The organism is Sporosarcina sp. FA15, from assembly GCF_051550195.1.
GTDB lineage: Bacteria > Bacillota > Bacilli > Bacillales_A > Planococcaceae > Sporosarcina > Sporosarcina psychrophila.
Window position 1 is genome coordinate 2,770,220 of the sequence record NZ_CP188818.1, and the last position, 115,343, is coordinate 2,885,562.

Here is a 115,343-nt window from a genome sequence, read left to right on the forward strand (position 1 = left end):
AACACTATATTCCATATCGTTTGAGGTTTTAGTTATTGGGGAATGCAATTGAATGTAGCGTTTTGATGGTTCGTGAAAAAAATAGGGAGGAATTTATAATGGGCAAGAAAAAAGTAGCAGTCATTACAGGTTCAGGTCAAGGTATAGGGAAAGCGTTAGCTGAACGTTTAGCGAAAGAAGATTTTTCAATTGTGTTAAGCGATGTTAACGAACAAATTCTAACTGAAACCGAAAAAGAATTTAAAAATAATGGATTTGAAGTTACATCGTTCGTTGGTAACGTAGCCAATCCCGACGATCAAGAAGCACTTGTTCAACATGCGGTTAATACGTTCGGCAGTGTTGATGTATTTATTAACAATGCAGGTGTTGAAGGACAAGTTGCACCGCTTACACATGTTGATCCGAAAGCGGTTGATTTTACGCTTGACGTTAATGTTAAAGGGACGATTTATGGCATTAAAGCGGCAGCAAATCAGATGAAGAAACAAGGGACTGGCGGTAAAATCATTAACGCTTGTTCGATTGCTGGTCAAGAAGGATTCGAAATGTTAGGTGTTTATTCGGCAAGTAAATTTGCGGTTAAAGGGTTGACCCAAGTTGCCGCAAAAGAACTTGCGAAAGATAAAATCACCGTCAATTCTTATTGCCCTGGGATTGTTGGAACAGGTATGTGGGACAGACTAGATGAAAAAATGATGGAACACATGGGGACGAAAAAAGGAGAAGCGTTTGCGAAATTCACTGAAGGAATTGCACTTGGTCGTTCACAAACTCCTGAAGATGTAGCTCATCTTGTATCCTTCTTGGCTTCACCAAACTCTGATTACATCACTGGGCAAAACATCTTATCAGATGGTGGTATGGTGTTCAATTAATTCACTATCTCAAGAGATATCCTATAAAAATGAAGATATCCCCATTTTTTAAAAGCCTGATTTCTCATTTAACATCGAGAAATCAGGTTTTTTTGATCCTCAAAACAGTGTAAGGTTTCCCCATATTTGTGTGGATGCCTGTGCACCAAAAAACCAATAGAAATTAGATTATCATGCACCTGAAATTAATTTCAACATCTTACATGCTTGCGTTTAAAACCAAGCTTGCCTCTATCGACTTCTTTTTGAATACTTTCGGAAGCATTTAGAAAACTGTTTTTTTTCTTGTCCCGCTTGATTTCTACTATTCCAATCGCCTTTGCGGTCTCGATTGCCTTTTCATGGAGCGGCAAATAGGAAATCCCCACGGTGTATATAAAATTATTCATTGCGGATTTCGTTCGTTCTGGTGAATCATGAATCGTATTTTTTACCATGTCAAGCATATCGGAAATTTTGGCTTCTGAAAATTCAACGTCCAGTCGGTTCCCTAACAGCCAGCAGTAACAACTCCAGCCTGCCGACATTCTCAGCTCTTCACCACTTGCGATCCATTTATCGGCAACTTCTTGTGCAATATCTGACTCTGATAAAGTTACAGCCACTACATAATCAGACAGCATATAAAAATACGCCGCATCGATCCAACGATCATAATCCGCTTCCGTCATAGCATTTGGTTCTGCAATAATACCTGCAAAGTACATTGCATCATAGTTCCCTGTGGCATACAGCTCTTCAGCTAAAGGTTGATTCATTTTAATTTTCTTTACAATTGGTTTCATAGCACCTGTAGCTGCGCCAAAAAGCGGCTCATGCGCACCATTGGACATGTACATTTTCTTCATTCGTTCCTTGCCAAGGGCTTCGAGCTCCTGCATAACCAACTCTACATTCATCATTTAACACTTCCTTCTCTCTGGAGTTTACCTATCACATATATCACCATTATCTTATAACCACCCGCAGTTTGACAGCAAAACACAAATCTATCATTCCCCTCAAATCGTTCAGCAATGTGTTTTGCAACATACTTTTCATCCTTATCGCCAGCTGTAGATTCCATACGCTTCATTCAATGGTACCGCATTAATTATACAAAGCTGCGCTGTCAGGGGGTGCAACATGCGCCATCGACTCAGCAACGATAATTTCTGCATTGTCAATTGCCACTTTTATATATGAGATTTTTTCGGGATGACTGTTACTAGAGGATATATTAAGCCAAACAAAATGAATTACTACAAAATGAAATATTCCACAGCTTGTCTGAATATAATTTATTCGGGGGTGTTGTTTTGGATTATTTGAATCAAGTTAAACGTGGCAGTATTTGGCGCCTCCATCCGAATGGTAAACAGATAAATTCCAAATAGTTTTATACAATTTGTATGATAACTAGAACTAATTAATAATATGGTAGTTATATGATGGTTTGGAAAACAATAAAGAAAGGGGGAAACTAATTAATATAATCGAAATGCTGCAAATAACAAAAAATAAAATATACAGTTCAAAACGAGGGATAATAGGATGATTAGATATGGAGAATTAGACTCTTTAAGAGGAGTAGCAGCACTTATTGTACTAATTGGACATTATTTGATGATATTTCCTGCCTATGAGAGTTACAGGTATGAACTAAATAGTCCTTTCATAGTCTATTTGGTTAAGGAAACCCCTCTTCGCATGTTCTTCAGTAGCGGCAATGAATCTGTCATTTTATTTTTTGTATTGAGTGGCTTTGTTTTGTATGTATCAATAAATAATTCCAAGTTCCATTATCCCACATATATAATTAAACGAATTTGTAGAATTTATATACCGTATCTCGTAGCCATCATAATTGCTATTTTAGCTAAAATGCTTATAAGTCATAATAACCTACCATTTATTAGTAACTGGTTTAGTAAATCCTGGACAGTATCAGATTCGCCAGCCATATTAGTACGCCATCTTTTTTTTATCGGGCAGTACAATACAGACATCTATAACAACGTTATATGGTCTCTTGTTCATGAAATGAGAATCTCAATAGTATTTCCATTCTTAATACTCCCTTTTATCGGGAAAAATCTCAAAAAATCCTTAGTATATTTAATTGCATTATGTTTTTCTTCTGTTTTGGGATTATATTTGCTTGGTTCAGGTGTAAAACTAACTAGTATTTTTTTAAGTTTTCACTACGTAACTATCTTTTTAATAGGCGCTTTACTAGCAAAATATCGCCATATACTCATTACGTTTACTTTGAAAATTAAAAAACCAATGAAATTTATACTTCTATCATTAGCGATTACTTGTTTTATGTATGAAGGATTGATTGGTGAAATAATTTTTTTAAATAACTATATATTTAGAAACTATGTAGTCTCTTTCGGCGTCTGTATCTTATTTATAATGAGTGTTTCTTCGGAAACTTTTGGTTCATTATTGAAGCATAGAATACTCATACTTCTCGGAAAAATTTCATATAGTCTTTATTTGTATCATCTAATCTCCTTATACTCATTCATCTATCTCTTTTATGATAAATTATCTATCACCGTAATTTTGATTCTTTCTTTTATATTTTCTTTCCTATTGTCTTCATTGTCTTATCTATTTGTAGAAAAACCATGCATAAACCTTGGGCGGTATTTAACTAAGAGAGCCAAGAAAGTGGATTTAGCAATACCAGCGGATCATCCACTAACAAGATAGATAAATGTGAAGGAGTGTAAATTCTCCTACTAACTCAAAAAAGAGGTAATAATGATGAATGAAAAAGTAGAGATAAAAGATTTAGTACTTATTTTAAAGAAACGATTCTTAATCATAATACTTATTGCAATTTGTACAGCTGGTTTCATTATTGCTTCGACTCTATTTCTAATGAAACCTGCTTATCAATACTCTACTCAGGTTCTGGCAGGATCTTTAAGTATGGATAGTAAGGAAACCTCGATAAATAAAGTGCAAGAAAACAGACAGCTCGCACTTTCATATATGGATGCTATTAAAAGCCCTCAAATCATGATGGGCGTGAAAAAAGAGTTAAAGCTAACTCGTTCAAATTATGAGTTACTAAAGCAAGTTTCCGTTACCAATAGAGATAGTTCACAAATCATTACTATTTCCGTCAAAGATTCTAACCCAGAGTTAGCTAAAGCCATTGCACTGTCTGTCGCAAATCAGTCCATAACTAAGTTTAAAGACTTTGCAAACGTAAACCAGATTACTATTCTAATCGATCCTAATGTCATTGAAGAATCTGAGCTTCTTTTTCCAAAACCTAAATTCGTTATAGCCATTTCAATCGTGTTAGGTTTTTTTACCGGAATAGCATTGGCGCTTATTCGGGAACATTTTGATGATACAGCCTTTAGTGATCGTGAACTTGACCGACTTGGTCTTCCTTTGTTAGGCAGAGTGAACTTAAACACTCATAGAAATAAAAAAACACGCAAAACACGTTTTAACACCTTAAACTCAGCGAAACGCGGTGAATACTTTGACTATTAAATTTAAGAGGAAACATTCATTTAAGCCGAAGAATATCAAAATTAAAGAGCAGTTTTATACCATTTGTAACAATATTGAATCTAACCTTACCAAGGTCAATCCAACATTATTAATGGTCACTTCACTTACACAAACAAAAAGCATAGTGAATGCTACAGCCTATTTAGCCCTTGCATTTTCAGAACAAGGAAAACGCGTGTTAGTAGTAGATGGTAATCTTCGTGAACCTTCGCTGCATAATTTGTTTATGATTGATAACTCATCTGGTCTAACATCCTTACTTTTAGGTGAACAGCTCCAGCATAGTGATAATACGATATTGATAACTGACTATCTATTCTGTTTACCAACAGGTGAAGTCCTTTATGAGCCATCGACCTTGTTATCCAAAGAGACCCTTCCTATCCTCGCTAAGGAGTGGAAACAGCATTTTGATATCATCCTATTCCACACATCCAACAGTCAAAATACACCTGATGCACAAATCGCGGCAAAATATTGTGATGGTATTGTTTTAGTGATTAAAGAAGGTAAAGACAAGTTAGAAAAGATTGTAAGTGTGAAAAAACAATTTGAACGTGCAAAATATGGAATAACCGGTACGGTACTAATTAATTAAAAAGGAAGCGAACCATTGAGTTCAAAGTTTAAGGTTAATATACAAGAAGAATTACTAACAAGACCACAATCGATCTCAGCCTATTACGCTTTTAAACGTTCTATGGATGTTATCACATCATTATTTTTGTTACTTCTCCTATCCCCCATTTTGGCTATATTTTGTATTCTAATCCCTATTTTTTCAACCGGCAATCCCTTCTTTTTTCAACAACGCCTGGGTCAAAACGGAAAAACTTTTACAGTGATAAAATTACGATCTATGTGTTTAGATGCCGAAAAAAATGGCCCTCAGTGGGCAAACAAAGAAGATCCTAGAGTTACAAAAGTCGGCGTTTTTATACGAAGAACCCGCATTGACGAAATACCCCAACTTCTTATGGTTTTAAAAGGGGATATGTCACTGATTGGTCCTAGACCGGAAAGAGAATATTTTTATAAAAAAATTGATAAGTTCCTCCCTACCTTTAAAAACCGCTTACTTGAAAAACCTGGATTAACCGGGTGGGCACAAGTGAATGGCGGATACGATTTAACCCCTGAAGAGAAGTTGACTCTCGATTTATATTATAGTCAGCATAAATCGTTTGCTATGGATATCAAGATTTTGTTACTAACATTGTTAATTGTCTTTACTGGAAATGGTGCTAGATAGAAGACGAAATGGAGGATTTGGAAAATGCCGAGAGTACTAGTAACGGGTGGCCTTGGATTTATCGGATCACATATTGTAGATACATTAATTCATAATAAATATGAAGTAGCCGTTTATGATAACCTATCCACTGGATCTATTAAGAATGTCCATTCAGAAGCCGGAGTTTTTATAGGGAATATTGAAGATAAGGGGTCGCTAGAAAAGGCATTAGTGACGTTCAAGCCCGACTATGTGATTCACCAAGCCGCGCAGGTTAGTATACAAAACTCCATTTCGGATATTTCGAATGATGCACTAATCAACATCATGGGTACAATAAACCTCATCCAACTTTCCCAGAAGTATGCCGTAAAAAAGATCGTATTTGCCTCTTCTGCGGCTGTATATGGACATTCTAATGTGCTGCCTATTCCAGTCTCACACCCTATTCAACCCTTATCCCCTTATGGTGTTTCGAAAAAAACAGCTGAAGATTATTTAATACTCGCAAAGGAATTATTCAATTTAGACTATGTAATACTTCGCTATAGTAATGTGTACGGGCCACGGCAAACAGCAGGTGGTGAAGGCGGGGTCATTTCAATTTTCACTAATCAAGTAATAAACAAGCAGCAGCCCATTATTTATGGCGACGGTTTACAAACTAGAGACTTTATCTATGTAGAGGATGTTGCAAGTGCCAATCTTCAAGCCATTAGATTACAAGGAAGTGGCATCTTCAATATTTCAATAACAACTAGTTCAAATATCAATCAACTATACGCCATTATTCAATCGTTAAGTCAAAATGATATCTATCCTATTTACAAAACACCTAAAAGTGGAGATATCAAAGAAAGCTTGCTTTGTAATAAAGAGAGTATCCAAAAGTTAGATTGGAAACCTGTATATTCGCTACCAGAAGGTCTTGCGAATACATACGAATATTATCTTAAGCAAAATCAGCCTACTAGTGCCTCGTTTGAAGAACCTTCAACAACAATGCAATCTACGAATGTATTGCTACAAATCGAGTGAAAATCAAGTGAATAAGAAAAACTCGATAATTAGAAATATAATTCATTTATTTTACAGTACGATTCTAGCCAATATCTTAAATGCTACCACGCTCATACTATTGGCCAATTTTTTCAACTCTAAGAACTATGGAATATTTAGTGTGGCTCTTGCGCTTGCTATGATCATGAACTTTTTTACAGACCTTGGAGTAAGTAACACGTTCCTTCGAGAAGGATCGAAGAAGGAAAGCCTAAGCAATACATTTTCTTCCTATATAAAGATCCGGGTTGTCTGTTTACTTTTAGCAATTATTGTTTTTTCGGTTGGTATTCATACCTTTTATCAAGAACTACAGATTCTTTATATGATGTATAGCTTACTGATTCCCATGGTTATTGGCCTAATGATGCAAGGTATAGGAATCACTTATTTTCAATTAACTGAAAGAATGCAGTTCATCGCATCCATTAAAATCTTTTCGGCGATTGTATTAATCGTTTCAATCACTTTGTGCATGGCCTTAAAAGTAGATGTCCGTTTGACAGCCTTTTTATACGGTTTCTCTTATTTTATAGCCGGCCTTTACAGCCTGTATTTACTTCAAAAAAATGTAAAAGTAAAATGGAAGTCTCCTTTTCAAAACCAGTTGGTAGCTAATCTTAGTCCGTTCTTAATAAGTGGTTTATTTATTATGTTGACTCCCCAATTAGGTCCATTAGTTTTAGAAAAGACACTCCCCTTAACGCTTGTAGGTCTCTTTGCGGTAGCTTACCGGATTCCTTCTGCTCTATACCAAGTACCAGGGGTTATTGCAGGTGCATTTTTCCCTTTGCTATTTAAGACTTATAATCAAGGAAAGCTAGAGGAACATACACGATTAACTATTTTACAAATGAAGATTATGTCCTATATTGGGATATGTATGACCATATCCTTATTCTATTTGGCTGGATTCTTGGTCACTATTTTGTTCGGGGATGAATGGGCTTCTGCTGTTCAACCTTTAAAAATATTGTCCTTCATTATCGTCTTGCAAGGATTTAACATTGCCATCGCAGACGGCCTTACGACTCGGGGATTGCAGAACCGTCGTACTATTGTACAGTTTATCACCATTACTATCGGTGTTATGTCCCTCTATTATCTGAGCGTTTCCTATGCAGTAGTCGGTGCAGCCTTTGCAGTTTTAGCCATGGAAATTGTATCATTCGTTGGGTATATCCTGACACATCCAACAAGAAATATGATTTTAACCAAAGTTATACTTCCATATGGTTCCTACTTTTCTATAAGTTTTATCCTTTTACACTACTTATTATCCAAGTACCCTTTTATGGCTATATTAACTACTTTCATCTCTGTGTCTGCGATGATTTATCTATTTGATAAGTCGACTCGAGCTTTAATCAAGGGCTTTATAAAAAAGAAAAAGCAACAGGAAATATCCCATGTAACAAACGGGAGACAACGAGAGGATGAAAATAATGCACATTAACAAAAACACCTCTACCTGGCCAGTCTTCCTTTTGTTACTTTTTATTACACTCGGTAAATATAATTTGTCTATCGGTTTTTCATTGAAAATATATATGGTTTTTCTGGTCTTTTTCCTGTGCATTTATTTCAGATTTTTTCACTTTAGTCCCCTCTATCATTATGAAGTTTTACTGTTGTTATTTTATTTTATCTATTGCCTAAGTGGTGCTTTTTCACAGTATCCAGAAGAAAGCATTCGGGTCATTCTAGGCGTAATTCTCATCCTTGGCTGTTATTTCATCATGAGATTTATCCTGGAACAAACCTCGATTCCTATAATTGAAACTTCTATTGCCACTGTTGGCATTGTTTTTAACGCCATTAGCCTGTTATTGTACTTAATTGGGTTGCAGGTGACAGGAGGATCACCAAAAGGTGTTGAGATTATCTCTTATGGATTATTAGTAGACCGAGATTATCCAAGACTTATTGGATTACTTGACGATCCAAATATTTTCATTTTTTTCAATACATTGTTCTTCTCTTATTATCTAACGCATTTAAAGGGATTCAAACACTCAATCGGGTTTACCTTATGTGTAATTACTTCCCTTCTTACTTTTTCAAGAGGTGGGATTGTCGCTCTCATACTAGTTGTCATTTTGTATATGATTTTAGTGAATTTTTCTAAAAAGATAAAAATGATGACCGTTTCTTTGTTAGGCCTAGCGTTTCTCTATGCTGCAGGGTCATTCATTCAAGTAGATTTTAATCAGATTTTCACCAGTCGCATCACTGATTTTTCTACTGACGGAGGAAGTGGCCGATTTGAATTATGGAGTCAAGCCTTAAACTATTTTATGGCACATCCTCTTTTTGGAATTGGTGCTTTCAACTTTTCTGATTACTACGCATTTGATCATAATGTAAAACTATATGTTCATAATACGTATCTAGAGATCTTGGTGGAATCAGGAATTATTGGATTTCTTTTTTACTGTTCTTTTCTGGTGATGCTAGTTATCGCCTTCTTTAGGACTAAGCTACATAAACAAAGCCCCTACATCGTACTTACACTCTTCGGTTTTTCACTACAGATGGTGTCCCTGTCCCTCATAATTAATGAAGCATTTTTTATTTTTCTAGCACTGGCTTTCAAATATATTTCTGTATTTGATAAAAAAGGAGCTGAATTTTATGATGAACGCCCAAGAGGATAATATTCCGTTGGTCTCCATTATTACTCCCTCTTATAACAGCTTGACATTTATAAGAGAGACCATTGAATCCGTTCAGGCCCAATCATATCCCCATTGGGAAATGATCATTGTTGACGATAAGTCGAAGGATGACTCAATCCATGTAATTAAACAATATGTAAAAAACGATCAACGGATTAAACTAATTTCCTTAACACAAAATAGTGGTGCAGCTAGGGCTAGAAATGCAGCCATTAAAATGGCCACAGGAAATTATTTAGCGTTTCTTGATAGCGATGATCTATGGTTACCTACTAAATTAGAAGAACAAGTTGCTTTTATGCAAAAGGGGAATCTTACTTTTTCCTTTACTTCCTATTCGTTGATTAATGAAGATGGTAATCATATGGATGTAGAAGTAAAAGCACCAAAAGTAGTGGATTATAAGTATCTGATTGGAAATACAATTATTGGCTGCCTAACTGTAATGTTAGATAGACAACAAATTAAACAGATAGAAATGCCAGATATTCAGCCTGAGGATACTGCATTATGGTTGTTGTTACTTCGGCAAGGGCATAAAGCATATGGCTTACAAAAGGTTTTATCAAGATATCGTATTGTTTGTAACTCCGCCTCAAGGAATAAATTCAAAGCTGCCTATCGATATTGGAAACTCTTACGAAGCCAAGAAAAGTTAAACCTTGTAAAATCCAACTTTTACTTTGGTAAATATGCCTATCATGCATACAATAAAAACAAAGTGTCTTTACCAAATGGGGGTAAATAAAGAATGTACACTGTTCTACTACTAACTGATAAACTCATAACAGGTGGTGCCGAGATGTATTTTTGTAAATTGGAAAACCACCTCAAGGATGAAAACATGACGTTTTACTCAGCAGCCGCAGCTGGAGAGATGTACAATCAAATTCATAATAAAAGTAACTTTATTCCTTTAAGCTTAAAAAATCACCTTGGTAATCTAAAGACACTGAGAAAACAAGTAATTCAAAAGGCCATTGATGTCATTCATGCAAATAGTTTAAGAATGTTGCTCTATTCCATCGCAATAAAGAAAATTACCAACAGAGAAATCAAGTTGGTCTATACCAAACATAATGTTACAATGCTTGAAAAAAAGATTCCCTTCCTTTTTAAAAAAGTGTTGAATCGGCATGTTGATCAAATTATCTCGGTTAGCAATTTTGAAACGGAGAACTTACAACAACTTGGAGTAAGGAAAGAACTTATTCGGACCATTTATAATGGAGTCGATTTGGATCAATTTCCTTTTCAACCACAGCAAGCTCAGAAAACATTCAATATCGGAATCTTAGCTCGTTTATCAAAAGAAAAAAACCATAAACTATTCTTAACTATTGCCAATGAATTAAGGAATATGGACCACTTTACGTTTCACATTGCGGGTGATGGACCTGAGAGGGAATTTGTCGAAAAAGAGATAAAAAAGCTAAAGTTAAGCCATAAAATAAATGTTTTAGGTCAGGCTTCCAATCCATATGAATTTATTTGCAATATGGACTTGCTACTCCTAACATCCTTCAGAGAAGTTTTTCCAATGGTTGTCCTTGAAGCAATGGCTACAGGAACGCCAATCGTGTCTATAGATGTTGGTGGCATTAAAGAAGCAATTATAGATCATGAAACAGGGATTCTCATTTCACATCATTCAGAAAAAGAATTTGCAGAAAAAATCATGATGCTCCACGATAATGAGGATTTAAGACAAGACTTGGGAAGCACAGCAAGACAAAAAGTAGAAGAATCTTTTTCTCTTTCTACTATGATTCATTCTACGTTGAAAACCTATCAAATTTAAAAAACAAACGATACATTCGTTTGTTTTTTTATACCTATGCATCTTTTTTTAAAAAGCATATTCTATAACACCCCACTAGAAAAGGAGTGTTTTAAAATGATGGACTCTGAAGACTGCCAGAATAGAGATGTTGTTAATATTGATTGTTTTGGAGCTGATCCAAATTTAGCAGACAATTCCCCAGCCATTCAAGAAGCCATTAATAATTGTATAGCTAATAATCACTCAAAAGTTGTCATCACAGGGAAGAAACAATATATCCTTTCCTCCCCCATTGTCATTAAGTCAAATGTAAGTCTCGAAATTGATTCTACAGTTATATTACTTGTCAAAGGTGATTTCCAAGTGTTTGAGCTTCAAAAAGATGCTTCAATCTCGGGTGGAACGATTGAAATCATGGATAATAGCTTTAATTCAACTGTTATCTTCCTTTCTGGTGCCCAACAAATAGAGATTCATAATCACACTTCTATTTCCGATATAAATATCATAAACCGTACAACAACATACCAGGGTATAGCCATTCAACTATACTGTAAAAATGCATGGGATTTCATCAGCTTCTTTAAAGCAAACTCCATACAAATCACAAACTTTCATACGGCCCTCTATTTTAAAACAGAAAAACTTCAAAATATAAATACCCCGTGTTGGATTAATGCGAACTCCTTCCACTCTATTTATATAGATGGTTGTCAGTATGGTATAGAGATTGACGGAAATAGTGATTTACCATATGAAATTTCTGGTAACACCTTTACCGATATCCAAGTTCAATGCCGGAAACAAACAAAAAAGGTAATCCGCTGCTCGGGTGCCTATAATGTATTTGAAGGATTGATTTGGGATACCAACCGTATGGATGATCCTCCACTTGTCATTGAATTTTCCTCCATTTCTCATCATAATTACCTATTCTCGAATCAAGTTTCCACATCCATTCTAGATCTTGGTCAATACAATCGTTACACGTCACCTCATGAAGAATCCCTTCCTGTATATCCCCCTCTTGCATTAGGGAAAGCACATCTGGTTGGGAACCAAGATGATATATTAGTAAATGCACACGTCCGATATACTGTACGTCAACTTTTGGGTAAAGCCCCCTATGGAGGAACTATAAATAATTGTTTTAACTTACTAGATGAGCAAAGCGTGAATTACTTGGAGGTGCCTAGTTCCCAGCCAGTTGTCATCGAATTAGACTTTTCAAAACAGCCTATTAAAATGCTGAATTGCTTTGGTATTTATTTTGGATGGAATGAAAGTCCGAGCCATGTGTTAATTGAATACCAACAAAGTTTAAATGGACCATGGATAGTGGCTAAAAATGTCCCATTTAATGTCGGAAACACTGTTATTTCGGAGGTAAGAGCAGCTACGTTGTATAAAGTTAAGTTAACACTAAGCGGTTACACGCAAGAGCACAAACGATTTCGTATTAATCGGATATTTGCTAAATCATCATTACAACATGGTGCCTCTTGGTTGCCAACTACAGGCGGTACATTATATGGAGATTTAGAACTACAAAAAGGGCAATCCGTGAAGTTAGTTTCTCCGAACGGAACTAAATGGAAAGTGAGTATTAATGACCAAGGACAAATTATCACTTCAAAGCTATGAAACAATATAATCTTGACAGAACAAATGCTGTGAAAGCCCCCCTAAAAAGAGAATGTTAATTTACAGACACTAAGTAGGTTAACTATTTTAAGCCTTACTTACCGCCTTATTAAGCTCCACATAATTGAGTAGGACACTTGATTTACTATATTGGCTTGTCCACTGTCAGCGATTTTGCTCATTGCTTACAGTTAACTGCCTAATCATAGCGTAATCTTCACATTGTTTTCATTGATAAATTTACCCATCAACTCAAGAACTCCGTCTTTCAATTCGGGTCGGTCCAAAGCAAAATCTAATGTAGTTTCGATGAACCCAAGTTTATCCCCTACATCGAATCTTTTCCCTTCAAACTTAAAGGCATAAACATCCTGCATAGTATTTAACTGCTCGATAGCATCAGTCAACTGGATTTCTCCACCCTTGCCAATCTTTTTTTCATCCAAAAATTGAAATATTTCCGGAGTCAGGATGTAACGTCCGATTATTGCCAAATTTGATGGGGCTTCATTCCTTGAAGGTTTTTCAATAAAACTTCTTACCTTTATCAGGTTGGATTCGATGGAAACAGGATCAATTACACCATATTTGTGTATGTCTTCTTCGTTAACTTCCTGTATACCTAATACACTCGAACCTGTTTTTTCAAATTGATTAATTAATTGTTTCAAAGCTGGGGTATCGCTTTTGATAATGTCATCCCCTAAAAGAACACCAAATGGTTCATCACCAATAAATTTCCGGGCACACCAAATTGCATGACCTAGCCCCAATGGTTCCTTTTGTCGTATATAATGAATTTCTATAGAAGATGACGCTATTACTTTATAAAGCAAGTCAAACTTTTCTTTCTTCACTAAATTTGCCTCTAATTCAAACGCATGATCAAAGTGATCTTCAATCGCTCTTTTACCTTTACCAGTTACAATAATAATGTCCTCTATTCCAGAGGCGATTGCTTCCTCAACAATGTACTGAATAGTAGGCTTATCTATTATAGGAAGCATCTCTTTCGGCATGGCCTTCGTAGCAGGAAGAAACCTAGTTCCTAAACCTGCCGCAGGTATAATGACCTTTTTTACAGTTTTCATATTTCCCTCCCATTTTCCAGTAAAAATTAATGGTATGTCACATTGACTTTATTTTTCTTATTACAATTTTTTGCTCAGCCTAACAACGATTATTTCCGCTTCATCCATCGCTACTTTCAAGTATTCCTTATTTTGCGGATGACTCCACGCAACTGTTACCAACACTCTATGCGAAGGTGTACGGTATGAGAACAGATTAACTGCAGCAATTGAACCAAAGCCATTATATTGAACGAATTTTATTCACTTCTCCGACATACGTTCACATTTTTCCAAATTGGCATTACTAGTATTTAAGTTTTAAAGAAAAAATGGACATTAAAAAGGTCCAATCCAGATACGCATTCTGGGCTAGACCTTTTATTAGTATCATCGTTCACACACAATTACATCTTTTTCACGGTCACTTATTTTATTCTCGTCCAGGCACCTGAAATACAGGCTATAATTGAAAAAACCTCAAAATAATTACACTCTATTTTCGACCCGAAATTAGAATTCAACCACCATTTAATGGTTAAAGTGGGGTCAAATCGTCATTACGTAACATCCCGACTTTCTTCCATATGATTAAGTCAATTTAACATAATAGGTACCCGGGCAATTCAGAATACAGTAGGTAATTGGGACCTTTCATGAGTACCTTGAACTCCCACCACTTTAGCGGTGGGAGTTGTTCAACCATGCTTTCATATAGTCAATAAATTTTTGCGCTGCTGGAGAAATAGTGTTGAAGGATGGGGCTGCGATACCGATGGAGCGATAATGTTCTCCTTCTAAGCTCAAAATGCGAACATTATGCGGAACACGGTACAAAACCATTTCAGGAAGAATACTAATTCCCATCCCATTTTGAACCATCGAAATGATTGCTTGATCATCCGCAAGTTCAAATTTAATATGAGGAGTTACATTGTTTTCATGAAAAATCCGCTTTAAATCATTATCGCTCCCTTTCTTCGACATAATCAGCATCTCTTCTTTAATGTCTGCAAAACTAACCTCCTGTTGGTTTGCGAGGCGATGCTCGTCAGGAAGAATGCACAGCATACGGTCTTTTTTTAAGAAAATCACTTCAAATGACTTCGAAGTCGGTAATGAGACAAACCCAAAATCAACCGCACCCGTTGCGATCCAATGCTCAAGCGTATCGTAATCCCCCTCTAACAACTTGATTTCGATAGCAGGTAGATCTGCATTAAAACTTTTCAGGATTTCTGGTAGCCATTGAACGGAAACACTCGAAAAAGTTCCAATGCGGACGGTGCCAATTTCAAGCCCCTTAATATTCGCTATTTCTTGCATCATTTGTTCATTCCACTTTAACATTTCATGGATATGCCTTAATACGCGTTCTCCATTACTAGTCAACTTGATCCCCGCACGTCCTCTAATCAAGATTGTAAATCCCCATTCGGATTCAAGACTGGCAATTGCATGACTCACGGCGGATTGCGTTAACCCATGGATCTCTGCTGCTTGTTTGAGACTCCCTGATTCTACAACAGTGCTAAATATTTCAAACTTGACCAGTGACAACTTCCCCACTCCCTTTACATGAATTTTATTCATCTAACAGCTTAAAAACATTCATTTTTATTATCTAAACTTAACATGTATACTAAAAAACAATCAATAACTTTCGTTGAATTTTGGCACAATGAATGGAACTGGAGGGTGTAAGATGGATAATCCAATAAGTAGGGGCACACAAGTAAAAGCGGACTTGATGATGGTCATGGTGACAATGTTATGGGGTGCATCCTATTTGTTTATGAAGATGGGCCTCCATTCGATTCAAGAGTATAACCTAATTGCATTACGTTTTGGGATTGCTTTTCTTGTAGCTGCACTCGTATTTTATCGACGCCTTCTGAAAATTGATGGTAAAACGATCACATATGGATTTTTACTCGGATCGCTGTTATTCTTGTGCACTTCCGCTGTAGTGATCGGTTTAAAAACGACTTCAGTTTCAAATGCCGGATTTTTATTTAGTCTCGCGGTTATCTTTGTTCCTTTGTTAGTAGCACTCTTTTCTCGAAAGAAACCTAAAAAAAGAGTGATGATTAGCTTGTGTATCTCGATTACAGGAATCGGTCTTTTAACGTTAAACCAGACATTCCACATCCATGCTGGCGATTTCTTGTGCATCTTAGGTGCCTTATTTTATGCCCTTCACATCATCGTTACAGGGAAAGCAACAAAAAATGTGGATGCCATCTCCATTGGGATCATACAGCTTGGGGTTGCAGGTGCATGGGGACTTCTCTTTTCACTATTATTTGAAAAACCACAACTTCCAAGCAACATCGAGTCATGGAGTGCGATTTTGGCATTAAGCATTCTGTGCAGTGCAGTTGGATTTATTGGCCAAGCTGTAGCCCAAAAACATACAACACCTACACGTACTGGTCTGATTTTTTCATTAGAGCCTGTATTTGCAGCATTCTTTGCTTTTATTTTCGTAGGTGAAATCCTTACAAATAAAGGTTATGTAGGGGCTGTCCTGGTGCTATTCGGGGTACTTGCCGCGGAGATCAATTTAAAGAAATTACTGGGGAGAAGAAACTTTTTATATACAATGAGTCGGTCTAGGGAGAGCGGATTATAGGTGCCAGGTATCTAGACAAGTTAGATTTCAATGGATAGCTCACTGTTTGTTGGGTGCTTGGATGCTTTGGTTGGACACTTCGAAGGGTTTGTTGGAAACCTCTCTGTTTGTTGGACACTTTCATGTGTTCGTTGGAGACTTGACCAAGTTGGTTGAACACTTCGAAGGGTTTGTTGGAAACCTCTCTGTTTGTTGGACACTTTCATGCGTTCGTTGGAGACTTGACCAAGTTGGTTGAACACCTTCAGGTTTTGGTTGGACACTTCGAAATGTTTGTTGGAAACCTCTCCGTTTGTTGGACACTTTCAGGCTTTTGTTGGACACCTTCAAGCTTTCGTTGGACGCTGGGCTTAGTTGGTTGAACACTACCGGCTTTCTATAAAACCGCTGTGCAACAAACAAAGACTAGCAATTCATACATTTGTATAAAAACACAAAGAAGATTAGATATTATAGTAAATACCTAATCCACGCCTTATAAATATATATATATGTAGTGAATTGTCCGAATAACCCCGTGCATAGGTACCTGAAATTCAAACTGATTAGTTTCGTGCGCAGGTACCTGACACTCAGTGTTTTATAGTCGGAATGGCTAAGTTCTTTTCATTTTTTAAAGAAATATGCAGTTCACGATTGCGATTGATAGAGGCAAAAAAAACATCCTTTAGATCATTAACTCCTTGATTGTCTAATTCTTGTTGTAGCCATGCTTCATCTAAATTAACATCTCTTAACACGTCTGTGTAAAGTGTTCCTTCTACGATAACAGGAAAGGAAATCGTAGACGTTGGTTTTATGATATTCATATCTTCTAGCGTCACCGAATTCTTTTGTGGTTTTTTTAATACACTTAATGCCCCGTTTGCTTCAATAATTGCTGTTTCTACTTCGTTAATATCAAATACATCTTTTTCTCTAAGCATTTGAAGGATATTATCAATAGAATAACGAATTTTCTTTAAGTTTTCATTTACAAATTTTCCATTTTGAAGAACAACGGTTGGTTCAAATGTTAGTAATCTGCCTATTTTACGATTAGATATTTTCCATCTCGTAACAATCCTTTGAAAAACGCCAATCGCAATGATAGCAAAAGCAGTCGGTAAATGTTTAATATCAGGTTCAGCAATATCAGCTCCAACAAGTGCCCCTAATATAATGACGATTAAAAAGTCAAATACCGGCAATTCACCAATGGCACGTTTCCCCATAAATAGTGTGGTAAACAATAACAACGGTATAATAGTAACTATTCTTCCTAATATAAGGAGCATATCCTTCATAAATTCCAACATCTTGACACCACTTTCCCAGGTTTCTCTAGTTCAGATAATTAAAAATCACGATCACTATCACTCTTTCCAATTCAGCTATTGAATATAACCTCATTCCCCCAATTTTCACCAAAAGTTAACCTCTATTAGAATTGAAAATAGGTACCTGAAATTTCATCAACTATTCTATTTAAAAAAGTAACTCTGATTTAACTCCAGAGTTACTTTTAGGATTGGTTGAATATTTTTCGAGATTGGTTGGACACTTTCTAAGGACTTTGCAATGATCATTGATCCCAAGGCAAAGTCTTAAGGTCCAATAAATAGTTTATTCTAAAGTATAGTCAACTACGCCCCCCTTCCGTCCCGCCTAGTAGTGTAAGCGAGAACTGCAAAACTAGTGAAATGCGTTGAATGGTGATTAAGTATATCGAACCTGATGTTGGACGGGGTACAGGAAAACTTACCAGCGGAGCGAAAGGCATTTCCAAAACATCATTAAATAGGAGCTACTACTATTAACGGATGCCCTTCTTCTTTACGTTCGCTGTTGATAATAAACCAGGCACTCATCTATAATTAAGGGAGTGGCTCAGTCATCCACATATTTCCTATACATTATCTGTACCTAATTAGGAGGGCTCCGAATGGAAATCAACAAAATCACATTGATGGATGCTTATCTGATTGAAACGCTTCGTAGCAATGGGGTATCTAATGATGAATTGCTTAATCAGATTGGGCTACAAGATATCAGCCCATGGGAAAAAGTGAAACCCAACTTTGATTTCACAGGACTTCTCAATCTATATGAACAGGATCCAAAGGCCTTCGCCTCTATACTATTTGATGGCTATACCGTGAAGTTTATTACGTTGAATGGGCTGCAAAACTTGTTGGAAATGAAGTTCGATAAAATCAAAGAACGGGACTTTCAACTTACAGATAAAGGCGTTTCATACCTAAATATTGATGAAGACATTTATCCTGTCCTGAAACAAATGCTGTCGAAGAATTGGATTATTCATGAACTGTCTGAACATGATAGCAGCCATTCGATGAAGGAAATTCATATTTTGCTAGCGTGAAAGAATATACATTATAAAGGTCCAATCCAGATACGAATTCTGGATTGGACCTTTTATTATGATCATTGTTCGTGAAGGGCTATACCTGCATCAAACAATGACTCATATTTATTCAACTAAATAAATTTACAAGATAGCCAGACATCCATAAAGCTGATTTTGTTTGTATTATTATAAAACCGCAGTATATATTCTGAACTTACCAATGAATATGTATCTGAATTTATCAAATTTAGAATGGTCCCCAGCCAATGAGTACGCCTACAACTAGCATAACTACTGCTATTGCACACCAAATTAAAAAGAGGGGAAACATCCACTTCGCCCATTTAATCCATGACACTCCCGCCACAGCTAGGCTGGCCATTAATGGTCCAGATGTAGGGAAGATACTGTTTGTAAAACCGTCTCCAAATTGGAATGCTTGTACGGCAACCTGTCGAGTGACACCAACCATATCTGCCAATGGCGATAAAATAGGCATCGCAATCATTGCTTGACCACTACCTGAAGGAACTAGAAAATTAAGGGCAGCATTGGCCACGAACATGCCAAGTGCAGCTAAAACAGGTGGTAGCGTTTCCAATGGTATGGCAAGCGCATTTACAGCTGTATCTAAAATTTGTGCATTCTCCATTATAATGAGGATTGCCCTTGCTACGCCAATAATCAACGCACCATACACTAGCTTTTGACATCCTTCCAAAAATACATGCGCAACTTTATTATAATTCATGCCACTAATTATTCCCGAAACAAGCCCGATAATAATAAAGAACGCCGCCATATGATCGATGCTCCATTTAAATTGAATGGTTGCGAAGACGAAGAATAGTAATGCCAAGCCTACAAAACTTAAAATAAGTTTGTGGCGGACAGTAAAGGGAGCTATCAACTCACCTTCAGAATCACCAGAATTCTCCAGTACTCCGATCAGACTTTTTGATGGATCGTCTAAAATTTTCTTTGCATATCTCCAAGTATAGAAAATGGTTACGCCAACAATAACGATAAATGTGATGATGCGAAGCGTCATTCCTGAAAATAAAGGAAGGCCAGCAATTGATTGGGCAATTCCAACCGTATAGGGATTTAAAAAACCCACATTGAAACCTGCAAATGTAGCCCCAAAAGTAATGGCGACTGCAACAATTGCATCAAGCCGAAGCGCTCTCGCGATAATAATACCGATTGCCACAAATGGAATGACCGAATTGGCGACTGCGCCAACTGCTCCTCCTAGTGCAAACAAAAGGGAAATAATAGCGATGAGCCAAAATTCTTTGCCTTGTGTTTTATTGACCGCCCTTAAAATACCACCCTTAATTGCTCCGGAACGTTCAATTACCTCAAATGCTCCTCCCGCAAACAGAACAAGAAAAATAAGGCTGCCGGATTGAACCATTCCAGATTGCAATGCTAGAAAAATATCCATTAATCCAGCGGAATTGTTTTCTACTTCGCTATAGGTGTTCGGAATTACTCTCTCAATGCCATTCACTTCTTCACGGTCAAATGATCCCGCTGGTGTAATGTAAGTTGCGATAACAGCAAGCAACAACACTAAAAAAAGAATAACGTAAGTGTCAGGCATTTCCCACTTTCTTTTTACTTTCTTATTGTCAGTAGTTCTTGAGTCCGTCATATTATCCCTCCATTTGTGTAGTGCTGTACTAACTAGTAATCAAGTAACTTAAACGTTGCGTGAACAAACATATTCATCCCGTCAGATAAAGCGCTTTCATCAATATTAAAACGAGGATGATGATGTGGATAATCAGTGGCTAAACCGCTATTACCCGATCCTGTAAAGAAGAATGTGCCTGGTGCCTTCTTCAGAAAAGCAGAGAAATCCTCACCGCCCATATTCGGTTTCATCTGTGTTAGCGCTTGGGTTCCCCATAATTCAAGCACAGTCTCTTCGATTACACGGGATACTTTCTCATCGTTTATGACGGGATCAACCCCATCATTATAGGTAAGAAGATAGGAGGCACCATGCGCTTCAGTTATTCCTTTTATTATTCGTTCCATCAATTCACGGATAATTATGCGATGTTCAGTGCTGAAAATACGAACTGTTCCACCCATTTCAACAGAATCTGGAATGATATTCATGGCTGAACCACTTGCGAACTTGGTGATAGAAAGGACTACGCTGTCCAATGGATCCATATTTCGAGAGACAATATGCTGCAAGTTGCTAACGACTTGAGCCCCAATGACAATCGCATCGACGGTTTGATGTGGAAGACCGGCGTGTCCTCCCCGACCGGTAATCGTGATTGAAAATGTATCTGGTGATGCCATCACTGGGCCAGACGCAACCCCAATTTGTCCTGTCTCGAGGGGGGACCAAAGATGAGTTCCAATAACCATGTCGACCCCATCCATCACACCCTCACGTACCATTTCTTGAGCACCACCCGGAGCTAGTTCTTCGCCATGCTGAAATAAGAAACGGACTTCACCTTTAATTTGATCCTGCAGAGAGGATAGAATTTTAGCTGTTCCTAGTAGGATAGCTGTATGGCCATCATGACCACAAGCATGCATGACACCAGCATTTTTGGACGAAAACGGCAGTAAATTTTCTTCTTGGATTGGCAAGGCATCGATATCCGCTCGAATTGCTAAAACTTTACCACGCCGAGCCCCAATTAGACGTGCCATTACACTAGTTTTTGTAGGACGTGAAATTTCTAGATTACCGAAGGACTGCAGGGTTTCATAAATAAACTGGGATGTTTTTTCCTCCTGAAAGGACAACTCAGGATATTCATGAAGATATCTCCTCCAACTAATTACTTCATCCTGAACTTCATCAATCAGATGACTGAATTTAGTATTTTTCAATTAAGAACCTCCTACTATTCATTTAATTTATAATTTCGGACCATTAACGGTTGTAGCCATTATTATATATTAAGTTTGGTAGTTCAGTCTAGCGTTAATTTTCTAACTTCTATAAAAATAAAAAAAGACAAGATAAAAGGCATCTTGTCATAACATGATTTTATAAATTTTTCTCGGTCTTCCTCTTGGGTGTAGAGTTTCTTCAGCGACTATTTGGGCCAATCCTTTTGCCTCTAACTCTGTCAAAATTCTGCGTGCGCTACGCGGCAAAATATTCATATATTGGGCAAGATCATGGGCGCTAATTTCCGATTTCCCGATTTTCCTTAAGATAGATTCTAGTTTACTTAAAGTGACGACGCTAAGTGAGGTTTGCTGGCTTAATAATTGTAATTTTTCCGGGGCAATCCCATAGATAATCTGTTCAGGTTGTCCTAATGGGCCAGTAATCGTTTTGCCGTCAAAAACGACCATCCATGATCCCTTGTCATGATCATTTGCATGTAGTAAAGCAATCCCAGCATTGATCTCTGCTTCATAGGCAGTTTGTCCAATTCCAATCCCACAAGTGACAGCATCATCCCCGGTTAGCTGAAGAACTGTCGGATCTGGAATTACAGTGAAATCTTTAGTAATTTCATCTAACGGTCCGCGCGTTGTAAATATTATATAACGACCTGGCCCGGCAGATTTAAGTGAACCATTTATTTTTTTAGTATATACGAGTAGCTTTTCTGTCATTTTGATTTCGATTTTATGGATTTCATCTGTTGAAAAAGTATCCTTTGTTAAGCTGGAAAAGGAGTCAAACTCAATCATTTGAACTGCGATTTGAGAATCCTTAAAGTGCATAGTTTCATATGTCTGGCGAATAAGTGCCAACGTAGAAACGATTGCGGATTGTGCCGGAAGGACCCGAAATGCAGGTACGCCAAGCTTTATCAGTTCATGTTGAGCATTTTTCAGACAAGTGACAGCAGCCAGTGTCTTCCCTTCTTTCCATAAATCATAGTGATACTTCACCACTTCATCCGTAGGAATCTCTTCTTCATAGTGTTTTAAATATACGGGTTGAAAATCTATCTCAGACTCTAAGAAAACTCGTTCTAGCACAGAAGGTTCGAACGTATCGAAGCTTAGTTGGTTGAATGCGATCTTTTGTTGATATGCGATATGCAACAAAGTCTTATACAAGCTAGATCCAGAAGAAGGGACATAAAACATCGGCTGTGAGGATCCAGACCATTTCTTGGCATAGCCATAAGGAATTTGTCCAGAAAAAAGCCACATATCGACATCCCACATATTCGCAGTCAGTTTTTCTGGAATTTCTTCATCATGCCAGTAGGTAATAGAGATACAACTGAATTCAGGGTACTGTGAAATGACAGATTCCATAATTTCAAGGGAATCCTCCGCACCAAACAAGCCTATTCGAATTTTCTTCAAAGTTCTGAACCACCTTTCTAGATGAGTGAGGAGAACTTGCTTTTTTCACTATGTTCATACAATAAGTATGAATATATCTTATAGTAACCGATGAATTGCATAGTAATTACATACTCAGGAAGCTAGTTAGGCACCTTTTTCCAAACAAAAAAGAAGTAACTGTCAAACCGTCCCTGTGGTAAGGTTTGACAGTTACTTCTTATTTAAAGCGGAGGATCAGCCATTATTTTACCGAACCTTTAGCCACTTTTTTATATTATTCATCTCTTACTCTATTATATGTTGAGTATTTAAAGAAATCAATTTCCAAATGCCTGTCATCAATAAAGGTCCTTGGTACTGAAGTATAGTGTCTGTGCAACAAAAAACAACTAATTCCCCCAATTGTATAAAAAACATATAGAGATTACATTATCAGCTACCTATCTAATCACCCGGTCATAAATATGTAATCGTAGTGAGTAGTCGGAATGGTTTCGCGCAGGTATCCGAAATTCACCCTACACTACTTAAACTCCGTCTCCATTTTCGTCCATCCCTACGATGCGTTGGTGGTATGTGGTGGTAATAGACGAATGGGAGATTCATGTCCTTGACGCTTTCTATATAAGTCCAATTCACATAGGTAAGATCACCTCTTCTAGATAGCCCATTCCCAAGTTCTTCATCAACGATCGTAATCGTCCCACTATCCCTCTTTCTCAGATTATCAATCAATTCCTGTGTGTCTTTATTGTTACCCAATATAATAAAAGCTCTCTTCATCCATATAACCCCACTTCCTATTTTAATAAACACCATATTCAAGTGCAGCAAGTTAGCCTTATGTTGAATTACTCGGACATATTTCAGAAACTAATGCACGCGCTTCTTATAAGTCTATAGTATCATAAATTCAGAATAAATAAATAGTTATTGCTTATATTTGCCTACTAATTGTGTGGGTGTAACAAACAACAATGTATAATTCACATAATTGCATAAAAATTATAGGGGATTAAACTTTTTTATCTTTCAAAACCCTTAACGTTGTAAATTCACACTTTCTTGACATTCCCCCATTGGCACCAATGGTAAGTCTTGCGGCAATCGCTGATAAAAAACGTGGTAGAAGTGGTTCGTTCTTATGGTCGTATCATTACCAGCGTGAAGAAAAAGTAAATTTCATCACGTTGTATCCTTTTTCGAATGGTTTGTCTATATAGAGGATGAAAGCATCGTTAGTCTAAGCAAAAGACGTCATGGATCCATAAAGGGTTCTTTTTTTGTAGCGAAGGGTAATCTGTACACAACATACTCGATCGGCACCTGTGTAACAAAAAACAATTCGCGAAATTGTATAAACACGCAAAAAAAGATTAGATATTGTAGTAAATACCTAATCCACGCCTTATAAATATATAATCGTAGCGAGTATTCAGAATGTCGCCACAGTACCTGAAATTAATATTCTACCTTACTTATACCTACTTAATAGTTCTTCTGGAATATGACAATAATCATTTGGACATCTAGCTAACCTATCTTGATGTTCTTCTGCACTTCTCACATAGTTTGTAAGAGGCAATACTTCGACAACTATGAGGTCATAATCATTTCTCTCACTAAGAAACGCCTTTGCCTCTTTTAAGTGTTCAGGCTTTTCACTATACACTCCTGTTCTGTATTTCTCGCCAATATCCTGTCCTTGTTTATTCAAACTGTATGGATCAATGATTTCAAATAAATACCCCATTAATTCCCTGATTGTTACAACTGTCGGATCAAATTTTGTTTTTACACATTCGGCGTACCCATCATAATCACCCTCAAGTGTATGACTTGTTCCATTAGCTCTTCCTGCTTCTGTAAACGTAACTCCAGGTAACGTTTTTATAAAAGCTTGTACTCCCCATAAACATCCACCTGCAAAATATACTACTTCCATATTGACTCTCCTCTCCTTAAAATCAAAATGTACATTCTAAATTTCTTCAAGCTTAGCTTACCTGGAACTTTTTCATGTATCCAACATATCCCATTCATCACCAAGTAACCACCTAAGTGCAGAAAGTTTACCGTTTAGCATTCCCCATTCAAAATCATCATAAGGACCCACATTTTCTTCACCATACTTCTCTTCTACCCTTTTAGCAGACTTTAACGCACCTTCCCAAATGTCAGGGTGAATTGTATCAAGTCCATTTACAATTCTATATTTTAATCAATGAAGAAAACATTTGCGGTTCACCAGTTTTCGAACTGGGGACCTTTTTTTCATATGTAAAAAGAGGAAGAAACGGGATGGAACAATGGATGAGTCTCATATAGGAACTAGGTTTCCCGATATTCGTATCAATCTATCTTTTGCATCAGCTTGAAACTAAACTTGTTGCGATACATAATGTTTACTAACATCGAAAATGAAATGAATTTTAAAAAACATTCACAGGTATATGCGCAACAAAAAAAGATAAGACATGCGCACATGTCTTATCGTCATAAATTACTTACTAGTTGCCGCTACAAGCGATTGAGGACGGGCACCTTTTAATGGATTTGTCTTCTCAAATGCATAGGCGACATTCAAGACGAGATCCTCCCTGAATGCTGGTCCCATAATTTGCATCCCAGCTGGCATTCCTCCGACCAATCCACATGGAATTGTTAGTGCTGGAAGGCCCGTCAAGTTGCCGGGACCTGTGAATCTAATAATATTTTCTATCAGATCAACATTATTACCGTTAATCGCAACTGTGTCATCGCCAATATTCGGTACGATCAATGGCAATGTCGGTGAGATAAGCACATCCACTTTTTCAAACGCTTTTTGGAAGTCGAGTTTAATCATCCTTCTGATTTGTTGAGCTTGTAAATAGTCAACTGCAGAAGGGATTTCACCAAGTTCAAATAGATACCTGATATCCTCTCCAAAGTCATTCGGGCGTTTTTGCAAGTTCTTATGATGGATCGTACTTGCTTCAGATAATGAAGTGATCAATTCCGCATACTCGGCATATTTCAATGAAGGGATGGATACGACCTCCACTTTGGCCCCTTGGTCGACCAATGCCTGGATGCCTTCACGCACCAATTTCTCCACATTTGAATCGACATCCTTGAAGAAATAATCCTCATTGACACCGATAACCAAATCCTTGACATCCCCCGTTAACTTTTCTGTGTATTTCATCGTCGGGACATTTACGGAAGTCGGATCTTTGCTATCATACCCCGCGAGCACTTCGAGCATTGCCGCCGCATCCGCCACTGTCTTCGTCATCGGACCAATATGATCCAGAGACCAGGCAAGCGGCCAACATCCATATTTACTCACCAATCCATGAGTCGGTTTCAGTCCGACAATACCACAAGCCGATGATGGAATTCGAATTGAACCGGCAGTATCTGTCCCTAACGTCCCAATACTCATATTGGAGGCGATTGCCACTCCCGAGCCTCCGCTCGATCCCCCTGGAATCTTATCCAAATCCCATGGATTACGCGCCGGACCGAAGTGGGGGTTATTATTGGTGATGCCCCAAGCATATTCGTGCATATTAAGCTTACCGGTAAAAATGACACCGGACTCTCTAAGGTTTTCGATGACAGTCGCATCGTAATCCGAAACGAAATCACTGTGGATTTTCGATGCCATCGTCGTCACTTCATCTTTGAAGTAAATATTATCTTTAATACCCATCGGAATCCCGTGAAGCTTGCCGCGGTAATTTCCGTTAGCAATCTCGCTCTCTGCTTTTTTAGCAGACTCTTTCGCACTTTCGTGTGTAATGGTGATATATGCATTGTTCTTGTCATTTAGCGCATCAGCTTGATTCAATACTGCGTCTGTCAGTTCAACCGGAGAAACTTCCTTTTTCTCAATAAGTGGTGCCAATTCTTCTATTGAAAGAGAGATGAGATCTTTACTCAACTTGGTCACCTCCTGCAATATTGCGTAATGAAATGTCATAGCTTTCTAGTGGCAGATCTGTTAGTTGTTCTTTCAGTTTTTCAATCGCTTCCCACCGTGACTCCACCACTTTGTAGTCACCTTCTGGTATTTCCAACCCTTTTGCAGCAAATAGTTCCCGAATTGACACTGTCATTAATAAATCACTCCAATTAGTATTTTATTAAAACTATTACAATCGGTACAAAATTAAACGCAAAAATTAGAACGAATACCTACAGTTCAACAACGAACAAAAAGATCTTCAACTAGAAAACTATCACCACCAACATATAATCAAAATTTCACATAGCAAATATAGTGTACATTAAACCAATTCGGATATCAAATTATTCAAATTATTAACTGTATTAGCACTATGATTCTCGGATAGAAATGAAAACATAAAAATACTCAGCCATTGACCTACTCATATGGCTGAGACTCATTTTCCGTATCCTATAATTGTATTTTTCTTCGGTTAACTCTGGCTAAAGCTACCTTTCTATTCGATGCTACGTTTGAGTATATTATAAAAAGATAAAATCAAAAGTTAAATCATAAATTGCATTCAAATTATCCTCCGTTGGAAATTAAGGGCCTCCAAGATACTCCCGATTCTGTTGTCTCCTCGAGCACATGGAAAAGACACTGGATTTTCAACACGAACGAAAAGCATCATCCAGGGGTCCTACGAGAAAATGTTCAACAGAAATGTAGTAGCCATTTATGGTTATGAAAACGGGCCGCGTAACCTGCAAGGCAGTTCTGTGGAGATATCATGTTGGCATATGTGAATCAACAAGGATTAATGGCAGTCGGTAAAGTTATGGATGTAAAGGTTGAACCTGGGGTGGGCATTTTCTTCGACGACGAGATGGGACAACAACTTCCCGATGAATACCATATTGAAGTGGAATGGAGCGTTAAAGACTCCCCCTGTCACCAATGGAGAAGCTAAAAAAATCGGTTACAATTTACCTGTGCGTACTGTGTTCGGAAAGCTGCATAATGGTAAAATGGCACAAAAAATTGTGGTTGAATTGAATATACGTTGAGGTAAACCGGTGAAAGAAAAGGGACTCTAAGTATAGAGTTCTTTTTCATTCCTAAAAAATCGGTACCCACTAGCGTTGCATAGCTGTAAAAATACTTACAAACAATGTCCCCTTTCCTTCCCTATCACTCTATATAGAGGGTGAAAGGAGGTGATTACATGGCTGCAACAATCGAATTTCAACACGCGGCGGGCCGCGTTCTCTTCGACGGTGGTTTGACAGAGGACGGAAAGATTATCCGTAAATCGAAGACGTACCGCTATATCAAAGAAAATGCACCAGCTGAAGACTTGTACAAAGCGCTGGAGCAACTTGGTCGGCTCTCAACATTGTTGTTCATCGGAGCGGATCTCGTGGAAACATCGAGTTTGATTGACTAACCAATAAAGTAATAGGAAAAGGAGGGATAAAAAATGGCTAAAACACTACAATTGAACTTCAACACAGCAAGCGGGAAAAGGGTGAGTTTGACGGTGGATGAACCCCGCGCAGATTTGACGCCGCAAAGCATCGAAGCGGTGATGCAGGAGATCATCGCTGCGAATGTATTCGAAGTAAACGGCGCTCCACTCGCAACAGTTGTTAGCGCTCGGGTTATAGAGCGCAATGTAACAGAACTTGTAAACGGCTAACAAGCAGCAACGACCGGTTCACCAGTTTTCGGACTGGGGACCGGTTTTTTTTATGTATTTAGAGAGGAGGAAACGAGATGGAACAATGGATGAGTCTCATACAGGAAGTCGGTTTCCCGATATTCGTATCATTCTATCTTTTGCACCGGCTCGAAACAAAACTCGTTGCGATTCATGATGTGTTGGTTTCATTAAAAATGCAGTGAACTTTAATCATCTCCCATCAATGGAAATTTCAGTAGGACTACTCGCTCGCGTTGCGTTGCTGGGTACTAGTTGAACTTAATTTGGAGAAAGGAGGGAATTAATGTTTATTAAACCATGCGAGGGTCGTGTCACGTCTCCTTTCGGTTACCGCATCCATCCGATTACGCATTTGCGAACGATGCATTGGGGTGTGGATTACGGAAATACTTCTTCAAACAATACGATCGTTGCAGCAGCTGCTGGGAAAGTTACTTTTTCTAAGTCTACAAATGGTTATGGCAACACGGTTATGATTGTCCACGCAATCGGCGGAAAGACGTTTGAAACCGTGTATGCACATCTACATTCTATCAGTGTGAAAGTCGGGCAGATTGTCAAACAGGGCGAACGTATCGGCGTGAAAGGTACGACTGGAAAAAGTACAGGGATCCATCTTCATTTCGAGGTCCACATTGGTCGTTGGAACAACAAGTTTACGAATGCGGTTGATCCGTTATATTATGTTGTGGATCATGAAGTAAAAAAAATACAAAGCTTGCTCTTCAAAGTAGGTTACAAGATTACTGTGGATGGACTAAACGGGCCTGCTACAAAGTCCGCGGTTCAGTCGTTTCAAAAGGCTTTTGGACTTGTTGTAGACGGAATTCCAGGGAAGTTGACGACAGCTGCACTTGCTAAAGTGGCGAAAGATAATGTGGTCATTGGTGCCGAGGTATAATAAGTATGAAAAAGCCCAATTGCTCATTTTTATGAGCAATTGGGCTTTTTCGAGTGAGTCTAGGACTAGTTTGTTGGACTCTTTGAGGTTTTCGTTGGACTCTTGGCCGAGTTCGTTAGACAACTCTAGGCTTTCGTTGGACACTTCGAAGAGTTTGTTGGACACTTTTCCGAGTTGGTTGGAGACTTTGCGAAGTTGGTTGGACAGTTGCCGGTCTTTGTTGGAGACTTCCTTGTATATTCTGAATACCTTCACGCACAACTTACCTAAAAAAACTTTTGAAGTATCTTTACTACCCCGTTTGGTCCAACTGCGTACTAAGAAAAAAGAAGCAATAATAACGCTGTCATACCATTTTTATTGATATCTTCTTACTCCTACTATGCTGTTTCCGCAACGCGTTAGTATGCTCCCTTCTCTCTCACTGGATTATTTTTTTCTAATGCGCTAGCCATCATCGGAAAAAAATCACAAAAACTTTTTTCACAACATTGTCCCCTAAACCTCAATTCCCTTCTATATAAAGAATAAAGGGGATATTCTTTATGACAACTTACCTAACAGAATACGCACACTTCACAAACAAACACGATTTAGACGCAGCGACTAGGCAACATGTACTCACGCACTGGAACGACATGAATCAAACAGAGCGGGCTGTTCTTGATATGATCCGTCGCTACTCTGTTAAATATGGCGCTGCACACTTGAAACACGAAACAATCGAAAAGGCCATCAAGAAATCCAATGCAACTGTTCGACGCGCCATCCGCAAATTAGAAAAGCTAGAAATCATCGAAAGGATTCACTATATTCGCCCTGTCATGAGCGGTCTAGGCGCAAACATTTACGTCATTAAACCTACTAATGACCAGTCGAAATTGAACACCCCAGAGAATGACGAAAAGCCTTCTAGCGGTAAGGTTGAACCCGCTAATCTACAAACCGAAGCTTCTCTTTCTAAAGCGATAAAACCTAAAGACCTTAAAAGAACGTCTCCTACGGAAATTGTGCCTACTACACTTTTCGGTAAAATGAAATCTCTTCTTTCTTCAACAATCGGAGAAAGTAAATTAGCACGTAATTTTTACGGCGTCTACCGGAAACAGTCCCTGCAAATGCTGAAATTTAGTATTCACGAAGACAAAGGAGAACTGTTCGAGCAATTAGCCATGCATGCCCTTCGTATTGCGGTTCAAACAACCAAACAGAAAAAAGTTCGGAATCTGCCCGGTTATTATTCTGGCGTCTTGCGCGAACTCATCGGCAAGGCTTTATTCAGCGAGGCTTTCATGGATTATGACGTGCCAGTTGAGGGGTTTTTCTGCCGATGAAAAAAAGTACTAGATTCGCGTTTCCAACAGACCGATTAGCAGCATAAAATAGTCCCATAACCTTTGCCAAATACGAAGTTTGGCGAGGGTTAGATGAGACGTTAACAAGCACATTGGCAGACGAGCAACTGGCGACTAATTGTCTCCCAACATCTGACAAGTACTTAAAGAAAAATACTAGTCGAAAACGAGTTTTCTCTACGTTGCTGTCAACTTCTCTAACAAAATCATAGCCCGTCGAAAATCTGAGGAGATTGGTTAGAGCAGGATGCGGATAGTTGGCATCTACGGGCTTTTGTTGGACACTTGGCCGAGTTGGTTGGACAACTTTCAGGCTTTCGTTGGACACTTCGAAAAGTTCGTTGGTAACCTCCCTCTTAGTTGGACACTTTGCGGCTTTCGTTAGACACTTGGCCATGTTCGTTGGACAACCCAAAGCTTTCGTTGGACACTTCGCAGAGTTCGTTGGAACCCCCCCTCTTGGTTGGACACTTTGAGGCTTTCGTTGGACACTTGGCCATGTTCGTTGGACAGCCCCGAGCTTTTGTTGGACGCTTCGATGGGTTCGTTGGACACTTCCCTCTTGGTTGGACACTTTACGACTTTCGTTAGACACTTGGCCATGTTAGTTGGACAGCCCCGAGCTTTTGTTGGACACTTCGAAGAGTTTGTTGGAAACCTCCCTGTTGGTTGGACACTTCGAGGCTTTCGTTGGACACTTGGCCAAGTTGATTGGACAACTCCCGGCTTTTGTTGGATCCACGGGTGATGACCGTTCAATCCATTGTTAAAAAAATAAAAGAGAATAGATACATACCTATTCTCCAGTTCATAAGTATGCAATTGTAATGAATTGACTAACTAACAGCACGCATAACTACCAAAATGATGGATCCTCACCAATCACCATACAATTCTATCATCGAAACCATTTTCCCTATCATATAACTCCTTTTCCTGATGCCTCAAGTTGCTTACGCTCATCAGAGTGTGGAGGCGTTGATATTGCTTTAGTATGGTGTTTTTTGAGACTTTTACGGTTACGGAAATCCCTGCCATAAACGTTATCACTGATTGGCCTTTCGCCACTTCGTGAACGCTGATGTGATGATTAAAAATAAAGACACAATCCGGACTTTTTGATGATTTTGTCGGAAATACACCAATTTTGTTAGGTTCTATAATGAACGGCGGTTTCTTTGAATAATTCAACAAATCCGTAGCAACATCTGTACGTCCCTGCCAAGTTGAAGAATAATTAATGCACGCCTTATTAAGTAGTTCCAGCGGTGTTAACACCGAGTAATAAATACCACGTGTTGTAATAATTTCACTTTTATTTTCCCCCATGAAAAATGCTTTAACTGCCAATACTGTTCGATTAATTAAAAAAGAATCACACATTCGCAAATGAACATCCTCCTTTAAACCAGTTATAAATGTATGATACCATTTACCCATAAATATTCAAGCCCTTTTATCCAAATATGATGAATATTGTAATTTCTATGTGTCAAATATCACTTTTCGCTACCCATTCATCACGTATGATGCGCCAAACGTCATGAACGCCCATTGGATTCCCTATTTCAAATGCACTACGATGTAGTCACCCGGGAATACAAAGCACCGTGCACGGTCTGGAAGGCCGCACAAATGATGACTTTTGAAGATGTTTTGGAGCAGTATGAACCGATGATTTCTGCATCTATTCGCAAATTGAATATTCACCGCAACCATGACAGTTTCAGGCAGGCAGGAAGAGTCGCATTATGGCAAGCATGGAGCCGCTTTGACGAAGCGAAAGGGAGTTTCACGCCATTTGCTTATCGAAGCATACGAGGTGGCATGCTCGATGAATTAAAAAAGGAAAACGTATTTGAAAAGAATATCACGTTGATGGAAGACGAGTCCTTGGCGTATATAATGGTGCCGGAAATCGCTGACCAGCATGAAGCGCTAAATAGACTTGCGGATGCACTAGACGTGTTATCCCCCGCCGAGCGGGAACTTGTGCAATGGCTATTCATCGAAGGGTATACGCTTACAGAATGTGCTGAACGAATTGGAATTACGGTTGAAGGGGTTAGGAAACGAAGATACCGATCGCTAACGAAATTGAAACGTGCATTAACCTAGAAAAGCGCAAGGCGCCGTTTAGCCCAGAAAAGCGCTGGAAGGCTTGACGAGAAAGGCGCTCTTTGCCTTTTCGGCAAAACTGAAGCGACTCGAGGGGCTGCTGTTTCATTTGGAAAACGGCTTCCCAATTTATCCGGGATTGAAGTGTTAATGCTTCAATCCCGGATATGAAATTAGAACAGATAACTCGACTCCATACATTTTGCAGTAAAGATTCAATATCGTTACAGTGCTGCTAGGACTTGAAGTGCAACACCGAACCCAGAAATAAGTTCGATTACATCGCCAACACAACAGCGGGTGGTGGGAAATTGGATTTTAAAAAACCTCCAGCCATATTTCGGCCAGAGGACTCCTTTGGTGCACAGACATCGCTTTTCAACTAGAACGTCTCATCCAATTTCTTAATCTCTGAGTGAGAAATTAAGTATACATTGCCAAAAATATCGATTTTGTCTCCCTTTATACGTAGAGCGCAATCCTTGTTAGACGCATAAATATTCATTTCTTCCGATAAGGGAGATAGTTCGCTTTGAACCAGCGACATGTTATTTTCAAGATCAAAATGAGACAGGACGGAAAAATTGTCAAGACCGATTCCGTCGTAAACAGAGCTCATTTCAACTTCATCTCCAAAGTTTTTCGAGCATAACCATTTAGCGGACATGTTGATTGCTCCAGCGCTTGCTCCCATCACAACAGCGTTGCTTTTTTTAATCGAATCCGATAATTCATAGTCCGTCAAAAAACGATTTTGATTAAGAATATTCCCACCCAACAAGAAAATCACTGAAGCATTTTGAATTATCGTTTGGGCGTCTTCCTTCTGTACGCGATAATTGATTAAATGATATTCATCAAACATAATGTCAGCCTGGTCAAGCCACGAGCGTTCTGTAGCACCATCATCTTCATGAATAGATGGATTCGAACTAATCATAGCAAGCGATTTTCTATCAGCTATATCTTCCTGTAACACCCTACCCAGATTCTCTGGGAAAAAATTGCTAAACCAACCTAAATAATAGTGAGTTTTCATAAGTACCCCCGTAGCAAAGTATAAATAACATTAATTTACTGCGTTACACATTTTGATTGCAAAGAATTACAAAGAATATAGTTCTAGTATTTTCTCTATAGCTAAGTTATTCGAGTTACTCATATCAACAAAATAGGGTAACTGCCATTCTTGAGTTTTCATCGCTTGTTTACTTGTTGGACTATCCCAGCTAGGATAAATTCTTATTGCCATTTTCCCCGTTGTTGAACTGGACCTGAGAATGTTCTGCTTGAAAAGAATTTCTTTCGGAAAAATAAATTGCCCGAATTCATTTTCATTTTTAAAGGTAGTAATCACTAACAAATCCGGTGCTTTTGCATATGAATAGGCTTGATTTTTATTGTTTTCATCTTTTTCCCAAAATGCAACAAACTGCCCTACTTTGGCAGGCGTACTATTCGCAACTCTGAATCGAACTGTTCTAGAAGATAATTCAAATGTACCCGCACCATACTTGGAATTTTGCTTTTCTTCTTGTATCGACTTTACAGTTAAGTGATTGGGCCCATAAATGATTTTACTTACATAGGTTAATGCTGTATAAAAGTTGTTCATTTCTTCACTCCCAAAACCTTTACCTAAACGGCGGTCCGTTTGTTGAATACAGTTCTTATTGAAAATCAGTTAAATTAGTACAACAAGTATATCAATAATGTATGTTTTTCACATTAATCATCTAGAAAATATGAGACCGTAATCATTGAGCACTGAAACTATTTTTTCAGGAGTTTGTAGTAGTTCTGCTAGGACTTGAAGTGCAACACCGAACCCAGAAAAAAAGTTCGATTACATCGCCAACACAACAAAAGGTGGCGGAAAATTGGATTTAAAATAAAAAAACTCCAGCCATGTTTCGGCCAGAGGACTCCTTTGGTGCACAGGCATCGCTTTTCAATCTACTGAAACAGCAAGAGTACCGATTATCTTCTCCAAGTTTTCTTTACCAAGTAATTCGACAGTCCTCGCATTCTCTCTAAAATCCGTAGCAAGAGCAGCAGACGCGATGTTAATTAAACCTGTGCATGTAGGCGTTTCGACGTCTAACATCAGCCCCAAAGATTCCAGCAATACGAGACCTTCGGGAACGTCTTCTGTTATAAATCTTGAATCCGCTACAAATGGACCTTCTGGTGAACTGTTTTTAGCATATGTTAAAAAAGCTTCTTTCGCATCAATTGTTTGGTTTTCAAAGTTACGGAATTTGCAGGCTTCCACGTAAGACAATCGTTCCAATCCTACTTTCTCCAGCACATCCATTTTTTCTTTATCGAGGCTTTCTACCATATTCCAGACGTGGGGTGTGAACACTTCTTTGTACATCCAATAGTCGCCTTCAGTATATTCAATTCGAGGAATACTCATAATTCCTCCGATCGTATGGACAATTAAATTGGGGTTGTGGAGAGCAGCTTCGATGACTGATTCGAGGTAAACAAAATGATAGTGTAGCGTATTTAACTTTTCTTGAATAACTGCTTTATCTTTTTCCGTATAGATCGCAATCGGATTCCTAACATTTTTAAACAATATCTTCACTTTACCAGGTTCAATAATTCTACAGTCAATTGGTGAACTTTGTGCTTCAACAATTGTAAAGCGCTTTTTCTTTTCATGTTTCAAGAAATAAGCTGTCGATAAATAGCCCGGCTCCAGCAACACGATTTGGTCTTCATTCATGAAAGGTAATATACGTTTAATAACTTGTTCATGGTAATTCGTTTGTACATAAACAATAATTATTTCAGCATTTTTGATTGCCGCCTCAACATCCGTCGTCACTACATCTAGATATACTGTATTTTCTTCCTTGCCATCCACAATGGTGATTTGACCTTTATTATTCGTTAAGTAATCAAAATTTTCGTTATGCAAACTCTTTGAAGTCTTTAACAAAGTGACTAGATGACCCTTACGTTTCAAATCAGCAGCGATTGTTGTTCCACCATGTCCTGCTCCTACAACTGTGATTCTCATAAAAATCCCCCCAGTAATTTGATCAATTCTATGCAACTCTTCAAATGTTTATTTCCCAGAAGTTTCCTCCTTAACTATTACTATACCACTGTTTTTATTATTTTTCATTTATTCCAAAAATAAGAAGACGTGCGAAAGTTAAAAATCGGTACCTAAAATTAATTCACCATTGACAGAACAAACTGATTAATGTTATGCTTAACTTCCAATAAAATGCACTCTGATGCTGTCAAAGGTTATCAGAAAAAGGCGATCATTCTTCATGAATGATCGCCTTTCGCAATTTCTATTTGAAATTTGGTGCAACAAACAACAACGAACAATTCATGCAATTGCATAAAAACTCAAATGAAATTAGATATTGCAGTAAATACCTAGTCCACACCTGATTATTGCTACTAGGGCTTGAAGTTCAAAACCAAACCCATTCAAAATTTATGCAGTTGCGGCAGTCAAAAAGTTCGATTACATGGCCAACACAACAAAAGGTGGTGGAAAATTGGATTGAAAATAAAAAACCTCCAGCCATGTTTCCCCCAGAGGACTCCTTTCATTCACTTCTTAAACTGTCTGACTAGTGTCTGAATTGTGTGGTGCACAGGCATCGCTTTTTAATACGATATATGCTAAAACATTAAAAAAAGGTAACCTTTGGAGGCACAATTAAGTTCTTCATATATCCCCTCAAGGACATATTATGAAACAGTACTTTAATAAAGGAGTTGTATAAAATGATTAAAAATAAAGGTACAGAAATAAAACGCTCTTCAAAAGCAGAAAATATTCTACCTCAGATCAATTGTAAAACTAAGCTAGGCGACTTACGAAAAATCGCGAAGGACATTAAAAAAGATCACGAACTAGCTATGGAACTTTGGTCAACCGAAGAGTTTTTGCCCAGACTATTAGCAATCTTAATTATGGATAAAAAACTTCTTTCACAAGATGTGCTAAATAAGCTTGATAAGGATATGCAGACTCACACTTTTGATGAGCGAAATAACTTAATGGATTGGTTAATGGCTAATCAGCTCACCAAAGACAAAAAGAAAATTGCATTGATGGAGTCATGGGAAAATAGTCCTTCTTCTCTTCAAAGGCGAGCTTTCTGGTATTATCAAGGTCGATTGAGATGGACTGGACAAACACCGCCGGATAACACCGAAGACTTGCTATCTGCATTAGATGCTACTATTACGCAGGAAGAACCGGAAGTTCAATGGGCTATGAATTTCACCGCAGGTTGGATAGGCGTTTATGATGAAAAGAATCGTGCGCGTTGTATTAAACTTGGTGAGAAAACGGGTCTTTACAAAGATGAAGTAGTAGCAAAAGGATGTACTCCCAGCTATTTGCCGGAGTTCATTACAATTGAAGTTAATAAACGACATAAAAATTAGTTACCTCTGAAAAGTTCATTAGAGTTTAATTGTGCGGTGCACAGGCATCGTTTTTCCATCTACACTTTTCATATGAAATGCTCCTTCATTTGTAGTGTAGGGAACTGATTTAGTTGTCAGTATCTATTCTACAGAAGGAGCATTTTATTGTATAATCATATAGATTACTATACTTATAAAGGTTTTAATTACTTTTATTTACTGCCATGCAAGGCTATTGGGCACCTGACACTAACTTTTATAGGAGATTGTAATGAGTAAAAAGCGGTCCTCCACAGATTAGATCGTGGAAGGCCGCTTTTTATTATATACACAGTCACGATTAATTGTCGCTTACACATGATTCACTTAACCGTATAGAAATAAACTGAAAGGTCTATTTACCATTACGAAACTTTACGCATTGATCTCATAATTAAGCTTACAATGAACACAAGTATAATTGCTCCAATGAAAGCAGGGATGATGTAGAAATCAGAAATTTTAGGCCCCCAACTTCCAAGAAGCATACCACCAATCCATGCACCGATAATACCTGCGATAATATTACCAATAATTCCACCTGGGATATCTTTTCCCAAAATCATACCTGCAAGCCAACCGATAATCCCGCCAATTATTAAAAACCAAATGAAACTCATACTGTCCATCTCCTATTTTGTAGTTTAATATTTCGCTATAGTCTTCTTTAACCTTTATTACATCCCTTCAAACATTAATGAGGAAAAAATCAACCTTGCTTTCTGCTAACAGTTCCTACTGCCAAGCCTGTAGTGGACCAGCGTTTCCCCATGCCTATCACACAGAAAAACCTTGAAAGACACTTTGCCAATCAAGGTTTTTAAGCAACCACATTATATTTTAGGAATATCAACCATTTCGCCTGGGGATTTACTAATAAGTATATCAGGAAGGTTTGGGTTATTTTTTTTCAACTTATACTTTTGAATTTTTGTTAAACCAGGGTCAAAGAAAGTATTCTGCGATTTAAATTCTAATTTTATAAGTTTGTTATAAATCTTATTCAAGAAATCTTTCCATTTCTCTAATGAAGAACTTGAAAATTCATCTGAATTATCTAACAAACTGTAGCCGTCTGCATAATGAAACATTAGTAAACTCGTCCCTAAATCACAAGCCTCATTTTCTAAAATAACTGTTGGTACATCAAATCCACTATTCCAATTATAATTTGCTACAAAAAAATGGAGTATTAGTGGGTTATCTACCTTGCTTAACTGACTGATTAAATTATTTTTATCCGTATTATATAGCAACTCTTCAAGAAAATTAATATCTTTCTTATCCATGATATTTTCCCTCCCACTATGCTTTTAGAAATCTAATTTTCCAATTGCTTTAGCTTTCTTTCCCAGAGTTCTATTGTTGCGTCAGAAAGAATACCTAAATAATACGCTAACGCCCACCTGTTAAACAGGTGGGCGTTATTTGACGCTTACTATCATTCGGTGGTAAAAAACACTTGGAAGCGCACTTGTTACCTCAAAGCTAGTATTTAACTGCGTCCGATATATAGGGGGCAAACCATATGCGCCTGAAATTAATTCAACTCTCCAACAAAACTAAATCATCCTTCGTAATTTCTTTTTCGAGCGCAAGCCTATTTTGTTTATTGGTCGCCACAGCCATTCGATAATCGACTTTACGCGTCATTTCTTTCGCTATTTTTTTAGCAAGACCGGCATTTCCGAAATGACTATCTCTACGCGCATAAATCTCTTCATAGTGACGAATTAATGCACTCTTTGCTTCATCTGTTATGCCGTACCCTTTACTATAGAGGTCGGTAATCTCCATTAATTCCTTTGGTGTATAATCTTCAAAATGGAGCGTTAGTCCGAAACGTCGACGGAGTCCGGGGTTGCTGTCTAAGAAACGATTCATTTCTTTTTCGTACCCAGCGGCAATTAATAGGAACTCTCCTTGTCGATCGGACATTTTTTTCAGCAACACGTCCACTGCTTTTTTCCCGAAGTCATTCTCTCCACCACTCGCAAGTGTGTACGCTTCATCAATAAACAACGCACTACCCATCGCTCGTTCAATCAGCCCGGCTGTCAGCTTCTCCGTTTCACCAATATGACTACCGACTAAATCGCTGCGATCTACTTCAATCAGATCGCCTCGTTCTAATAATCCAAGCGCTTGATAAATACCAGCGAGCACACGACCGACCTCGGTTTTACCTGTCCCTGGTTTACCAATCAACAGCGTGTGGTTCATCAATTTCTCTGTAGAATGATTTTCTCGTTTGTAGTATCTCATTAATTCAATCATTTTATCTATTTCGGCCTTCACAGAACCAAGGCCGATAAACTGATGGAGTTCTGCACGTTTATGGGCGAGTAGTACTTCATCGATTGGAACTTCGTACGTCTTCACGCCACGCTCTTGTACCGCTTGTACAACGTCTTGTTCTTCAAACGTCGTCAATACCTTTTCCGTCCACTCTTCACGCGGAAGTTTCGCAATTCTCATCGACTGAGCAAGCCCGATTTGATCGTATAGTATTCGTGCCATTCGAGCGTTACTAAATGTTTCATCGCGCATACGATAACGTTCCACGAACTCCTCATAAACTGCTTGTTTGGCAGCAGGAGTAAGCACATAGCTTCCTTCACACTGGCTTAAGAAGATTTGAAGCAACTCATCTGGTGTATAGTCTTGAAAGTGAATCTTTTCAGTAAAACGATCTTTCAATCCCGGATTAGACGCTAGGAAACGGCTCATTTCTTCGGTATAGCCTGCCACGATGACAATGAATTCACCGCGAGAATTTTCCATTGCAGGAAGCAACGTTTCAATTACTTTTTTACCGAAATCATTACTAGATTTGCCCCCTGCTGCAAGCGTATACGCTTCGTCTATAAAGAGGACGCCACCCATAGCTTCCTTAATAATTACTTTCGTTCGTTCTTCTGATTCACCAACATGCGTTCCAACGAGATCTTCCCGCTTCACTTCAGTTACGTGGCCTGTCTTTAATAAACCTAGTTCCTTAAAAATCTTTCCTATAAGCCGAGCGACTGTCGTTTTACCAGTACCCGGATTACCTTGAAAGACCATATGAGGCGCTACCATCGGATTAGCTTTCATTCCACGCTCTAATTTGAATTGATTAATGTCGCTTACGTTTTTAAACTCCTGGATTTTGTTTTTCACATCTTCCAGTCCAATAAACCCGTTCAAACCATTCATGAAAACATCCACCTGATCAGGAGGTGATGAATCTACAGTAGAGGAATGTCCAGCACTGCCGCCTAATTTACTATTGATTGGTGGAACCTGCAAGTCCGTATCAGTGAGCACAGGAACACTGTCATCAAAGCGGACTAAATCTCCTGCTTGGTTGTTCTCAAAAGAACAGTCGTTAAGAACCGGAACCGAACGCTCGAGTCTCAGCCCAGCCTTCTTTCCATTCATCACTTGCACCCCAGTGAATACAGCATCCGAACAATCTTGCAAGATGATTTGATCATCACGATGACCATGTACTCGAGTTACCGTAACTTCAGTACGCTCCACCTGACTCAAGACGATTCCTGACGATTTACCGTCATAGATTTCACACTCCGTTATAAAGACTTCTGCAGATTCCGTTGCTCTTATTTGTGGCCTTTTATGATTGAACAAAATTGACCGTTCTACTGAAATAACTACTTCAGGACCTGCAAGTATGCCGTTCTTATCGCCACTCGATATTTTACAATCGGTAATTTCTGCTTTAGCCGCAGCACTGAGTAAAACGTTCGATCCCTTATGACCGAAGATGATGCAATTGGCCGCCGTCAACTCGGATTCTTTCACAGTAATCCCTGCACTATCCCCACTCTTTACTGCGGTATTCGACAGAAGTACTTCCGATTGTTCAGAAGCAAAAATCTGTACACCACTATGATGGCTAATAAGAGAATCCGAAATAGTCACTTGACTACTTGTCACGTAAACTCCTTTATTGGTTCCACTCTCAATTTCACAACCCAGAATCGTGAACACGCTTTGAGTAAACGCAGAGAGTTGCGTCATCAGATTGTACTTCACTTCAGATTCGATAAGTGTACACGTGGAATTTTCGGAGACAATTCCTCTAGACTCACCCGAAAGGATCTGGGTTTTTGTAATCGCAAGTTTGCTTTGTTCGTTACAGGAAATTTGGTCTCCTTTTTGGTTTTTAAACTGTGAGTCGGATAGCTCAACTGATGAACCATTGACGTGCATTCCTTCAGCCTCACCATTTTCAAACGTACTTGTCTCGACTTCGATATGGGATCCATTCGTAAATGCTACATGCTCCAAACTCTGGTTTTTAAAGACACAGTTTTTCAGAACACCCTTAGATTGATCACAATAGATTCCTTGGACATGTCCAAAATAAAAATTCGTACTTTCTACGTCCATAGAACTGTCTTGTTCCAAACGAAGTTGAACCCCGCGATTTCCGATGAATGAACTTCTGGTGATTGTTGCTCGACTCGTTTCACACAAGCAAAGGCCTTCTTCTTGCCCACTTAAAATTCCGGAATTCGTTACCGCTACTTCTCCTCCCCCGCGCACACTAATTTGTGCAGACTTGATCGTGTCTTCTACTATGCATTCGAACAAAGCCAAACGCCCTAATACCTCAATCCCTTGTATGTTTTTTTGAAAGATCGAATGCTCTGCGGATACTTTTGCAGCTGCATCAACTCGCATTGCAACTCCTTGAATCTCAGAGAAAAGACAGTGGTGAAGCGTTACATCTCCTGATTCGATATGTAAACCATAATCCACTGGACCAGTGCCTCCTCCAATACTGATCGATTCGATACGCACTTCTTCCGTTGTCGCGATACGAACACTTCCTGTTAGACGAACTGAGCTCACTTCACCTTCTGAACTTCGAAGAACGAGCAGCTTATCGATTGTCACATGTTCATCATAAACACCTTCATCAACTTCCACTGTATCTCCTGGTAGAGCTGCCTCTACTGCAACCTGAATGGTTTTGTAGTTGGATCCTTCACGCTGAGACACTTGAATAATTGCCACGTATCTTCCCACTTTCTATTAGTTAATTCAATTGATTTCTATACTTTGTATTTTTCTACACACAATTATACGCGGGAGTTCCATCATCAGTTAAGTATACTAGTAAGCCTACGGACAGAGTAAAGAACTGCTTGTGAACAAGAGTAGATAGCAAAATTTTAAGGTACCCTTTAAAATCGGTACCTGTGTAAGAAAAAACAACAAACGAATCGCACAATTGAATAAAAATGCAAAAAAAGATTAGATATTATAGTAAATACCTAATCGAAGACTTATAAATATGTGACTGTAGTGAATTATCAAAATAGCATTTTTAACAGGTACCTGACACTACATCGCCAACACAACAAAAGGTGGTGAAAATTGAATCGAAAATAAAAAAACTCCAGCCATGTTTCGGCCAGAGCACTCCTTTTATTTACTTCTCTAATTGTCTGACCAGTATCTAAATTATGCGGTGCACAGGCATCGCTTTTCACTTAAGAATTTCAAACAATCGTTCCGCTATTTAGTTTATTCCCCTCAATTTCACACTGCATAACCGCTATTCGGTGACATGTTGTACATCTTCTACTATCTTTTCTTTACTATCTACTATCTCGAAAAACTCTTCATTGTTCGATCTGTATCTTGAGTCATTTGCTGTCGTAAGTGTAGCTATACCCCCGGCAATTACCGCTAGTACCACACCGATTGGGCTGATGTAATGCATCGGGAAATTAAGTAATATGCCCAAGGTGCAATATATTAATCCTACAGTCATTGATGATATTGCTCCAACGCTATTGTATTTCTTCCAATATAGGGACATCAATATCGGAATTGCCACCATGCCTGTAAATGTAGATAGGAATAGAAGTGAGTGCTGGATATTTCCTATAAACATAATGCCTAAGGCTAATGTTGAAATGGCGAGTAAGAAAAGGAAGAGTCGTGAAATACGGATCATATACCTATCACCCTTATTTTTTGCCCAATATCGACTCACAATATCGTTTACAATAATTGATACTGCTGAATTCCAGACAGCAACCATTGTACTAATTCCCACCATCAAGAGAGTTACAAGTAGGAAACCTTGCAGAAACGGATTCGCATATTCGTTAATCAGGTGAGGTAGGGCTTGCTCCGGATAAGCGAGATTTGGGAATACGACTTTTGAAAGCATAGTTGCAAGTACAACTATTCCATAAAGAGCGACAATGAAGAAAGTGTTTAGCAACATTGCTTTATAAGCTACACTTTCACTCTTAGCTGAGAAAATCCGTTGCCCATACCAGGGCGCAGCGATATAAAGGAAGGTAATTTGCAGGCCCCAGGTCATTGCAGTTGCAAAATTAACATCAGTGTCCCACACAGGAGCCAAAGAGAGCAATTTAGGCTCAAATACTTGTGATAAGTTGCCGAATCCTCCAGCTGCATTATAACCAATAAACAAAATTGCTGGTATGCCTATTAGAATGAGAATGAAAGCAACAACATCAATTCCAATTGCAGTCATAAGTCCACCCGTAACACTCAGCAATAAACAAATTACGACAAGAACTACGGAGAAAATTATAGGATTTACACCTAATAGTACGCTTCCGATTACAGTAAGACCAGCTAAATAGGAAGCTGGCGCTAACCAAGTATAAAACAATGTAATTATCGCACTTAGAAAACGAATAACTTCGCTTCCTTTTTCATTCTTAAAACGCTTATCAAAATACTGCGGTATAGTCGAAATGTTCAGTCTTCTGTACTTCTTAGATACAGTAAAAGCATAAACTAGAAATACTACGATGAATATTAAAGAAGTATACCACAACCCAACTGTTCCAAATAGGAAAGCTACCGAAGCACCCCCTATTAACGTGGCCGTGTTAAATTCTGCTGCTACTAATGTTGCGGTAAGTGCAAAAAGCCCCGTGTTCCTGCCTGCTAGATTATAATCTTGGTAGCTTTTCATTTTCCGTAGAGTACCGAGAGAGACCATAATGAGGACACCCAATAACAGGAAAACCATTATATATTTCACAACCATTGCTCTCACCCCTATTATTTTGTAAAAAAAAAGCTAGTAAAAAGAAATTTCACTAGCTTTTAAGGCTGTAGTTACAAGTCTTTTATTAATTTCAATCCAAACTAACCCATATACTTTTGACTTCAGTATAATTTTCTAATGCATATGAACCCATTTCTCTACCGAAACCTGAATTTTTAAATCCACCGAAAGGAGATGCCGGGTCAGTAGCATTGTAGCAATTAATCCAAACAGATCCGGATTTCAGCTTATTTGCGATGTTATGTGCTTTCGTAATATTTTCTGTCCAAATCCCCGCTCCTAGCCCAAATGCAGAATCATTGGCACGCTCGACAGCTTCGCGTTCTGTATCGTATTTTGAGATGACTAACACTGGTCCGAATATTTCTTCCCTAGAAACTCTCATATCATCTTCGACGTCTGCGAAAATTGTTGGTTCTACAAAACATCCTTGCTCTGAAGCTCCTCCCCCACAAACGAGCTTAGCCCCTTCCGACTTTCCAACTTCAATGTAATCCATTACCCGGTCCTTTTGTTCTTGCGAAACAAGGGATCCCATAGTAACGCCAGATTGCAATCCACTTCCAAGCTTTACTTCCTTCGTAAGATTGACTAGTTTTTCCACAAACTCATCATAAATGCTTGAGTGAACATAAGCTCTTGATCCAGCACTACATACTTCGCCTTGATTGTACATAATTCCAGCAAATACACCTTTCGCAGCCTTTTCTACATTGGCATCTTCCAATATAATGTTCGGTGATTTTCCTCCAAGTTCAAGAGTAACTCGCTTCATCGTATTGGCTGCTTCCTTCATAATAATCTTTCCTACTACTGTAGAACCTGTGAATGCGATTTTATTAACCAATGGGTGCTTCACAAGAGCAGTTCCTGTCGTTTCACCATGTCCATTTACAATGTTTATCACACCTTTAGGAAATCCAGCTTCTTGAACTAATTTCGCCAAGTAAAGTGCTGACAATGGAGTCTGCTCTGCTGGTTTTAAGATTACTGTGCAACCCGTGGCAAGGGCAGGTGCGAGTTTCCAAGCAGCCATCATGAAAGGGAAATTCCAAGGGATGATTTGTCCAACAACACCAACTGGTTCATGGCGAGTATAATTCAAGTAATTACCACTAACTGGGATGTGTTGACCAACCAACTTACTTGCCCATCCACTGAAGTATTTAAATTGTCCGATGGCATTTGGAAGATCATTTTCCAAGACTTCTGAAACTGGTTTACCATTATCCAAACTATCAATTTCTGCAATATATTGTTGATGTTCTTCAATAAGGTTAGCAAGTTTATAAAGTAGGTCACCACGTTCAAGTGGTGACATCGTTGACCATGGACCATTTTCAAACGCTTCTCTTGCTGCATGAACAGCATCTTCTATATCTTCATCCGAAGCTTCATGTACTTCCGTCAACACTTCATTATTTGCAGGATTCAGCGTTGGAAATGTTTTGTTATTCGAAGACGAAACAAATTCCCCATTTATAAATAGCTTTTTTTCTTCTTTCAGAAAATCCGATACGACTTGAGAAATCTGTATAGTTTGTACTGAATTCAAGTGAATCTCCCCTTTTCTAATTTTTTCAGTTCGCACTGCCTACTGCTACTTTTTCTTTATCTGAATTTAGTTGTTCGTTTGAGCGATTAGTTCCAATTGCTTTCGTCAAAATGTCCTTAATATCTCTTCTTGTAGCACGACGTGGGTTTGCTCCCATATATAGCTCATCGTTGAATGCAATATCCGTTAGAATCTCGATGCTATCCTCACTTACCCCAATCTCACTCAGGTTTGTCGGAATTCCGACTTCATTCGTTAATTCCTTCACTCTCTTCACGCCAGCTTTTGCTGCATCTTCGACAGATATTCCCCATGTGTTTACTCGTAGTGCCTGAGCGATATCTGCGAACTTCTTAGGGTTTGCAATCCAGTTGTATTCTAGGACATAAGGAAGCAGGATAGCGTTTACGATTCCGTGAGGTGCATCATATTGTGCTCCGATGGCATGAGAAATCCCGTGAACAAGACCAAGTCCACCATTTGACATTCCAATTCCAGTCGTTGTGCTTGCCTGAATCATCCGATTCATCGCTGAAATATTAGTTGTATCAGAGGAAGCTTCTAAAATTGCCTCACCAATGACTCTCACTGCATGAAGGTTTAGAGCATCCGTCACGATGGAACCATTCCGGGAAACATATCCTTCAATTGCATGTGTTAAAGCATCCATCCCAGTTGATGAAACAAGTGAACCTGGCATACCGATTAGCAGTTCACCGTCGAGAATCGCTGCTTTAGGGAACAGAGCTTCTCCAAATACAAGCTTTTTCGTTTTTAAGTCGCTATTATCCACAGTGATAACACTTGCATGTCCACCTTCACTACCTGTCCCTACTGTCGTAGCCACTGCGAATACTGGTAACGGCTCATTTGAGTAAAGATCGAAGCCGAAATAGTCGTCAATGGACCCACCGTTTGTAAATAGAACTGCCAAAGCTTTAGCTGTGTCAATAACACTTCCGCCGCCTACTGCAATAATGTTTTGAATGCCATCATCTTTATGCTTTTCATAGATAGCGTTTGTCGCAGTTACACTAGGGTTTGGTTTTACGTCATTAAATGTCATCGATTTTTCTTGAATACCTGGAAGACTATCGATAACTTTTCTAAGTATGCCAGCTCCCTCAATCCCTTTATCGGTTACAAATAGAACCTTCCCTTCCCAACCATATTTAGCGATTGCATCTTTCAAAAATTTAAGACTCCCTGATCCAGTATAAAGTGTTGTTTTTGCCATAAACTCCATATTGTTAAATTCACTCATTGTAATGCAGCTCCTTTTCCATTGTTTTATTATTTTCTTGGTAAATATCTACTAACTGAAGATATAACTCTACAGATTTCTCTAAATCATCGATTGAAATTGATTCATCCGGTTGATGTGCCAAAGTTGGGTCACCAGCTCCACAAATCAAAATCGGACCATCAAAATGCTTTCTAAATACAGAACCATCTGTGTAGTACTTTGCACTTCGGTTTTGTTTGCTCTTTAGATTCGTCCGTCGGAGCTTTTTGATGAGAGCGTTTTCATTTTCGTTAGTTAATGGTTCAAGATTCTGAAGAACCGCGTAATCTGATTCGAATCCAACATTTGCATCTGATAGGCTAGCTATAATCGCTTCAATCTTATTAAGGATTATCTGGTTTTGTGAAGCTGTGACGGTACGAAAATCTAAATTTAGTGTGCAATAATCCGGAACTACGTTCGTAGCAACACCCCCATTGATGACATTTATACTGGAACTCATCATTCCCAATAAATCATCAACATCATCTAATTTTAATTTTTGAAGTTCGTTCAGAATATACATCATTGAATCAATCGCATTAATGCCTTCCTCGGGCATTGAGCCGTGTGCAGTCTTCCCGTAAGTCCTAATTTCAAGCCACAATGCACCTTTATGAGCTTCGTATAAGTCCAAAGAACTCGGTTCAGCTATCAATATAGCTCCAGGATTTTCGATTAAACCCCTTTCAACTGCTGTTCGGGCCCCAAGACAATCAACTTCTTCTCCAATTGTTCCAACGAAAATAACATCTTGTTCTAAAGGGAACTGGCTTTCTTTCAAAATCAACATCGTTTCGAGAAGAGCAGCCACTCCGCCTTTCATATCCGTTGTTCCCCTACCATAGATTCGTCCATCCTTTATTTCTGCACCGAACGGATTGACTGTCCAAGGCTGTTCACCGATTGGTACTGTATCTAAGTGTCCACTAAAATATAATTTTTTTAGTGTTGAATCTTTACCTCTTAAAATTACAACAATATTTGAGCGATTTTCATCGACCTGATGCAACTGACATTCCAAACCTTGGTCTGAAATGAAATCGTAAATTAATTCGGCTAGCTCCTGCTCATCACCTGGAGGATTAACGGTATTAACCTTCACCATCCTCTGCAAAAGCTCAACCATTCTATTGCTATTCAATGTGAGTACACCTCCAGAAAGTTCAGATAAAAGGGATTCTTTAGTCTATTTATCTGTTAAAGAAACTATATATCATATATAATTAGACTTGTATACAAATAAATACGAATTTTCTTGTACTTTTGAACAAAGAGGTGAAAGAAATGCTATTCAAAAAACTAATGGAGTTAAATTTACTCGAGGAATCGGAAGTATTGACGACCTGTCCTTTTAGGTCTCAAATGAGAAATGTTACCTTTATTGACTCGCCTGATGGAAGCCATTGGATAAAAGAAGGAGACTTTATTTTAACAACCGGTTATTTCGCTTCGGGAACGGATGATTGGGAAGTAAGATTTCACGAATTTATAAAGGGATTGATTGATAGGGAGGCGTTCGGCCTGGGAGTTAAAATTGGTAGGCATATTCCTTACTTACCGAAGGAAATCCAACAGTATGCGTGCGAAAATGACTTTCCAATTATTAAATTGAACAATAAACCAGCCTGGTCCAATTTTTTATTGGAAATTACCCATGCACTATCGGAAGCAAAAGATGATGAGATCTATCAATTGAATAGTATTTACGAGAAGTTCCATAACCATCTGAAGAATAAAGGAGATATGCTGCAATTAGCGAAGGTACTCTATAGCATCATCAAAATGCCATTAACCATTTATTTCAAAAAAATGAACTTGAGAATCGATTATCCTGAACAACCAAATCATAACATCAACTTAGATTATTTGATCAGCACCGCTTTTAATGGAATCAGCAATCAAATTCAAAGAGTAAAATACGAGCAGACTTTATTTTTAATTAAATGGATTAATGAAAAAAATACACTTGAAGGTGGTATATTTGTTTGGTCAGGCACAGACGAGCTTACTCCGAAGATTAAAATTGCGGTTGAACAGGCCGCGATCATTGCAAACTTAGAAGTGGAGCACCAAAATATAATTAACGCCATCGAACAAAGGCATCTAAACGATTTTATTCTTGAACTGGTCAATAACTCATTTGAGTCTGAATACTATGTGCAAAAAAAGATGAAAAGCTTCGATCTGAAAGTCGCAAATGATTATCGTCTACTATTGATTCACATTGAGCACGATAACCAAATCTTTAAGGAAAATTTGATCCATAAGGTTAAATTTATGAAAAAATTTGAGTTAAACCAAATTTTAGTAGGTCAAAATTATGACAGCAATTTTATTATTCTTATACCAGAGGAGTTTTTCGAATCTACCACAAATGAACTGTTTAGTTTCATAGACACCAACTATTCAACTATAAAAATGAAATGCGGGACTAGTCGGCCGTATTCCATTTTGGAACTTTCCAAAGCCCACAGGGAAGCCAAAATATCATTGATGATTTCTAAAAAAAATCAAGTTAGTGAAGAGAAAATTATTTCAACAAACTTTGAACGTTTGAACCTTGAAAGAATCATCTTTTCAGAAGAAGCCATTGAAGAAGCTAGAGAAATCTATAGTGAAACCCTGCAAAAGATTATTGCATATGACGATAAAAACAAATCTGGACTGCTTAATACATTATATAACTATTTAGAATATGATCTTAATGTAGAAAAAACGGGAAAAAGGTTATTTATCCATAAGAACACAGTTAGGTATCGGCTGAAGTTAATTTCAACCCTTCTTAGTGCCAATTTGGATTCACTTAATACAATTATTCTTCTCAGAATCGCATTTACCTACTTCCATTTCGTAGGTGATTATAGAAGTAAGTCTTTACCATTAAATTTAAACGAATCAACTGCTAACCCGACAAAATGATTAAGATTTCTTTACGACATGAGCGACATATTATTTCTCCCCCTCTTAGGCAAATTGTAATTTGTCCTACTGAACCTTTCGGTTCAGTCTCAATTGATATTAGATAGGTATGAACAAAAAAATGTGGGAAATTCAGATAAAAGTCGTTACACTTTTTGCATAATTTTAAATTACAAAAAACCTCAGCTACTTTAAAATAGCTGAGGTTTCACTATAGATTTAGTTTAACAAATACTCCTTAAGTAGACTAATTACCCTCTCCTGCTCTTCCACCGTCATATTCGACCCCGACGGCAGACAAAGCCCTTCCGAGAACAACCGCTCACTAACAACATCATCTTCCGCATGCGGATAAAACCTACACTCCTCAAACAACGGCTGCAAATGCAACGGCTTCCACACCGGACGCCCCTCAATGTTCTCCGCTTCCAGAGCATCCATTAATGCATAAGGCTTGATACTTACCTTGTCCGGATCTAATGTCAGCGCCGTCAGCCAACGATTCGAATACGTGCCTTCAAGCTCAGGCATAAAGTGCACTCCTTCGATTCCACCTAACGCTTCAACATAACGGTCAAACACGTCACGTCTCGCCTTCACACGCTCATCCAACACTTCGAGCTGGGCACGACCGACACCAGCAAGGATGTTACTCATTCGGTAGTTATAGCCGACTACACTGTGTTGATAGTGAGGAGCTGCGTCTCGTGCCTGCGTGGCCAAAAATCGAGACTTGGCTAATGCGTCGACATCGTCAGAAATGAGCATGCCTCCACCTGAAGTTGTGATAATTTTATTGCCGTTAAATGAATAGACACCAAACTTACCAAACGTTCCGCTCTTCTTCCCTTTATAAGAAGAACCAAGGGATTCTGCAGCGTCTTCAATAACAGGAACACAATACGAATCACAAATAGCCATAAGTTCGTCCATCTTCGCACTTTGTCCATACAAGTTCACGACGATGACTGCTTTCGGAAGCTTCCGGTCCGCTTGTGCTTCTTCCAATGCACGCTTTAAAGCATCCGGTGACATATTCCAAGTCTCTTCTTCCGAATCAATGAAAACCGGCACAGCGCCCAAATACAATATTGGGTTTGCGCTTGCAACAAACGTCAAACTAGAGCAGAAAACTGTATCTCCATGTTCAACTCCGAGTAATTCCAATGCCAAGTGAATGGCAGCTGTACCAGAAGACAAGACCGCTGCATCCGCTGATCCAGCATAAGCGGCCATTTCTTTCTCAAACGCATTCACATTCGGTCCAAGTGGAGCAATCCAGTTCGTCTCAAACGCTTCATTTATGTATTTCTGTTCGTTCCCGCTCATGTGAGGGGAGGATAAAAAGATCCGTTTCGTCATTTACAAACCTTCTCTCTTTACAACTCGTGCCGGTGCACCGACAACTGTTACCTTATCTTCTATATCCGATACAACTACTGCACCTGCACCGACAATCGACCATGCGCCGATTGTCTTTAATGGAATCACTGATGCACCCGCGCCGATATGTGTACCTTCACCAATGGTTACACCACCAGTCAGTACTGCAAGTGGTGAGATATGAGCATAATCTCCAACAACACAATCATGCTCTAAAACACTAGCGCTGTTCACAATGACATGATCTCCGATTTTCGCATCAGCATTTATAATAGCACCAGGCATAACTACAGTCCCGATACCAAGCTCTGCACTGGGACTAACAATTGCGGAACTATGTATTACACTTACATACATTTCCGAAGCAAGCCTCAAGCTTGAAGCAATCTTTTTCCTAACCGTATTCGATCCAATCCCAATGACAACCTGGATTTTAGAATCACTTTCTATCAACTCATCTAAATGACTGACAGGTCCTTTTAATAGACCGTCTTCTACAAATACCTCTTGATACTTATCATCGAGCTTTGCAAATACCGACATGTCATCATTTGAATTCACAATATCAGTAATAACCTTTGCATGGCCGCTATCTCCGATGATTACAATTTCCCTCACTGTACATCACCCTTACCTGAAGAAGCTATATTCCCCTCGAACTTCGTCATCGTCGCCTGCCCATCCTGACTAATTCCCTCGGACTTGAAAACCTTCAATACCGTCATGAATAAAATTTTAATGTCCAACCAAAACGACCAATTTTCAACATACCACACATCTAACTCAAACTTTTCTTCCCAAGAAATCGCATTTCGTCCGTTCACTTGTGCCCAACCCGTAATACCTGGACGCGCGTCATGTCGTCTTGCCTGCTGCTCACTATACAATGGCAAATACTCCATCAATAACGGGCGTGGCCCGACAAAGCTCATATCACCTTTTAGCACATTCAAAAGCTGTGGCAGCTCGTCCAAACTTAATTTCCGAACCACCTTACCAAACGAAGTCAACCGCACATCATCCGGCAACAACTCACCATTTGCATCTCGCTCATCTGTCATTGAACGAAACTTATAGACATTGAAAGGCTTCTCTTTAAATCCAGGTCGTTGCTGTTTGAATAAAACTGGAGAACCGATTTTCGAGCGAATAAGTAGTGCTGTCACGCCGACAACAGGTGATAAAACAATCAATGTAAGTAAACTTACAATAACATCAAATAATCTTTTCATGGAAATGCCCGCATTTCTACACTGTATTTTAGTACACCTTTTCAAGCGTTTATTCTTTTACTTAAGCTTGTCCTTCAATTGCTGTTTTTCTTCTTCAGATAGACTAGACACCGCAGTTTTAAGCCATGAATTCACCAATTTGTTCATACCTTTTGAATTCAAACTTATTATCCGTATCAAGCCTGTTTCTATTCCAATATCTATTCCTCCACCCCGTGAAGTTTTATACCAAGGTGAAGGTGCGGTGTTTTGCTCTGACAAATCGTCCTTCTCAAAGTCCATATAGTTTCTCCTTTCACAGTACATATGTAAGTCAGCTAGTCGTAAGTCTCCCAAACAAATCAATCTGCTTCTGAAGTACCTTCTCCTCATCAAACAATTCTTCAACAATTTCCCTACTTCTTTTTCCATAACTTACTACAAGCTCTGGATCTTCCAAAAGTGAGATCATGGCTTGTTCTAATTCATTCACGTCTTCTTTCTCAACTAAAAAACCATTTTCACCTGGAAATACTTCTTCCCTACAACCACGTATATTCGTCGCAATTATCGGTTTTCCCAAAGCCATTGCCTCGATAATTGATCTTGGCAACCCCTCTCGATATGAAGGCAATACAAATGTGTCAGATGCTTTCATTATTTCTGGAATGTCTTTCCGAAACCCAATATAACGAATATTCGGATGATTCAAGTCATTCATAAGCCTATTATAACTTTCCGTATCACGTTCGCTATCCAATAGTCCCCCAACCAAAACTAGTTTGGCATGAGGATATCTTGAAGCTACAGATTTAAAAGCTTCAACTAATTCGAAGATCCCTTTTTCCTTTACAAGCCTTCCAATAAAAGAAAAGACAAAGTCGTTATCATGTAGCGAATTCTCTTTTTTAAAGGATACTGTTTCACTTTGTGAAATAATATGCGTATTAAACTTATTCCAGATATCCACACCATTACTTAAATGGAGTGTATGTTCTTTAGATTTAAAACTATGTGTCAGTGACAGCTCATAGTCCTCTTTACTCTGCAACAACAACCAATCCGTCATCCACTTAGCGGCGTACTTTTCTATATTAAAGAAAAGATTATATTGTTTTTTCGACATTTCATCATGAAAATAAAACCCGTGAGCCGTATAAACAATGCATTTTACTCTTGCCAGTTTGGCAGCTACTCTACCCAACAACGCCGCAATCGGTGTATGCACATGCACAATATCGTACTTTTCTTTTTTCATAAGTTTGTACAGATTCCAAATTGATTTCAAATTCTTCAGTGGATGAATCTGCCGGTCTATGGGTACTTCAATCATTGTCAGCCCTTGCAATTCCAACTCGGCAAACTTTCCTGTGTTTGTACAAGCATTATGAACTTCGTAGCCCTCCTCCATCGACTTCAAAATCAATGGTTTTAAAAGGGCATCTACACTTACATCTATCGCACATACTTGTAATATCTTTTTTTTAGACAATCTTATAATCTCCACAAGTCAATTTTCTCGGGTTTACTCTCTTTATCCATTGCACTTTTAATATCCACTACTATCCCTTTACCATGCTTCAACAATCTATCAAATTGTGTCCATCCCGTTTCAATATATTCACGATGTGAAACAGCCAGGACAACAGCTTCTGCGGGAAGGAGTTCATCGTAAGAAGTTAAAGACACCCCATACTCCCGAACAGCTTCAGCGGAGTCCGCCTGAGCATCGGTCACTTGAACATCTATTCCATATTCCTGTAATTCCCGGATGACATCAATAACTTTCGAGTTTCGTAAATCCGGCACATTCTCTTTGAATGTCAATCCAAGGATGGTTACTCTTGCTCCTTGCACTGGTAAATTATGCTTAATTAGTTTTTTCACCAATACCCTTGCAACATATTTTCCAATATCATCGTTGATACGGCGACCTGCCAATATTACTTCGGGATGATGCCCAACCATTTCAGCTTTATGCGTTAAATAGTAAGGGTCTACACCGATACAGTGACCTCCAACCAACCCAGGTGTGAAATTTAGGAAGTTCCATTTCGTTCCGGCAGCCTCTAAAACCTCTGCAGTATCAATACCAACACGGTCAAAGATTAAAGCAAGTTCATTCATAAGTGCAATATTCACATCACGTTGTGTATTCTCAATAACTTTTGCTGCTTCAGCCACTTTAATAGAACTCGCTTTATGTACACCTGCAGTAACGACACTTGCATACACATCTGCCACGATATCCAACACTTCAGGAGTTTGGCCGGAAACGACTTTCGTAATCGTCGTAAATGTATGTACCTTATCCCCTGGATTAATACGTTCTGGCGAGTAGCCAACAAAGAAATCCTTCCCGCATTCTAATCCAGAAGCTTTCTCAAGAGCCGGAACACAATCATCTTCTGTCGCTCCGGGATACACAGTTGATTCATACACGACAATGGTTCCTTTTTGCAAATTCGCCCCGACAGTCTCCGATGCTTTCAATAGTGGGGTCAGGTCAGGTTGATTGTGTGCATTAATTGGTGTTGGAACAGATACAATAATGAAGTTAGCTTCTTTCAGCTTACTACCATCAGAAGTGAATTCGATCTGCGCTTCTCTCAACTCCTCCGGTTCTACTTCATTTGTATAATCAACGCCTGAAACCAACGTTTCAATGCGATTTTCATTAATATCAAACCCGATGACGGGGTGTTTCTTTCCAAAAGCTACAGCAACAGGTAATCCAACATACCCTAATCCAACGACTGCTATTTTCCGATTCATATAACCCATCCTCACAATTTCACTTTGTGGTAATCAATATACCAATCGACGAACTTACCTACCCCGTCTTTAATTGATGTTTGTGGACGGAAATCAATATCACGATAAAGATCTTCAACATTTGCATAAGTTGCTGGCACATCTCCTGCTTGGAGAGGCATATAATTTTTAATTGCCTTCTTACCTATTTTTTCTTCAATCGCTTCAATGAATTCCATTAAACTGACTGGACTGTTATTTCCGATATTATATACTTTGTAAGGTGCATAACTTGAACTAGGATCTGGATTCTTACCAGACCATTCAGGATTCGGTTTCGCTTTTTTCTCCACAAGCCTGCTAATGGCCTCAACGATATCATCTACAAATGTAAAGTCACGCATCATATCCCCATTGTTATATACATCTATCGGCTTACCTTCAATAATGTTCTTCGTGAATTTGAATAGTGCCATGTCAGGACGTCCCCATGGACCGTATACTGTGAAGAAGCGAAGACCTGTTGTCGGAATTCCATAAAGACTGCTGTATGTGTGAGCCATTAGCTCATTTGCTTTCTTTGTAGCAGCATACAAACTTAATGGATGATCGATATTATCGCTTGTAGAGAAAGGCAAAGAAGTATTTGCTCCATAAACTGAACTTGAAGATGCATAAATCAGCTGCCCAACTCCATTATGACGACATGCTTCAAGAATATTCATGAAGCCCACGATATTGGAATCTATATAGGCATGTGGATTTTCAAGGCTATATCGAACACCTGCTTGAGCAGCCAGATTGATAACAACGTCTGGTTTTTCTGTTTCAAATACCTTATTCAAATCATCTCTATTTTCCAAATCAATTTGATGTAAACTGAAATTATTATCATTAATTTCTTTGATGCGATTTTCTTTTAAAGTTACTTCATAGTAGTCATTCAAATTATCGATTCCTATTACTGAGTGATTTAACTTTAATAATTTTTTTGATAAATTAAATCCGATAAATCCTGCAGCACCTGTAACTAAGACCTTCATAATAATAAGTCGTCTCCTTTTTAACCCAAAGTATTTTCACTTTTAAAAAATCTATGGCATTCATAATAACCAATTTACAAATAGTTAAAACACTGCCACTCGAAGCAGGTTTATCATTTTTTAATTCAACACATATTTACTTGGCATCGTTTTCTGCTTTCTATCTGGACTGCAATCATTTGTATGACTAAGCTCCAAGACATCTAAAGTTAATAACATAAAATGCCTAAGGATTTAGACAAACAATCTTCTGAATCTTAATAGTCGTACGGAATTATCACCTAATCTAAATACTATTTCTATAAATTTTATTCGCAATATTCATGATAATGTTTCTATCTTCTTTATCATAACCAATGAAATAACTAACCATAAAATAGAAACCAACTAAAATTACTGGGATCGCAAAGAGGCTCGCTAACCATTGTAATGATAATAATTCATAAATAATAATGGTAAATATAAAACTGATAGCAATAATTAATAACTGTTTTATCATTTTAAAACTAAATGGATGCAACTTCATTTTTATGTATATGAATACCACATTTAGTATATTCAGCGTTATTAAGGATACCATTGTGGTAAAAGCTGCCCCATTAATTCCGTATAAAGGAATAAAAATGAAATTCAATATTAAATTCATTATAACTGTAACTATATAAAAATAAAAAGAAACCTTTGTGTGACCCGTCATATTTATTATAGCTGCTGAAGGGCCCGCTATAGAGTTAAATAATTGTCCTATTGAAACAAGTATTAATACTGTAGCCCCTATTTTAAATTCACTTCCGAATAACCGAAGTATATCTTCGCTTAATATTAAAATAATAGATAAGAATAACAAGTTTGCAATTAAAGTCCACTTACTTACCGTTTTATAAATATCAGATAGTTTCTGCATATCTCCAGAATAATATATTTTAGAAATAATAGGTGATATAACTGCACTAATTACAGCAAATATAAATGAGCTTAAATTTGCTATAACAGTAGCAATATTATATATTCCAACTGATCCAGCGCCTAAATAATTACCAATCATGATTTTATCAATTTGAGTATGCATCACACTCAATAAAGCTGTAAACATTGTTGGGATAAATAATAAAAGCATGGAAAAGTACAATTTCATACTGTTTAAATTAATCTTCCCATACATTTTTTTCCCTTTTAAAACCAACAAATAATAAAAAACTATTAATAATGATGAAATAATATAACTTACTATCAATATATTAGTTTTAACTTCCATCAAAATAAAAATCATTATAATAAATATCCTAAAAAAATGGACTAATACACCACCAAAAGCAAAATGTTTTATTTCATCGTTTCCTCTTAGACTTGCTTTTAATATTTCACTAATAGCGTCCATAAACACAACAATTGTCAATATTTTAACGGCATTTATATAACTTTCAGAACCTAAAATATAAATACCGATGGGTTTGGATAAAAAAAATATAGTTACAATTACAACAACTATACCAATAATAAAAGACATTGTTATCGTAGTGCTGATTAAGTCTTTATAATTTTTACCATCTTCTTTTAAACGTGGTATATAATACATTAGACCATTTTTATTGCCTAATTGAATAAAAACCGTAAGTAAACTAAGTGTTGAAAATACAAATATAAAACTTCCATATATGTTAGCGCCTAGATATCTTGCTACAACCAAATTGAAAATAAAAGCCAATAAATATGCAATTATTTTCGAAAGGAAGAGTATACTTGAACCTTTAGCTATTTTTAACAACTCACTATTCATTGACATTCACTTTCATTTTCACTTTCTTTAATAATCGTTTTGTACGCAAAAATTAATTTTTCTGTATTTTCTGCCCTATTATGTCTTTTAGCTGCAATTTCTCTAGCATTAGTCGATAAATTTCGAGCAATTTCATCATCCAAAAATATTCTTTGAACTTTATCCGCCAAAATAACAGGTTCATAACAGCTGTAAAGTAATCCTGAAATTCCATCCTCGACGAAATCTCCTATCCCTCCTACAAATGAAGCGACACTAGGCGTTCCAATAAGCTGTGCCTCAGCCAAAGCATTTGGACTGTTTTCTATTACAGAGGGCATTATAAATGTATGAGTTTTTTTAAGCTGATTAACAATTTCAGAAGAATTTAGTGGGCCTGTAAAGATTACATGATTTTCAAGATCCAACTTTTTTATAAGTCTACTAATATACTTTTGATACCCACTAAATGTTAACTTTTCAAATAATGTATTACGGCTAAGCATATTTTTCCCCGAAATATATAAACAAACTCCAGGAAACTTTTCTACAATAATTGACAATGCCTCCAAAAGAATATGCAACCCTTTTATTGGATAATGGGATTGTGTTGTGAATAAACTATATCTATCGACTGAATCTAAGGTCCAAGTATGCCCATAAAACTCTTTACGCAAATTTCTATTACAATCAAAATACTTTAATTTTTGATTATGTTGCATTGATACAATTCGATCCCAATCAGTTCTACCTATAGTGTATTTCAGTTCTTTCAAACTGTTTATCTCATTTTCCCCTCTTTTTTTATATTGGGACTTTCGCTCAATAATTCCGTCTAAAAAAATATTATCTCGAATAGTTCGGTTTCTTAATAACTCTATCATAGGGATTCCAGCATAGTAATGTTTATAAATCTCACTAGTTAATCCTTGTAAAGTTGCTACTATTGGGGTTTTTGTTTTTACTTCTAACAAAGATTTGATTAAATAAAATTCAATACCATGAACATCAATTAAATCTGGTTTAAAAACTAGTATTTCATCTTGAATATACTTCCATAAATTTTTATCATATTTAATTGAGTTACTTGAAGTTGGTAGAAGTGTATATCGAATCTTTTGATCTATATATGTGAAAACTTTTTTCCCTTTATAAGTAGATACAACATCGATAGCCACAATCTCTTCTAAATTTTGTAATTCTTCCAACATAGTTAGAATCCAACCACCAGATCCTTTCATATTACTATTTATTTTCTCTCCCACGACTGGCAATACTTGGTTCGTCAACCACATTAACCTCATATAATTCTCCTCTTCTCAAAGTTTGGTTCTTTTTCATCTCACTGTATTATTATGTGATATCAAACAGTATTTAATTTATTCCCATACAATGCTTGTATACTAATGAAAATTTGTACTATAACCCCGATTCCCAACAAGCTATGACCTGTCATACTAGTAATTATTACTACTACTAAAGGTGCATATGCCACTAACCCATTTTTAATATGTCCTTTATTCAACCAAATACGTGAAAGGTTATACCAAACATAAATAAATAAGGAAATTATTATTAATAAACCGATAACGCCCCATGAGACTACTACTTCAATAAATGCATTATGAGCTACTACAGTTAGCCCATAAGATTTATAATCCCCCATACCCCAAAAAAGATAGGTATTGTTCGAAAAGAGAATATCAAGATAATTAGTCCAAATTTCTAACCGACCGCCTGAAATATCATCGCCTCTAGGATTAATAATACGATCCATAGTAGAATTAAATATTTTGCTTAGTATAGTGTCTTGATTAAGTATCATATAAACCATAGTACATAAAATAATAAAAATCGTTGCATAAAGATATTTTTTATTTAATTTATTATTTGTTAGACTCACAATAACAATATAAAGAAATGTGATAGATGTGGCTAACATAAAGGAACGTGATTGAGTCATAAAACCAAAAGTAAGTAAGAGCATAATAAAGATTGATACTGTTAGTGAAAACTTTTTATTTAATAAGGTAATTACTAATAAATTAGCTATGGCAAAAGACAACATTGTACCAAATATATTCGAATTATTATCTCCACCTGGATCAAATCGTATATTTTCTCCGAACATAGACCCACCATTAATTATGAATCCAAATGTACCTGAAATAATACATCCGATTGAAAAGTACATCACTAAGTTATAATACCAGTTAATATTATTAGTATTTTGTTTAAAGATATATAATAAGGTAATAAACAGCAAAGTAGACTTGAGTCCGATAAATACGTTCGAAATACTTCCCGAAAGAAAGACTGTAAAAAGTGAATACAGAATAAAAACTAAAAATATAATAATGTCAGGGATTACAATTTGTTTTTTGTAGAGAAGCAGAACTTTAATTAATGCAATAACTATAATAATATTAATCAATGTGACGTCACTTTGAGGAAATACAATAATTCTCTGATTAGCTAATAAAAATACTACCAAATAGATTAGGTGCTCACTATTTAAAAAAAAGCAGCTAATTATTAGTATTAATGCTCCAAAGTATCCAAACAGTGGATTATCTAAAGATATATAAAATATCAACTCTATTGCTGAAAATAAGAGTAACATTCTATAATTTATCCCTTTACCAAATAATTGACTCTTTAAGTCATTTTCATTGTTTCTTCTTTTTGACTGAAGTCCGACGACACTAAGCATAATATTACTCCTATCAGGATAATTCCAAATTCCAAATTCCAAATTCCAACAATCATCATATGGTTTTTATTATATTGCAATACTTTAGGTCTTTCAGTACATAAGAACTACCTATCAAGTTTAAGTGTATATTGCTTCAATTATATTTATTCCATACAACTTTATTAGTTATATGTGTATAACTCTGAATAATCTTAATAACTTTCACCGAAACATTCTTATCAACATAGTCTGTTGCCAGAGATGATTTTTCCGTATTACCCCACATATTTCTACTCAATTCCACAGCTTGAACAATATCCATCTCAGTTATTCCACCAATTATAACTGTCCCTTTATCTAAAACTTCAGGTCGTTCAGTAGAAGTCCTAATCAATACTCCTGGAAAACCAAGAATAGCCGACTCCTCTGATAATGTTCCACTGTCTGACAATACAACAAATGAATTCAATTGTAGATAATTATAATCAAGAAAACCAAAAGGTTTCAACTGTCTTACAAGTGGATGGAACTTGAATCCTCTTTCCTCTATTTTTTTCCAGCTTCGTGGGTGTGTCGAATAAATCACAGGTACTTGGTACTTTTCTGCAATATTATTTATTGCATTCATAAGTGAAAGGAAGTTCTCTTCATTATCAATATTTTCTTCACGGTGTGCTGAAACAAGAATATATTTCCCTTTTTCAAGTTGTAATTCATCAAGAATCTTGCTGTCAGTAATTTTGTCCATATGCTTATTCAATACTTCCGCCATTGGTGATCCCGTCACAAAGATATGTTCTTTACGAATTCCTTCTGAAAGAAGATATCTGCGGCTATGCTCGGTGTATGGCAAGTTAATATCAGAAATATGATCGACAATTTTCCGATTAATTTCCTCCGGTACATTTTGATCGAAGCAACGATTCCCGGCTTCCATATGAAAGATTGGGATTTTTAAACGTTTCGCTGAAATAGCAGACATACAACTATTGGTATCTCCTAATATAAGTAATGCATCAGGTTTTTCTTTATCTAATACCTCATATGATTTAGCAATAATATTTCCCATCGTTTCACCCAAATGTTCTCCAACTGCATTTAGGTAGTGATCAGGCTGACGAAGTTCTAGCTCTTCAAAAAAAACTTCATTTAGTGTATAGTCCCAATTTTGCCCTGTATGAACAAGTACTTGATTGAAATACTTATCACATGCTTTTATTGTTTCTGATAACCTGATTATTTCAGGTCTAGTTCCTACAATTGTCATTACTTTTAGCTTATTCATTTTGTCGATACCTCCAAAAATATTGTGTCTGGTTTGTCGGGATTAAAGCATTCATTTACCCACATTACCGTTACTAAGTCAGTCGCACCAACATTTACAATTGAATGAGTATAACCCGTAGGTATATCCACAACTTCAAGCTTTTCACTATTCACTTTATACTCAATTATTTCATCAGAATCTATTTTCCTGAATCTTATGAGCCCCTCTCCACTAACCACTAGAAACTTTTCATTTTTAGTGTGGTGCCAGTGGTTCCCTTTTGTAATCCCTGGTTTGGATACATTAACTGACACTTGTCCTCTCTCAGGCGTTCGAATAAACTCGGTGAAAGATCCCCTATTATCTACATTCATCTTTAAATCATATGAAAACTTATCTTCTGGTATAAAACTCAAATAGGTACTATAAAGCTTTTTAGTTAGCTCATCTCCCATATCAGGAACACTTAATGTACTCCTACTTTCCTTAAAACCTTCAATCAATCCTGCTAATACTCCTAACTTAACTGAATGTGCTATTTGGACAGTACAATAATTATTTAGTTTCGTTGGAGTCCCCTTTAAAGCTTTCATAAACTCCTCTAGAACATCATCTATATAACACAGAGTAAGTTCCGCATCTGGATTATTAACCTGAATATCAAGGTCTCTAGCTACATTGTAACAATACGTCGCAACAACCGTATTATAGTTAGGTTTACTCCACTTTCCAAATAAATTGGGGAGTCTATATACGAATACTTCTGCACCTGTTTCTATTGAGTATTCGAACAACAAATTTTCCCCAAGTTTCTTGCTTATCCCGTATGGATTATCTTTCTCGGCTTGGATAGACGAGGTAATTAGTATAGGTGATTTGTTATTATGCTTTTTTAGTAGTTCCAGTAATTCAGATGTAAAACCATAGTTTCCATCCATAAACTCTTTTTCATTCTCTGGTCTATTTACTCCAGCTAAGTGAAATACAAAGTCGCATTTCTTTGTATACTCTTCCAAGTCTTCCAACGTATGATTTCTTGTATACAAAAGTAAATCCTCATATCCCTGGTGTTTCAACTCTGCTACTAAGTTTTTACCGAGGAATCCTACCGCACCCGTTACAAGGATTTTCACCTGTTGTTCCAACCTTTCAATTCGCTTTGTATATAAGCGAGTTCTAAGAGCTTTCCTTTAATTTGTTCTATTGAAAGTCGATATGTATTGTGTGAGTTGTATTCTTCATCCGTAGAAAGTTTTTCGTTACCTTCCTCGAAGTATTTATCATAGTTGAGATCACGATTATCTGCAGGGACTCTATAGAAATTTTCTAAGTCATCTGAAATAACATGTTCTTCCCTAGTAAGGAGCGTTTCGAATAGTTTTTCGCCGTGGCGTGTGCCAATTAGCTTCACTTCATTATCAGCATTAAAAATTTCTTTTACCGCTTGTGCCAGATCTGCAATTGTAGAAGCCGGAGATTTTTGGACCATAATATCGCCTGCATCAGCATTCTTAAATGCAAAAACAACAAGTTCAACCGCTTCTTCAAGACTCATTAGGAATCTTGTCATATCAGGATCTGTTACCGTAAGTGGCTTACCGGCTTTAATCTGTTCTACGAAAAGTGGAATAACAGAACCACGGGAAGCCATAACATTTCCGTATCTTGTACCGCAAATGAGTGTTTTATCAGGTGAGACGGTTTTTGCTTTAGCAACAAATACCTTTTCCATCATTGCTTTTGAAATTCCCATTGCATTAATTGGGTAAGCAGCTTTATCTGTCGAAAGGCAAATGACTTTTTTCACTCCATACTCAATTGAAGCATTTAGTACATTTTCCGTACCAATGACATTTGTTTTTACGGCTTCCATTGGAAAGAACTCGCATGATGGAACTTGTTTAAGTGCTGCGGCATGAAATACGTAGTCTACTTCATTCATTGCATACTTTACACTTGCAAGATCACGTACATCCCCGATATAAAACTTTAACTTATCATTATTAAATAGTTTCCGCATATCGTCTTGTTTTTTTTCATCTCGCGAGAAAATACGAACTTCTTTAATATCTGTATCTAGGAATCGTTCCATAACAGCATTTCCAAACGAACCTGTTCCACCGGTTATAAGTAATATTTTATCTCTAAACAAGAAAACCCACCCTATCTATTGAAATACTTAGTGTAATTCCACATATTTTCACAAAATTAAAATTTTCTTCATTCCTTACTACCTTGCTTACATAATGAATCTCATTCTACTCAGCCCTTTGTAAAAAATTCATAAGTTTTTCACTATATTCGTAATAGTTAAAAGGATTTTTTACAACTACATTAGTTTTCAAGTTTTCTATTTCTTTTAAAGTTAGCTCACTTATAAGTTCTAACCGCTCTATTAACTCTTCTTTAGAAGATGTTTTCAACAGAAACCCATTTAGGCCATTAATTAAGTAACTTGCAATGTCGCTCGTATTATTAGTAATCACTGGAATACCACATCCAAACGCTTCAGATAGTTTAGTAGGAAAACCTGCTGTCGTCACCTTATTTTCTGGTCTTACAAAAATAAAAAAATCACTATTTCTAATCGCCTTTAAAACATCTGAATGCCCGATTCTTCCTATGAATTCAATACTTTTATTACCTTCTAAAATCTCTTTATGATTTGGATTCAGTTGTAAATACTGATCAGAACTGACCCCTATAATCTCTAATGAAAGATTTCTTATTTTTGGCCTTATATCGGAAAATGCTTCTATTAGCAAATCTAATTTTTCTTTTTTCATATTCTTCCCTGGACTACCTGCGTAAATTAATTTGATTTCATTTCTTATGTTCTCTTGGATATTAATGTTCCATTTAGAGTCTGACATATCTAGTAGGTTTGGGATTAAAACTGTAGGGACTGTCTTTTCAGAATAATATTTCTGAAGGAAGCTACTAATGCATATTACACCGGTAAGTTCCTTGTTTAAGTATCTCATTCTGAACTCTGTATCAATAAACTTAATGAGTTTCCGAACAATATTCCCCTCTGCCAAACCATACCATTCTGTGCAATCGGAATAGATTTTAACATTGTTTTTTTTAGTCCAACTTCTTAACTTTAACAATGGTATCGCCGGATAATTGTAAGCTATTATTGAATGTACATTTTTTAAGTCTTCTTTACAAATAATATTTAATATATAATTAATTCCTAATAATTTTCTCATTGAAGAAACTTTATTTATATTGTGTACCTTAAGTTTTTTCATCAAGTGATTACTAGCACTTTCTTTAACATCACTAATATATCTAACATCATATCCTAGAGATTTTAGAAGCTTACCATTGACTATCACTCTTTGGGCAGCTGCGCTACCATCCGGTAATTTAAAATTACCTACATAATATATTATAGGTGCCATTTTCTACCCTCTTTTTCATCAAAGTTATCCGTAAAATTGTCAAGTAATTGTTTATGTGTCACATTCCATAATTCGGATGACCTTCACTGATCTCTATAAAATGATTGAGACTGAGATTGTTTTATCAAAAATTAGAATAGTAGCCCTACACTGTCGTAACTTTACGAGCGATACTACTAACCTTCCTATTAGCCAACCCAACCAAAGTCCCCTTCAACTCCTCATCACTCATATCAAGAAGTTTACCAAGAACAAACTCCATCTCAACCTTACCAACCGGCTCCGCCTTCCCAACAAAAATCTTAGGAAACACATACTCACTCTGCCGTTCATTCTCATTAAGAAGTTCCTCAAACAATTTCTCCCCAGGCCGTATACCCGAGTACTCAATCCCAATCTCTTCCTCACTATACCCCGACAGCTTAATCAGGTTCTTCGCCAGATCGACAATCTTCACCGGCTCACCCATATCAAGCACAAACACTTCACCACCGGCAGCCAAAGTTCCTGCCTGAATCACAAGCCGTGAAGCTTCCGGAATCGTCATAAAATAGCGAGTCATCTCAGGATCCGTAATCGTAACCGGACCGCCCTTTGCAATCTGTTGCTTAAACAAAGGAACAACACTTCCTCTTGACCCAAGCACATTACCAAACCGCACTGCCGCAAATTTCGTCTCGCTATCTTTCGCAAGATTTTGGACAATCATTTCAGCAAAGCGTTTCGTCGCTCCCATGATATTGGGTGGGTTGACTGCTTTATCCGTTGAAACCATCACGAAGTACGGAACACCAAATGTATCTGCTGCTTCCGCAACATTCTTCGTACCGAAGATATTATTCTTCACAGCTTCCATTGGATTAGCTTCCATTAAAGGAACATGTTTATGCGCAGCTGCATGATACATAACATCCGGTTTATAGTCACTAACGATATCAAAAATACGCATTCGATCTTGGACATCTGCGATAATCGGAATTATTTCTATATCTGTTGAAACCTTTTGGCGTAATTCCATGTCAATGTTATAGATAGAACTTTCACCATGACCTAACAGAATCAAACGGCTTGGCTTAAATGCACACACTTGTCGACAAATTTCCGATCCGATGGAACCACCTGCTCCTGTAACAAGAATGGTTTTATCCGTTAGCTTGTCCGCAATCGCTTTTAAATCGAGTTGGACTTCGTCTCGGCCTAACAAATCTTCAATTTTCACATCCTGCATATCATTGACGGATACTTTCCCCGTCATTAAATCTTCAATGCGTGGAATTGTTTGTGTTTGGACACCTGTTTCAATACATAATTTCATCAAGTCAGCCATTTGCTGTTTATCCATGGACGGGATGGCAATAACGATTTTTTCGATGTCATTGTCTTTAACGAAATTAGGGATTTGGTTCGTGCCGCCGACTACTTTCAAATCGAAAATTTCGAGGCCTTGTTTCGCACGGTCATCGTCTACAAAAAGAACCGGTTTCATGCCAGATTCAGAGTTTTGAAGTACTTGACGCACAATCATACTCCCAGCTTGTCCAGCCCCAACAATCATTGTCCGCTTCGCTTCTTTGTCCTCACGGTGATTGATTGTATCCCGGAATAGCCGCCATGACAATCTCGACCCACCAAGCATAAGGATATGTAACATCCATGTGAGGAGAAGTGCCCGTAAATAAATATCTTGTGTAATAGTGAATTGGACGGCTGCGACGATGACAATCGTTAATGTAACCGCCTGGAAAATAGACTTCAATTCACCGATGGACGCATAGGACCATGCCTTTCGATATAGGCCGAAGCGCCATGCGAAGAAGTGATGGGCGATTTGAATCGTAATCGCGCTGATGAGCAGCATTTTGTTGGTAAACACGTTGATATAAGGATGCAAGATAAAATAACCTATGTAGATGGAAAACAAAACTATGAAGGAGTCCGCAATCGCTAAGTATGTCATTCTCTTTTTAATCGACATATTCCCACTCTCCTTCCGCTGAATTATTTGAACATTCCTATTATAGCGGGACTTTTTAACCAATGACACATAATTTATCATTTTTTAATGTTTATCCCAGTACAATAGTAGCACTTCACCCAATTAATCGCCACCACTTTCTAGAGATTGGGATTTCTGGTTCTAATAGGTACAGAGATTCATCCTGTAAAATACGATCGTTGTTTTCTAGCAGAATATCCACGATATTATGCAACTTCTTCTTTTCTAAATAATCGAGCCCTTTTTCGAACAGGGCGGGTCTCGTCGTCACGTTATGTACATCCGACCCATAAGTATGAATCAAGTTCGCTTCAATCAGTTGGAGTGACAGTTTTTGAACATTCTTCCCAAAGTGACCCGCTACACTGCCCGCTGTGATTTGTGCAAGTGCACCATGCCTGACGAGCCGCTCGAGCCGTTCGGGTTTTTCTGCGATGGCCCGGTTACGTTCGGGGTGAGCGATTATCGGGATGTAGCCTTCTCCCAGTAAGGACTGGATAATATTTACGGTATAGGCAGGCACCGATTGCGTTGGAAGTTCGAGTAGTAGATAACGTGAGTTAGCGAGTGTCAACGCCTCTTTCATGAGCAACTTTTCGACAAGATTGTCGCACAGACGAACTTCTTGGCCTGTATGAAGCTTGACCGGAATTTTTGCTGCCTCTATAACATCTTTCAGTAATTCGATTTGACCTTCAATTTCAGTACGCGGTACATGGAAGTGTGGGCTGAATGCATGCGGTGTTGCAATCATATCTGTAATGCCTTCGATTGCCGCTTGTTCTAGTATTCGTAACGTGTCTTCAATCGTTTCCGGTCCGTCATCGACACCGAAAAGAATATGACTATGCATATCTATCATTTAGTTCTCCTCTTTCAGCAATAAAGAAAGAGAGTGAAAGGACAAATCTATCCCTTTACTCTCCTGTTCCATAATATTGGTAGTAGTAATGATCTTTTTCAAGTACAAAATTGTTCAGCATTGTACCAAGGATATTGGCTTTAGCTGACACCAATGCCTCTTTCGCTTTGAGAACGCTAGCCTTCTCTGTCGAACCCGAATTAAGGACAAGGATTGTACCATCGCATTTATTCGACAAAATCTGCGCATCTGTGACAGATAAAATTGGTGGCGCGTCGAAGATAACGATGTCATAGCTTGCAATTAGTTCTTCGAGCAAGACATCCATCGTTTTCGAACCGAGCAATTCTGCTGGATTCGGCGGAATCGGTCCGCATGTAACGAGGTGAAGGCCTTCAATTTCTGTTTCGATAACGACGTCCTGCAACCCCCACTTTCTAGTTAATAAGTTGGAGAGCCCTGTCGAATTTGTTGTGTGGAATGTGTAATGCATCGTTGGTTTTCGCATATCCGCATCAACGAGCAGCACTTTCTTCCCATCCTGCGCAAAAACAATGGCGATGTTTGCAGCACTCGTCGATTTGCCCTCGCCCGGCGTCGATGAAGTAAACAGTAATGTTTTGAGATCCTTATCAGGCATTGAGAAGTTAATGTTCGTTCGGACCGTGCGGAATTGCTCCGAAACGACTGATTTCGGATTCACATTGGTCACAAGTTTACGTGCAACCGCTTGAACGGGCTTCTTTTTCTTGTTGAACATGACGGTCACCTCTTCTTCCTTCTACTTTTTACGGGTCCTTTTGCATCCTGTATATCTTTTTCTGCAATTGTGCTGATTAGACCGAGTATAGGTAATCCAAGCAATTCTTCAGCATCTTGCTCCGTCTTGACTGTCGTATCCAAGTATTCGAGTAGGAATGCAATCCCTACACCTAGCATCAAACCAATCACTGCCGCGATTGCCATATTGAGCATCGGATCAGGTTTAATCGGCGCTGGGTTTTCCGCAAGGACTGCCGGCGATAGGACGTTAACATTATCGACATTCATCAGCTTCTTGATCTCTTCTTGGAACACTGCAGCTGTCGTATTGGCAATATCCACAGCTACATAAGGCTCGGTATCTTGGACGCTAATGTCTAAGACTTGTGAGTTTTGCGCACTATTCACAGTGATTTTGGTTTTTAATCCAGCAGGCGTTGTATCCAAATCCAGATTTTCAATCACTTTTGAAAGGATTGCTGGGCTTGTGATGATAACGTTATATGTATTAATGAGTTGAAGATCGGTTTGAATAGCCTGTGCGTTAAATTGTTGTTGTTCACTTTTTTCTTGATTGACCAGAATTTGTGTCGACGCTTGGTATATCGGTGTCAAAAAGAGGTAGCTGACAACTCCGGCAATCGTTACAGCAAGAATGACCGCACTAATGATCAATACAAGCCGTTTCCTCAATGTCTTAGCTAAATCTTGTAAACTAATCGTTTCTTCCATAAATGACAGTTTCCCCTTTACAGTTGCATTGTCGAACTTTGACTAAGTATATCATAATGGGTTTTCCTTTTGTAACAAATATCCCCAATCTATATGGTATATTAAAGCTATTCTAAAACGAAGTAGAAAGGTGCAGGTATGAAGACTCAACCCATTTTTATAATCATATTATCTGTTGTTTGTGTAGGTATCCTTTGGTTCAGTGCCTCGACTTGGCAAGAGAAAATTCGGAATGCAGGGGGAACTTCTACTCAGCAGGATGAAGTTATACAAAAAACCATTGTTGAAAATGAGACGCCTGTTAAAAAGACGTCACCCGTTAAGAAGTTGAGCGTAGATGATTTACAGAAGATAGGCGCTTCGTTAGACGACAAGACGCTTGAGGTGATTAGTACCCGCGCGGAAGCCGGGGAGCATGTCCAGATGCTAATTGTCGGTTCCGAGGCACTTGCAGATGCAGCGGATCGCTTTGCAAGCGTGATTAGTGATACGTATGGCGGTTTGATTGGCGTAGATGTGGCCACATTCGATATGACATCCGCTCGTTTTGTCGAGGAAGAGTTGGAAATCGGTGGAATTGACTGGCAAGCGGGCTATGACATCGTCCTGTACGAGCCATTCACGTTGCACAACAACGGTAAAGTCGTCATTGAAAACGAACACCGGCATTTACTTGCCGTGAAGGCGCTAGCGGAAAGTACTGTAGAGGATGTATCATTCCTTGTCACTCCGCCGCAACCGATTTACCGGGCAGGTTATTATTTGACGCAGATCCGGGCGCTTGAAAAGTACACAGCAGCGCGCGGTATCCCCTACATCAATCATTGGTCTAATTGGCCCGATACGGGTTCAGAAGATTTACTGACGTATATGGATGAAGCGCGTACCCCTACTGAGAGTGGGATGCTCGCCTGGTCGGATGCACTTATTGCTTATTTTGTGAGTGAGTAAAAAAATACACTGTGCCAGTTACTGCCACCATTCATGTACTTCGAATTGTGGCAGCAGCTGGCACCACACTAAAGCAGTCACCATGGACATGAAAGCAATAAAAACCCCTTGTAAGGCGCCTGCCTATGTAAAATGAGCGAAGGCATCCCCTAGCGCTGCAGCGAATTCTATTGGATTCTTTATTTCTACATAATATGGTACAATTCCAATCTGAGCAAAACGAATCGTTCTGTTCGTTTTTTTTCGCATTCTATTCATTTCATCCGCCCAACCCGATTTATGCAGCAACAGTTTACTCAACTCAAGTGACTGCTCTTAACTCGTTTGCCGAAGTGGAAGGAATTTCATATGTGAAGTATTGGAATAAATAGCCAACTCTTAGCCTTCCTAGATGACAAGAGCACGCCGAACAGTGATGGTGCAGAAGTTTGGGCACATACGTTAATTATTTATTTTATAGCAACTAGACGGAGGAACAGAAGATGGATCAAATTAATAAAAAAAAGAAGAAAAAATGGCCTTGGATCGTTGGTATTATCGGGGTTTTAATTTTAGCAGTTGTTGTTTATGGTATTGTGGTTTTCAAAGGGTTGACCGATACAGCTAAAGAGATACACGAACCGATTGATCGTGATCTATCCGAAAAGCGTGAAGAACCTGTTGCTTTTAAAAAGAAGGAACCGTTTTCCGTACTTGTGCTTGGCGTTGATGAGCGTGAAGGCGATAAGGGCCGTTCGGATACGATGATTGTCTTGACTGTGAATCCAGAATTAAAATCTACTAAGATGGTTAGTATTCCACGCGATACATATACAGAGATGGTTGGTAAAGGTGTCCAAGATAAGATTAACCATGCCTACGCATTCGGTGGCATCGAGATGTCGATGGATAGCGTTGAAGGTTTGCTCGACATCCCAATCGACTATGTGGTGCAAGTGAATATGGAGAGTTTTAAGGATATTGTTGACGCGGTCGGCGGTATTAAAGTTACTAATCCATTGGACTTTAAAGTAGGTACCTATACATTCCCTAAAGGTGAAATCACATTGGACGGCGAAAAAGCATTATCTTTCGTACGAATGCGTTATGAAGATCCACGCGGCGACTTTGGTCGACAGGATCGACAAAAACAAGTCATCCAAGCGGTTATGCGTGAAGGCGCTTCTCTTAATAGCTTAGTGAATTTCAAAAGTATCTTTGGCGCGATCGGTAAGAATGTCCGGACAAATATGACGTTCGACGAAATGACTGATGTTCAATCGAAGTATCGCGATGCGTTCGGAAAAGTTGATCAGCTTTATATTAAAGAAGGTCAGGGTAAAATGATGAATGGTGTATGGTATTACATGATGAACGATCAGGAATTAGAAAGTATCAAAGTTGAATTGAAAGAGCATTTGAAGTTGTGAAAGCAGTTGTTCATGGCGTTTGCTAGTAAAATAGTCCCCCAACCGGATTAATCAACGGTTGGGGGATTTTTTTGATGTTGGGGAGATTTCATTCAAACTATGAATACTTTTGACTGTTCGTTCCTAAGCAATAATTGATTTGAACGTCCGAAGGCCCCCTTCTCTGACCTTCCCTTATGCATGTATTCTTGCATTCAGTATGGTACAATCCTCATATGAAAAAACTAATCGTTCTGATCATTCTACTAAGCATTCTATTCTTCTCATCCGGGCAAACCTATGAACAGCAGTCGCTCATCCCTACACTTGAGAAATGGCTGCCGAGTGAACCGTTCGAATCATCCCTTTCAAAGTTGCAAGTGCCCTATTGGGGTACAACGATTTCAGTTGAGGAACGAGGCTATTACCACTTCGTTGAGTTCCTTCTTCGAAAAAGCGCTCATTTTGTCATTTTCGGTGTTCTTGCCGTCGCTATCTACTTGATACTACCCAAACATGTATTTCGCATGTTGACAGCGACTTGGATTACAGTTCTACTCGCTATCGCGGATGAGTATCACCAGTCATTGACGGGCGGACGGACGCCAGCGTTGCAAGATGTGATTCTTGATGCGGCAGGAGCCGTGACGTTTTTGATTATTTTACGGCTGATTATGCTAGTGAAACCGAAGAAAAAGAAAAAGAAGAAAAGAAAAGCGTCGCCTAAAAGGAACACAGCTTAAGTGCACCACTTCCTGTGGGCCTCCAAGCGGCTAGACATAAAAAAGCAAGAGTCCACCGAGAGGCGACTCTTGCTTTTTCGATTCTTTTTATAGACCCATTGCCTTGTTCAATAGACTGTCTTTACGTGCTTTTTTCTTCGCGTTATAATCATCGATTAAGTTTTGTGCATAGGATTTATCGTAGCCGTTTGCTACTAAATCTTTCTCCACCCCTTTGATGACACCTGCGAATACTGCATCGGTACGTGCTTCAAGCCCGTTTGCAGCACCTACGTATTTATTGTAAAAATAACCGTAGCTGATGCTTTCTCCACTCGCTTTTTTATCACTGTACTCTTTCTTCGCATGCCCCACCAATGTATTCAGCTTACTGTCAGCCTGTGATTGGAGATTTTCAAGCGTCGGGACATACTTCTGTTTAATCGTACTGACTGTCGGTTTTGGAATTGTTTCCGTAGTGTTACTCTCCCCCGTCGTCGAGCTAGGGGCTTTATCGCCAGAAGACGTTCCTCCCCCTTTACTGCCGTCTGTAGAAGTCCCTTTCACTTCGCTGCCATCTGTAGACGTTCCTTCAGACGAAGTTCCCTCGGTTACGGGAGGTAAAGTAGGCTCGACAGATTCCACAACTTCACCATTGGCATCCACTGTAATCGTCGTTCCGTCAGGCATTTCAATGGTATACGGATCTTCAATGATTTTTGCCACTTCTTCATCCGCTACATCGTACTCTTTGAATTTAAAGAAATAAAGTAGAGTTCCCGCGGTGGCCAAGAGTACAATTAGTAGTATTAGTAAGAAAATCTTTAGTTTTTTCTTCAATTGACTACCCCTTTATTGTAATTATATTTACTAGTTTAACAGAAAGGTGCTGTAGGGTGTAGCCAAAAAGGCAATTTTCGACATTTTGTGTTTATTCTCGAGGGTTTGGGGAGTTGGTTGGAGGGTTTACTGGGTTCGTTGGATACATCAGGGAATTGGTTGGACACTTCAATAATTTTGGGCCGCACTGTCTACTTTTATCGCCAAACAAAAAGAAATCCCCTTAAGTCTAGAAGTAGACTTAAGGGGATTTCTGAACTATTTTAAAAGTTTATACTCGAACTTCTTATTTAATGAAGTTAATTTTATATGTTAACGTTTGACCGCCTATTAATGTAACATTTATATCGATTGAACCAGACAAGTTCCCTAGTTTAGGAGCACCATTCACTACGTCAAGAGCTTGTGCTTTAATAGCGGATAAACTAGTTTCTGTTACTCCCACTCCAAGAAATGCTCCTGCTAGTCCTTTTCCGAAAAGGTCTACTGTAGATTTATCTTGATCTGTAATTGTTACATCCACAGTGTTAGAAGATGGAGAAAATTGAACTGTTGCACCTACAGCTGAACTGTCGATAGCATCCAATTTAGCTTGAACTGCTGATTCGAATACCGCTTCAGCTGATGGAGGTGTTACTGTTCCACCGCCACCGCCGCCGTTTCCAGGACTTGGTGTTACTACTGGAGCGTCAGGGTTTGTTGTTCCACCGATTTGCTCGATGTTGCCTTTTACTTTATCGTAATCTTGGATTAGATCTTTTGCAGCTACTCCTTCAGGAAGGACTAGATTTGCAACTTTTGTTTTATCGCCTAGGGAGATTTTTGCGTCTTTTGACTTAATTTCAAGCTTGTCGACTTTCCCTGTTGTATCTAACTTCACTTCATTGGCAGATTCAATCGTTACTTCTGCAATGTTGCCAGTACCTGCGATTGTTAGTTTGTCAGTTGAATTGACTGTTAGGTTGCCTACATTTGCATCAATTGTTACTGCTGTAGCTCCTGCATTAATCGTTACTTTTGGAATCGTGATGCCCGCATCCGCTTTAATCGTAACGTTAGCAGAAATGATTAATTCTGAAACTTTTGTAGTACCTTTGTATTCGATTAGTACGCCGTCTTTCGTTACCACAACGCTAGCCATTGTAGAATCAATAAAGATGATGTCTGCTGCTGGTGTTTCTGCCGCTATCGAATAACTCGCTTTTGCTGTAGAAGCTGCTTTATCGGAAACGATCGTTTTTCCTTCTATTGTAACTTTTTCAACAGTGACGCTGCTTTTCACTTCTTTACCGATTTCTAGATCACCTTTAATTGTAAGGTTTTTCAGGTGAACATAGTCCCCGTTAATTGTTAGATTACCAGGGAACGTTAACCCTTTGCCATCTAGTGTAAGATGTTTTTCAGCAGTACCGCTTGCTTTAATTTCAATTGAACTAATGCCAACGATCGTACCGTCTTTAACCGAGTACTTGACGACTGCTCCTTTAAGAGCTTCTAGATTAGAATCGCTGAATACGTCTTTCAAGATAGCTGGCAATGTATATGTTCCTTCTGCGAACTCTACTTTATCAGCCGTAATGTTTACGAGTGTCGATTCTTTCTGTTGAGCTTCTGGAACTTCCGGAACTTCAGGCGTTTCTACCTTAGTTGCTGCTTCACTTTTAAAGATGAAAGAAGCAACTTGTCCGCGTGTTACGAATGCGTTAGGTGAGAAAGTAGTTGCAGTTGTTCCAGACGTGATTTTATTGGAGAACAATGTTTGAATATAGTTCGCAAACCATTGTTTGTTGTTAACGTCTTTGAATGGTAGATTAGAAAGCTTGTTTTCTTCTAAATCATAGCCTAATACGAGCATTTGCGCGACATGAGCGCGTGTTAGGTTACCCGTTGGTTTAAATGTTTTGTCTTCATATCCTTTAATAATTCCTGCATTTACAAGTGCAGCGATATGTCCGTAATAAGGATGATCCTTTTTGACATCTTTAAATCCTGGATCTACTACATTTTTCGTGTCTAGACCCAAAGCCAAAGCCATGATTTTTGCTGCATGCGCTCTGCTAATTTGTTGACCTGGCTTGTATGTACCGTCTTCATAGCCACTAATAACGCCTTTAGATGTTAAACTCTTGATAGCTTCATAGAACTGATGCGTATCTTTAACGTCCGAGAAGGAAGTGCCTTTCGTTACTTCTGCTTGTGTAAAGGTCGGTACTGCAGCAACAAATGCCCCCGTTGCAACCGTTGTCGCTAATGTTGCTCTGAATAGTTTTTGATAAGTGTTTTTCTTCATTCTCCAACCTCCTATGATATATATCCTTAAAAAACCATTTTAACATATTATTAGACATAATCCCCATAAATACATGGTAATCTGAATTTACTATTTTCATCGTATCATAGATTTAGTAGGTATTCTATAGTAGGTTGATAAAAATTGTTTGGTATTTCTGAAAACTTTTTCTACAAATAACTCTACTATTTCCTTACTAGCTTCCCTTTTGAGCCGATATATAAACATATAACTACTATAATATAGGGGTGTTATTTTTGAGGAAAATTATTTCTATACTTGGATTCTTTTTTATTCTTGGACTTTTGTATGTTGTGCTTCCTGCAAATGAGGGCTTTGCTTCATCTAAAGAGAGTGATCGAGTGCTTGTTAAATTCGTTGGTAGTGAATTGATTGATAGTGTGGCAAAAGACGAGGTTGAACTTCTTAATGGTATCGAGGTTCTTCAGCCTGATTTCATTCGCTATGCAGCCATACAGACAACTACTGGCGTTGCGGATTCTTGGGGGAAAGAACGGATTGGTGTAAAAAAAATGGTTCCAGGTAAGGGTACGGTTGTTATCGCAGTCATCGATACGGGCGTCGATTACACGCATCCGCTGCTGAAGGATCGGATTGTAGCGGGATATGATGTACTCAAAAATACGTCTGACCCGATGGATGTGCATTTCCATGGTACGCATGTCGCGGGTATCATTGCTGATTCAACGCCGGCAAATGTGAAAATCATGCCCATTCGCGCAATGGATGAAATAGGAAAAGGGTATGATTCTGATATTTCGACAGCGATTCGATTTGCGGTTGATAATGGAGCGGATATTATTAACTTGAGCTTTATTGGGGAAGGTTACTCGCAATACTTGACCGATGCACTCAATTACGCCCTTGCGAATAATGTCCTTGTGGTCGTCGTTGCTGGGAATAACGGGGCGGATACTGCAAATTATTTCCCTGCTTCCGAACAAAATGTAATCGTTGTTTCCGCTACCGATCAACATGATAATATCGCTAGTTTCAGTAATACGGGCGACACAATAGATCTTTCTGCCCCGGGCGTCGGGATTGTTTCGAGTTTGCCTGGTAATCGATACGGCAGTCTGACTGGCACTTCTATGGCTGTGCCGTTTGTTAGCAGTGTTGCAGCGATGATAAAACTGGATGATCCGAGTCGTTCGATACAGGAGATTGAACGGCTGTTGAAGAAGTATGTCGATGATCGAGGCGCTGTTGGTTGGGATCCGATTTTCGGGGAGGGCATTGTCAATGTTGCGTCGTATGACGAACCTCAACGTGTCAGCGCGGATGAACAGGCGATGGACTTTTCAAACTTCATCCGGCTTCCCACGGTGAGAAATGTTCCTTTGAATAAGGAGTGGCATATTGAGTTTACCCGGCAGCTTTCAGCTAAGGACATCATTGACGTTCACGTTTTTCGAGGCAATGAACTAGTGCCGATTACGTTGCGTTCAAAAGTTGAAACTAAGGAGATTGTTGCTACGGCGGTTTCTTCTTATGCGCCATCTACTTCGTATAAGCTTGTGATTCGTGTTAAAAATGGGAAGGATTATTTGATGGATTTTTATACTGGATATTAGGTGAAACCCAGCCAAGGTGGGACTTTGGCTGGGGTTTTTGTTGGGTTGTGAGGTTCTGTTTTGTTGGAGAGTTTCCGGAATTGGTTGGACACTCTCTTGGTTGGTTGGACACTTCATTGATTTGGTTGGAGGCTTCGCCGATTTGGTTGGAGACTCCACCGCGTTCGTTGGACACTTCAGCAATTTCGTTGGATACTTTTCAGTTGGTTGGGCACTTTATTGATTTGATTGGACACTCTCCGGTTGGTTGGACACTTCACGGGATTCGTTGGACGCTTCACCGATTTTGTTGGAGACTCCACCGCGTTCGTTGTACACTCCCAATAAAGTGCACAAAAAAAGAATTGCGGACCAATCGAGGCCTGCACTTCTTTTTTTGTATGACGACTACATAAAAACTCAACACAAAAGTAATTCTTAAGCAAATATCGTAGTGGTTTAATGAAGAATTATAGTACTCATTCCAAGCACCTTCTTCAATCACACTATCACTTTTTCTTTTTACGAAAAGTTTGATTTTGAATGTCTTCAATTGCTTCTCTGGTCGCATCTAAATACGTAATCGTAGTTTCAAATTGTCTGGATGCAACAGACATGAACAGAATATCCATTACATGCAGTTGGGCAAGTCTAGAGGATGTAGCTCCGCTTCGAAAGTTCGCTTCGCGCGTTGGAGATGTATACAACTGGATTTGTGATATTAGCGAAATAGGTGACTGTCCAAATTTCGTTAAACTAATTGTCGTGGCACCTTTTTCATTTGCCATTTCCAAGATTTTCTCAACCTCAAATGTGGCGCCTGAAAAGGAAATTCCAACGACGACATCGTTTTCTCCAACGTTGGCCACAATCGTTGCACCCATATGTAAATCAGTGCTTGCTGTTGAAGCTTTGTGAATACGTAAAAACTTTTGCTGCGCATCAATTGCGGGAATTCCGGAAGCACCTACGCCAAAAAAGTGTATATTTTCAGCGTTTACGATAGCTTCTACTGCTAATTCTAATTGTTCGCTTTCCAGTAACTCAGCTGTTTCCAGTAAGGTATGCACGGCGTGTTCCGTTACTTTTTGTATTGTCGTGGAAACGGGTTCATTTGGCTGGATGTCCCGGTTTGTAAGTTCAATTTTACGACCTATGTCTCCATTAATTCGAAGTTTCAAGTCTTGGAAGCCTTTAAGCTTTAAAGACTTGCATAGTCTGGTCACTGCCGCACCACTTGTTAGGCTAATTTCTCCAAGTTCTGATATCGTCATCGTAACAACCTTTTCGGGATTGGCTAAAATATAATCCGCAATCTTTTGTTCTGACGGTGGAAGAACTTGTCGCATTTCATTTAATAACACTAAACCGCCACTTGATATTGCCATTTCCATCAACCCTTCTTCACTTGCTAGTCTCTCCGAATCATCTAATGCGACTATTAGTTTGTCAACTCTTTCACCATGACGTGGAACGTTCGGTAAGTTTGAAACCCATTTTTTAAGTATAAATGACCAGCTGCACTCGTTTCACTTGTCCATAAGAACCAGGCACCCAGTATTGTTTGTTGTTTCATCATATGAAGCGTTTCGTGTAACAAGATTTTGCCTAGTCCTTTTCCTTGTTCATTTTCATCCACTCCGAAAGGACCAAAACGCTCACGAATCCCTTCATATCCTCCATACAATGCGAACCCAACAACCTGATTATGCTTTTTCGCTACCAACACTTGAGACGGATCTACTCCCTGCAATACACCTTCACGAATCGCCCGTCCCCAATCGGGATTGAACTGTTGATTGGCAAACTGGATTAATTCATAAAAGTCGCCGTCTTGCACATGACCAAATGAGTAGCCTTCTTGCTGGCGTACACGCTTTAACGCTTGCACGTTTTCGGGATACACATAATCGAGCAATGTACGGTGCATCGCTACGGGTGAATACACGCGACGGAATCCTTCTTTTTGTAAAAAGGCAAAACCAGATGAATAGGCTTCTTCATCAATGCCAGGTAAAAAGTAGTTTGGAGCATATGAAGAAAAAAATAGCTTTTCCGCTCCTTGCTCACGGATATAGGCTGATGCCCGTTCCATTAATTCGTGGCCAATACCTTCTCTCTCTACACTTGGTTGAACCATAAAGAACGTAATCCACCCCGTATCAGACTCCAAACTTCCGCCTTGCATTGGAAGCTTTCGGGTAATGGCTAATATGGCACCGACAATTTTTTCTTCTCGGATAGCAACAAATAAACCTTGTGGATCAAAGTTCGCATCGAGTAATACTTGTTTACGGAACCGTATTTGATTAATGGGATCATGATACAATACGTCATTCCATAACTCGACAATCCCTATTTCATCTCCATTTTGAAATGTCCGGTACATTCTCTCCATCACCCTTCTTTAATTGAAGCGAGTTTCACCGCATCTAGCACAAATCCATCTGCATTTGTTATCAGTTTCCCTGCTTCTTCTTTAGTCACATTCGTAAGAATTATAACAATCGCTAGTTTTACATCATAAGCGGTTTCATCTAAAACAATTTCCGCTTGTTCATAGGACACATCTGTAATCGAGCACACCATCTTTTTTGCACGCTCACGCAATTTATAATTACTTGCATTCAAATCAACCATTAAGTTTTTATATACTTTTCCAGTTTTAATCATCGCTGTTGTTGAAATCATATTTAAAATCATTTTATGCGCAGTTGCTGCACGTAATCGAGTTGAACCGGTTAACACTTCGGGGCCTGTGATGACTTCAATATTGATATCCGCATAGTCACTTATTGCGGATTGTTCATTACTTGCAAGACTGACTGTCGTTGCTCCGCAAGTGTTTGCAAACGTAAGGGCACCTATCACATAGGGGGTTCGCCCACTTGCTGCAATGCCAATAATGACATCATTTTTGGTGATATCGAGTTTTTGCAAGTCAGAAGAACCAAGTAATTCATCATCTTCTGCACCCTCTACAGCGTTAAACATAGCACCTTCACCACCCGCTAAAACCGCTCGGACGAGTTCAGGAGATGTACTAAATGTAGGAGGACACTCTACAGCGTCCAAAACGCCAATTCGTCCACTCGTTCCAGCGCCAACATAAATAAGTCGTCCTCCATTTTTAAATGCCCTTACGACTTTTTCAACAACTTGACCGATATATGGGATCATTTGTTGAACAGCAAATGCAATGGTCTGATCCTCTTCGTTCATGGTATTTAAAACTTCATTTATCGACATTTCATCTAATCTTGTAGATTTCGGATTGGATTCTTCAGTTGTAAGAAGCGATAACTTTTTCATAGCTCCACCTTCCTATCTATATCGCAAGTATGCTTTTCTCTTTTTCATAAAATCGTTCGAGTCGAGTTGGCACTGTTGTAGATATTCTTCCACATCCCCATTGTTTAAAGTATTTCTTAGTTTTGCATTCCCAGCAAGCAGGTCAAACATGGGGTGCTTCAAACTACCGTATTCTAAAAACTTCAAGTCCTTCGGATACAACTTTGCAATGAGCGCCAAAATGCGTACAAATGTATGGAGCGGTTGAAATGTAAAGCTTTCCGTAATATGCAGTTGAATACCTTCGCAATGCTCACCTGAGTATTTTTGATACGTAGGTGTGAAGGAAACCGCACGTGCACGAACACCTTCAAGACTTAACGCATTGACTTCATCTTGCAATTGTTCACCATCTATAAACGGAGCACCTACAATTTCAAATGGCTGTGTTGTTCCTCGTCCTTCGGATAAATTCGTCCCTTCGATTAAACATGTACCTGGATAAAGCAACATCATATCAACACTCGTGGTATTGGGCGAAGGCGGAATCCAAGGTAATCCCGTCTCCGGAAAAAACGAATCTCGGGTCCACCCTTCCATATCCACCACTACTAAATCGCAATGAATTTCAAATACCTCATTAAAATACATCGCAAGTTCACCAACCGTCATTCCGTGGCGAGTTGGAATCGGATACAATCCCACAAACGAAGTGAAATCTGCATCGACGAAATTCCCCTCCACTACATGGCCACCGATTGGATTCGGACGGTCGAGTACGTACATTTTTTTACCTGTGCGCGCACAAGCTTCCATCATATAAGCCATCGTGTATATATAAGTGTAGTAACGCGTACCAATATCTTGCATATCAAAGACTACAACATCCAGATGCTCCATCATGGCATCCGTCGGTTTTTTTGACGCCCCATATAAACTGAAAACAGTGATGCCTGTCGCACTATGAATGGAATCTGAAAATTTCTCGCCTTCTTTTGCATTTGTTTTCAAGCCATGTTCTGGTGCGAACAGCGCCGTGAGTTGAATATTTGGATGTTCATGAAACAATCGAATTGTTGAGGTTAGCTCAGCATTTGCACCCGTTTGATTTGTTAACAGACCAATTTTCTTTCCTTGAATATCTGACACATAGTGTTCCAAAAAAACATCGAGGCCAAGCTTCACTTTTTCTGCCATTATTCCTTCACTCCGCCAAGTGTTAAGCCTTTCACGAAGTAACGCTGGAATAAAATAAATACCACAATCATTGGAATTGCAGCAACTGCAGCCCCACTCATTAATAACTTAAAGCTCGCCAAGTTAGCATCTTGTAACGTTTTCAATCCAACTGGTAACGTATATAATTCCGCACTGTTTAGTACAATAATCGGCCAAAGGAATGAGTTCCACACATTCATGAATGTGAAAATCCCTAGTGCGGCAAGTCCCGGTTTCGCAAGCGGCAAGACGATCGTCCAAAACGTTCGCCATTCACTGGCACCATCCATTTTTGCTGCTTCTAGCAACTCGTCAGGAATGGAATACATAAACTGCCTCATCAGGAATACCCCAAATACCATTGATAAATCTGGTAAAATCAACGCCCAGTGCGTATCCATCAAGTTCAAATTCCCAACCATGATAAACAAAGGGACGAGCGTGACCTGCCCTGGAATCATCATTGTTGAAATAATAATCCAGAAAATTAAATTTCGACCTGGAAATTTCTTTTTTGCTAACACATAGCCAGCCATCGAATCGATTAGTAAAATACCAACCGTCACAATTACTGAAATGTATACACTATTAAAAAACCATTTTCCAATATCGTGTTTTTTGAATAGACTCTTATAGCTTGAAAATGTATTTTCAACAATGTTATCCATCATTCCACGATGGTAAGTTTCTTCTTTTAAATCCCCTACTTTTTCCGCTTTTCTAGCCTCTCCCCAATGCTCGAAATAGAGCGGGATTCCCATCGGATACATTTTTGGCGGATTGGAATCCACATAAGACACTGGGCGTTCCATATCTTGCGATTGGTAGCTACTTAATTGCAGCGATGTAGAAAATACCCAGTAAAGTGGTAGTAACGAAACCACAGCAAATACCACAAGGAGAGCATAAATAATTAACTTATTAAACTTATCTAATGGTTTTTTCTTCATGGTCTATCCCCCAATCACTCATCATGGCGCAACACCCTGAATTGGATGATGGAAAAGATGAGGATGATAACAAATAATACAACAGATTGAGCCGCTGCCAATCCAAATTCAAAGTCACGGAAACCTGTTTTATAAATCAAATGAACTAATGTTTCTGTAGCACTGCCTGGTCCTCCACCTGTCATCATAATGATTTGAGTGAACACTTGGAAGGAACCAATTGTACTTAGTAAAGTGAGATATAACGTTGTAGGCTTTAACAATGGAACTGTTATATGAAACCATTGTTTAACACTACTTGCTCCATCCATTCGTGCCGCTTCGTAAAGTGATTGTGAAATCGACCCCATTGAAGCTAAGTACATAATAATTCCTATACCGAATGGAATTAAACATTGCATGATGATTAAAGCCCAGAGCGCACTATTGGATTGACCCAACCAGTTAATTTGTTCAACTCCAAACCAGCCAAGAATATAATTAAATAAACCAAAGTCATAGTTGTACATCCAGCGCCAAACCATCGCGATAATTACCATCGATGTCACTGTGGGTAAATAAAACGCAGATCTGAACACACTTTGAGAAAATCTTCCCAGTGCAAAAATAAGTGTGGATATTACAAGTGCACTAATGACCCCAAACGGTACTGTTACTACCGTGAACAATAAGGTGTTTTTTAGTGCAATACGAAACGCTTCACTGCTAAAAACTTGTATGTAATTATCGAGACCAACAAATTCACTGCCGAACACTTTGTACGATTGAAACGATAGAATGAATGCCCAAATCACGGGTATCGCCACAAATAACGTAAATAAAATTAATTTAGGTAAAAGAAAAAGGTATGCACTATAGTTTTTCTTCATTTGAAGAAGCACGCCTTTATTCGGTTTCTTTAACACTTTTAACTTTTCATTTTCTTTTTTCGGTACTGCACCCATTGGTAGTTGAGTCAATTTGGGACACCTCCTAAAAATGAAGCAGGTTGTCGCGATGCGGAACCTGCTCAAACATTGTTATTTCAATAACTCGTCAACCGTTTTCTTTGCATCTTTCATTGCTTCTTCAGCTGTTTTTTCACCGTTAAAGACTAGTTGAAGCTGTGCTTGAATCGCCTCATCAATTTTCTTCCACTCTGGGTGACGAGGAAGCATAATAACCTGTTCTGACATTTCCATAGCACGTGTCATTTCTGGATTGTCTTTAAATGGATCCATTTCAGCTGCACTGATGCGGGCTGGGAAAATACCGTAATTTTGAGCCATAAGGAATTGCTCTTCATCTGTTGATATAAATTTCATGAAGTCAGCTATAGCAGCTTTTTTATTAGCATCTTTTTGGTGGAACATTACCCATCCACCTACACCACCGATTGTTGTTGGGGTTTCAGAATCACCTGTTGGATAATCAGCTACCATAAAGTTAGTTGGGTATTGCCCTTGTGCAGCACCAATTGCCCATGTTGCCCATGGTTGCATAGCAACTGTGCGTTGCTCTTCATTCGCCCATGCCTGGAATGTTCCCCCAACATCAATACCACCCAATGTTTCAGGTGCAACCTCATACTTTAATTTCAAATCGGCTAAATCTTGTATCGCTTGAACTGTTTCAGGCGTATCAAATGTAAATTCTGTCATGTCTTCATTAAGTGGAGATCCACCATTCTTGTAGAAGAACGGCCACGACTCATAGTATCCTGGCATTACATACGTTGAAAATCCGTATACATCCATTTTGCCGTCACCATCGCGATCAAACGTTAATTTTTTCGCTGTATCTAAAAAATCATCATATGTCCACTTTCCATTTTCAGGAGGCGTCACACCTGCTTCTTCAAATAAATCTAAGTTCAGCAGCATTGAGTGCAACGTGATACTATTTGGAATTCCATATAACTTATCATTGTACGTGTAAGCATCTAATGCGTTTTCATAGAAGTCTGCTTTCTCAGCTTTGTCAAAAAACTCATCAAGTGGCTCAATTACGCCTTGATCGATATGATTGATGTTGACTGAACTTCCACTAATATCAACAGGTGCTATATCTGGCCATGATTTACCAGCAATTGTTACGCCAAGTTTGTCGCCCATTTCTGCCCAGGGTACTTGAACTAATTTAATCTTCACACCCTCATTTGCCGCTTCATACTCTTTAATTTTCGCATCTAACCAGTGGAACTTATTATCATCTTTATCCGGCCATCTTGGACCATCCCAAATCGTAATTTCTCCTTTAAATTCTTCTGTGTTTCCTGCTTCTTTTTTATCTCCATTACAACCTGCTAAAACAGCTGCTGCTAAGCCTAAAGATGCAATTGCTAGTGCGGATTTTTTAAACACATTCTTCATTCGTCATTTCCCCCCAAATTGTTATTTTCACCATGCAATTTTCCCTAAAATTGTTTGTCTATATGCACCTGTTGCTGAAGGTAAATTATTTGGCATCTTTTGAAACCCTAAATACCCGAGTAAAGCAAAAACAAAAGCTTCTTTCGCATCACCGCTTATACCAATCTCATCGGACGTTCTTACATCTATTTGATTGGGAAGTAATTCTGTTAAGTAGGCTAAGAGTGTCTTATTATGAACGCCACCCCCACTAACAAACACCTCTTTTAAATCATGCGTCTGACTATATTTTTCAATTTCAGTTGCTAATGATTTCGCGGTTAACATTGTGATTGTTGCGATTTTGTCTAGTGACGAACATCCATACTCATCACCTTGTAACCACAATTTATCAGCGTATACTGAACCGAACAATTCTCTTCCTGTACTTTTCGGAGCCGGGAGTGAAAAGTAGTCATTTGCCATCAATTTTTCTAACCATTTGTTATGAACAATGCCGTCCTTTGCCAAGTCACCATTTGCATCGTAGCTTAGCAAACCGTTTGAATATTTATTAACAAATGCATCAATGATCATATTTCCAGGTCCGGTATCGTATGCAATAACCTCTTGCGCAAAGTGAGCGGGAGGCAAGACAGACATATTGGCAATTCCGCCAATATTCACAAGCACACGCCCATTCGTCTGTGATTGAAATAGAATTTGATCTGCAAATGGTACAAGAGGAGCTCCTTGACCTCCTGCACCCATATCACGCGTTCTAAAATCACCGATTACTGGAATACCCGCATGTTCAGCAAGTACTGCAATATCACCGATTTGCATCGTATTTGGCCGTGCATACAAGCGTTGACTTACAACAGTCGGTTCGTGCCAAATCGTTTGTCCATGCGAACTGATTAAATCAATTGATTCATAATCAATCTCAGAATCTACTAAAGCATCTTTGATACACTTTGCATACAATTCACCTAAATACATATTCATCGACGATACATGGTTCAGTGGCACCAATGGATCCATTAGTTGGAAAAGTTGAGCCGTCAGTTCGTCAGTGTAAGACATTGTCACAAAATGCTTTAGCTCATACGTTACTTGTTTAGCAACGACGGTAAAGTCTACAATCGCGATATCTAATCCATCGAGCGACGTACCCGACATAAGTCCACAAACACGCATGGGTTTCACTCTCATCCCTCCTTTCCATTAGCAGTCGTGCTAAAAAAATGCTTACCCATATTTTAACTTATTCAATATTAAATATCAATATTTTTCTAATATTATAAAAATAAATATCACTCATGCTAGAGTAACTGGTAATTTTCCTTTTATTTTAGTTTTATCAACTAAGCTTTCGGCAACTACCTCAAAAGCTGTTTGCGTGAATTCGTATGTGCAAATCATGCGGTTTGCCAGCGGAAACTGAGCAGCATCATACGGTGTGCGAACGGCAACTACGTCTACCGGTTTACCACAATCAATTAATTGATGAACTAGCTTCAGTTGATTCTCCTGTTGTGTAGCATTGAGCGTAAGAACCACAATATGATCGTAGTTGTTCACTTGACTTACAATATCGGTAATCGTTTCTTCGAAATGTGTCGGGTCTATTTCAATTACACCTACATGCTCATGAACGTTCTTTAGTTTCTCAGCCATTTCAAGTGTTGCATAACGTTTATCTTCTACCATCGTTGCATATTCATTGGTAGGATAAATTAAGAGAACTTTATCATCTGCTTGTATAGGCTTCCCCTCACCACTAACCAAGGTAATACCATCTTCATAAATCAGTTTCATTTCATCTCGATGTGCTTGTGATCCGACGAAGTTTGCAACTTCTTGCGTCTCCTCAACTTCTTCCCAAGACGTGTATGTTGCAATCATACGTTCAATTCGCGTGATGGATTGTTCAATTTGTTGTTGTGTAATCGTACCTTTTTCAACTGCATCTACTATTTTGAGAATTGCTTGTTCTTGTAAAGGATGTATATGAGACACCATTACTAAATCGACACCTGCTTCAATAGCTTTCATACATCCGTTTACTGTACCTATGCCTTTGGCAATCGCGTCCATTTCCATACAATCAGTTGTAATCACACCATCAAAACCAAGTTCTTCTCGAAGAAGGCCTGTAATGACCGAGTGTGATAATGTCGCGGGTGTATTTGCTTCTTTTTCTAACGCTGGGAAATACACATGCGCACTCATAATGGCATCCGCACCAGCCGCGATACATTCTTTAAACGGGACTAATTCCACTTCATGCAATCTTTTTAAGTCGTGTCCAATCACAGGTAAATCTAAATGCGAGTCTACACTCGTATCACCATGCCCTGGAAAATGCTTCAACGTCGTCATGACACCTGCTTCTTGCATACCAAGCATGGAGTTCCTTGCCATTTCTGCCACGTCATGCGTATCTTCTCCAAATGACCGAACACCAATTACTGGATTTCTCGGGTTGTTGTTAATATCAACAACAGGCGCCAAGTTCCAGTTGATTCCTAATGCTTTTAATTCTTTACCTGTTAGATTGCCCGCTTTACGAGCATGCTTTGGTTCATGTGTGGCCCCAATTAACATTGCACCCGGAACGATTGTTGTACCTTCACCAAGTCGACGAACGGCACCGTTTTCTTGGTCAATACAAATTAATAATGGGAACTTATAACCCGCTTTTTTCGCTTCTCGCTGCAGGCTTTTCGTTAACTCTAAAACTTCTAATGGTGTGCCAATGTTGCGGCCAAACAATATAACCCCGCCAATATGATAGGCATGTATCAAGTGTTTAATTTCATCCGACATGGTTATGCCCTTAAACCCGGCTATTAATAAGCGACCAACTTTCTTTTGCATAGTCATTTTGTGCCTCCTTGAGGAATCGGAAATCCAGGAATATGTCCTTCACGGCGTACATGAAGTCCTTTTGAATTTTGTAATGTTTGCGCATACGTCGTTCGTCCTAAACATCCACGCATCGTGCCTAGTGCTTTGTAATAATCATAGTATCTGAAACTTGTTGAATTCATAATGAACCAGTAACAAGACAAAGCCTCCAAGTAAGCGTCAAAGGAATCAGTCACATCCACATAAATATCCGGTTCGTAACCTTCCATGTCTTCCCAATTCTCACTATGGAATACACGGCGCAGGCCATGTGGTGCCAACCCGTCTAGTTCAAAACCAGGAAGCGACGCTTTTAACCATGCATCTTGTACAATAAGCTGACAAAGAGCATGATCGGGATGCATACTATTCACCCAATGTGTAATCACGAAGTCCGGTTTCTCTTTTCGAAAAATCGTTGCCACTTCCTTAACTAACTCCTCATTAAACGTCAGCTCGGCATCACGGTGATTTAAAGTAATACTCGTTCCACCTAAAATGGCCGCGGCTTTTTCGGCTTCTTCAATTTTTTGTTTACGGTATGACTCAACATCTAAATGAGCAGGCGTTCCTTTTTCCCCCGCTGTTAAATGAAGAAAGGTCACTTTATAACCCGCTTGTGCGTATTTATGCGCAATAGCACCTGCTTGAATTTCACCGTCTCCACAATGCGCTCCAACAATCATTAAATGCATACAAACACTCCTAATTAGTTAAATTTGTGACGATGATATTATGCAATCGCGGTCGTAATCGAACGATTGGATCATGTCGCCCAAAGTACACACGGTTTGTTAATAAAATCACCGTCAATTCTTCGAGTGGATCAATATAAAAACTTGTGCCAGTATAACCAGTGTGACCATAGGTAAGCGGCGACATCAAATCGCCGGCTGGACTAAATCCTTCTCCTTTTAATTGCCACCCAAGACCTCTGCTTTCAGTAGAAAATGATGTAAAATTGCCGCGTGACTTTGTTAACCATAGTGGATCTACGATTTGTTTCCCATCGTGTCTACCGTTGTTCTCGAGCATTTGTGTAAATCGAGAAATATCATCCATAGTTGAAAATAATCCTGCATGACCACTAATGCCGCCCATAAATTCTGTGTTATCATCGTGCACTATTCCATATTTATGGTCTTGTAAATGTTCGAGGTATTCAGTTGGTGCATATTGATCGCGCTCGTAACTCGGCTTATACTTCGTATCATTCATACCAAGCGGTTGAAACAGGTGTTGGTGTCCATACTCTTGAAGCGGCTGACCTGTTACTTGTTCAATTACTTCCATAAGTAAGATATAGCCTAAATCGCTATAAACGACTTTCGTGTCAGGCACGTAAGATAATTGCTCTTCAAAAATATCATCGAGAACTTCTTGTGTTGTCAATTTCCGTTCAAAGTAAGGACGGTGCGCAATCAGTCCAGATGAATGTGTTAGTAATTGTTGTAGAGTAATGCTTTCTTTACCGTTCTTAGCGAACGCTGGAATAAATGTAGCGACTTTATCGTGTAAATGGATATCCCCAGATTCAAAGAGTTGCAACATTGCCGGTAGCGTCACCATTACCTTCGTCAAAGACGCCATATCAAATACATGTTTACTCGTCATTTGAATGCGGTCCCCATCTAAACTATTCGTACCAATGGCTTCATCGAGAATGATTTGTCCCTTATGTTTAACCCGAATGACCGCCCCTGGCGTTACTTGTTTATCAATTTCTTGTTGCAAAAATGAGCGTACTTTGTTTTTCATTTTTTCACCTCTTCCTTATGATGAGCGTTCATTGGATCCCCTACTTATTGTATTCGCTCATTAAACTTGGCCACAAAGTGTTCGTCTATTGCTACACCGAGTGACTTCAAACCAGCAATAATCGCACCTCCAACTGGGGGTACTTTCGTTTGTTGAAAAATAACATTTGGAAGAGTTTTGTATGATAGTTTTTTAAAATGGTGAATAAATAACTCTGAATTTGTAAAGACGCCTCCAGATAACACGATAGTCGTTGGATGCTCTGCTTCAAATAATTGATTGTGACACGATATAACACTGAGCATCATTTCCTTACAGGCATTCAATATAATGTTTTTCGCTACTTCATCATTGGCTACGCTCGCTTCTACTACCAATCTAGCAAGTGGGGCAATGACGGAACGAGGATGTTCTTCCCCATAGACTTTCCCTATGATGTCCGGAACCGCTTGAACTTGAAAGTAATTCAAAAAACTGGTAGTTAAAGACGTAGTGGGGCCACGATTATCAAACTCTTTAAATACAGCACGCAGCGCCTCATTCCCTAAATAAAATCCGCTTCCTTCGTCATCAAATAAGTAACCCCAACCACCTGAACGAACCATTTTTTGTTCCTCATTAAATCCGAACGTAATTGTTCCCGTTCCTGCAATTTGGACAACTCCCGGTTCCCCTAATGTTCCTGAGTAAAGAGCATTAAATGCATCGTTTTTGATGAGTATTTTCGTCCCCCGCGGCAAATAGTTACTTAATAAATTTGCAACTTCAACGTCGCGTCCACTTTCGCCGACTCCTGCTAATCCCGCAAAACACACAGATATCTGATCATATATTTTAGCGTGTTGTTTTTTAAGTCGCAGTAATAATCCACTCATTACGTTTTGGAATTCATCTTGAGACAATGTGTTCGGATTACTACGTCCAGTGACTGCTTGCATGTAAACGTTTCCATTTTCGTCGGTCACTACACCCGTCGTTTTCGTTCCCCCGCCATCTATCCCTAACACATACATTCACTTTTTCCCGCCTTTTCGTTTCTTTAAATATAGTATAAACTATTGATAGATTATTTCAACTTATCTTTTAATATCCGATATTTAATTTCAGAAATTTACTTCTTAGAAAAGCGTATGATGCTATCCAGCCACAACAGGCATAAGATGATTCGCGGGAGGTTCGTACTTCCGCCCCATAACAAAACAAGTTTTGTCCGCTATAAAGGAAGCAACCAATACTTCTCCAACAACCGAAATATATTCCCCTATACTTCTTAAGCCCATCAAAAAGATGTATTCCTAACAAGTAATTGTGGGAGTACTGGAGAATTGAAAGAAATATATAGGCCAAGTACAATCGATACTTGGTTCAGTCCTAAATAACGTGGAGTTCACCATTTTTGAAAAGAAATCTACATGAGTGTAAAAATGCATATATAGAATTTAAAAAAGTCCTCTAAAGTTTTGATCAACTTTAGAGGATTTCATTGTTTTCGTTGTACACTTTCCTGTTTGTTGGAAAATTCGCGGAATTGGTTGAAGGCTTCATCGCGTTTGTTGGACGCTTCGATAGTTTGGTTGAACGCTTTCCGGTTGGTTGGACACTTCACGGAATTGGTTGGAGGCTTCGCCGATTTGGTTGGACACTCCACAGCGTTTGTTGGACGCTTAGATAGTTTGGGTGGACGCTTTCCGGTTGGTTGGAGGCTTCGCGGGATTGGTTGGAAGCTTTGACGATTTTGTTGGAGACTCCACCGCGTTGGTTGGACGCTTCGATAGTTTGGTTGCACACTTTCCCGTTGGTCGGACACTTCACGGAATTGGTTGGAGGCTTCGCCGATTTTGTTGGAGACTCCACCGCGTTTGTTGGACGCTTCGATAGTTTGGTTAGACACTTTCTAGTTTGTTGGACACTTCACGGAATTCGTTGGAGGCTTCGCCGATTTTGTTGGAGACTCCACCGCGTTTGTTGGACGCTTCGATAGTTTGGTTAGACACTTTCTAGTTTGTTGGACACTTCACGGAATTCGTTGGAGGCTTCGCCGATTTTGTTGGAGACTCCACCGCGTTTGTTGGACGCTTCGATAGTTTGGTTGCACGCTTTCCAGTTTGTTGGACATTTCACGAAATTGGTTGGAGGCTTCGCCGCGTTCGTTGGACACTTCGATAGTTTGGTTTGACACTCCCCCGATTCCTCGGACACCTCAACAATCACTCCAATTCCCCACCTAACCAACTAGTACCATTTCCGTTAAGTACTAGAAGTCCAGCTTAACTCTATAATTAGTTCATATATTGAGTTATCATTCTAAATAGGATTATGCTATAGTTTCTTTGTGTATTAAAATCCATATTATTGCCATAAAAGTTTAACTATTGGAGGGAATTACATCACAATGAGCAATTTACGAAGAAAGATATATGCGGCTACTGTTTCTGTGGCAGTTGTCTTGGGAGTGATTGTTACTGCAGTACCTGTCACTGCTGATGCGGCTGGTACTTCATTTACAGATGTAAAAACGACTCTTGATCATTATGATCCGATTATGAATCTTGCTGGGCGTGGAATTGTCAAAGGCTATTCAGATGGTACATATCGTCCGGACAATGAGCTTACGCGTGGTCAAGCTTCGAAAATACTTGCGCTCGCATTGAAGCTGGATACGAGAAACGTCAGAAATCCGGGCTTTAAAGACCTCGACAACAAGAATGGCTTCTATAAATATGTAGCAGCACTTGAAAATGCAGGGCTCATTTCAGGATTTGAAGACAATACATTCAAACCGAATGCATCCATGACGCGTGCCCATATGGCGAAAGCAATCGATCTCGGATTCAAACTCGAAGGTAAATCTACCGTAAATCCATTCAGAGATGTAAGTAATTCTGCGTGGTACGTGGATCATGTCAAGGCACTCGTCACTAACAAGGTGACGAAAGGAAAGACGCCAACAACTTTTGATCCGAATGCTAGCATCACACGTGCCCAAATGGCATCATTCGTTGTACGTACCGAGAATATCAAAGTCGCATCTAATCCAATCGAAAAGGCGCGTGCTGAAATCAGAAAAGTCGTTACGCAAAATGGTGTCATTGAAGTAGGCGTTAAAAAAGTTGCCGAATCAAGATTTAATAGCAGGACAAATACAGTAACGATGACTGCCTATGATATTGACGAAGGGATTAAAGGGTTGACTGGAATTGGTGTTTTCTCTAGTAAATTGCGAGCGCTCGGCGTGAAAAAAATTAGCATAGGTAATGCTAAAGCTGTCGACCTCTCGCGACCCACCGCAAAAGATACGTTGAAAGAAGACTTCTTCGCCCTCTTGAAACCAAGTACTAAACCTTCAACGGACAGCGATGTATCTGCAGAGGACGTCCAAGTTACACTTTACGCTGACAAAAACGACATTCAATTCCGAGAAACTTTTAACGTTAACTTCCACGTGTTTGTCCCAAGTACTAATTGATAGTCTCCCTATCCCAAGCCGGATGGGGGCTTTTTCTTTATTAATCGAGTAGAGTGAACGAATCAGAAATTTGATTCGTTCGTCCCTCTCACACCACCGTACATACGGATCCGTATACGGCGGTTCAATAATTTGAGTGTACAAACTGGTACTTCACGGATATATCCATATATCCGAGTTGTGCCAGTTTTCTATCTGTTAAAGACCTATGAAGGATATAACTGGAAGAAATCCTCCAGTAACCCTTTCGGGTATTTGACCATTCAAAGGCTTTTCGCTCTTCGGTACCTAGTTGAATTAGATTTTTACATTTCGTTCGTGGGTTTTTCCACTGTTTCCAAATGTATTGCCTGATTCGTCGTTTCAACCAACCGTTTAATTCATTCATAAAGCTTTTCATTTCACCAATACCGTAGTAGTTTATCCACCCCGTCATTAGCTGCTTGATTTGCTTGAATAGAACTTCAATGCTTCTCCCTCTGTTCCGCTTTGTTATTTTCTTCAACTTTTGCTTCACAGTAGATTTCGCCTTTTGATGTGGTCGAATTTTGACGCCGTTTTTAGTTGCCAATAGGCAGAACCCTAGAAACTTTCGTTTCAGTGGACTTCCTACCGCACTTTTCTCACGATTTACGGTTAATTTTAGTTCGCCTTCAAGGAAGTTGGTTGAACTCTCCATCACTCGATAACCTGCCCGTCTACTTTTGACGTAAATATTGCAGTCATCCGCATAACGGACGAATTTGTGCCCACGTGTTGTGAGGAGTTTATCGAATTCATTCAAGTAAATATTACTTAATAGCGGCGATAAGTTCCCCCCTTGCGGGGTTCCTTCTTCGGATGCTTGAAATAAACCGTTTACCATAATACCGCTTTTGAGATATTGGCGGATAAGACGTAAAACACGCTTATCTTGAACCTTTTCCTCAATATAGTGCATAAGTTTATCGTGGTTTACTGTGTCAAAATAAGCTTTCATATCCATATCTACAACATATTTGTATCCTTGTTCGTAGTACGACTTCGCTAGGGTGATAGCTTGATGTGCACTACGCTTTGGACGAAACCCAAAGCTATTATCGGAGAACGTAGGGTCAAAAATGGGTTGTAAGACTTGATTGATTGCTTGTTGAATCATCCGGTCGATTACAGTTGGAATTCCTAGTTTTCTTACACCACCGTCTGGTTTAGGAATTTCAACCCGCAACACGGGTTGCGGGCGGTAAGTTCCGTTATGTAATTTCACTAGTAATTCTTCCCTGTGCTCCTTCAAGTATGGGAGTAGCTGGTCATAGGTTATACCATCCGAGCCTGCGGCTCCCTTATTTCTGACAACTTGTAGGTAAGCTTGATTGAGATTATTCCTTGAGAGGATTTTCTCAAACAGATGTACACCATTTTGATTGTTCAGTTCACCATGGAAATTACTATGCACTCCGTCATACCCTTCATGTTCCACATTATCTCTCTGACGGTAGCTAGGTTTCCCTATTTTCTGCGGTTTTCGCAATTTCCACACCTCCTTGTATCCTCAAAATTATTATTGTTCAGTCCTTCATGTCCTGTCAGTGAACACTACTATGACCTCTGCTGACTTCTTACGATTCATCTTCATGTCACCACAGAGATTGCACTGGTTCGTTATCATTTAACTTGCACTGTGCCCTCGTAAGACCTCCCCCGGTAAGAGCGAATACTTTCCTCCCATGTAACTGCTAGATTTACTGTATAGGTTTCGGGCAGTATTGGACTTCGGTTTGTCATGCAACCTTATCCGACCTAATTCAGCCTTCTATCTAGTTTCTGTTCGTCAGTTCAGGAGTTTGCGTCCGACTTCCTTCAGCCACTACCTCACGATAGCCACCTTGTCTTTCGCTAACAGTTCCTACTGCCAAGCCTGTAGTGGACTTTCACCACCGAGTATTCGCCCATGCAGGGCGCACATGAAAAGAAGTGCAGACCAATTAAGGTCTACACTTCTTTTTGTTGTTTATCTCAATGAATCGGTGATTTAAACTGTCCGCCATGTGCTTCTTGCGTGTTCATGATTGTTAAAAATGCATTTGCATCGACTTCATGGACGATTTGTTTCAATTTACTTATTTCTAGACGCGTGACAACTACGTAAATGACATCTTTGTCACTATTATTATAGCCGCCGCTTCCCTTAAGGTTCGTAATGCTTCTACCGAGACGTTCATTAATAGCAATACCGAGTTCCTCGTATTCATCCGACACGATAATCACCGCTTTTGTTTCATCCAAACCTTGGATAACAGCATCGATTGTTTTCGAAGCGATATAATACGTCAGAATCGAATACATGGCTTGCTCCCAGCCGAGTACAAAGCCTGCCCAGCCGAAAATGAAGATATTGAAAAACATCACAAATTCGCCGACAGAGAACGGAATCTTTTTAGTCAATAAAATACCAAGTATCTCAGTCCCATCTAAAGCACCGCCATTACGAATGACAAGCCCAACGCCCGCTCCTAACAGTAGCCCTCCGAAGACAGTCGCAAGAAGCGGATCCGTCACAAAAGGGTCAACCGCCTTAAGTGGAATTTCCACAAGCGCAAGCACAACGATTGCAAAAGAGGAAGATATGAAAAAGTTCTTCCCGATATACTTATAGCCAAAGAAAAGGAATGGCAAGTTGATCAGCAGTATGAGTAAACCGAATGGGATACCCGTTAAAAAAGTAAGAATTAGTGAAATCCCGATGATTCCACCATCTATAATAGAGTTTGGAACAAGAAATAGTTCAATTGCGACGGCCGCCATAGTCGCCCCTATCATAATGAATAGATAACGGAATATAAAATGTGTACGTGTTTCTTTTTTGTGCTGTTTTTTCATGAGTGAAATACAGTCCTTCGACATTAAATTATTTTGTAATACTATTATCCCTCTTTCTGCATTCCATGTAAATAATAAAAGATCAGCTCGGAGCAAAATAATAATTTGCACGATTTCTTTGCTTTTGTCACCGCTTATTCTGCAGTTTTCAATTTGACTGGGTGACTGTCACCGACAATAAGATATAAGCGCATACGTATAGAAGAGGATGAAGTTTTATTGAATGAACTGCCTAGCAAACTGCCCAAAACAACTTTAGAGTAAATCACGAAACAATAAGGTATGCTAAAGGAATAATTTCCTGATTTATTGCACATTTAAAAATCCACATGAAGTGGCTCTAGTACTACAGTTACTATAAATTTGCATGATAACCCAAATTTAAATAGAAGGAATGATTGTATGTTGAATTTGAAACTGGAACCAAAAGTCCTTGACGTATTAAAAGATAAAATACAAATGATCCCCACAGATGAAGGCGCCATCTACTTGGTCGGACCAATCCAACTCCCTGTCAATCTGCATGGAGAAACAGTTGTTTTTCAATGGTATTGCTGGCTTAGCCGTTGCCAAGTAACGGACAATTACTTAGAAATTATCGAACAGTTGTCATCTGCGAATTTGGCGGAGTACCAACAGTCAAGCGTGCTCGTCTACGGAGATTTCGAACATGCGGATGATGCGTTAATTCGCATGCATTCAATTTGCCATACTGGCGATATATTTGGTAGTAAAAGATGCGATTGCGGCTATCAGCTCAAGCAATCGATGCAGAATATCGCGGACCATGGGACGGGTGCGCTGTTTTATTTAGCGAATCATGAAGGGCGTGGTATTGGTTTATTCAGCAAAGCGATGGCCTATGTGCTGCAGGAAAATGGCTACGATACAGTGGAAGCCAATGAAAGCCTTGGTTTTGTCGACGATTCCAGAAATTATGATGATGCGATTCAAGTTCTCAAGACGCTACGGACAAAACCTGTTAAGCTCATGACAAATAATCCAAAGAAACTGGATGCACTGAAAAATGCTGGGCTCCCTGTATCTGGAAGAGAACCTTTATGGGGCGATAAATCAGAGTTCAATGAAAGTTATTTGCAAACAAAGATTGATCGTTCAGGCCATTTAGATGAAAAAGGAACTGAGCCAAATGACTAACCATGAATTTTACATGAATTTAGCCCTAAGCAATGCACGTGCGATGAAAGGACAGACAGATCCAAATCCGCTCGTCGGTTCGGTTATCGTCAATGACAATCGAGTGGTTGGCATCGGGACACATTTAAAGGCTGGAGAACCGCATGCGGAAATACATGCCATTCGGATGGCTGGTGATAGTGCAAAAGGCGGCACGATTTATGTGACCCTTGAGCCATGCTCGCATTACGGGCGAACGGGTCCTTGTGCACTGGCCATTGTTGAAACCGGGATTAACAAAGTTGTTATCGCTACGCTTGATCCAAATCCTGTCGTTGCCGGTAACGGTGTCAAGATTTTGGAAGATGCCGGAATTGAAGTCATCGTTGGCGTAATGGAAGAGGAATCTCGTCAGATGAATGAAGTATTTAACAAGTTCATCGTCGAACAAAAGCCTTTCATGACGATGAAAGCTGGAAGCACATTAGACGGGAAAATCGCCACACATACTGCCGACAGTAAGTGGATTACATCCGCCGAAGCCAGGCATGACGGGCATATACTGCGCAATGAAAATATGGCTATTTTAGTTGGCGTCAATACAGTAATTGAGGATGATCCCGAATTAACTACACGGTTCCCTAATGGAAGGAATCCGATTCGCGTCATTTTAGATTCCACTCTGCGAATTCCACTGGATTCAAAGGTCGTTACCGACGGACAGGCACCCACTTGGATTTTCACTGCACAAGAAGTTGACCAAGTAGCTAAACAGAAGCTAGAAGAACAAGGGATTTTAATCATCCCAACTTCCGGAGTGAAACAGGTGAACCCAAATGACGTCGTCCGCATTCTCGGTGAAAAGCTTATTTCCTCTGTTTTAATTGAAGGCGGCGGCTCGATTCACGCTGCTTTCCTTGAAAATCAGCTGGTCGACAAAGTTGAAATTTATATCGCACCTAAATTAGTCGGAGGCGCCCATGCACCAACATTTCTTGAAGGTACAGGCGTAGAATTAATGCGGAATGCTATAGACTTGGCGGATCTCCAGATTACCCCCGTCGGCAAAGATTTCAAGTTCACGGGCTATCCGCGGTATACCGCAAATGAATAGAGGTTTTGGAATATGAAATTCGGTTTTGACATTGATGATACGTTGATTAATTTAAGGGAACATGCTTTTCAACTTTACAACACGAAGTTGAATCGGACAGTGGCGGTGGATCTCTTCCACGCGTTGGATAAGGTTGAAATTCATGAGCTTTTTGACATGACTGCTGAACAAGGCAGTCAAATGTGGAATCGTTCATTGGAAGAAATCTATTTCACATCCTGTCCTCCCTATCCAGATGCAGTGGAAACACTACAAAAGCTGGATAGAGAAGGACATGAAATTTATTATATTACGGCGAGACCCAACGTACATGGCAAGCGTACAATCGAGTGGATGATTGAAAATGGGTTTCCTGTTAACAAAGACAGGTTTTATTACGGCATGAAAGATGAAGACAAAGTCAACATCATCAAGGATTTGAACCTAGACTATTATTTCGATGACAAGCCTGCGGTTCTTGAAACCTTGAGGAATCATCCCCTTAAATTGTTCGCCAAAAGCCAATCGTATAATCGACATTTGGATCTCCCACGAATAACCGACTGGTCTGAGCTGTTCGATTTGCTGATTGGTGAGAAGAAATAGGGATCGTTTTTAGGTGTTAGACATAGAGAAATCCAGCCATTTGTGAACTTGGCTGGATTTTTTTTGTTGTTCAATTGGTGCCGCTGTTTCCGGTTCAGTTGTTAGCTCAGGTTTCGTTTCTATATTCGATTCAGATGGCAACACTGGTGGTGTCCCCCAATTCCCCCAATCGAGGAGAGTCGGATGAAGTATATGATTGGTTGACGGGATATATGATCGGTAGCGCGGCGGTTTTGATCGCTTGGCAGGATATATGATCGACAGACGGGCGGTTTTGATCGGTGAGTGGGATATATAATCGGCAGCCCGCCAGTTATGATCGGTTGGCAGGATATATGATCGGTAGCAGGGCGGTTATGATTGGTGAGAAGAAATAGGGATAGTTTTAGGTGATAAACATACAGAAATCCAGCCAATCACGTACTTGGCTGGATTTTTGTCGTCCAATAAAGCTTGATTGCCTCTGATTTGCAGGGATTCATTGTCACTAACCCGCGCCTGCAAGTTATTCTGAAGTCGGCTCCGTTATTGGCGCTGTTTCCGGTTCAGATGCTGGCTCGGGTTTCGGTTCTGTATCCGATTCAGATGGCAACACTGGTTGTGTCTCCAATTCAGGTTCTGGCGTTGGCTCCGGTTTCACTTCTGCCCCCGGCTCTGGGGCTGGTTCCGGTTTTACTCCTGGTTTTGGTGTTGGATTGATTGGAGCCGCTGGGTTTTCCAAGTCTTCGATGGCTTGCTTATGTTCTGCATCCAACTCGGCAATAATCGCCTCTTTTTCTTTAGTGAGGTCGATTTCTATATTCGCTTTTAAATTAGCGGCGAATTTCTGCAATTCACTTGTACGGATTTGTTTTTGTTCTTCAGTGAATTTCGCCAATTCGTCTTCGGCACTTTGCTTAGCTTCTTGCAAAGCTATTTTCAACTCGCCCATAAGTTTGTCTTTTTCTTCAGTGATTGCTGCAGATATTTCCTGTTCGGATGCCGTCCTTTTGGCTCCAAACCAATTTATTAATGAACTCCCGGCATCCTCGCCAGCAAATGCATTATTCATGCCGCTTCCTAGACCAATCGTTAACAGGAGAGCCCCGAGTAATAGGCCTATCTTTTTAAAACTGTTGCCCAACTTATTTACACCTCCATTTAAAACAATAAGGACCTCACCAGACGAGGTCCTTATTGAATATTAGTATTATTTGTTAATGCCATCAACCAAAGCTTTCATTGCTTTTTCAGCTTCAAGTTGAAGTCCTTTTGCTGTCATTGTAATAATTTTTTCCTGCTCCTTCACCAAGCCATCTTTCAAATCGGTAACTTTTGTGCGAAGTTCATTGATTTTCGCGTCGATTAAACCTTTAATTTCAGTAACTGTTAAACCCGTTTCCTTATCTAATTTAGTTTGAAGATCTGCTTTCGCCGCATTAATTGTATCTTCCAAGTCTTTAACAGCTTGATTAGTTACGGCTTTTACGTCCGTTTTAACTTTTTCATTCGCGGCATTTCCCGCAGCTCCTGTGTATTCCCCTAAATCATTTTTCGCATATTGAAGGGCGTCATCACCAGCTTGATTAATTAAACCGTTAGCAAAATTTGATAAGCTATCAAATTGACCAGACAAATAAGTGTTGATATGTGCTTGTTCTTCTTTTATTGCATCAATATGTTCTCGGCTTAGTTTCTCAGTATTTTTGTTTGCTACACCTGCTTGGGCTACGCCCTTTGCATTAATACTGTTTGTAGCATCTGTTTTCAAGCCATTATATTCAACCGCCAATCCGTCAACTTTACCGCCAGCGTATGCTGCAACTTGTCCTGCTACATTTGTGGATGCCTTCCCAAATTGCCCGTCATACCAATTTTTGAGGTTTGTGCCTGCATCTGTTGCACCGAACGCTACTCCTGCACCTGTTACGAGTCCAAATACCATTGTTCCTGCGATTACTTTACCTTTTACTGTTTTGAACATTTAATTATCCCCTTTTATCATATTGGTTTGTATGAGTGCTTATTCGCTAAATACGTCTTCTACCATCTTTTCGAATTCCTGATCAATTTGTGCTTCAATGTTCTGCTTGTCCACGTAATCATTGAAGTTTACGTTTTCAAGTTTATTAACCGTAGCGTTCAGACTATTTATCGTGTCAGCCTGATACTTTTCGATGCCGGACTCCGCTTCTTTCACCTTATCGTCGCGGAAACTTGCCAATGCATAATCAATGCTTTTTTTTGAATCTCTCACAAAAACATTGACTTCTTTCAAGACCAATATCATACCGGTTGCAGTAGCTGCACCCAACTTTTCGCTTTCTTTATGGAATGCATTCTTATACCATTCGGAAAGGTTCTGTCCTGGATTGCCACTTGCATAAATGGTTCCTGCGCCCATTAAGAGAGTAAACACCAGAACAAACACCAGATTTTTTTTCATCGTTGACACCTCTTTAGTAGATTTCATACTTTTTTATGGAAATCTCCTCCAATGCTTTTTTCGGCTTGTTACCTTTTTTGTAACTACTTTTAGTATAGGAGTATTCCTGTCGGGCATCCTCACTCTAAAGAGTACTTTTCTGGTATCGTTTGTCTACTTCGGTTTTCTACTTTAGTGTAGTGTCGGTATACATTTGTACCAGGTCGCTTCTACTTCGATGATTGGTTCTATTTTATAGAAGTAACTTTGGATATTGATTAATCGATGGGCAGTTGTAATAGATCTAGGTTCTTATCGATGTGAGAAGAAATAGCGACAGTATTCTGTGCTAAGCATGCAAAAATCCAACCAATCACGTACTTGGCTGGATTTTTTCCATACTTTTTTGAATAACGAAGTCTTGTAGGTTCTCATTTCACTCCGGTATCGCATAAACAATATACCGTTGCGGTGCATTGCCGATATACCGAAATGGATAGCATGTGGATAAAGTCAGCATTTCTTCCGGTGCTGTAGAACGGATGACTGTTGTATCATTTGCATCTACAATTTCCGTATCCACAACGGCATATGTAAAGGTACCATGCTGCATTTCCATAATGATTGTATCGCCATTTTGCAATTTGTCCAATCCAGTAAACACGGTGTCCCTGTGTCCCGATAACAGAATTTGATCTTTTTGCCCGGGATAAACGGTGCCTGTGTAGTGACCAACGCCTTGCTTTAAAGCATCGTCATCCGTCCCTTCCACAATGGGAAGCTCTTTTTGGATAATGGGAATTTGCAGGATGCCGATTGTTTGACCGTTCTGAAAAGACAGGTCGGGATGGGATGACTCAAGCTGGGGTGACTTTATTTTTTGTTTTTCCAACTCCCCCTTTGCCTGAACCAGTGCGGCTTTTTCCGACTGCTGTGCGGATTTTAGCTGCACACTGGCGTAGCCTATCAAAAATAGTCCAACCGCCAGCAAAATCACAGCCATTTTTTTCAGCAATTACATCACCTCCAGCTAATAAAGGATGTGTTGATTCATCTCATTTTCACGAAAAACAGAAAAGCTACCAAGGCATGATACGCCATGCACAGGCAGCTTTTCAAAAGTTTCTCTTTAACCAATTAGCCATTTGAGTCATTTACGTGTCTATTGAGCTATTTTCATCCTTCTGTAATGCCTGATGATCATCAACACAATTCCACCTGCCACAAGTACAGAACCAACTAACATCAAATTAAATATATTTGTTGACGTGGCAGGCAAGTTGAACCCGGCTGTTGTTGGAACGCCGCTGTCGATCTGTCCTGGTATTGTGACTTGAACCGCCGGGCTATCGCTTCCTCCCTCCGCAGGGTTATCACTTCCTCCCTCCGCAGGGTTATCACTTCCTTCCTCCGCAGGGTTATCGCTTCCTCCCTCCGCAGGGTTATCGCTTCCTCCCTCCGCAGGGTTATCGCTTCCTCCCTCCGCAGGGTTATCACTTCCTCCATTCGCAGGGCTATCGCTTCCTCCATTCGCAGGGCTATCGTTTCCTCCATTCGCAGGGTTATCGCTTCCTCCGTCCCCTGGGTTATCGCCTCCTCCATTCCCCGGGTTATCTCTTCCTTCCGCCGTAAAAGTGAAAACAAATGCCGCCCCAAGGCCTTGAAAATCATTTCCAAGGTGCTCCGGAAAACGAATAGTGATGTCCAGATTCTCCCCGCTGCCGCGTGTAAGTTTTCTTGCGGGCAGAGATTTAAATGCAGCCAATTTCCCCTGATACAATTCCTTGTCGTCGGCTTTTATTTCCAGCAGTAGCTCATTGAACAGCTTTTTTTCTCCACTGTTTTCTAACTGCATTTGGTAGGCAAAATCTTTGCTACCTAAGTTTTTGACTGTAATGGTCCGAGGTGCCCAGTCCCCAGGCTTCATATTGCTGATTTCAAATAACGTATCTTTTGGTGAAATGCCGATGTCTATATCACCCTTGCCCGTGTTGTCTTCACCATCTGCTAATACGCTCGTCATAGGAAAGAAACAGATTCCACTAATCAATAGAAGAACCGGAAAAAGTCGAAACAGTTTGCTCATGATAATGCCTCCTTACATATCTTAGCGATTGATTCAGGAAGAACTTTCTCCGCCATCTTCCCTCACTATATTCACCTTTTTTTTCGGAGCCAATTCGATTTCTCCAAGTGCTCTCCAAATCGTAAACCCCGAGTAGATAAGCAGCAGGAATCCGGGTATTAATAGCAAAAACGCACCATTCTTCGACTGGGTAAAGTTAATGAAGTACCCTACGTAAGGCACTGTAAAACCAGTGTACTCCGCTACTACATTGTCAGACAGAACTGGATTCATGTCCTCTGCATTGTTATTGTCGCCTTTTGTCCGGTAAAGTACGGAGTCTCCACTTTTGACTACCTCAGTAATCCGATGTGTGATCAAAATATTTTCTTCTTCTTGGAATGTAATGACGTCGCCTTTTTTAAAATTAGTTTTATCTTCAGCCGGCTTTACGGCAATGATCGAGCCTGTTAGGATTCCCGGCTCCATGGATCCCGACAGAACAGTTTTTAATTGGTAACCGAAAAGTTGTGGCTCGCCGCCTGAGACTTTCGTGAAGACCACTATGGAAGCTACACTAATCAGCAGAACCATCAATATGCCTGAGACGATGCTACTTATCCTCTTCATTCGTTTCTTCTTTTTCATTAATTTCTTCTCTCTCATTTGTATCACCTTCTACTTTCTTTGTGTTATTTTCTGGTTTTACGACAGCGTTCACTTCAGCTTCATTCTTTGTTTCAGAGTTATTTTCTGGAACCTTACTTTCTATAGAATCCTTTTCTTCCGGTTTCTTTTCAGTAGATTCATCAACAGATCCATCCTTGCCGTCCGGCTGTTTTTGACCGTCATCTTCAGGCTTCTGCTGCTCGTTCTCTTTGTTAGCATCCGAATCTGCTTTATCATCTTCACCTTCTATGACCTTATCCTTTTCAATTTCTTCCTTAGATTCATCATCTATATTCTTGCAGTCGGCCTTTATTTTCTCGCTTGATACAGCATCCTGTTCGTTTTCTCCAACAGACTTATCATCTTCGCGCTTGCAGTCGACATCGCTTGGTGCAGCATCCTGTTCTTCTTTTTCCTTAGACTTATCATCTTTGTCCAGGCAGTCGACTTCGGTTTCCTCACCCGATACCGTGTCCTTATCGTTTTCTTCCTTAGGCTTATTATCTATGTTCTCACGGTCGATCTTGATTTCCTCACCCGTTACAGCATCCTTTTCAATTTCCTCACCGCATTGATTCATAAGTACAACCGGGACTTCCCATCCGGCAGTGATCATCTGGGAGACTTCCGACTGGCTACTGAGATATGCGGATGTGTCAGACGAAATATAACTAATGCTAAAGATGACTAAATAGCATATGAGTGCCAATTTTAAAGTCAGAAATGGACCTTGATGCTTTTTCCTACGTTTGCGCCTTCGGCTGGTTTTCAACCTGATCCCGCCTTTCGATTTTTTACCACTGGATTTTTCTTACGTATATTCCTCAAAACATAAAATCGAGTTATATGTTGAGAAATATATATAAGGAAGAGCATTGGTTGATTGATGAAATAAAAGGAAGGAGGAGAAGTGCTCTCCTCCCGGGATATATGTTATTTCTTTTCCCCTTTTGTCTGCTGTGCATCAAATGTCCATTTAAGCTCTAAAGAATCACCTTGGAATTCGTTTTGATCTTTGTCGTTCTCGACAAATTCGAATTGTACGGACAGCGTGTCAGAATTGCCGGCTTTTAAACCGCCTTTTTCTTCAAGGTATGGGACAAAGACTTTATTTGCAACGGCATCTGGTGTCATACCCTGTAACTCAGCAAGAGTTGTTTGGTAAACCACGTTGTCCAGTCCAGTCCACGGTCCCGTGATTGATTTATCGTGGTTCCACATGAAGTTAACTCGGATATGACTTCCAAAGTTTTCTACATTATCACCATTTTTGTCTGTTACTGAATACTCTGTCTTAAGTAATACCTTGGATATGTCGAGTGTGCCGTCATTTTTCAATGTAAAATCACGATTCATCCAGTCACCAGGCTTAATGTTTTTTACATCGATAATTGTTTCAGGCTTTAGTGATAAATCCAGTGTACCGGCAGCGAATGTATTCGTGCTTGTTTCCACATCGTTGAAATAAGCATATGTTCCTCCACCGATCATACTTACAGCCAATGCCCCAGTTGCGATACCCATTGCTAGCTTCTGTTTAATACCCATTTTTAATTTCCTCCAATTAGTTTGTATTTTTTCGCTTTTATTGAATGCTTGTTCTTTGTTCTTCCCTGCGACTTGGAAGAAATTATTTTCTTCTTCGATCTAAGGTATGAGTTCATTTTCACCTGATAAAGTAGCCTTGATTGCATGCACCATTTTCATAGTTTGGCAGCTGTTGTGATCCTTGACACCCCTTTAGTAGGTGTCATACTTTTTCATGGAAATCTCCTCCAATGCTTTTTTCGGCTCGTTACCATTTTTGTAACTACTTTTAGTATAGGAGTATTCCTTGCGGGCATCCTCACTCTAAAGAGTGATTTTCTGATATCGTTTGTCTACCCCGGTTTTCCACCTTAGTGTAGAGTCGGTGCACTTTCGTACCAGTTCACTTCTACTTCTGTTAATGAATAGCTCACTCGGAAGTAATAGCTCTATCTTATAGAAGTAACCTTTAATATTGATTTACTGATAGGTAACAAGTAACTGAAAAGTCTTAATTCGCTAAAATACAAGTTAATAACAAAAAAAAAGAACCTCTTCAACCGCAGGAGATGACGTCATATTCAATGTAATTTGGTTATACTGAACTATATAAAAGAATATAATTTACGGAAACTGTGAAATACATCCTCTATATGGGCACCTTGGATGTATGGAGTTATTGGTGCAACCGACCTAATTACACTTGGACATTATGTTCAAGTTGATTGGGTTTTTATTATGAAATGAGAGGGTGTGACAAAAATCAGAAAGATTCTAGCTGATATATTAGAAGGATACACTCAGAAAGCTTCTGCTTTGGATTTGGTACAAGCATGCGCTACTAATAAACCAATCGAAACGAATGATACCTATCTAGATACATTGAAGCACGGTATATCGCTGTACCACCTAATGGATAATTCAAGCCCTCAAATTATAATGAATGAAATAATGGCAGCTATCATCAAGCTTACACATAGTGGAGAAGCATTCTTTTGGTTGACCGACATAAATCATCAAAATAGCTACCTAACATCTTCTACGAGTAATCCCCACATTGAAACTAGCCTAAGAAAACAATGGAATACTATACGCCTGGAGAAAGAACTGTTTGTCAGTAAGATTAACGAGGATTGGTACGGTATGAAAGTAATTAGAACCTCCACTACTACTGGTGTGATTGGAGTTAAGATTTCCGGTTCAAGTGAGTCTAGAGAAACATTGCTCTTTAATCGCCCATTTGAGTTTTTAGCCGAACTTAGTGAAATAATGCTCGAAAGAATTCATACAGATTCAATGAAGGAGCAAATGATTGTAATTAAGGAGCAGAATCGTATCTCCAATGAAATTCACGACAGTGTTTCACAAAGATTGGTCGGTATTGTATATTCTCTGCACAGTTTACAAACAAAAAGTAAAGGCATGACAAGTACTGAGTTGAATGATGAATATCAATTTCTTTCACAATCTGCCAACACTACACTAAAGGAACTACGGTCGACGATATACGGTCTCAACTCGACGAAGAATGGCGAAAATTTTTTTCAAGTTGGGCTGCAAAACTATTTTGACGAGTATGCACGGTTAAGTGATATACGAATTGATTATCAGATAACGGGTGATGAAGCTTTACTATCAAGCGAACTAAAACAAGCACTCTATAGAATTATTTGTGAAGCTTGCGGAAATGCCGTTCGCCATGGCCAGTGCACGGCTATTGAACTCAGATTATCTATACTGGACGAGAAAACTGTATTGGAAATTCATGATAATGGAATCGGAATTAATTCGCACATATCCGAAGGCCAGCATGAAAAAGGAATCGGTCTTTTCAATATGAGACGTCTTGTAAGTACTTTTGCAGGAACGTTTTTGATAAGTGGATTACACGGGATAGGGACAGAAATACAAATCGAAATTCCAACCGCAAAAATACTTGAGAAGGTCCAGGTGATTGGCTAATGCAAATTGTTATTGTCGACGATCATCCATTAGTAAGAAAAGGATTAACATCTATCCTTACTATAGATGGAGCAATTGAAATCCTAGGTGAAGCAGCAAATAGAAATGACGCGCTAACTCTATTCCATGACACTACACCTGATTTGGCGATAGTGGATCTTCGCTTGGGAAATGAATCTGGTTTGGAATTAATTTCGGAAGCGAAACAACAAGGAATAACCTGTAAATTCGTCGTGCTAACTTCATCGACGGAAGAGCACGACTTTAAACAGGCAAAAGAAATAGGTGTCGATGGCTATATATTAAAAGAGGCATTACCTGAAGAACTGATCCATGCCCTCGGAGTTATCGGCAGAGGTAGAAAGTATTATGATCCAGGGGTGTTTGATTTGGTGATAAAATCGAAGGAAAGCCCTTTTGAAAATGATAGGCATATCGAACAGCTAACACCGAAGGAAAAGGAGATATTACTCGAACTCGGGATGGGCCATTCAAATAAACAAATTTCACAGGCTTTATATATTACAGAGTTTACTGTAAAAAAACATGTCAGTCAGGTATTAGCAAAGTTAGATCTTGCCGATCGAACAAACGCGGCATTGTATGCCAATGCTAAGGGCTTGGTGGCGTATAGTGTGAATTGAATGTATGTTTAGCGCTAAAAACTCCCACGATTAGTAACCTCGTGGGAGTTTTTCTGTTGGATAGAGTGGTGGAAAGATACGATCAGTTGAAATACTATATGCTCGGGTGGGCGACAGTTTATGATCGGGTGGCGGGATATATGATCGGCAGGCCGGCAGTTATGATTGGATGGCCGGATATATGATCGACTGCGTGGCGGTTATGATTGGGTGACGGGTTATATGATCGGCAACCCCGCGTTTATGATTGGGTGGCGGGATATATGATCGGCAACCCGGCGGTTACGATTGGGTGGCGGGATATATGATTGGTCGGCCGACGGATTCGAATGGTCATTCGCACTTCGGGTATTCTGAATGTTGTCATGCGGAATAATTCTCCTATATAAAGCTCTTTGTCCTACTAAAATTCAACAAAAAAACAAAACCAGTCCCTTTAAAGCGAACTGGTTTTGCATAGGGCTATCTTATTGTTAAATCTCACTTTGCGTTTTGCGAGATTTTTTTCGTCTAAAGAACATCCAAGCTCCAAGTAGAATTATTCCAAAACCGGTCGCCATTGAACCGATTGGGAATGCTTCACCCGTTTGAGGTAATTTTTTACTTGGAGTCACTAAATCGGGATTACTTAGGTTACTCGGATTACTTGGATTGCTTGGATTGCTCGGATTACTTGGATTGCTTGGATTGCTTGGATTACTTGGATTGCTTGGATTGCTTGGATTGCTTGGATTGCTCGGGTTACTTGGATTGCTTGGGTTACCCGGTACGCCCGGATTCTCTTGTTCAACCGGTTCGCTTGGTTCAACTGGATTGCCTGGTTCACTTGGTTTGCCCGGTTCACTTGGTTTGCCCGGTTCACTTGGTTTGCCCGGTTCACTTGGTTTGCCCGGTTCACTTGGTTTGCCTGGTTCACTTGGTTTGCCTGGTTCACTTGGTTTGCCTGGTTCACTTGGTTTGCCTGGTTCGCTCGGTTTGCCTGGTTCGCTCGGTTTGCCTGGTTCGCTCGGTTTGCCTGGGTCGACCGGTGGATAATACGGATTATATTTATTTGTTTTAATTACCTGTACCGTAACTGTCTGACCTTTAATAATTTCAAATTTTACTGGTGTAGTATCTAGAATATAATTAGTTGGAGCTTTTGTCTCGATGAACTGGTAGTTCCCTGGTTTTAAATTATCTACAACTAGTTTACCATCTTTATCCGTCGTTAAATCTTCTTTCAGCGTGATGCCTTTTGCATCTAGCAGTTTAAAGACTGCACTTGCAAGTGTTCCATTCCCATTATGTTCGGGACGCTTCGTAAGTTCAACTGAACCTGTTGTTAATTCGTTAAAGGCTTCCACTGTTTCTATAGCAGTTGGCCCTAGGATAATTGTAAATTTGATTGGAGTTGCATTCAGATCATAACCAAATAGTGTTTTCGTTTCTACAAACTGATAGTTACCTGGTTTTAATTCGTCTACAACAATTTTACCAGTTTCATCCGTTACCAATCCTACTTGAATCGCGTTACCTTTTTCATCTTGCAACTCAAATTCAACATCTGCTAAAATTGCACCATTATTGTCTTTATCGTATTTCGTTAATTCAACTGAGCCTTTAATGATCGTATTCGGAATTTCCAATCCACGCGTTTCAGTTTGACCTTTGTCAATCGTGAAATTAATTGGTGTATCGTCTAATTCATAGCCAAAAGGCGCCTTCGTCTCCACGAACTGATACTTTCCTGGTTTTAATTCATTTACAACCAATTTCCCATCAGCATTCGTTGGTAGGTTTTCTTGGAGCATTTCACCTTTTTCGTCTAGCAATTTAAACTCTGCACCCGCTAGAGTGACTGCATTGTTATCGCTGTTCACTTTAACGAGTTCAACAGAGCCACGCGTCAAATTATTGTCTGTTGAAATCTGGAGCACTTCAGATTGACCTTTGTCAATCGTAAACTCAACTGGAGTTGGGTCTAAGTCGTAGCCAAAAGGTGCTTTTGTTTCGACAAACTGATACTTACCAGGTTTCAAGTTGTCTACAACGATTTTACCTACTTCATTCGTTAGTAAGCCTTCTTCTAGTACTTTACCTTCTATATCTAGCAATTTAAATTCTGCACCTGACAATGTGTTTGTCGGGTCTTCATTGTCGACCTTCGTTAACTCTACAGAGCCCGTCGTCAATTCATTTTCTGCTTTGACTGTCACCACTTTGACATCAGCTGTTGTTTTACTTTTTTCAATTGTAAACAAAATTGGTGTTTCATCTAACACATAACCGAATGGTGCTTTCGTTTCTACGAATTGGTAGCTACCCGGTTTCAAGTCAGTAACAAGCAACTTGCCATTTTTGTCAGTTTTCAATGCCGATTGAAGTACTTTCCCATCAGTATCTTGCAGTGCAAATTCTGCACCTTCTATTACCAATTCAGCATTATCTTTATCGACTTTCGATAATTCAACTGAACCAGTTACCAATTTATTTGGTGCTTCGACTGATGTTGTAATTGAAGTTGCTCCAATTTCAATATTGAAGACAATCGGTTTTGGATTGAGTTGATAGTACGCAGGTGCTTTCGTTTCTACGAACTGATAAGCTCCTGGTTTTAAGTTAGGGACAGTGATTTTACCGTCTTGATCCGTTGAAATTCCACCTTGAATTTTCTTACCTGTTGCATCTTGTAATTCAAAGATTGCGCCTTCCAATGTTGTTTCGGAATTGTCCTCGTCAATTTTTGTGAGGACTACGGATCCTAAAATCATTACATTCGTTGCTGTCAATTCAAGAATCGTATTTTGAGACTGTACAATCTTGAATGGAACTGGTGTCTGATCTAGCTTATAACCGAATGGCGCTTTCGTTTCAACAAACTGATAGCTGCCTGGATTTAAACCATTTTTAATGATTTTTCCGTCGCTATCTGTTGTCAAACCTTGTTCAAGCACTTTTCCAGTTGCATCTTGCAACTCAAATACTGCATTTTCAAGCGTGATTTCCGTATTTTCTTTGTCGACCTTCTTAAGTTCGACTGCCCCTTTAATAATCTTATTCGTTACCGGTCCAACTTTCAGAACTTCAAGTTGGTTTTCTCCGATTGTAAATTGGATTGGCGTATCATCTACTAGATAACCTGCTGGAGCGATAATCTCGACGAATTGATACTCTCCTGCTTCAAGATTTTCCACATGAATTATCCCATCATCATTCGTCGTCTTAAGTCCAACTGTTTTATACTGATCACCATCTTTTCGTTCCAGCATAAAGTTGGCTCCCTTTAACTTCTTATTATGGTCCTCGCTATCTACTTTCTCTAATTGAACAGCTCGCACAATCTTTTTGTTCGTAACAAGTTCATGGTTCCCTACTTTTTCTGCATCTCCATCGACGTATGCCTTATTAATTGTAATTGGCATCACTTCTTCATTTTCAAGATATCCTTCTGGAGCTTCAGTCTCTACCAAGAGGTACTCACCCCAGAGTAACCTGTCGAATGTGACGACTCCATTTTCATCAGTAACTCCTGTTTTAATAGTTATTCCACTATCTTTGTCTTTCAATATGAATGTAGCACCGTCAAGTAGTTCGCCAGTTACAGCATCTGTTTTCGTTAGTTGTAGGCGTCCTAATTCACCTGAGCCATCTCCCATACCCGAAGTTTTTCTCACTTCGATTGTGCTGGTCGTTTCCTCATTTTCAGAAGCAACATGCTCACCAGTAAATGAAACTTTATTTGTAATACTTGCTGGTGCTTTTAGAATAAATGATTGATATTCCAAAATATACGGTTCACTAATTTCATTTACAAATGAAAGTTCGAATGCATAAGGTTCGTGACTTTCATTGAAATCGATTTTATAGTCTGTGCCTTTTGTTAATTCTGCACCTTTAGTTATTGCGCCAGCTGAATCTGTTTTCGCAGCATATAACCGTATTGAATCCTCTAAAACCGCTTGGTCAGCGCTTGGCATATCGGTAACTTTCGCATTCGAAACTTTCGATTGAGCAAAGTTAATGTCGACTTTCCAATCAATGATTTTCCCATTTTGCAAACCGGATTTAGCTGTGTATTTTCCACCGTGTGGAATTGAAACGGATGCTGTAAGATCTGTTTCTTTATCCGAGCCATTCTTAACGGTTGCTGTGTTATCGTATTTAGCTTCGACGAAATTTAAATCTTTCAAGCTTGTTTTATACGTAATCATGTACGGCTTCGTTATTTCCTTCTTAAATTCAACTAGAAAGCCTGGATTTCCATCTTTTTCGATCCAACTAGTTGAATAATCCAATCCCTGAATTAATTCTTTAACTTCTGTTCCATTCGCCCCACCTGTAAGAGTCATTTCATGAACTTCAATCGAATCTTTTAATAGTTTTTGATTCCCAAGAATGAAGTCCTCCACAGAAGCATTCGAAAGAGTTTTAAGGTTATAGTTCACACCCACATTCCAAGTGATTTCTTGCGTCACGGCATTGTATGAACCATTTTTAAAACCGTTGGACTGTGTATAACCGTCTGGAGTAAATTTAGACTCCGCTTCTTTTGTTTGCTCTTTGCCATCTTTGTCTTTCCAATGAAGCGTTACTTTGTTTTGTAAATAATTCTTACTTTTATCTGCTCGCTGTTCATAATCAAAAGCTGTTGTATATTTGATGGTATGTGGTTTCGTTATCGTGTTTTTAAACTCAATGACAAACTCATCTTGTTCGTTTATTGTGAGTTCATAATCTGTACCGCTTATTAATGTTCCTACATCGCTCGTAATAATAATGCTCTCCGGATCCAATGTAAGGCCTTTATTTGTAAAGATATCCGTTAATCTCACATTATTCATTTCATGACTGTCGTGATTGAAAGTAATTGCCCATTCAATTCTTTTGTCTTTGTAATTGGGTGTTCCATGAGATTTAAACAAGATTTGTTGGTTAATATCCCTGTCTGCACCTTTCGACAGGTCACCAGTAGTGACCGTATTGGTGATTTTATCCCCTTCAAACACACGGTCAGTTGCTTTTGTTTTATAGATAATTTTATAAGCTGAATTGATATTTTCATTGAACTGAAACTCGAATCCGTTTTTATTGTCTTCAGATTTTGGAGTAACAGTATAATTTGTAAACTCTTCAACTCCAGCTTCGCCGCCGCTTTCATTGATTGTTACTTTCTGTATGATAAAAGAATCGTCTATAAGCTCCTGACTATCATTGAAGAAGTCTTTCAACAATGCATCCGCTTGGGCAATGTCCTTTTCGTTGTAGTTGTATTTAATTTCCCATGTGATTGTTTGAGTCTTAACATCATAGTGACTTGACCGTTTTTCTAACGGCTGGCCTCGCTTAACACTAACAGTTGCAGTTGCTTCTCCAACATCACTGCCATCCGATAACAACGTTGCTGTGTTTGAAAAAACTGCTTGATCTTGATCTGTAATCGTTGTCGTATACACGGCTCGATATGCAGTGCTAATGTCTCCATTAAAATCAATTATAAAATCTTTACCATCTGCTGTTGTTCCGACCGTATACTTACTCGGATCCATTTCTTCTCCAAGACTTACGGAACCATTCAATTGAACCTTGAGATGGTACAGCTTTAAAGAATCTGCTTGAAATGCTTGACCGGCCTGTATTGGGTCGCTAAGGATTGCATTATTAATTTTTTTCAGATTTTTATTAAAATCGACTGTCCATTCAATTGTTTCAGAATTATAGATTTTGTTAGGTAACCCACTTTTCTCAACAGCAGGCCCACCCGGTTCAAAGGTTAGAGGGATCGTTATTGAAGCTCCACCTTCTATAGGCGTGATTGTTATCGTTCCTTCTTCAGTAACGATAATGTCTTCACTTAATTCTGTCCAAACTTGAATAGTGCCACTGATATTTGAATATTTTTCGATGAAGTCCGTGAACGTTACAGTGACTACCCCATCGAGTGTAATACTGAAATACCCCACTGTTTCACCGTTAGATTTCATTTCTTCATTATTAACAATGTTATAAACTTCTAGTTCTTTTGGGAGATTGAATGTAAATGTAGATCCGGCTTTATAGCCATGACCATCTTCAAGTGTCCATGTATAATCGACCGAGATTAGTGAGTCGAATCCTGGGTTATCAATTGGATTCCCATCCTTATCTTCATATGCTAATTTGAAACCGGTTAAAATATTATCTACTATTTCCGTTGCCGCTTTGCTTTCTTCTACTACTGGTAGTTTTTCCAAGTCCTCACATTCCAATAGTTCATCGGTTTCATCGCATTCTATTGGCTTCTCACATTCTGGGGATTCGGCAATTTCTTCACATCCCAATTCATCTTCTGGTACTTCATTTTCCGGCA

The 115,343-nt window shown here is 39.1% G+C and carries 102 protein-coding genes, 1 pseudogene and 1 riboswitch (1 of these 104 cut by a window edge); of the genes and pseudogenes, 35 read left to right on the forward strand and 68 right to left on the reverse strand.

The window, feature by feature from the left end:
* Window positions 1-98: 98 nt before the first annotated feature.
* Window positions 99-878, forward strand: coding sequence for an acetoin reductase (locus ACP8HG_RS13075; RefSeq protein ID WP_421101632.1), 780 nt, complete (start codon window positions 99-101; stop codon window positions 876-878).
* Window positions 879-1,069: 191 nt separating this feature from the next.
* Here ACP8HG_RS13075 and ACP8HG_RS13080 read toward each other — a convergent pair whose 3' ends face one another.
* Both ACP8HG_RS13080 and ACP8HG_RS13085 read right to left on the reverse strand, forming a co-directional pair.
* Entirely contained in the window at window positions 1,070-1,777 is a 708-nt protein-coding gene (locus ACP8HG_RS13080) for a DNA alkylation repair protein (RefSeq protein WP_338656765.1), read from the reverse strand.
* Window positions 1,777-1,953 (reverse strand): hypothetical protein, encoded by a 177-nt coding sequence (locus ACP8HG_RS13085; protein ID WP_438296628.1) that lies wholly within the window; start codon window positions 1,951-1,953, stop codon window positions 1,777-1,779. Before ACP8HG_RS13085 ends, ACP8HG_RS13080 begins: the two co-directional genes overlap by 1 nt.
* Before the next feature lie 458 nt (window positions 1,954-2,411).
* Here ACP8HG_RS13085 and ACP8HG_RS13090 point away from each other — a divergent pair, with 458 nt between their 5' ends.
* The 10 genes from ACP8HG_RS13090 (at window position 2,412) to ACP8HG_RS13135 (ending at window position 12,801) form a co-directional block, all read left to right on the forward strand.
* The gene (locus ACP8HG_RS13090) at window positions 2,412-3,581 is read left to right on the forward strand and encodes an acyltransferase family protein (protein WP_438296630.1); all 1,170 of its coding nucleotides are present in this window, start codon (window positions 2,412-2,414) and stop codon (window positions 3,579-3,581) included.
* Window positions 3,582-3,635: 54 nt separating this feature from the next.
* Window positions 3,636-4,382: a YveK family protein gene (locus ACP8HG_RS13095; protein ID WP_438296632.1), complete on the forward strand. Its 747-nt coding sequence runs from the start codon at window positions 3,636-3,638 to the stop codon at window positions 4,380-4,382.
* A complete protein-coding gene (locus tag ACP8HG_RS13100) occupies window positions 4,363-5,001 on the forward strand; it encodes a CpsD/CapB family tyrosine-protein kinase (protein WP_438296634.1) in 639 nt (212 codons plus the stop codon). Before ACP8HG_RS13095 ends, ACP8HG_RS13100 begins: the two co-directional genes overlap by 20 nt.
* Window positions 5,002-5,103: 102 nt before the next feature.
* Complete coding sequence (locus ACP8HG_RS13105) at window positions 5,104-5,655, forward strand: sugar transferase (protein ID WP_438298655.1); 552 nt, start codon at window positions 5,104-5,106, stop codon at window positions 5,653-5,655.
* Between the two features lie 24 nt (window positions 5,656-5,679).
* Window positions 5,680-6,675 carry an NAD-dependent epimerase/dehydratase family protein gene (locus ACP8HG_RS13110; protein WP_438296636.1) on the forward strand — a complete coding sequence of 332 codons (996 nt, stop codon included), beginning with the start codon at window positions 5,680-5,682 and terminating at the stop codon, window positions 6,673-6,675.
* A complete protein-coding gene (locus tag ACP8HG_RS13115) occupies window positions 6,653-8,152 on the forward strand; it encodes an oligosaccharide flippase family protein (protein ID WP_438296638.1) in 1,500 nt (499 codons plus the stop codon). The genes ACP8HG_RS13110 and ACP8HG_RS13115 overlap by 23 nt, the downstream gene beginning before the upstream one ends.
* Window positions 8,142-9,353, forward strand: a complete 1,212-nt coding sequence (locus ACP8HG_RS13120) for an O-antigen ligase family protein (RefSeq protein ID WP_438298656.1) — start codon at window positions 8,142-8,144, stop codon at window positions 9,351-9,353. Before ACP8HG_RS13115 ends, ACP8HG_RS13120 begins: the two co-directional genes overlap by 11 nt.
* Window positions 9,331-10,122, forward strand: coding sequence for a glycosyltransferase family 2 protein (locus ACP8HG_RS13125; RefSeq protein ID WP_438296640.1), 792 nt, complete (start codon window positions 9,331-9,333; stop codon window positions 10,120-10,122). Before ACP8HG_RS13120 ends, ACP8HG_RS13125 begins: the two co-directional genes overlap by 23 nt.
* Before the next feature lie 3 nt (window positions 10,123-10,125).
* Window positions 10,126-11,175, forward strand: a complete 1,050-nt coding sequence (locus ACP8HG_RS13130) for a glycosyltransferase family 4 protein (RefSeq protein ID WP_342539028.1) — start codon at window positions 10,126-10,128, stop codon at window positions 11,173-11,175.
* Between the two features lie 96 nt (window positions 11,176-11,271).
* Window positions 11,272-12,801, forward strand: coding sequence for a hypothetical protein (locus ACP8HG_RS13135; protein ID WP_438296642.1), 1,530 nt, complete (start codon window positions 11,272-11,274; stop codon window positions 12,799-12,801).
* Between the two features lie 203 nt (window positions 12,802-13,004).
* Here the strand turns inward: ACP8HG_RS13135 and galU are convergent, their stop codons facing one another.
* The 3 genes from galU to ACP8HG_RS13150 all read right to left on the reverse strand — a co-directional run bounded on the left by galU (window position 13,005) and on the right by ACP8HG_RS13150 (window position 15,431).
* Entirely contained in the window at window positions 13,005-13,892 is an 888-nt protein-coding gene (gene galU / locus ACP8HG_RS13140) for a UTP--glucose-1-phosphate uridylyltransferase GalU (protein ID WP_340740771.1), read from the reverse strand.
* Between the two features lie 60 nt (window positions 13,893-13,952).
* Complete coding sequence (locus ACP8HG_RS13145) at window positions 13,953-14,135, reverse strand: DUF1643 domain-containing protein (RefSeq protein WP_438298657.1); 183 nt, start codon at window positions 14,133-14,135, stop codon at window positions 13,953-13,955.
* Window positions 14,136-14,552: 417 nt separating this feature from the next.
* Window positions 14,553-15,431 (reverse strand): LysR family transcriptional regulator, encoded by an 879-nt coding sequence (locus ACP8HG_RS13150; RefSeq protein WP_438296645.1) that lies wholly within the window; start codon window positions 15,429-15,431, stop codon window positions 14,553-14,555.
* A 145-nt stretch (window positions 15,432-15,576) separates the two neighbouring features.
* On the opposite strand from ACP8HG_RS13150, the gene ACP8HG_RS13155 reads away from it, so the two are divergent.
* On the forward strand, window positions 15,577-16,506 hold the full coding sequence (locus ACP8HG_RS13155; RefSeq protein WP_438296647.1) for a DMT family transporter: 930 nt from the start codon (window positions 15,577-15,579) through the stop codon (window positions 16,504-16,506).
* 572 nt (window positions 16,507-17,078) lie between these two features.
* On the opposite strand, the gene ACP8HG_RS13160 is transcribed toward ACP8HG_RS13155, so the two are convergent.
* Window positions 17,079-17,804, reverse strand: a complete 726-nt coding sequence (locus tag ACP8HG_RS13160; RefSeq protein ID WP_438296649.1) for a DUF421 domain-containing protein — start codon at window positions 17,802-17,804, stop codon at window positions 17,079-17,081.
* 626 nt (window positions 17,805-18,430) lie between these two features.
* Between ACP8HG_RS13160 and ACP8HG_RS13165 the strand changes: the two genes are divergently transcribed.
* A complete protein-coding gene (locus ACP8HG_RS13165; RefSeq protein ID WP_438296651.1) occupies window positions 18,431-18,871 on the forward strand; it encodes a hypothetical protein in 441 nt (146 codons plus the stop codon).
* Window positions 18,872-19,103: 232 nt separating this feature from the next.
* Here ACP8HG_RS13165 and ACP8HG_RS13170 read toward each other — a convergent pair whose 3' ends face one another.
* The 5 genes from ACP8HG_RS13170 to ACP8HG_RS13190 form a co-directional block, all read right to left on the reverse strand.
* Window positions 19,104-20,516, reverse strand: coding sequence for a YfcC family protein (locus tag ACP8HG_RS13170; RefSeq protein WP_438296653.1), 1,413 nt, complete (start codon window positions 20,514-20,516; stop codon window positions 19,104-19,106).
* Window positions 20,517-20,548: 32 nt separating this feature from the next.
* Window positions 20,549-21,727: a M20 family metallopeptidase gene (locus ACP8HG_RS13175; protein WP_438296654.1), complete on the reverse strand. Its 1,179-nt coding sequence runs from the start codon at window positions 21,725-21,727 to the stop codon at window positions 20,549-20,551.
* A 147-nt stretch (window positions 21,728-21,874) separates the two neighbouring features.
* Window positions 21,875-23,176, reverse strand: a complete 1,302-nt coding sequence (locus tag ACP8HG_RS13180) for an ArsR family transcriptional regulator (protein ID WP_255428500.1) — start codon at window positions 23,174-23,176, stop codon at window positions 21,875-21,877.
* 495 nt (window positions 23,177-23,671) lie between these two features.
* The gene (locus ACP8HG_RS13185) at window positions 23,672-23,941 is read right to left on the reverse strand and encodes a hypothetical protein (RefSeq protein ID WP_187045784.1); all 270 of its coding nucleotides are present in this window, start codon (window positions 23,939-23,941) and stop codon (window positions 23,672-23,674) included.
* 691 nt (window positions 23,942-24,632) lie between these two features.
* Window positions 24,633-25,103 (reverse strand): peptide-methionine (S)-S-oxide reductase, encoded by a 471-nt coding sequence (locus ACP8HG_RS13190; RefSeq protein WP_438296657.1) that lies wholly within the window; start codon window positions 25,101-25,103, stop codon window positions 24,633-24,635.
* A 389-nt stretch (window positions 25,104-25,492) separates the two neighbouring features.
* Between ACP8HG_RS13190 and ACP8HG_RS13195 the strand changes: the two are divergent.
* Window positions 25,493-25,570: pseudogene (locus ACP8HG_RS13195) on the forward strand (YvrJ family protein); the annotation flags it as partial.
* 91 nt (window positions 25,571-25,661) lie between these two features.
* On the opposite strand, the gene ACP8HG_RS13200 reads toward ACP8HG_RS13195, so the two are convergent.
* Window positions 25,662-27,089 (reverse strand): amidase, encoded by a 1,428-nt coding sequence (locus ACP8HG_RS13200; protein ID WP_438296659.1) that lies wholly within the window; start codon window positions 27,087-27,089, stop codon window positions 25,662-25,664.
* Window positions 27,082-27,264, reverse strand: a complete 183-nt coding sequence (locus ACP8HG_RS13205) for a hypothetical protein (protein WP_338655243.1) — start codon at window positions 27,262-27,264, stop codon at window positions 27,082-27,084. The genes ACP8HG_RS13200 and ACP8HG_RS13205 overlap by 8 nt, the downstream gene beginning before the upstream one ends.
* A 624-nt stretch (window positions 27,265-27,888) precedes the next feature.
* On the opposite strand from ACP8HG_RS13205, the gene ACP8HG_RS13210 reads away from it, so the two are divergent.
* The 6 genes from ACP8HG_RS13210 (at window position 27,889) to ACP8HG_RS13235 (ending at window position 31,056) form a co-directional block, all read left to right on the forward strand.
* Entirely contained in the window at window positions 27,889-28,068 is a 180-nt protein-coding gene (locus ACP8HG_RS13210) for a hypothetical protein (RefSeq protein ID WP_438296661.1), read from the forward strand.
* 255 nt (window positions 28,069-28,323) lie between these two features.
* Window positions 28,324-28,545, forward strand: a complete 222-nt coding sequence (locus ACP8HG_RS13215) for a DUF1659 domain-containing protein (RefSeq protein WP_067212838.1) — start codon at window positions 28,324-28,326, stop codon at window positions 28,543-28,545.
* A gap of 33 nt (window positions 28,546-28,578) precedes the next feature.
* Window positions 28,579-28,797, forward strand: a complete 219-nt coding sequence (locus ACP8HG_RS13220; RefSeq protein WP_342539045.1) for a DUF2922 domain-containing protein — start codon at window positions 28,579-28,581, stop codon at window positions 28,795-28,797.
* A 77-nt stretch (window positions 28,798-28,874) separates the two neighbouring features.
* Window positions 28,875-29,003: a YvrJ family protein gene (locus ACP8HG_RS13225; RefSeq protein ID WP_082786727.1), complete on the forward strand. Its 129-nt coding sequence runs from the start codon at window positions 28,875-28,877 to the stop codon at window positions 29,001-29,003.
* 101 nt (window positions 29,004-29,104) lie between these two features.
* A complete protein-coding gene (locus tag ACP8HG_RS13230) occupies window positions 29,105-29,722 on the forward strand; it encodes a peptidoglycan DD-metalloendopeptidase family protein (RefSeq protein ID WP_438296663.1) in 618 nt (205 codons plus the stop codon).
* A 545-nt stretch (window positions 29,723-30,267) separates the two neighbouring features.
* The gene (locus tag ACP8HG_RS13235) at window positions 30,268-31,056 is read left to right on the forward strand and encodes a helix-turn-helix domain-containing protein (RefSeq protein ID WP_399628973.1); all 789 of its coding nucleotides are present in this window, start codon (window positions 30,268-30,270) and stop codon (window positions 31,054-31,056) included.
* A gap of 903 nt (window positions 31,057-31,959) precedes the next feature.
* Here ACP8HG_RS13235 and ACP8HG_RS13240 read toward each other — a convergent pair.
* Complete coding sequence (locus ACP8HG_RS13240; protein WP_399628976.1) at window positions 31,960-32,517, reverse strand: competence protein ComK; 558 nt, start codon at window positions 32,515-32,517, stop codon at window positions 31,960-31,962.
* A 195-nt stretch (window positions 32,518-32,712) separates the two neighbouring features.
* Here ACP8HG_RS13240 and ACP8HG_RS13245 point away from each other — a divergent pair, with 195 nt between their 5' ends.
* A complete protein-coding gene (locus tag ACP8HG_RS13245; RefSeq protein WP_438296666.1) occupies window positions 32,713-33,195 on the forward strand; it encodes a sigma-70 family RNA polymerase sigma factor in 483 nt (160 codons plus the stop codon).
* Window positions 33,196-33,577: 382 nt separating this feature from the next.
* Here ACP8HG_RS13245 and ACP8HG_RS13250 read toward each other — a convergent pair whose 3' ends face one another.
* The 3 genes from ACP8HG_RS13250 to ACP8HG_RS13260 form a co-directional block, all read right to left on the reverse strand.
* Window positions 33,578-34,234: a Type 1 glutamine amidotransferase-like domain-containing protein gene (locus ACP8HG_RS13250; RefSeq protein WP_438296668.1), complete on the reverse strand. Its 657-nt coding sequence runs from the start codon at window positions 34,232-34,234 to the stop codon at window positions 33,578-33,580.
* A 66-nt stretch (window positions 34,235-34,300) separates the two neighbouring features.
* Window positions 34,301-34,810 (reverse strand): MepB family protein, encoded by a 510-nt coding sequence (locus ACP8HG_RS13255; RefSeq protein WP_342539051.1) that lies wholly within the window; start codon window positions 34,808-34,810, stop codon window positions 34,301-34,303.
* A gap of 336 nt (window positions 34,811-35,146) precedes the next feature.
* Window positions 35,147-36,229: an NAD/NADP octopine/nopaline dehydrogenase family protein gene (locus ACP8HG_RS13260; protein ID WP_342539052.1), complete on the reverse strand. Its 1,083-nt coding sequence runs from the start codon at window positions 36,227-36,229 to the stop codon at window positions 35,147-35,149.
* Window positions 36,230-36,960: 731 nt separating this feature from the next.
* Between ACP8HG_RS13260 and ACP8HG_RS13265 the strand changes: the two genes are divergently transcribed.
* Entirely contained in the window at window positions 36,961-37,629 is a 669-nt protein-coding gene (locus tag ACP8HG_RS13265; RefSeq protein WP_342539053.1) for a DNA alkylation repair protein, read from the forward strand.
* A gap of 386 nt (window positions 37,630-38,015) precedes the next feature.
* On the opposite strand, the gene ACP8HG_RS13270 is transcribed toward ACP8HG_RS13265, so the two are convergent.
* From ACP8HG_RS13270 to ACP8HG_RS13300, 7 genes are all read right to left on the reverse strand, one after another.
* Window positions 38,016-38,270, reverse strand: coding sequence for a GlsB/YeaQ/YmgE family stress response membrane protein (locus tag ACP8HG_RS13270; RefSeq protein ID WP_340740791.1), 255 nt, complete (start codon window positions 38,268-38,270; stop codon window positions 38,016-38,018).
* A gap of 213 nt (window positions 38,271-38,483) precedes the next feature.
* Window positions 38,484-38,939, reverse strand: a complete 456-nt coding sequence (locus tag ACP8HG_RS13275; RefSeq protein ID WP_438296671.1) for a DUF4274 domain-containing protein — start codon at window positions 38,937-38,939, stop codon at window positions 38,484-38,486.
* 256 nt (window positions 38,940-39,195) lie between these two features.
* The gene (locus ACP8HG_RS13280; protein WP_438296673.1) at window positions 39,196-42,678 is read right to left on the reverse strand and encodes a right-handed parallel beta-helix repeat-containing protein; all 3,483 of its coding nucleotides are present in this window, start codon (window positions 42,676-42,678) and stop codon (window positions 39,196-39,198) included.
* Window positions 42,679-43,222: 544 nt separating this feature from the next.
* The gene (locus ACP8HG_RS13285) at window positions 43,223-44,704 is read right to left on the reverse strand and encodes a sodium:solute symporter family protein (RefSeq protein WP_438296675.1); all 1,482 of its coding nucleotides are present in this window, start codon (window positions 44,702-44,704) and stop codon (window positions 43,223-43,225) included.
* 91 nt (window positions 44,705-44,795) lie between these two features.
* Window positions 44,796-46,280, reverse strand: coding sequence for an aldehyde dehydrogenase family protein (locus ACP8HG_RS13290; RefSeq protein WP_438296677.1), 1,485 nt, complete (start codon window positions 46,278-46,280; stop codon window positions 44,796-44,798).
* 25 nt (window positions 46,281-46,305) lie between these two features.
* Window positions 46,306-47,544: an iron-containing alcohol dehydrogenase gene (locus tag ACP8HG_RS13295; RefSeq protein ID WP_438296679.1), complete on the reverse strand. Its 1,239-nt coding sequence runs from the start codon at window positions 47,542-47,544 to the stop codon at window positions 46,306-46,308.
* Window positions 47,537-48,709: a M20 family metallopeptidase gene (locus ACP8HG_RS13300; RefSeq protein WP_255428501.1), complete on the reverse strand. Its 1,173-nt coding sequence runs from the start codon at window positions 48,707-48,709 to the stop codon at window positions 47,537-47,539. Before ACP8HG_RS13300 ends, ACP8HG_RS13295 begins: the two co-directional genes overlap by 8 nt.
* 143 nt (window positions 48,710-48,852) lie before the next feature.
* On the opposite strand from ACP8HG_RS13300, the gene ACP8HG_RS13305 reads away from it, so the two are divergent.
* Window positions 48,853-50,487 (forward strand): PucR family transcriptional regulator, encoded by a 1,635-nt coding sequence (locus tag ACP8HG_RS13305; protein ID WP_438296682.1) that lies wholly within the window; start codon window positions 48,853-48,855, stop codon window positions 50,485-50,487.
* A 219-nt stretch (window positions 50,488-50,706) separates the two neighbouring features.
* On the opposite strand, the gene ACP8HG_RS13310 is transcribed toward ACP8HG_RS13305, so the two are convergent.
* From ACP8HG_RS13310 to ACP8HG_RS13395, 18 genes are all read right to left on the reverse strand, one after another.
* The gene (locus ACP8HG_RS13310) at window positions 50,707-51,849 is read right to left on the reverse strand and encodes a DegT/DnrJ/EryC1/StrS family aminotransferase (protein ID WP_438296684.1); all 1,143 of its coding nucleotides are present in this window, start codon (window positions 51,847-51,849) and stop codon (window positions 50,707-50,709) included.
* Window positions 51,850-52,488 carry an acetyltransferase gene (locus ACP8HG_RS13315; RefSeq protein ID WP_438296686.1) on the reverse strand — a complete coding sequence of 213 codons (639 nt, stop codon included), beginning with the start codon at window positions 52,486-52,488 and terminating at the stop codon, window positions 51,850-51,852.
* Window positions 52,485-53,102, reverse strand: a complete 618-nt coding sequence (locus tag ACP8HG_RS13320; protein ID WP_438296688.1) for a sugar transferase — start codon at window positions 53,100-53,102, stop codon at window positions 52,485-52,487. The genes ACP8HG_RS13315 and ACP8HG_RS13320 overlap by 4 nt, the downstream gene beginning before the upstream one ends.
* A gap of 57 nt (window positions 53,103-53,159) precedes the next feature.
* Window positions 53,160-53,384: a hypothetical protein gene (locus ACP8HG_RS13325; RefSeq protein WP_438296690.1), complete on the reverse strand. Its 225-nt coding sequence runs from the start codon at window positions 53,382-53,384 to the stop codon at window positions 53,160-53,162.
* Between the two features lie 31 nt (window positions 53,385-53,415).
* Complete coding sequence (locus tag ACP8HG_RS13330) at window positions 53,416-54,573, reverse strand: glycosyltransferase family 4 protein (protein WP_438296692.1); 1,158 nt, start codon at window positions 54,571-54,573, stop codon at window positions 53,416-53,418.
* 2 nt (window positions 54,574-54,575) lie between these two features.
* The gene (locus ACP8HG_RS13335; RefSeq protein ID WP_438296694.1) at window positions 54,576-55,856 is read right to left on the reverse strand and encodes a nucleotide sugar dehydrogenase; all 1,281 of its coding nucleotides are present in this window, start codon (window positions 55,854-55,856) and stop codon (window positions 54,576-54,578) included.
* Window positions 55,857-55,867: 11 nt separating this feature from the next.
* Window positions 55,868-56,878, reverse strand: a complete 1,011-nt coding sequence (locus ACP8HG_RS13340) for an NAD-dependent epimerase (protein ID WP_438296696.1) — start codon at window positions 56,876-56,878, stop codon at window positions 55,868-55,870.
* Between the two features lie 286 nt (window positions 56,879-57,164).
* Entirely contained in the window at window positions 57,165-58,661 is a 1,497-nt protein-coding gene (locus tag ACP8HG_RS13345) for a flippase (protein ID WP_438296698.1), read from the reverse strand.
* The gene (locus tag ACP8HG_RS13350) at window positions 58,652-59,899 is read right to left on the reverse strand and encodes a glycosyltransferase family 4 protein (RefSeq protein ID WP_438296700.1); all 1,248 of its coding nucleotides are present in this window, start codon (window positions 59,897-59,899) and stop codon (window positions 58,652-58,654) included. The genes ACP8HG_RS13345 and ACP8HG_RS13350 overlap by 10 nt, the downstream gene beginning before the upstream one ends.
* 98 nt (window positions 59,900-59,997) lie before the next feature.
* Window positions 59,998-61,347, reverse strand: a complete 1,350-nt coding sequence (locus ACP8HG_RS13355) for an O-antigen ligase family protein (RefSeq protein ID WP_438296702.1) — start codon at window positions 61,345-61,347, stop codon at window positions 59,998-60,000.
* A gap of 136 nt (window positions 61,348-61,483) precedes the next feature.
* Entirely contained in the window at window positions 61,484-62,614 is a 1,131-nt protein-coding gene (gene wecB, locus ACP8HG_RS13360; RefSeq protein WP_438296704.1) for a non-hydrolyzing UDP-N-acetylglucosamine 2-epimerase, read from the reverse strand.
* Window positions 62,611-63,729 carry a capsular polysaccharide biosynthesis protein CapF gene (locus ACP8HG_RS13365; protein WP_438296706.1) on the reverse strand — a complete coding sequence of 373 codons (1,119 nt, stop codon included), beginning with the start codon at window positions 63,727-63,729 and terminating at the stop codon, window positions 62,611-62,613. The genes wecB and ACP8HG_RS13365 overlap by 4 nt, the downstream gene beginning before the upstream one ends.
* Window positions 63,726-64,748: a polysaccharide biosynthesis protein gene (locus ACP8HG_RS13370; RefSeq protein WP_438296708.1), complete on the reverse strand. Its 1,023-nt coding sequence runs from the start codon at window positions 64,746-64,748 to the stop codon at window positions 63,726-63,728. Before ACP8HG_RS13370 ends, ACP8HG_RS13365 begins: the two co-directional genes overlap by 4 nt.
* Before the next feature lie 106 nt (window positions 64,749-64,854).
* A complete protein-coding gene (locus tag ACP8HG_RS13375) occupies window positions 64,855-66,006 on the reverse strand; it encodes a glycosyltransferase family 4 protein (protein ID WP_438296709.1) in 1,152 nt (383 codons plus the stop codon).
* 145 nt (window positions 66,007-66,151) lie between these two features.
* Window positions 66,152-67,981 carry a polysaccharide biosynthesis protein gene (locus tag ACP8HG_RS13380; RefSeq protein WP_438296711.1) on the reverse strand — a complete coding sequence of 610 codons (1,830 nt, stop codon included), beginning with the start codon at window positions 67,979-67,981 and terminating at the stop codon, window positions 66,152-66,154.
* A gap of 115 nt (window positions 67,982-68,096) precedes the next feature.
* Window positions 68,097-68,864, reverse strand: coding sequence for a tyrosine-protein phosphatase (locus ACP8HG_RS13385; RefSeq protein ID WP_438296713.1), 768 nt, complete (start codon window positions 68,862-68,864; stop codon window positions 68,097-68,099).
* A gap of 55 nt (window positions 68,865-68,919) precedes the next feature.
* Window positions 68,920-69,624 (reverse strand): CpsD/CapB family tyrosine-protein kinase, encoded by a 705-nt coding sequence (locus ACP8HG_RS13390; protein WP_338655168.1) that lies wholly within the window; start codon window positions 69,622-69,624, stop codon window positions 68,920-68,922.
* Between the two features lie 5 nt (window positions 69,625-69,629).
* Window positions 69,630-70,358 carry a YveK family protein gene (locus ACP8HG_RS13395; protein ID WP_438296716.1) on the reverse strand — a complete coding sequence of 243 codons (729 nt, stop codon included), beginning with the start codon at window positions 70,356-70,358 and terminating at the stop codon, window positions 69,630-69,632.
* A gap of 138 nt (window positions 70,359-70,496) precedes the next feature.
* Between ACP8HG_RS13395 and ACP8HG_RS13400 the strand changes: the two genes are divergently transcribed.
* The 4 genes from ACP8HG_RS13400 (at window position 70,497) to ACP8HG_RS13415 (ending at window position 73,440) form a co-directional block, all read left to right on the forward strand.
* Entirely contained in the window at window positions 70,497-71,309 is an 813-nt protein-coding gene (locus ACP8HG_RS13400) for a hypothetical protein (protein WP_438296718.1), read from the forward strand.
* A 194-nt stretch (window positions 71,310-71,503) separates the two neighbouring features.
* Window positions 71,504-71,680: a hypothetical protein gene (locus ACP8HG_RS13405; RefSeq protein WP_438296720.1), complete on the forward strand. Its 177-nt coding sequence runs from the start codon at window positions 71,504-71,506 to the stop codon at window positions 71,678-71,680.
* Between the two features lie 111 nt (window positions 71,681-71,791).
* Window positions 71,792-72,718 (forward strand): LCP family glycopolymer transferase, encoded by a 927-nt coding sequence (locus ACP8HG_RS13410; RefSeq protein ID WP_438296722.1) that lies wholly within the window; start codon window positions 71,792-71,794, stop codon window positions 72,716-72,718.
* A 215-nt stretch (window positions 72,719-72,933) separates the two neighbouring features.
* On the forward strand, window positions 72,934-73,440 hold the full coding sequence (locus ACP8HG_RS13415) for a VanZ family protein (protein ID WP_438296724.1): 507 nt from the start codon (window positions 72,934-72,936) through the stop codon (window positions 73,438-73,440).
* Between the two features lie 87 nt (window positions 73,441-73,527).
* On the opposite strand, the gene ACP8HG_RS13420 is transcribed toward ACP8HG_RS13415, so the two are convergent.
* Together ACP8HG_RS13420 and ACP8HG_RS13425 are read right to left on the reverse strand one after the other, a co-directional pair.
* On the reverse strand, window positions 73,528-74,259 hold the full coding sequence (locus ACP8HG_RS13420; protein ID WP_438296726.1) for a hypothetical protein: 732 nt from the start codon (window positions 74,257-74,259) through the stop codon (window positions 73,528-73,530).
* Between the two features lie 286 nt (window positions 74,260-74,545).
* A complete protein-coding gene (locus ACP8HG_RS13425) occupies window positions 74,546-76,549 on the reverse strand; it encodes an S-layer homology domain-containing protein (protein ID WP_438296728.1) in 2,004 nt (667 codons plus the stop codon).
* A gap of 257 nt (window positions 76,550-76,806) precedes the next feature.
* Between ACP8HG_RS13425 and ACP8HG_RS13430 the strand changes: the two genes are divergently transcribed.
* Complete coding sequence (locus tag ACP8HG_RS13430; RefSeq protein WP_438296730.1) at window positions 76,807-78,144, forward strand: S8 family peptidase; 1,338 nt, start codon at window positions 76,807-76,809, stop codon at window positions 78,142-78,144.
* A 488-nt stretch (window positions 78,145-78,632) separates the two neighbouring features.
* Here ACP8HG_RS13430 and ACP8HG_RS13435 read toward each other — a convergent pair whose 3' ends face one another.
* The 12 genes from ACP8HG_RS13435 to ACP8HG_RS13490 all read right to left on the reverse strand — a co-directional run bounded on the left by ACP8HG_RS13435 (window position 78,633) and on the right by ACP8HG_RS13490 (window position 91,596).
* Complete coding sequence (locus ACP8HG_RS13435) at window positions 78,633-79,517, reverse strand: MurR/RpiR family transcriptional regulator (protein ID WP_438296732.1); 885 nt, start codon at window positions 79,515-79,517, stop codon at window positions 78,633-78,635.
* 47 nt (window positions 79,518-79,564) lie between these two features.
* Window positions 79,565-80,512, reverse strand: coding sequence for a GNAT family N-acetyltransferase (locus ACP8HG_RS13440; protein WP_438296734.1), 948 nt, complete (start codon window positions 80,510-80,512; stop codon window positions 79,565-79,567).
* Between the two features lie 8 nt (window positions 80,513-80,520).
* Entirely contained in the window at window positions 80,521-81,435 is a 915-nt protein-coding gene (gene murQ / locus ACP8HG_RS13445; protein ID WP_338655146.1) for an N-acetylmuramic acid 6-phosphate etherase, read from the reverse strand.
* A gap of 12 nt (window positions 81,436-81,447) precedes the next feature.
* On the reverse strand, window positions 81,448-82,611 hold the full coding sequence (locus ACP8HG_RS13450; RefSeq protein ID WP_438296736.1) for an exo-beta-N-acetylmuramidase NamZ family protein: 1,164 nt from the start codon (window positions 82,609-82,611) through the stop codon (window positions 81,448-81,450).
* Window positions 82,611-83,582, reverse strand: coding sequence for a carbohydrate ABC transporter permease (locus tag ACP8HG_RS13455; RefSeq protein ID WP_338655144.1), 972 nt, complete (start codon window positions 83,580-83,582; stop codon window positions 82,611-82,613). The genes ACP8HG_RS13450 and ACP8HG_RS13455 overlap by 1 nt, the downstream gene beginning before the upstream one ends.
* A 14-nt stretch (window positions 83,583-83,596) precedes the next feature.
* Entirely contained in the window at window positions 83,597-84,541 is a 945-nt protein-coding gene (locus tag ACP8HG_RS13460) for a carbohydrate ABC transporter permease (RefSeq protein ID WP_338655143.1), read from the reverse strand.
* A 60-nt stretch (window positions 84,542-84,601) separates the two neighbouring features.
* On the reverse strand, window positions 84,602-85,933 hold the full coding sequence (locus tag ACP8HG_RS13465) for an extracellular solute-binding protein (RefSeq protein ID WP_342539090.1): 1,332 nt from the start codon (window positions 85,931-85,933) through the stop codon (window positions 84,602-84,604).
* 27 nt (window positions 85,934-85,960) lie between these two features.
* A complete protein-coding gene (locus ACP8HG_RS13470) occupies window positions 85,961-87,112 on the reverse strand; it encodes an anhydro-N-acetylmuramic acid kinase (protein WP_438298658.1) in 1,152 nt (383 codons plus the stop codon).
* Window positions 87,113-87,232: 120 nt separating this feature from the next.
* Window positions 87,233-88,801, reverse strand: a complete 1,569-nt coding sequence (nagZ, locus tag ACP8HG_RS13475; protein WP_438296739.1) for a beta-N-acetylhexosaminidase — start codon at window positions 88,799-88,801, stop codon at window positions 87,233-87,235.
* Window positions 88,798-89,520, reverse strand: a complete 723-nt coding sequence (locus ACP8HG_RS13480) for a PIG-L deacetylase family protein (RefSeq protein WP_438296741.1) — start codon at window positions 89,518-89,520, stop codon at window positions 88,798-88,800. Before ACP8HG_RS13480 ends, nagZ begins: the two co-directional genes overlap by 4 nt.
* 10 nt (window positions 89,521-89,530) lie before the next feature.
* Window positions 89,531-90,583 (reverse strand): serine hydrolase domain-containing protein, encoded by a 1,053-nt coding sequence (locus tag ACP8HG_RS13485; RefSeq protein ID WP_438296743.1) that lies wholly within the window; start codon window positions 90,581-90,583, stop codon window positions 89,531-89,533.
* A 44-nt stretch (window positions 90,584-90,627) separates the two neighbouring features.
* Window positions 90,628-91,596, reverse strand: coding sequence for a BadF/BadG/BcrA/BcrD ATPase family protein (locus ACP8HG_RS13490; protein ID WP_438296745.1), 969 nt, complete (start codon window positions 91,594-91,596; stop codon window positions 90,628-90,630).
* Between the two features lie 1,379 nt (window positions 91,597-92,975).
* Here ACP8HG_RS13490 and ACP8HG_RS13495 point away from each other — a divergent pair.
* Window positions 92,976-94,049, forward strand: a complete 1,074-nt coding sequence (locus ACP8HG_RS13495) for an S-layer homology domain-containing protein (RefSeq protein ID WP_438296747.1) — start codon at window positions 92,976-92,978, stop codon at window positions 94,047-94,049.
* Between the two features lie 124 nt (window positions 94,050-94,173).
* Here the strand turns inward: ACP8HG_RS13495 and ltrA are convergent, their stop codons facing one another.
* Both ltrA and ACP8HG_RS13505 read right to left on the reverse strand, forming a co-directional pair.
* The gene (gene ltrA / locus ACP8HG_RS13500; RefSeq protein WP_338652480.1) at window positions 94,174-95,559 is read right to left on the reverse strand and encodes a group II intron reverse transcriptase/maturase; all 1,386 of its coding nucleotides are present in this window, start codon (window positions 95,557-95,559) and stop codon (window positions 94,174-94,176) included.
* Between the two features lie 485 nt (window positions 95,560-96,044).
* Window positions 96,045-96,908, reverse strand: coding sequence for a YitT family protein (locus tag ACP8HG_RS13505; protein ID WP_082786844.1), 864 nt, complete (start codon window positions 96,906-96,908; stop codon window positions 96,045-96,047).
* 402 nt (window positions 96,909-97,310) lie between these two features.
* On the opposite strand from ACP8HG_RS13505, the gene ACP8HG_RS13510 reads away from it, so the two are divergent.
* From ACP8HG_RS13510 to ACP8HG_RS13520, 3 genes are read left to right on the forward strand one after another with little or no spacing between them, the layout of a single operon-like run.
* A complete protein-coding gene (locus ACP8HG_RS13510) occupies window positions 97,311-98,066 on the forward strand; it encodes a GTP cyclohydrolase II (RefSeq protein WP_438296750.1) in 756 nt (251 codons plus the stop codon).
* Window positions 98,059-99,159: a bifunctional diaminohydroxyphosphoribosylaminopyrimidine deaminase/5-amino-6-(5-phosphoribosylamino)uracil reductase RibD gene (ribD, locus tag ACP8HG_RS13515; protein ID WP_438296752.1), complete on the forward strand. Its 1,101-nt coding sequence runs from the start codon at window positions 98,059-98,061 to the stop codon at window positions 99,157-99,159. Before ACP8HG_RS13510 ends, ribD begins: the two co-directional genes overlap by 8 nt.
* Window positions 99,160-99,171: 12 nt before the next feature.
* Window positions 99,172-99,744: a 5' nucleotidase, NT5C type gene (locus ACP8HG_RS13520; RefSeq protein ID WP_438296754.1), complete on the forward strand. Its 573-nt coding sequence runs from the start codon at window positions 99,172-99,174 to the stop codon at window positions 99,742-99,744.
* A 9-nt stretch (window positions 99,745-99,753) separates the two neighbouring features.
* Here ACP8HG_RS13520 and ACP8HG_RS13525 read toward each other — a convergent pair whose 3' ends face one another.
* The 9 genes from ACP8HG_RS13525 to ACP8HG_RS13565 all read right to left on the reverse strand — a co-directional run bounded on the left by ACP8HG_RS13525 (window position 99,754) and on the right by ACP8HG_RS13565 (window position 106,430).
* Window positions 99,754-99,888 (reverse strand): hypothetical protein, encoded by a 135-nt coding sequence (locus tag ACP8HG_RS13525; protein WP_255428504.1) that lies wholly within the window; start codon window positions 99,886-99,888, stop codon window positions 99,754-99,756.
* 361 nt (window positions 99,889-100,249) lie between these two features.
* Window positions 100,250-100,867 (reverse strand): hypothetical protein, encoded by a 618-nt coding sequence (locus ACP8HG_RS13530; RefSeq protein WP_438296756.1) that lies wholly within the window; start codon window positions 100,865-100,867, stop codon window positions 100,250-100,252.
* A 66-nt stretch (window positions 100,868-100,933) separates the two neighbouring features.
* Window positions 100,934-101,707 carry a LeoA/HP0731 family dynamin-like GTPase gene (locus ACP8HG_RS13535; protein WP_340740686.1) on the reverse strand — a complete coding sequence of 258 codons (774 nt, stop codon included), beginning with the start codon at window positions 101,705-101,707 and terminating at the stop codon, window positions 100,934-100,936.
* A gap of 39 nt (window positions 101,708-101,746) precedes the next feature.
* A complete protein-coding gene (locus ACP8HG_RS13540; RefSeq protein WP_340740687.1) occupies window positions 101,747-102,169 on the reverse strand; it encodes a hypothetical protein in 423 nt (140 codons plus the stop codon).
* Window positions 102,170-102,584: 415 nt separating this feature from the next.
* Window positions 102,585-103,163, reverse strand: a complete 579-nt coding sequence (locus tag ACP8HG_RS13545; RefSeq protein WP_438296759.1) for a class D sortase — start codon at window positions 103,161-103,163, stop codon at window positions 102,585-102,587.
* 147 nt (window positions 103,164-103,310) lie between these two features.
* The gene (locus tag ACP8HG_RS13550) at window positions 103,311-104,234 is read right to left on the reverse strand and encodes a hypothetical protein (protein WP_438296760.1); all 924 of its coding nucleotides are present in this window, start codon (window positions 104,232-104,234) and stop codon (window positions 103,311-103,313) included.
* 33 nt (window positions 104,235-104,267) lie between these two features.
* Complete coding sequence (gene sipW, locus ACP8HG_RS13555; RefSeq protein WP_438296762.1) at window positions 104,268-104,879, reverse strand: signal peptidase I SipW; 612 nt, start codon at window positions 104,877-104,879, stop codon at window positions 104,268-104,270.
* Window positions 104,827-105,654 carry a SipW-dependent-type signal peptide-containing protein gene (locus ACP8HG_RS13560; RefSeq protein WP_438296764.1) on the reverse strand — a complete coding sequence of 276 codons (828 nt, stop codon included), beginning with the start codon at window positions 105,652-105,654 and terminating at the stop codon, window positions 104,827-104,829. The genes sipW and ACP8HG_RS13560 overlap by 53 nt, the downstream gene beginning before the upstream one ends.
* Window positions 105,655-105,815: 161 nt before the next feature.
* Window positions 105,816-106,430: a CalY family protein gene (locus ACP8HG_RS13565; RefSeq protein WP_342539105.1), complete on the reverse strand. Its 615-nt coding sequence runs from the start codon at window positions 106,428-106,430 to the stop codon at window positions 105,816-105,818.
* A gap of 598 nt (window positions 106,431-107,028) precedes the next feature.
* Window positions 107,029-107,110, forward strand: a riboswitch (cyclic di-GMP riboswitch).
* A gap of 52 nt (window positions 107,111-107,162) precedes the next feature.
* Here ACP8HG_RS13565 and ACP8HG_RS13570 point away from each other — a divergent pair.
* Genes ACP8HG_RS13570 through ACP8HG_RS13580 form a run of 3 tightly spaced genes read left to right on the forward strand, consistent with a single transcriptional unit; the run spans window position 107,163 to window position 109,200 of the window.
* The gene (locus ACP8HG_RS13570; protein ID WP_438296767.1) at window positions 107,163-108,371 is read left to right on the forward strand and encodes a sensor histidine kinase; all 1,209 of its coding nucleotides are present in this window, start codon (window positions 107,163-107,165) and stop codon (window positions 108,369-108,371) included.
* The gene (locus ACP8HG_RS13575; RefSeq protein ID WP_187045830.1) at window positions 108,371-109,015 is read left to right on the forward strand and encodes a response regulator; all 645 of its coding nucleotides are present in this window, start codon (window positions 108,371-108,373) and stop codon (window positions 109,013-109,015) included. Before ACP8HG_RS13570 ends, ACP8HG_RS13575 begins: the two co-directional genes overlap by 1 nt.
* 56 nt (window positions 109,016-109,071) lie before the next feature.
* Complete coding sequence (locus ACP8HG_RS13580) at window positions 109,072-109,200, forward strand: hypothetical protein (RefSeq protein WP_342539108.1); 129 nt, start codon at window positions 109,072-109,074, stop codon at window positions 109,198-109,200.
* 288 nt (window positions 109,201-109,488) lie between these two features.
* Here ACP8HG_RS13580 and ACP8HG_RS13585 read toward each other — a convergent pair whose 3' ends face one another.
* Window positions 109,489-115,343, reverse strand: the 3' portion of a protein-coding gene (locus ACP8HG_RS13585; protein WP_438296769.1) for a SpaA isopeptide-forming pilin-related protein. The gene runs 268 nt beyond the window's last position; only the last 5,855 of its 6,123 coding nucleotides appear in the window; the start codon falls outside the window, past its right edge; it ends in the stop codon at window positions 109,489-109,491.

Excerpts from the sequence above, each read along its gene's own strand:
- ACP8HG_RS13075 (WP_421101632.1), top strand. The coding sequence starts at position 99 with ATGGGCAAGAAAAAAGTAGCAGTCATTACAGGTTCAGGTCAAGGTATA.
- ACP8HG_RS13080 (WP_338656765.1), bottom strand. The coding sequence starts at position 1,777 with ATGAATGTAGAGTTGGTTATGCAGGAGCTCGAAGCCCTTGGCAAGGAA.
- ACP8HG_RS13085 (WP_438296628.1), bottom strand. The coding sequence starts at position 1,953 with ATGAAGCGTATGGAATCTACAGCTGGCGATAAGGATGAAAAGTATGTT.
- ACP8HG_RS13090 (WP_438296630.1), top strand. The coding sequence starts at position 2,412 with ATGATTAGATATGGAGAATTAGACTCTTTAAGAGGAGTAGCAGCACTT.
- ACP8HG_RS13095 (WP_438296632.1), top strand. The coding sequence starts at position 3,636 with ATGAATGAAAAAGTAGAGATAAAAGATTTAGTACTTATTTTAAAGAAA.
- ACP8HG_RS13105 (WP_438298655.1), top strand. The coding sequence starts at position 5,104 with ATGGATGTTATCACATCATTATTTTTGTTACTTCTCCTATCCCCCATT.
- ACP8HG_RS13110 (WP_438296636.1), top strand. The coding sequence starts at position 5,680 with ATGCCGAGAGTACTAGTAACGGGTGGCCTTGGATTTATCGGATCACAT.
- ACP8HG_RS13115 (WP_438296638.1), top strand. The coding sequence starts at position 6,653 with ATGTATTGCTACAAATCGAGTGAAAATCAAGTGAATAAGAAAAACTCG.
- ACP8HG_RS13120 (WP_438298656.1), top strand. The coding sequence starts at position 8,142 with ATGCACATTAACAAAAACACCTCTACCTGGCCAGTCTTCCTTTTGTTA.
- ACP8HG_RS13125 (WP_438296640.1), top strand. The coding sequence starts at position 9,331 with ATGATGAACGCCCAAGAGGATAATATTCCGTTGGTCTCCATTATTACT.
- ACP8HG_RS13130 (WP_342539028.1), top strand. The coding sequence starts at position 10,126 with ATGTACACTGTTCTACTACTAACTGATAAACTCATAACAGGTGGTGCC.
- ACP8HG_RS13135 (WP_438296642.1), top strand. The coding sequence starts at position 11,272 with ATGATGGACTCTGAAGACTGCCAGAATAGAGATGTTGTTAATATTGAT.
- galU (WP_340740771.1), bottom strand. The coding sequence starts at position 13,892 with ATGAAAACTGTAAAAAAGGTCATTATACCTGCGGCAGGTTTAGGAACT.
- ACP8HG_RS13155 (WP_438296647.1), top strand. The coding sequence starts at position 15,577 with ATGGATAATCCAATAAGTAGGGGCACACAAGTAAAAGCGGACTTGATG.
- ACP8HG_RS13160 (WP_438296649.1), bottom strand. The coding sequence starts at position 17,804 with ATGTTGGAATTTATGAAGGATATGCTCCTTATATTAGGAAGAATAGTT.
- ACP8HG_RS13165 (WP_438296651.1), top strand. The coding sequence starts at position 18,431 with ATGGAAATCAACAAAATCACATTGATGGATGCTTATCTGATTGAAACG.
- ACP8HG_RS13170 (WP_438296653.1), bottom strand. The coding sequence starts at position 20,516 with ATGACGGACTCAAGAACTACTGACAATAAGAAAGTAAAAAGAAAGTGG.
- ACP8HG_RS13185 (WP_187045784.1), bottom strand. The coding sequence starts at position 23,941 with ATGAAGAGAGCTTTTATTATATTGGGTAACAATAAAGACACACAGGAA.
- ACP8HG_RS13190 (WP_438296657.1), bottom strand. The coding sequence starts at position 25,103 with ATGGAAGTAGTATATTTTGCAGGTGGATGTTTATGGGGAGTACAAGCT.
- ACP8HG_RS13205 (WP_338655243.1), bottom strand. The coding sequence starts at position 27,264 with ATGACAGTGTCAATTCGGGAACTATTTGCTGCAAAAGGGTTGGAAATA.
- ACP8HG_RS13210 (WP_438296661.1), top strand. The coding sequence starts at position 27,889 with ATGTTGGCATATGTGAATCAACAAGGATTAATGGCAGTCGGTAAAGTT.
- ACP8HG_RS13215 (WP_067212838.1), top strand. The coding sequence starts at position 28,324 with ATGGCTGCAACAATCGAATTTCAACACGCGGCGGGCCGCGTTCTCTTC.
- ACP8HG_RS13220 (WP_342539045.1), top strand. The coding sequence starts at position 28,579 with ATGGCTAAAACACTACAATTGAACTTCAACACAGCAAGCGGGAAAAGG.
- ACP8HG_RS13225 (WP_082786727.1), top strand. The coding sequence starts at position 28,875 with ATGGAACAATGGATGAGTCTCATACAGGAAGTCGGTTTCCCGATATTC.
- ACP8HG_RS13230 (WP_438296663.1), top strand. The coding sequence starts at position 29,105 with ATGTTTATTAAACCATGCGAGGGTCGTGTCACGTCTCCTTTCGGTTAC.
- ACP8HG_RS13235 (WP_399628973.1), top strand. The coding sequence starts at position 30,268 with ATGACAACTTACCTAACAGAATACGCACACTTCACAAACAAACACGAT.
- ACP8HG_RS13240 (WP_399628976.1), bottom strand. The coding sequence starts at position 32,517 with ATGGGTAAATGGTATCATACATTTATAACTGGTTTAAAGGAGGATGTT.
- ACP8HG_RS13245 (WP_438296666.1), top strand. The coding sequence starts at position 32,713 with ATGATGACTTTTGAAGATGTTTTGGAGCAGTATGAACCGATGATTTCT.
- ACP8HG_RS13250 (WP_438296668.1), bottom strand. The coding sequence starts at position 34,234 with ATGAAAACTCACTATTATTTAGGTTGGTTTAGCAATTTTTTCCCAGAG.
- ACP8HG_RS13255 (WP_342539051.1), bottom strand. The coding sequence starts at position 34,810 with ATGAACAACTTTTATACAGCATTAACCTATGTAAGTAAAATCATTTAT.
- ACP8HG_RS13260 (WP_342539052.1), bottom strand. The coding sequence starts at position 36,229 with ATGAGAATCACAGTTGTAGGAGCAGGACATGGTGGAACAACAATCGCT.
- ACP8HG_RS13265 (WP_342539053.1), top strand. The coding sequence starts at position 36,961 with ATGATTAAAAATAAAGGTACAGAAATAAAACGCTCTTCAAAAGCAGAA.
- ACP8HG_RS13270 (WP_340740791.1), bottom strand. The coding sequence starts at position 38,270 with ATGAGTTTCATTTGGTTTTTAATAATTGGCGGGATTATCGGTTGGCTT.
- ACP8HG_RS13275 (WP_438296671.1), bottom strand. The coding sequence starts at position 38,939 with ATGGATAAGAAAGATATTAATTTTCTTGAAGAGTTGCTATATAATACG.
- ACP8HG_RS13285 (WP_438296675.1), bottom strand. The coding sequence starts at position 44,704 with ATGGTTGTGAAATATATAATGGTTTTCCTGTTATTGGGTGTCCTCATT.
- ACP8HG_RS13295 (WP_438296679.1), bottom strand. The coding sequence starts at position 47,544 with ATGAGTGAATTTAACAATATGGAGTTTATGGCAAAAACAACACTTTAT.
- ACP8HG_RS13305 (WP_438296682.1), top strand. The coding sequence starts at position 48,853 with ATGCTATTCAAAAAACTAATGGAGTTAAATTTACTCGAGGAATCGGAA.
- ACP8HG_RS13310 (WP_438296684.1), bottom strand. The coding sequence starts at position 51,849 with ATGACGAAACGGATCTTTTTATCCTCCCCTCACATGAGCGGGAACGAA.
- ACP8HG_RS13320 (WP_438296688.1), bottom strand. The coding sequence starts at position 53,102 with ATGAAAAGATTATTTGATGTTATTGTAAGTTTACTTACATTGATTGTT.
- ACP8HG_RS13325 (WP_438296690.1), bottom strand. The coding sequence starts at position 53,384 with ATGGACTTTGAGAAGGACGATTTGTCAGAGCAAAACACCGCACCTTCA.
- ACP8HG_RS13335 (WP_438296694.1), bottom strand. The coding sequence starts at position 55,856 with ATGAATCGGAAAATAGCAGTCGTTGGATTAGGGTATGTTGGATTACCT.
- ACP8HG_RS13340 (WP_438296696.1), bottom strand. The coding sequence starts at position 56,878 with ATGAAGGTCTTAGTTACAGGTGCTGCAGGATTTATCGGATTTAATTTA.
- ACP8HG_RS13345 (WP_438296698.1), bottom strand. The coding sequence starts at position 58,661 with ATGTCAATGAATAGTGAGTTGTTAAAAATAGCTAAAGGTTCAAGTATA.
- ACP8HG_RS13355 (WP_438296702.1), bottom strand. The coding sequence starts at position 61,347 with ATGCTTAGTGTCGTCGGACTTCAGTCAAAAAGAAGAAACAATGAAAAT.
- wecB (WP_438296704.1), bottom strand. The coding sequence starts at position 62,614 with ATGAATAAGCTAAAAGTAATGACAATTGTAGGAACTAGACCTGAAATA.
- ACP8HG_RS13375 (WP_438296709.1), bottom strand. The coding sequence starts at position 66,006 with ATGGCACCTATAATATATTATGTAGGTAATTTTAAATTACCGGATGGT.
- ACP8HG_RS13380 (WP_438296711.1), bottom strand. The coding sequence starts at position 67,981 with ATGTCGATTAAAAAGAGAATGACATACTTAGCGATTGCGGACTCCTTC.
- ACP8HG_RS13385 (WP_438296713.1), bottom strand. The coding sequence starts at position 68,864 with ATGATAGATATGCATAGTCATATTCTTTTCGGTGTCGATGACGGACCG.
- ACP8HG_RS13390 (WP_338655168.1), bottom strand. The coding sequence starts at position 69,624 with ATGTTCAACAAGAAAAAGAAGCCCGTTCAAGCGGTTGCACGTAAACTT.
- ACP8HG_RS13395 (WP_438296716.1), bottom strand. The coding sequence starts at position 70,358 with ATGGAAGAAACGATTAGTTTACAAGATTTAGCTAAGACATTGAGGAAA.
- ACP8HG_RS13400 (WP_438296718.1), top strand. The coding sequence starts at position 70,497 with ATGAAGACTCAACCCATTTTTATAATCATATTATCTGTTGTTTGTGTA.
- ACP8HG_RS13405 (WP_438296720.1), top strand. The coding sequence starts at position 71,504 with ATGGTACAATTCCAATCTGAGCAAAACGAATCGTTCTGTTCGTTTTTT.
- ACP8HG_RS13410 (WP_438296722.1), top strand. The coding sequence starts at position 71,792 with ATGGATCAAATTAATAAAAAAAAGAAGAAAAAATGGCCTTGGATCGTT.
- ACP8HG_RS13415 (WP_438296724.1), top strand. The coding sequence starts at position 72,934 with ATGAAAAAACTAATCGTTCTGATCATTCTACTAAGCATTCTATTCTTC.
- ACP8HG_RS13425 (WP_438296728.1), bottom strand. The coding sequence starts at position 76,549 with ATGAAGAAAAACACTTATCAAAAACTATTCAGAGCAACATTAGCGACA.
- ACP8HG_RS13435 (WP_438296732.1), bottom strand. The coding sequence starts at position 79,517 with ATGGAAATGGCAATATCAAGTGGCGGTTTAGTGTTATTAAATGAAATG.
- ACP8HG_RS13440 (WP_438296734.1), bottom strand. The coding sequence starts at position 80,512 with ATGTACCGGACATTTCAAAATGGAGATGAAATAGGGATTGTCGAGTTA.
- murQ (WP_338655146.1), bottom strand. The coding sequence starts at position 81,435 with ATGAAAAAGTTATCGCTTCTTACAACTGAAGAATCCAATCCGAAATCT.
- ACP8HG_RS13450 (WP_438296736.1), bottom strand. The coding sequence starts at position 82,611 with ATGGCAGAAAAAGTGAAGCTTGGCCTCGATGTTTTTTTGGAACACTAT.
- ACP8HG_RS13455 (WP_338655144.1), bottom strand. The coding sequence starts at position 83,582 with ATGAAGAAAAAACCATTAGATAAGTTTAATAAGTTAATTATTTATGCT.
- ACP8HG_RS13465 (WP_342539090.1), bottom strand. The coding sequence starts at position 85,933 with ATGAAGAATGTGTTTAAAAAATCCGCACTAGCAATTGCATCTTTAGGC.
- ACP8HG_RS13470 (WP_438298658.1), bottom strand. The coding sequence starts at position 87,112 with ATGCGTGTTTGTGGACTTATGTCGGGTACGTCGCTCGATGGATTAGAT.
- nagZ (WP_438296739.1), bottom strand. The coding sequence starts at position 88,801 with ATGACTATGCAAAAGAAAGTTGGTCGCTTATTAATAGCCGGGTTTAAG.
- ACP8HG_RS13480 (WP_438296741.1), bottom strand. The coding sequence starts at position 89,520 with ATGCATTTAATGATTGTTGGAGCGCATTGTGGAGACGGTGAAATTCAA.
- ACP8HG_RS13485 (WP_438296743.1), bottom strand. The coding sequence starts at position 90,583 with ATGAAAAACAAAGTACGCTCATTTTTGCAACAAGAAATTGATAAACAA.
- ACP8HG_RS13490 (WP_438296745.1), bottom strand. The coding sequence starts at position 91,596 with ATGTATGTGTTAGGGATAGATGGCGGGGGAACGAAAACGACGGGTGTA.
- ACP8HG_RS13495 (WP_438296747.1), top strand. The coding sequence starts at position 92,976 with ATGAGCAATTTACGAAGAAAGATATATGCGGCTACTGTTTCTGTGGCA.
- ACP8HG_RS13505 (WP_082786844.1), bottom strand. The coding sequence starts at position 96,908 with ATGAAAAAACAGCACAAAAAAGAAACACGTACACATTTTATATTCCGT.
- ACP8HG_RS13510 (WP_438296750.1), top strand. The coding sequence starts at position 97,311 with ATGTTGAATTTGAAACTGGAACCAAAAGTCCTTGACGTATTAAAAGAT.
- ribD (WP_438296752.1), top strand. The coding sequence starts at position 98,059 with ATGACTAACCATGAATTTTACATGAATTTAGCCCTAAGCAATGCACGT.
- ACP8HG_RS13520 (WP_438296754.1), top strand. The coding sequence starts at position 99,172 with ATGAAATTCGGTTTTGACATTGATGATACGTTGATTAATTTAAGGGAA.
- ACP8HG_RS13535 (WP_340740686.1), bottom strand. The coding sequence starts at position 101,707 with ATGTTCAAAACAGTAAAAGGTAAAGTAATCGCAGGAACAATGGTATTT.
- ACP8HG_RS13540 (WP_340740687.1), bottom strand. The coding sequence starts at position 102,169 with ATGAAAAAAAATCTGGTGTTTGTTCTGGTGTTTACTCTCTTAATGGGC.
- ACP8HG_RS13550 (WP_438296760.1), bottom strand. The coding sequence starts at position 104,234 with ATGAGCAAACTGTTTCGACTTTTTCCGGTTCTTCTATTGATTAGTGGA.
- sipW (WP_438296762.1), bottom strand. The coding sequence starts at position 104,879 with ATGAGAGAGAAGAAATTAATGAAAAAGAAGAAACGAATGAAGAGGATA.
- ACP8HG_RS13565 (WP_342539105.1), bottom strand. The coding sequence starts at position 106,430 with ATGGGTATTAAACAGAAGCTAGCAATGGGTATCGCAACTGGGGCATTG.
- ACP8HG_RS13575 (WP_187045830.1), top strand. The coding sequence starts at position 108,371 with ATGCAAATTGTTATTGTCGACGATCATCCATTAGTAAGAAAAGGATTA.